The sequence below is a fragment of the Solirubrobacter ginsenosidimutans genome (genome assembly GCF_027587205.1).
On the sequence record NZ_JAPDOD010000002.1, the window covers coordinates 57,672 to 171,437 of the forward strand.

The 113,766-nt window shown below is 71.4% G+C and carries 105 protein-coding genes (2 of these 105 running past the window's edge); 49 read left to right on the plus strand and 56 right to left on the minus strand.

What is annotated here, in order from left to right:
* From OM076_RS02725 to OM076_RS02735, 3 genes are all read right to left on the minus strand, one after another.
* Positions 1-1,078, minus strand: the 5' portion of a protein-coding gene (locus OM076_RS02725) for a peptidoglycan-binding protein (protein WP_270037842.1). The gene continues 323 nt to the left of window position 1, outside the view; 1,078 of the gene's 1,401 nt are visible here — the first part of the coding sequence; the start codon lies at positions 1,076-1,078; its stop codon lies off the left edge, out of view.
* A gap of 78 nt (positions 1,079-1,156) precedes the next feature.
* A complete protein-coding gene (locus OM076_RS02730) occupies positions 1,157-2,701 on the minus strand; it encodes a hypothetical protein (RefSeq protein ID WP_270037843.1) in 1,545 nt (514 codons plus the stop codon).
* 167 nt (positions 2,702-2,868) lie between these two features.
* On the minus strand, positions 2,869-3,132 hold the full coding sequence (locus tag OM076_RS02735) for a hypothetical protein (RefSeq protein WP_270037844.1): 264 nt from the start codon (positions 3,130-3,132) through the stop codon (positions 2,869-2,871).
* Positions 3,133-3,226: 94 nt separating this feature from the next.
* On the opposite strand from OM076_RS02735, the gene OM076_RS02740 reads away from it, so the two are divergent.
* Positions 3,227-3,634 (plus strand): FKBP-type peptidyl-prolyl cis-trans isomerase, encoded by a 408-nt coding sequence (locus OM076_RS02740; RefSeq protein ID WP_270037845.1) that lies wholly within the window; start codon positions 3,227-3,229, stop codon positions 3,632-3,634.
* A 156-nt stretch (positions 3,635-3,790) separates the two neighbouring features.
* A complete protein-coding gene (nucS, locus tag OM076_RS02745; RefSeq protein ID WP_270037846.1) occupies positions 3,791-4,459 on the plus strand; it encodes an endonuclease NucS in 669 nt (222 codons plus the stop codon).
* On the opposite strand, the gene OM076_RS02750 is transcribed toward nucS, so the two are convergent.
* Complete coding sequence (locus OM076_RS02750) at positions 4,460-4,879, minus strand: secondary thiamine-phosphate synthase enzyme YjbQ (protein WP_270037847.1); 420 nt, start codon at positions 4,877-4,879, stop codon at positions 4,460-4,462.
* A 6-nt stretch (positions 4,880-4,885) separates the two neighbouring features.
* On the minus strand, positions 4,886-5,131 hold the full coding sequence (locus OM076_RS02755) for an MGMT family protein (RefSeq protein WP_270037848.1): 246 nt from the start codon (positions 5,129-5,131) through the stop codon (positions 4,886-4,888).
* 27 nt (positions 5,132-5,158) lie between these two features.
* Here OM076_RS02755 and OM076_RS02760 point away from each other — a divergent pair, with 27 nt between their 5' ends.
* On the plus strand, positions 5,159-6,046 hold the full coding sequence (locus OM076_RS02760) for a DUF1028 domain-containing protein (RefSeq protein ID WP_270037849.1): 888 nt from the start codon (positions 5,159-5,161) through the stop codon (positions 6,044-6,046).
* Here the strand turns inward: OM076_RS02760 and OM076_RS02765 are convergent.
* Genes OM076_RS02765 through OM076_RS02780 form a run of 4 tightly spaced genes read right to left on the minus strand, consistent with a single transcriptional unit; the run spans position 6,043 to position 12,156 of the window.
* Complete coding sequence (locus tag OM076_RS02765; protein ID WP_270037850.1) at positions 6,043-6,804, minus strand: hypothetical protein; 762 nt, start codon at positions 6,802-6,804, stop codon at positions 6,043-6,045. The two genes, OM076_RS02760 and OM076_RS02765, sit on opposite strands and share 4 nt — an antisense overlap.
* A gap of 60 nt (positions 6,805-6,864) precedes the next feature.
* Positions 6,865-11,181 carry a multifunctional oxoglutarate decarboxylase/oxoglutarate dehydrogenase thiamine pyrophosphate-binding subunit/dihydrolipoyllysine-residue succinyltransferase subunit gene (locus tag OM076_RS02770; protein WP_270037851.1) on the minus strand — a complete coding sequence of 1,439 codons (4,317 nt, stop codon included), beginning with the start codon at positions 11,179-11,181 and terminating at the stop codon, positions 6,865-6,867.
* Between the two features lie 9 nt (positions 11,182-11,190).
* Positions 11,191-11,499 carry a hypothetical protein gene (locus tag OM076_RS02775; protein WP_270037852.1) on the minus strand — a complete coding sequence of 103 codons (309 nt, stop codon included), beginning with the start codon at positions 11,497-11,499 and terminating at the stop codon, positions 11,191-11,193.
* Between the two features lie 3 nt (positions 11,500-11,502).
* On the minus strand, positions 11,503-12,156 hold the full coding sequence (locus OM076_RS02780; RefSeq protein WP_270037854.1) for an NUDIX domain-containing protein: 654 nt from the start codon (positions 12,154-12,156) through the stop codon (positions 11,503-11,505).
* A gap of 39 nt (positions 12,157-12,195) precedes the next feature.
* On the opposite strand from OM076_RS02780, the gene OM076_RS02785 reads away from it, so the two are divergent.
* From OM076_RS02785 to OM076_RS02795, 3 genes are all read left to right on the plus strand, one after another.
* The gene (locus OM076_RS02785) at positions 12,196-12,537 is read left to right on the plus strand and encodes a hypothetical protein (protein ID WP_270037855.1); all 342 of its coding nucleotides are present in this window, start codon (positions 12,196-12,198) and stop codon (positions 12,535-12,537) included.
* Between the two features lie 104 nt (positions 12,538-12,641).
* Positions 12,642-14,177, plus strand: a complete 1,536-nt coding sequence (locus OM076_RS02790) for an APC family permease (protein ID WP_270037856.1) — start codon at positions 12,642-12,644, stop codon at positions 14,175-14,177.
* Positions 14,174-16,102 (plus strand): primary-amine oxidase, encoded by a 1,929-nt coding sequence (locus OM076_RS02795; protein ID WP_270037857.1) that lies wholly within the window; start codon positions 14,174-14,176, stop codon positions 16,100-16,102. Before OM076_RS02790 ends, OM076_RS02795 begins: the two co-directional genes overlap by 4 nt.
* On the opposite strand, the gene OM076_RS02800 is transcribed toward OM076_RS02795, so the two are convergent.
* From OM076_RS02800 to OM076_RS02810, 3 genes are read right to left on the minus strand one after another with little or no spacing between them, the layout of a single operon-like run.
* Positions 16,090-17,463, minus strand: coding sequence for an ABC1 kinase family protein (locus OM076_RS02800; RefSeq protein WP_270037858.1), 1,374 nt, complete (start codon positions 17,461-17,463; stop codon positions 16,090-16,092). The genes OM076_RS02795 and OM076_RS02800 overlap by 13 nt on opposite strands.
* A 5-nt stretch (positions 17,464-17,468) precedes the next feature.
* Positions 17,469-18,188, minus strand: a complete 720-nt coding sequence (locus OM076_RS02805; RefSeq protein ID WP_270037859.1) for a hypothetical protein — start codon at positions 18,186-18,188, stop codon at positions 17,469-17,471.
* A 10-nt stretch (positions 18,189-18,198) separates the two neighbouring features.
* Positions 18,199-18,930: an MBL fold metallo-hydrolase gene (locus OM076_RS02810; RefSeq protein ID WP_270037860.1), complete on the minus strand. Its 732-nt coding sequence runs from the start codon at positions 18,928-18,930 to the stop codon at positions 18,199-18,201.
* Between the two features lie 27 nt (positions 18,931-18,957).
* Here OM076_RS02810 and OM076_RS02815 point away from each other — a divergent pair, with 27 nt between their 5' ends.
* Complete coding sequence (locus OM076_RS02815) at positions 18,958-19,329, plus strand: VOC family protein (protein WP_270037861.1); 372 nt, start codon at positions 18,958-18,960, stop codon at positions 19,327-19,329.
* A gap of 4 nt (positions 19,330-19,333) precedes the next feature.
* Positions 19,334-20,836 (plus strand): Ppx/GppA phosphatase family protein, encoded by a 1,503-nt coding sequence (locus OM076_RS02820; protein WP_270037862.1) that lies wholly within the window; start codon positions 19,334-19,336, stop codon positions 20,834-20,836.
* Here OM076_RS02820 and OM076_RS02825 read toward each other — a convergent pair.
* From OM076_RS02825 to OM076_RS02840, 4 genes are read right to left on the minus strand one after another with little or no spacing between them, the layout of a single operon-like run.
* Positions 20,785-21,345 (minus strand): hypothetical protein, encoded by a 561-nt coding sequence (locus OM076_RS02825; RefSeq protein ID WP_270037863.1) that lies wholly within the window; start codon positions 21,343-21,345, stop codon positions 20,785-20,787. The genes OM076_RS02820 and OM076_RS02825 overlap by 52 nt on opposite strands.
* Positions 21,335-21,826 carry a DUF1349 domain-containing protein gene (locus OM076_RS02830; RefSeq protein ID WP_270037864.1) on the minus strand — a complete coding sequence of 164 codons (492 nt, stop codon included), beginning with the start codon at positions 21,824-21,826 and terminating at the stop codon, positions 21,335-21,337. Before OM076_RS02830 ends, OM076_RS02825 begins: the two co-directional genes overlap by 11 nt.
* Positions 21,827-23,239 carry a pyruvate kinase gene (gene pyk, locus OM076_RS02835; RefSeq protein ID WP_270037865.1) on the minus strand — a complete coding sequence of 471 codons (1,413 nt, stop codon included), beginning with the start codon at positions 23,237-23,239 and terminating at the stop codon, positions 21,827-21,829.
* Between the two features lie 22 nt (positions 23,240-23,261).
* A complete protein-coding gene (locus tag OM076_RS02840) occupies positions 23,262-24,494 on the minus strand; it encodes a hypothetical protein (protein ID WP_270037866.1) in 1,233 nt (410 codons plus the stop codon).
* A 243-nt stretch (positions 24,495-24,737) separates the two neighbouring features.
* Here OM076_RS02840 and OM076_RS02845 point away from each other — a divergent pair, with 243 nt between their 5' ends.
* A complete protein-coding gene (locus OM076_RS02845; protein WP_270037867.1) occupies positions 24,738-25,712 on the plus strand; it encodes a YihY/virulence factor BrkB family protein in 975 nt (324 codons plus the stop codon).
* Positions 25,713-25,715: 3 nt separating this feature from the next.
* Here the strand turns inward: OM076_RS02845 and OM076_RS02850 are convergent, their stop codons facing one another.
* Both OM076_RS02850 and OM076_RS02855 read right to left on the minus strand, forming a co-directional pair.
* Positions 25,716-25,862 (minus strand): hypothetical protein, encoded by a 147-nt coding sequence (locus OM076_RS02850; protein WP_270037868.1) that lies wholly within the window; start codon positions 25,860-25,862, stop codon positions 25,716-25,718.
* Entirely contained in the window at positions 25,840-27,249 is a 1,410-nt protein-coding gene (locus OM076_RS02855) for a calcium-binding protein (protein WP_270037869.1), read from the minus strand. The genes OM076_RS02850 and OM076_RS02855 overlap by 23 nt, the downstream gene beginning before the upstream one ends.
* An 85-nt stretch (positions 27,250-27,334) precedes the next feature.
* Between OM076_RS02855 and OM076_RS02860 the strand changes: the two genes are divergently transcribed.
* From OM076_RS02860 to OM076_RS02870, 3 genes are read left to right on the plus strand one after another with little or no spacing between them, the layout of a single operon-like run.
* A complete protein-coding gene (locus OM076_RS02860) occupies positions 27,335-30,430 on the plus strand; it encodes an ATP-binding protein (RefSeq protein WP_270037870.1) in 3,096 nt (1,031 codons plus the stop codon).
* A 22-nt stretch (positions 30,431-30,452) separates the two neighbouring features.
* The gene (locus tag OM076_RS02865; RefSeq protein ID WP_270037871.1) at positions 30,453-31,001 is read left to right on the plus strand and encodes an RNA polymerase sigma factor; all 549 of its coding nucleotides are present in this window, start codon (positions 30,453-30,455) and stop codon (positions 30,999-31,001) included.
* Entirely contained in the window at positions 30,998-31,906 is a 909-nt protein-coding gene (locus OM076_RS02870; protein ID WP_270037872.1) for a hypothetical protein, read from the plus strand. Before OM076_RS02865 ends, OM076_RS02870 begins: the two co-directional genes overlap by 4 nt.
* A gap of 372 nt (positions 31,907-32,278) precedes the next feature.
* On the opposite strand, the gene OM076_RS02875 is transcribed toward OM076_RS02870, so the two are convergent.
* Together OM076_RS02875 and OM076_RS02880 are read right to left on the minus strand one after the other, a co-directional pair.
* Positions 32,279-33,355, minus strand: a complete 1,077-nt coding sequence (locus OM076_RS02875) for an aminopeptidase (RefSeq protein WP_270037873.1) — start codon at positions 33,353-33,355, stop codon at positions 32,279-32,281.
* Positions 33,355-33,708, minus strand: coding sequence for a hypothetical protein (locus tag OM076_RS02880; protein ID WP_270037874.1), 354 nt, complete (start codon positions 33,706-33,708; stop codon positions 33,355-33,357). The genes OM076_RS02875 and OM076_RS02880 overlap by 1 nt, the downstream gene beginning before the upstream one ends.
* Positions 33,709-33,734: 26 nt before the next feature.
* Here OM076_RS02880 and OM076_RS02885 point away from each other — a divergent pair, with 26 nt between their 5' ends.
* Together OM076_RS02885 and metF are read left to right on the plus strand one after the other, a co-directional pair.
* The gene (locus tag OM076_RS02885; RefSeq protein WP_270037875.1) at positions 33,735-34,739 is read left to right on the plus strand and encodes an MBL fold metallo-hydrolase; all 1,005 of its coding nucleotides are present in this window, start codon (positions 33,735-33,737) and stop codon (positions 34,737-34,739) included.
* Positions 34,740-34,748: 9 nt separating this feature from the next.
* On the plus strand, positions 34,749-35,657 hold the full coding sequence (gene metF, locus OM076_RS02890) for a methylenetetrahydrofolate reductase [NAD(P)H] (RefSeq protein ID WP_270037876.1): 909 nt from the start codon (positions 34,749-34,751) through the stop codon (positions 35,655-35,657).
* Here metF and OM076_RS02895 read toward each other — a convergent pair.
* The 3 genes from OM076_RS02895 to OM076_RS02905 all read right to left on the minus strand — a co-directional run bounded on the left by OM076_RS02895 (position 35,647) and on the right by OM076_RS02905 (position 38,361).
* Positions 35,647-36,615 (minus strand): hypothetical protein, encoded by a 969-nt coding sequence (locus OM076_RS02895; protein WP_270037877.1) that lies wholly within the window; start codon positions 36,613-36,615, stop codon positions 35,647-35,649. The genes metF and OM076_RS02895 overlap by 11 nt on opposite strands.
* An 84-nt stretch (positions 36,616-36,699) precedes the next feature.
* Positions 36,700-38,019, minus strand: a complete 1,320-nt coding sequence (locus OM076_RS02900; RefSeq protein ID WP_270037878.1) for a sensor domain-containing diguanylate cyclase — start codon at positions 38,017-38,019, stop codon at positions 36,700-36,702.
* Between the two features lie 45 nt (positions 38,020-38,064).
* Positions 38,065-38,361 (minus strand): hypothetical protein, encoded by a 297-nt coding sequence (locus OM076_RS02905; RefSeq protein ID WP_270037879.1) that lies wholly within the window; start codon positions 38,359-38,361, stop codon positions 38,065-38,067.
* 56 nt (positions 38,362-38,417) lie between these two features.
* On the opposite strand from OM076_RS02905, the gene OM076_RS02910 reads away from it, so the two are divergent.
* Entirely contained in the window at positions 38,418-39,062 is a 645-nt protein-coding gene (locus tag OM076_RS02910; protein WP_270038346.1) for a M48 family metallopeptidase, read from the plus strand.
* Here OM076_RS02910 and OM076_RS02915 read toward each other — a convergent pair.
* From OM076_RS02915 to OM076_RS02955, 9 genes are all read right to left on the minus strand, one after another.
* A complete protein-coding gene (locus tag OM076_RS02915; RefSeq protein WP_270037880.1) occupies positions 39,052-39,375 on the minus strand; it encodes a hypothetical protein in 324 nt (107 codons plus the stop codon). The genes OM076_RS02910 and OM076_RS02915 overlap by 11 nt on opposite strands.
* Complete coding sequence (locus OM076_RS02920) at positions 39,372-39,773, minus strand: hypothetical protein (RefSeq protein ID WP_270037881.1); 402 nt, start codon at positions 39,771-39,773, stop codon at positions 39,372-39,374. Before OM076_RS02920 ends, OM076_RS02915 begins: the two co-directional genes overlap by 4 nt.
* A 103-nt stretch (positions 39,774-39,876) precedes the next feature.
* On the minus strand, positions 39,877-41,082 hold the full coding sequence (locus OM076_RS02925) for a GAF domain-containing protein (RefSeq protein WP_270037882.1): 1,206 nt from the start codon (positions 41,080-41,082) through the stop codon (positions 39,877-39,879).
* Between the two features lie 90 nt (positions 41,083-41,172).
* Positions 41,173-41,664: a GNAT family N-acetyltransferase gene (locus OM076_RS02930; RefSeq protein WP_270037883.1), complete on the minus strand. Its 492-nt coding sequence runs from the start codon at positions 41,662-41,664 to the stop codon at positions 41,173-41,175.
* A 59-nt stretch (positions 41,665-41,723) separates the two neighbouring features.
* On the minus strand, positions 41,724-43,052 hold the full coding sequence (locus OM076_RS02935; RefSeq protein ID WP_270037884.1) for a citrate synthase: 1,329 nt from the start codon (positions 43,050-43,052) through the stop codon (positions 41,724-41,726).
* 70 nt (positions 43,053-43,122) lie between these two features.
* A complete protein-coding gene (locus OM076_RS02940; protein WP_270037885.1) occupies positions 43,123-43,344 on the minus strand; it encodes a hypothetical protein in 222 nt (73 codons plus the stop codon).
* 13 nt (positions 43,345-43,357) lie between these two features.
* Positions 43,358-43,924 (minus strand): dCTP deaminase, encoded by a 567-nt coding sequence (gene dcd / locus OM076_RS02945; RefSeq protein ID WP_270037886.1) that lies wholly within the window; start codon positions 43,922-43,924, stop codon positions 43,358-43,360.
* A 13-nt stretch (positions 43,925-43,937) separates the two neighbouring features.
* Positions 43,938-44,210 (minus strand): hypothetical protein, encoded by a 273-nt coding sequence (locus OM076_RS02950; RefSeq protein ID WP_270037887.1) that lies wholly within the window; start codon positions 44,208-44,210, stop codon positions 43,938-43,940.
* A 53-nt stretch (positions 44,211-44,263) separates the two neighbouring features.
* Entirely contained in the window at positions 44,264-45,199 is a 936-nt protein-coding gene (locus OM076_RS02955) for a PfkB family carbohydrate kinase (RefSeq protein ID WP_270037888.1), read from the minus strand.
* Between the two features lie 98 nt (positions 45,200-45,297).
* Between OM076_RS02955 and OM076_RS02960 the strand changes: the two genes are divergently transcribed.
* The 3 genes from OM076_RS02960 to OM076_RS02970 are packed head-to-tail and all read left to right on the plus strand — an operon-like array spanning position 45,298 to position 48,126.
* Complete coding sequence (locus OM076_RS02960; RefSeq protein ID WP_270037889.1) at positions 45,298-46,167, plus strand: FG-GAP repeat domain-containing protein; 870 nt, start codon at positions 45,298-45,300, stop codon at positions 46,165-46,167.
* A gap of 28 nt (positions 46,168-46,195) precedes the next feature.
* Entirely contained in the window at positions 46,196-47,617 is a 1,422-nt protein-coding gene (locus OM076_RS02965; RefSeq protein ID WP_270037890.1) for a DEAD/DEAH box helicase, read from the plus strand.
* Between the two features lie 53 nt (positions 47,618-47,670).
* Positions 47,671-48,126 (plus strand): peptidylprolyl isomerase, encoded by a 456-nt coding sequence (locus OM076_RS02970; RefSeq protein WP_270037891.1) that lies wholly within the window; start codon positions 47,671-47,673, stop codon positions 48,124-48,126.
* Here the strand turns inward: OM076_RS02970 and OM076_RS02975 are convergent.
* Both OM076_RS02975 and OM076_RS02980 read right to left on the minus strand, forming a co-directional pair.
* Entirely contained in the window at positions 48,119-49,015 is an 897-nt protein-coding gene (locus tag OM076_RS02975; RefSeq protein WP_270037892.1) for a hypothetical protein, read from the minus strand. The two genes, OM076_RS02970 and OM076_RS02975, sit on opposite strands and share 8 nt — an antisense overlap.
* A gap of 41 nt (positions 49,016-49,056) precedes the next feature.
* Complete coding sequence (locus OM076_RS02980) at positions 49,057-50,223, minus strand: MFS transporter (protein ID WP_270037893.1); 1,167 nt, start codon at positions 50,221-50,223, stop codon at positions 49,057-49,059.
* Between the two features lie 23 nt (positions 50,224-50,246).
* On the opposite strand from OM076_RS02980, the gene OM076_RS02985 reads away from it, so the two are divergent.
* Positions 50,247-51,737 (plus strand): aldehyde dehydrogenase family protein, encoded by a 1,491-nt coding sequence (locus tag OM076_RS02985; protein ID WP_270037894.1) that lies wholly within the window; start codon positions 50,247-50,249, stop codon positions 51,735-51,737.
* On the opposite strand, the gene OM076_RS02990 is transcribed toward OM076_RS02985, so the two are convergent.
* A complete protein-coding gene (locus OM076_RS02990; protein ID WP_270037895.1) occupies positions 51,734-52,276 on the minus strand; it encodes an RNA polymerase sigma factor in 543 nt (180 codons plus the stop codon). The two genes, OM076_RS02985 and OM076_RS02990, sit on opposite strands and share 4 nt — an antisense overlap.
* A 227-nt stretch (positions 52,277-52,503) precedes the next feature.
* Positions 52,504-53,550, minus strand: a complete 1,047-nt coding sequence (locus OM076_RS02995; RefSeq protein WP_270037896.1) for a phosphotransferase family protein — start codon at positions 53,548-53,550, stop codon at positions 52,504-52,506.
* Positions 53,551-53,656: 106 nt separating this feature from the next.
* On the opposite strand from OM076_RS02995, the gene OM076_RS03000 reads away from it, so the two are divergent.
* The 4 genes from OM076_RS03000 (at position 53,657) to OM076_RS03015 (ending at position 57,225) form a co-directional block, all read left to right on the plus strand.
* A complete protein-coding gene (locus OM076_RS03000; RefSeq protein WP_270037898.1) occupies positions 53,657-55,036 on the plus strand; it encodes a cellulase family glycosylhydrolase in 1,380 nt (459 codons plus the stop codon).
* Between the two features lie 68 nt (positions 55,037-55,104).
* Positions 55,105-56,301: a glycoside hydrolase family 3 N-terminal domain-containing protein gene (locus OM076_RS03005; protein WP_270037899.1), complete on the plus strand. Its 1,197-nt coding sequence runs from the start codon at positions 55,105-55,107 to the stop codon at positions 56,299-56,301.
* 80 nt (positions 56,302-56,381) lie between these two features.
* Positions 56,382-56,717 (plus strand): PRC-barrel domain-containing protein, encoded by a 336-nt coding sequence (locus OM076_RS03010; RefSeq protein WP_270037900.1) that lies wholly within the window; start codon positions 56,382-56,384, stop codon positions 56,715-56,717.
* Positions 56,718-56,751: 34 nt separating this feature from the next.
* Positions 56,752-57,225, plus strand: coding sequence for a SixA phosphatase family protein (locus OM076_RS03015; protein WP_270037901.1), 474 nt, complete (start codon positions 56,752-56,754; stop codon positions 57,223-57,225).
* Here the strand turns inward: OM076_RS03015 and OM076_RS03020 are convergent.
* Complete coding sequence (locus OM076_RS03020) at positions 57,211-58,341, minus strand: M20/M25/M40 family metallo-hydrolase (protein ID WP_270037903.1); 1,131 nt, start codon at positions 58,339-58,341, stop codon at positions 57,211-57,213. The genes OM076_RS03015 and OM076_RS03020 overlap by 15 nt on opposite strands.
* A gap of 25 nt (positions 58,342-58,366) precedes the next feature.
* Between OM076_RS03020 and OM076_RS03025 the strand changes: the two genes are divergently transcribed.
* The gene (locus OM076_RS03025) at positions 58,367-59,227 is read left to right on the plus strand and encodes a DNA-formamidopyrimidine glycosylase family protein (protein WP_270037904.1); all 861 of its coding nucleotides are present in this window, start codon (positions 58,367-58,369) and stop codon (positions 59,225-59,227) included.
* On the opposite strand, the gene OM076_RS03030 is transcribed toward OM076_RS03025, so the two are convergent.
* Positions 59,220-59,498: a putative quinol monooxygenase gene (locus tag OM076_RS03030; protein ID WP_270037905.1), complete on the minus strand. Its 279-nt coding sequence runs from the start codon at positions 59,496-59,498 to the stop codon at positions 59,220-59,222. The two genes, OM076_RS03025 and OM076_RS03030, sit on opposite strands and share 8 nt — an antisense overlap.
* A gap of 23 nt (positions 59,499-59,521) precedes the next feature.
* Between OM076_RS03030 and OM076_RS03035 the strand changes: the two genes are divergently transcribed.
* On the plus strand, positions 59,522-60,481 hold the full coding sequence (locus OM076_RS03035) for an amidohydrolase family protein (protein ID WP_270037906.1): 960 nt from the start codon (positions 59,522-59,524) through the stop codon (positions 60,479-60,481).
* Here OM076_RS03035 and OM076_RS03040 read toward each other — a convergent pair.
* Positions 60,471-61,865, minus strand: coding sequence for an MmgE/PrpD family protein (locus OM076_RS03040; protein WP_270037908.1), 1,395 nt, complete (start codon positions 61,863-61,865; stop codon positions 60,471-60,473). The genes OM076_RS03035 and OM076_RS03040 overlap by 11 nt on opposite strands.
* Positions 61,866-61,936: 71 nt before the next feature.
* Here OM076_RS03040 and OM076_RS03045 point away from each other — a divergent pair, with 71 nt between their 5' ends.
* Genes OM076_RS03045 through OM076_RS03065 form a run of 5 tightly spaced genes read left to right on the plus strand, consistent with a single transcriptional unit; the run spans position 61,937 to position 67,115 of the window.
* Entirely contained in the window at positions 61,937-62,992 is a 1,056-nt protein-coding gene (locus OM076_RS03045; protein WP_270037910.1) for an ABC transporter substrate-binding protein, read from the plus strand.
* Positions 62,989-63,876 carry an HpcH/HpaI aldolase/citrate lyase family protein gene (locus OM076_RS03050; protein ID WP_270037911.1) on the plus strand — a complete coding sequence of 296 codons (888 nt, stop codon included), beginning with the start codon at positions 62,989-62,991 and terminating at the stop codon, positions 63,874-63,876. Before OM076_RS03045 ends, OM076_RS03050 begins: the two co-directional genes overlap by 4 nt.
* Positions 63,873-64,757 (plus strand): amidohydrolase family protein, encoded by an 885-nt coding sequence (locus tag OM076_RS03055; protein WP_270037912.1) that lies wholly within the window; start codon positions 63,873-63,875, stop codon positions 64,755-64,757. Before OM076_RS03050 ends, OM076_RS03055 begins: the two co-directional genes overlap by 4 nt.
* A 1-nt stretch (position 64,758) precedes the next feature.
* Positions 64,759-65,943, plus strand: a complete 1,185-nt coding sequence (locus OM076_RS03060; protein ID WP_270037913.1) for a CaiB/BaiF CoA transferase family protein — start codon at positions 64,759-64,761, stop codon at positions 65,941-65,943.
* Complete coding sequence (locus OM076_RS03065) at positions 65,943-67,115, plus strand: CaiB/BaiF CoA transferase family protein (RefSeq protein ID WP_270037914.1); 1,173 nt, start codon at positions 65,943-65,945, stop codon at positions 67,113-67,115. The genes OM076_RS03060 and OM076_RS03065 overlap by 1 nt, the downstream gene beginning before the upstream one ends.
* Here the strand turns inward: OM076_RS03065 and OM076_RS03070 are convergent.
* Positions 67,105-68,019: a zinc-binding dehydrogenase gene (locus tag OM076_RS03070; protein WP_270037915.1), complete on the minus strand. Its 915-nt coding sequence runs from the start codon at positions 68,017-68,019 to the stop codon at positions 67,105-67,107. The genes OM076_RS03065 and OM076_RS03070 overlap by 11 nt on opposite strands.
* 92 nt (positions 68,020-68,111) lie before the next feature.
* On the opposite strand from OM076_RS03070, the gene OM076_RS03075 reads away from it, so the two are divergent.
* From OM076_RS03075 to OM076_RS03110, 8 genes are all read left to right on the plus strand, one after another.
* Positions 68,112-68,945 carry an ABC transporter permease gene (locus OM076_RS03075; protein ID WP_270037916.1) on the plus strand — a complete coding sequence of 278 codons (834 nt, stop codon included), beginning with the start codon at positions 68,112-68,114 and terminating at the stop codon, positions 68,943-68,945.
* Complete coding sequence (locus OM076_RS03080; RefSeq protein ID WP_270037917.1) at positions 68,945-69,805, plus strand: ABC transporter ATP-binding protein; 861 nt, start codon at positions 68,945-68,947, stop codon at positions 69,803-69,805. Before OM076_RS03075 ends, OM076_RS03080 begins: the two co-directional genes overlap by 1 nt.
* A gap of 85 nt (positions 69,806-69,890) precedes the next feature.
* Positions 69,891-70,565: a GntR family transcriptional regulator gene (locus OM076_RS03085; protein ID WP_270037918.1), complete on the plus strand. Its 675-nt coding sequence runs from the start codon at positions 69,891-69,893 to the stop codon at positions 70,563-70,565.
* An 88-nt stretch (positions 70,566-70,653) separates the two neighbouring features.
* Complete coding sequence (locus tag OM076_RS03090; protein ID WP_270037919.1) at positions 70,654-71,898, plus strand: M24 family metallopeptidase; 1,245 nt, start codon at positions 70,654-70,656, stop codon at positions 71,896-71,898.
* Between the two features lie 26 nt (positions 71,899-71,924).
* On the plus strand, positions 71,925-72,602 hold the full coding sequence (locus OM076_RS03095; RefSeq protein WP_270038347.1) for an SDR family NAD(P)-dependent oxidoreductase: 678 nt from the start codon (positions 71,925-71,927) through the stop codon (positions 72,600-72,602).
* Positions 72,599-73,549, plus strand: coding sequence for a C-terminal binding protein (locus OM076_RS03100; protein ID WP_270037920.1), 951 nt, complete (start codon positions 72,599-72,601; stop codon positions 73,547-73,549). Before OM076_RS03095 ends, OM076_RS03100 begins: the two co-directional genes overlap by 4 nt.
* Positions 73,549-73,836, plus strand: a complete 288-nt coding sequence (locus tag OM076_RS03105; protein WP_270037921.1) for a putative quinol monooxygenase — start codon at positions 73,549-73,551, stop codon at positions 73,834-73,836. Before OM076_RS03100 ends, OM076_RS03105 begins: the two co-directional genes overlap by 1 nt.
* Positions 73,833-74,555 carry an amidohydrolase family protein gene (locus OM076_RS03110; protein ID WP_270037922.1) on the plus strand — a complete coding sequence of 241 codons (723 nt, stop codon included), beginning with the start codon at positions 73,833-73,835 and terminating at the stop codon, positions 74,553-74,555. Before OM076_RS03105 ends, OM076_RS03110 begins: the two co-directional genes overlap by 4 nt.
* On the opposite strand, the gene OM076_RS03115 is transcribed toward OM076_RS03110, so the two are convergent.
* From OM076_RS03115 to OM076_RS03130, 4 genes are read right to left on the minus strand one after another with little or no spacing between them, the layout of a single operon-like run.
* Positions 74,543-75,403 carry an HpcH/HpaI aldolase/citrate lyase family protein gene (locus OM076_RS03115; RefSeq protein ID WP_270037923.1) on the minus strand — a complete coding sequence of 287 codons (861 nt, stop codon included), beginning with the start codon at positions 75,401-75,403 and terminating at the stop codon, positions 74,543-74,545. The two genes, OM076_RS03110 and OM076_RS03115, sit on opposite strands and share 13 nt — an antisense overlap.
* Positions 75,400-76,434: an ABC transporter substrate-binding protein gene (locus tag OM076_RS03120; protein WP_270037924.1), complete on the minus strand. Its 1,035-nt coding sequence runs from the start codon at positions 76,432-76,434 to the stop codon at positions 75,400-75,402. The genes OM076_RS03115 and OM076_RS03120 overlap by 4 nt, the downstream gene beginning before the upstream one ends.
* A 9-nt stretch (positions 76,435-76,443) precedes the next feature.
* Positions 76,444-77,565 (minus strand): mandelate racemase/muconate lactonizing enzyme family protein, encoded by a 1,122-nt coding sequence (locus OM076_RS03125; RefSeq protein ID WP_270037925.1) that lies wholly within the window; start codon positions 77,563-77,565, stop codon positions 76,444-76,446.
* Positions 77,562-78,713 carry a CaiB/BaiF CoA transferase family protein gene (locus OM076_RS03130; protein WP_270037926.1) on the minus strand — a complete coding sequence of 384 codons (1,152 nt, stop codon included), beginning with the start codon at positions 78,711-78,713 and terminating at the stop codon, positions 77,562-77,564. Before OM076_RS03130 ends, OM076_RS03125 begins: the two co-directional genes overlap by 4 nt.
* 82 nt (positions 78,714-78,795) lie before the next feature.
* On the opposite strand from OM076_RS03130, the gene OM076_RS03135 reads away from it, so the two are divergent.
* Positions 78,796-79,605 (plus strand): fumarylacetoacetate hydrolase family protein, encoded by an 810-nt coding sequence (locus OM076_RS03135; protein WP_270037927.1) that lies wholly within the window; start codon positions 78,796-78,798, stop codon positions 79,603-79,605.
* A 48-nt stretch (positions 79,606-79,653) separates the two neighbouring features.
* Here the strand turns inward: OM076_RS03135 and OM076_RS03140 are convergent, their stop codons facing one another.
* From OM076_RS03140 to OM076_RS03150, 3 genes are all read right to left on the minus strand, one after another.
* Positions 79,654-82,236, minus strand: a complete 2,583-nt coding sequence (locus OM076_RS03140; protein WP_270037928.1) for a M1 family aminopeptidase — start codon at positions 82,234-82,236, stop codon at positions 79,654-79,656.
* 153 nt (positions 82,237-82,389) lie between these two features.
* On the minus strand, positions 82,390-83,004 hold the full coding sequence (locus tag OM076_RS03145; protein WP_270037929.1) for an Hcp family type VI secretion system effector: 615 nt from the start codon (positions 83,002-83,004) through the stop codon (positions 82,390-82,392).
* Positions 83,005-83,096: 92 nt separating this feature from the next.
* Positions 83,097-86,006: an AfsR/SARP family transcriptional regulator gene (locus OM076_RS03150; RefSeq protein WP_270037930.1), complete on the minus strand. Its 2,910-nt coding sequence runs from the start codon at positions 86,004-86,006 to the stop codon at positions 83,097-83,099.
* A 111-nt stretch (positions 86,007-86,117) separates the two neighbouring features.
* Here OM076_RS03150 and OM076_RS03155 point away from each other — a divergent pair, with 111 nt between their 5' ends.
* The 6 genes from OM076_RS03155 (at position 86,118) to OM076_RS03180 (ending at position 95,997) form a co-directional block, all read left to right on the plus strand.
* Positions 86,118-86,537 (plus strand): Fur family transcriptional regulator, encoded by a 420-nt coding sequence (locus OM076_RS03155; RefSeq protein ID WP_270037931.1) that lies wholly within the window; start codon positions 86,118-86,120, stop codon positions 86,535-86,537.
* Between the two features lie 62 nt (positions 86,538-86,599).
* Positions 86,600-88,774, plus strand: coding sequence for a catalase/peroxidase HPI (gene katG / locus OM076_RS03160; RefSeq protein ID WP_270037932.1), 2,175 nt, complete (start codon positions 86,600-86,602; stop codon positions 88,772-88,774).
* Positions 88,775-89,000: 226 nt separating this feature from the next.
* Positions 89,001-91,037 (plus strand): endo-1,4-beta-xylanase, encoded by a 2,037-nt coding sequence (locus OM076_RS03165; RefSeq protein WP_270037933.1) that lies wholly within the window; start codon positions 89,001-89,003, stop codon positions 91,035-91,037.
* An 82-nt stretch (positions 91,038-91,119) separates the two neighbouring features.
* Positions 91,120-92,175: a hypothetical protein gene (locus tag OM076_RS03170; RefSeq protein ID WP_270037934.1), complete on the plus strand. Its 1,056-nt coding sequence runs from the start codon at positions 91,120-91,122 to the stop codon at positions 92,173-92,175.
* A gap of 106 nt (positions 92,176-92,281) precedes the next feature.
* On the plus strand, positions 92,282-92,818 hold the full coding sequence (locus tag OM076_RS03175; protein ID WP_270037935.1) for an RNA polymerase sigma factor: 537 nt from the start codon (positions 92,282-92,284) through the stop codon (positions 92,816-92,818).
* The gene (locus OM076_RS03180) at positions 92,815-95,997 is read left to right on the plus strand and encodes a WD40/YVTN/BNR-like repeat-containing protein (protein ID WP_270037936.1); all 3,183 of its coding nucleotides are present in this window, start codon (positions 92,815-92,817) and stop codon (positions 95,995-95,997) included. Before OM076_RS03175 ends, OM076_RS03180 begins: the two co-directional genes overlap by 4 nt.
* 111 nt (positions 95,998-96,108) lie before the next feature.
* Here OM076_RS03180 and OM076_RS03185 read toward each other — a convergent pair whose 3' ends face one another.
* Both OM076_RS03185 and OM076_RS03190 read right to left on the minus strand, forming a co-directional pair.
* On the minus strand, positions 96,109-97,185 hold the full coding sequence (locus OM076_RS03185) for a macro domain-containing protein (protein WP_270037937.1): 1,077 nt from the start codon (positions 97,183-97,185) through the stop codon (positions 96,109-96,111).
* A complete protein-coding gene (locus OM076_RS03190; RefSeq protein WP_270037938.1) occupies positions 97,175-97,867 on the minus strand; it encodes a toll/interleukin-1 receptor domain-containing protein in 693 nt (230 codons plus the stop codon). The genes OM076_RS03185 and OM076_RS03190 overlap by 11 nt, the downstream gene beginning before the upstream one ends.
* Positions 97,868-98,014: 147 nt before the next feature.
* Between OM076_RS03190 and OM076_RS03195 the strand changes: the two genes are divergently transcribed.
* Positions 98,015-98,293: a hypothetical protein gene (locus tag OM076_RS03195; protein WP_270037939.1), complete on the plus strand. Its 279-nt coding sequence runs from the start codon at positions 98,015-98,017 to the stop codon at positions 98,291-98,293.
* Between the two features lie 85 nt (positions 98,294-98,378).
* Positions 98,379-99,062: a response regulator gene (locus OM076_RS03200; RefSeq protein WP_270037940.1), complete on the plus strand. Its 684-nt coding sequence runs from the start codon at positions 98,379-98,381 to the stop codon at positions 99,060-99,062.
* Here OM076_RS03200 and OM076_RS03205 read toward each other — a convergent pair.
* The 3 genes from OM076_RS03205 to OM076_RS03215 form a co-directional block, all read right to left on the minus strand.
* Complete coding sequence (locus OM076_RS03205; protein ID WP_270037941.1) at positions 99,040-100,986, minus strand: CHASE3 domain-containing protein; 1,947 nt, start codon at positions 100,984-100,986, stop codon at positions 99,040-99,042. The genes OM076_RS03200 and OM076_RS03205 overlap by 23 nt on opposite strands.
* 19 nt (positions 100,987-101,005) lie before the next feature.
* Positions 101,006-101,350 (minus strand): response regulator, encoded by a 345-nt coding sequence (locus OM076_RS03210; protein WP_270037942.1) that lies wholly within the window; start codon positions 101,348-101,350, stop codon positions 101,006-101,008.
* Between the two features lie 135 nt (positions 101,351-101,485).
* Positions 101,486-102,997 (minus strand): S8 family serine peptidase, encoded by a 1,512-nt coding sequence (locus tag OM076_RS03215; RefSeq protein WP_270037943.1) that lies wholly within the window; start codon positions 102,995-102,997, stop codon positions 101,486-101,488.
* 166 nt (positions 102,998-103,163) lie between these two features.
* On the opposite strand from OM076_RS03215, the gene OM076_RS03220 reads away from it, so the two are divergent.
* Positions 103,164-105,731: a putative bifunctional diguanylate cyclase/phosphodiesterase gene (locus tag OM076_RS03220; RefSeq protein ID WP_270037944.1), complete on the plus strand. Its 2,568-nt coding sequence runs from the start codon at positions 103,164-103,166 to the stop codon at positions 105,729-105,731.
* A 4-nt stretch (positions 105,732-105,735) separates the two neighbouring features.
* On the opposite strand, the gene OM076_RS03225 is transcribed toward OM076_RS03220, so the two are convergent.
* Positions 105,736-106,575 (minus strand): polysaccharide deacetylase family protein, encoded by an 840-nt coding sequence (locus tag OM076_RS03225; RefSeq protein WP_270037945.1) that lies wholly within the window; start codon positions 106,573-106,575, stop codon positions 105,736-105,738.
* 21 nt (positions 106,576-106,596) lie between these two features.
* Between OM076_RS03225 and OM076_RS03230 the strand changes: the two genes are divergently transcribed.
* Complete coding sequence (locus OM076_RS03230; RefSeq protein WP_270037946.1) at positions 106,597-110,013, plus strand: ATP-binding protein; 3,417 nt, start codon at positions 106,597-106,599, stop codon at positions 110,011-110,013.
* 18 nt (positions 110,014-110,031) lie between these two features.
* Here the strand turns inward: OM076_RS03230 and OM076_RS03235 are convergent, their stop codons facing one another.
* From OM076_RS03235 to OM076_RS03245, 3 genes are all read right to left on the minus strand, one after another.
* Positions 110,032-112,419, minus strand: a complete 2,388-nt coding sequence (locus OM076_RS03235) for an alpha/beta hydrolase-fold protein (protein ID WP_270037947.1) — start codon at positions 112,417-112,419, stop codon at positions 110,032-110,034.
* A 65-nt stretch (positions 112,420-112,484) separates the two neighbouring features.
* Positions 112,485-113,510 carry an isopenicillin N synthase family dioxygenase gene (locus OM076_RS03240; protein WP_270037948.1) on the minus strand — a complete coding sequence of 342 codons (1,026 nt, stop codon included), beginning with the start codon at positions 113,508-113,510 and terminating at the stop codon, positions 112,485-112,487.
* A gap of 74 nt (positions 113,511-113,584) precedes the next feature.
* On the minus strand, positions 113,585-113,766 hold the final stretch of the coding sequence (locus OM076_RS03245) for an RNA/DNA-binding domain-containing protein (protein WP_270037949.1). It continues 1,594 nt past the right edge of the window; the window shows 182 of its 1,776 coding nt (coding positions 1,595-1,776); the start codon falls outside the window, past its right edge — the gene reads right to left on this strand; the stop codon is at positions 113,585-113,587.

Here is a 113,766-nt window from a genome sequence, read left to right on the forward strand (position 1 = left end):
TGCGTTCCCAGCCGCCGATTTGTATGAGTGCGCCGGCGGCGAGTTCGCCGGCGGCCGTCGAGGTATCGAGATCGTAGTCGAGCGCGATCACGAACGCCTCGGCCTGGTTGAGCCATTGCAGGAGCTGCGCGAGTTCGGTGGCCGAGTGGGTGAGGTCGCCGAGGTGGGCGAGCACGAGGCCGGCGACGCGGCCGGCGGCGATCTGGTCGAGCGCGTAGGCGAGCCCGGGCCGGTCGGTGATGCGTCCGCTGGCCGGCTCGACGTCGTGCACGAGTCGGGTGAGCTGCCAGCCGCGGCGCTCGCACCAGGACCCGACGCTCTGCGCGCCGGTGTCGAGCTCGCGGTCGCGATCCTTGCCGCGCGCGACCGCGACGTAGCCGACGACGTCGACGGGCGCATGCGCCGGGGGCGGCGTGACCGCCGTCAGCTGCGCGCGGGGCTCGCCGTCGCGGACGTGGGCGGGCCGCACTGGGCGTGCGCGCAGCTCCGCTCGCACCCAACGGAGGATCGCGGCGAGGCCGAGCATGAGCATCACCGCCAGCAGCACGAGCCACGTCCGGTCGGCTCGCTCGAGCGGCGCCGACGGCGAGGTTCGGGCGAACGCTCTCGCCTCCTCGGCGGCGCTTGGCGGGCTCGGTGCCGCCCCGGTCGCGGGCGCGCGGCCCGCCGCGGGGGTCTGGCGCAGGGTCGCGACGCCGCGGGCGTCGACGCGCCCCGTGCGCGACAGGCCGTGTTTGGTCTGAAACCAGATCACGGCCGCGCGGGTGCGCGCACCGAAGCGGCCGTCGACCGGGCCGGGTCGGTAGCCGCGGCGCAGCAACCGTCGCTGCACCTCGCGCACGCGCCGCGAGCCGTTCGAACTGGCGTAGCCGCTACCAAGGGCGACGCCGCCCGCCGACCAGCCGCGCGGGAACCGCGCGACGGCATCACTGACGCGCTTGGGCAACGGATCGCGGATCTCGCGTCCGTGCCATCCCGCCGCCGCGGGCGGGTCACTGCCGGCGCCGCCGAATGCGGGGGGCGCCGCTATGAGGGCGAGCGCCGCGGCGAGCACTGCCAGGGGCCATCTCCGATACATCCTTCATCTCCCAAAAGAGTCGAGCGTGTGCCGACCGGCGCAGACGCCGGTCGAGGGGCCTGAGAACCGCGACGCGGTTCAGCCCGGGCGCTCGAGCAGGGAGATAAACGGCACCGGCCGTGGCATGACCGGTAGCGAGATCAAACGACAGAAGAAGACGGCGATCGACGCCAGCGCCGCGAGTGACAGCCACAACCCGAGACCGGAGGCAGCCGCGCCCGCGGCCGCGGCGGCCACGCCGCCGGTACCCACCGAGCCCGCCGGCACCGGCACCGGGGCCGCCGCGGCGACCGCGGGACCCGATGCCGGGCGCTGTCGGCTGGCGTCGTGAGCGCGACGCACGACCGGCGACGCAGCGACGTCGACCCGAGGCCCAGCCAGCGCGGCCACCTGCTCGCTCACGGGCGCCGCGAACGCGTCCTCGGCGCTCAGGTTGCGGTCCACCCGCAGCGAGGGCGGCCCGAGAGCGACAGGCGCCGCAACGACGGCGGGCGCGGACGCGACACTCATCGGCACGGCGGCTGCGACCTCCGGCGACGACGCGCCACCGGCGACGGACGCAAACGGCGAACTCGCCGGCACGCCCCGACCCTGATCGGGCGCGTCGACGACCGGCCGGCTCGCCGTCACCGGCTCAGTCGCGACCGACGCGCCTCGCTCCGCAGCGACCGGCTGAGCTCCGCCCGCCTCGGTGTTCGCGACCGGCCGGTCGACTCCAACGACGGTGTTCGAGGCAGGCATGACCGGCGTAATGGCCTCGGCGACGGCCGTCGTGACCGGCTTGGTTGCGTCCGCCAGGACGGTCGTGACCGGCTTCGTCGTCTCGGCCAGGACCGTGGTCACCGGCTTGGTGGTCTCGGCCAGGACCGTGGTCACGGGCTTGGTGGTCTCGGCGAGCGTGGCCGTGACCGGCTTGGTCGTCTCGGCCAGGACCGTGGTCACGGGCTTGGTGGTCTCGGCGAGCGTGGCCGTGACCGGCTTGGTCGTCTCGGCGACCGGTTTGGTGGCCTCGGTGACGACCGTCGTGACCGGTTTGGTGGCTTCAGCGACAGTTGTCGCTACGGGCTCGGTGGCCTTAGCGACGGCGGTTGTGACCGACTTGGTCGTCTCGGCGACCGGCTTGGCCGCCTCGATGATCGGCCTGGCGGCCTCCGCAGCCGGCTTCGCCGCCTGCGTCACTGGTTTGGCGGCCTCGGCGACCGGCTTGGTGACCTGGGCGGCGGGTTTGACCGTCTCGGTGACGGGCTTGGTGGCTTCGGCGGCGGACTGGGGCGCCTGCGTCACCGGCTTCACGGCCTCGGCGGCGGGCTGGGCCGCCTGCGTCACCGGCTCCGCGGCCTCGGCGGCGGGTTTGACCGTCTCGGTGACGGGCTTGGTGGCCTCGGCGGAGGGCTGGGCCGCGTGCGTCACCGGCTCCGCGGACTCGGCGGCGGGTTTCACCGCCTCGGTGACGGGCTTGGTGGCCTCGGCGACCGGCTTGACCGCCTCGGCGACCGGAGCCGGCGGCGGGGGGAGTTGGGCTGTGGCGAGGGGCGGGAACCAGGCCGTCAGCGCGATCGTCGTCGCTGCCGCCAGGAGGGTCCGGCGGCCGAGCCTGCGGATCGTTTCACGCTGTGCTGGCACCCACGTAGGGACTGCATTGGGCAGGAACGCCTGTACAGCAGGTTCCCGGTGTGCTGATGCGCTCACGTCCGGTCGGACGATGGCGTCAGGACACTGACCTTCTGCGCGCCGAGTGGCAGGCTCGCCCGCGAGGGTCAAGCCGGTTGCGGCCGCCGCTCCCGAGTGCATCAGGGAAATCGGATCCCGGCACGGCCCGCGAGCGCCCGCTCGTGCGTTCGATGATGGTCGACTGTTCGCGCGTCGTCGCTCATCCTGAGCACAACGTCGAAGGCGACGCTCCCGAGCGATCCGCCCGCTTCGCGGGCCGTGAACCCAACGTTGAAGCTGCGGCGGCCGCGTGGCGTGGTGTGGGCCCGCGCGGTGGTCAGCGTCGCCGGCAAGCGTGTCCGGACGGTCGGGCCTGTTGGCGCGCGCCGCTCGATCAAGCTCACGGGCCTTCCGTCCGGGGCGTTCGTCCTCGCCGTCACAGCGACTGCACGGGGCGGACGTGTCGCGAAGACGACGCGGACCTACCGCGCGTGCGTAGTGACAGCGGAACCGGTGCCGACCCCGGCTCCCGTCGCCACGCCTGCACCCACGCCGACGCCGCAACCCCAGCCGTCCGGTCCTATCCGGCCGACGGTCACGGTCCCGCCGGGCGATCGACCGACGACGCTCGTCACCCAGGACATCACGGTGGGCACCGGCGCCGAGGCGGTCGCGGGCAAGGTCGCGACCGTGCAGTACGTCGGCGTCGCGTGGTCGACCGGCGCGACGTTCGACGCGACCTGGGACCGCAACATGCCGTGCCTTTGGTTGCTCGGCAACGGCACCGTCATCACCGGGTTTGAGCAGGGTGTGACCGGGATGCGCGTCGGCGGTCGCCGCGAGCTCATCATCCCCGCCCGATCTCGCGTACGGGCACAACTCGTACCAGCTCATCGGCCCGGATGAGACGCTCGTCTACGTCGTCGACCTGATCGACGTCCAAGACCCGAGCGGCGCGGGCGTCGTCGCGGACACGAGACGCAGCCGTCGCGCGATTCGTTCGTCCGACTGAGCGGGTTCCGCGCTTCCCGTGTCCGGGGGATCTCGTAGGCTCGGAGGGGTATGCGTTTGATCGTCGCCCGCTGTTCCGTCGCCTACACCGGCCGCCTCACCGCCCACCTGCCGGAGGCGCTGCGGCTGATCATGCTCAAGGCCGACGGGTCGGTGCTCGTGCACGCCGACGCGGGTGGGTACAAGCCGCTGAACTGGATGACGCCGCCCACCGCGGTGATCGAGGAGGGCGACACGATCACGGTGCGCAAGATCAAGGGCGAGGACGCGCTGGAGATCACGCTGCACGAGGTCGTCTCCGACGTCACCCACGTCATGGACTTCGACGCCGACCGGCTGAGCAAGGACGGCGTGGAGGCCGACCTGCAGGTCGCGTTAGCCGAGGCGCCGCACTTCTGCGGCGAGGGGTTCAGGCTGGTCCGGCGCGAGTGGCCGACCGACATCGGGCCCGTGGACCTGATGTGCCGGGACGCCGAGGACGGGTGGGTCGCGGTCGAGATCAAGCGCATCGGCACGATCGATGCCGTCGAGCAGCTCTCCCGCTACCTGGAGCGCATCCGTCAGGACCCGGCGAAGTCGAGCTGCAAGGGCGTGCTCGCGGCGCAATCCGTGAAGCCGCAGGCCCGCGTGTTGGCCGAGTCCCGCGGGCTGGCATGGGTCGAGGTCGACCTTGCCGTGCTCCGCGGCGAGCGCGAACCGGCGCTCACGCTGTTTATCTGACTACTCGCCGTTCAGCGTCACGACGAGCGAGCGCGGACCGCCGCGTTCGCGGTGCTCGCAGAGGTAGATCCCCTGCCAGGTGCCGATGGCGAGGCCGCCGCCGCTCACCGGGAGCGTCAGCGACGGGCCGAGCAGCGACGCCTTGATGTGGGCGGGCATGTCGTCCGGCCCTTCGATGGTGTGGGTCCAGTACGGCGCGTCCTCGGGGACGGCGACGTCGAACCAGCTCTCGAAGTCATCGCGCACGTCCGGCGACGCGTTCTCGTTCAACGTCAGCGAGGCGGACGTGTGGCGGATGAAGACGTGCAGCAGCCCGACGCGCAGCGAGCGCAGCTCCGGCACCGCCTCGACCACATCCCGCGTGATGAGGTGAAAGCCGCGCGGCACCGGCCGCAGGGTGATCTCGCGCTGGACCCACATGCCGCCCTACGGTATCCGGGCCGCCCGCATGTCCACCCGCTCGCCGCGGAACGGCACGCCCTCGGCCTCCAATAGCGCCCGCTGACGAGCGCCCTTCGCCAGCGACCCGTCGGCCCGCACGATCCGCCACCAGGGCAGAGCAGGATCGGTGTCGCCGTGCAGCACCGTGCCGGCGAAGCGCGGCGCGCCGGGGGAGACGTCACCGTAGGAGCGCACGAACCCCTCGGGCACCGACCGGACCCGCTCCAGCACCGCATCTCGCCGCCTATTGTCTGAGCGATGCGCCATGGGACGTATTCAATCGTGGCCCTCGATCCGGCGACCGGTGAGCTCGGTGTGGCGGTGCAGTCGCACTGGTTCAGCGTCGGTCCGCTGTGCGCGTGGGCGCGGGCGGGGATCGGGGCCGTGGCGACGCAGTCCGTGGTCGAGCCCGCCTACGGGCCGAATGCGCTCGACCGGCTCGCCGACGGCGTCAACGCGAAGCAGGCGCTCGGGGAGTTGCTCGCCGCCGACTCGCTGCAGAGCGTCCGCCAGGTCGCGGTGATCGGTGTCGACGGCATGGTCTCGACCCACACGGGCAAGGACTGCATCGACCACGCCGGGCACGTGTCCGGCGACCACCACAGCTGCCAGGCCAACATGATGGCCCGCGACACGGTCCCGCAGGCGATGTCGGATGCGTTCGTCAGCTCGACCGGCGCGCTGCAGGACCGGCTCCTCGAAGCCCTCGAAGCGGCCGAAGGCCAAGGCGGGGACGTGCGCGGCCGCCAGTCGGCGGCGATGGTCGTCGTGCCCGCGGAGGGCGAGCCGTGGCGGCGGACGGTCGACCTGCGGGTGGAGGACCACGACGCGCCACTGCAAGAGCTGCGGCGCCTGATCACGCTCCAGCGCGCGTACGACCTGGCCGGAGCGGGCGACGAGTTGCTCGCCGCGGGGCGGACCGACGAGGCCGGGGAGCTGTACACCCGGGCCGCGCAGCTCGCGCCGAACTCCGACGAGCTGCTGTTCTGGTCAGGGCTGGCCCGCGCGCAGGCGGGCGATCTGCAGGCCGGCGTCGAAGCGGTTCGGCGGGCGGCCGAGGAGAACCCGAACTGGCTGGTTCTCCTCGACCGGCTCTCACCGGAATTCGCTCCGGCGGGTGAGGCGGTGCGCCAGGCGCTCCGCTAGCAGATGACCTGCAGGTGGAACGAGGTCGGCGTCGTGGCGTTCACGGTCACCTGGCTGGTGTTGGACCCGGTGCCGGGCGTGACGGCGAGCGCCTGCGGCGTCGGGCCGACGGGCGTGGCCGTGAAGGAGCACTTGCTGACGTCCTTGCCGAACGTGACCGTGTAGTCGTTGCCGGCCTGCGTCACGTTGTTGCCGGTGCCGACGCCGCGGCCCGTGGCGACGGCGTTGCCGTTGGTGACGACGGCGAACAGCAGATCGCCGGCGGCGGCGAAGTCGGTCGCCTTCTTGCCCGTGAGCGTCTCGGCGTCGTCGAGATCAGCCGCGTCCTTGCCGTCGACCTTGTCGGCGTTGAGGCCCGTGGCGACGCCCGTGGCGTTGGTCGTGAACGGCGCGCCGGTCGGGTTGCCGGTCTCGATGCGGCCGGCCTCGAGGCCGACGGTGTTGAACTCGAACGCGTGCCCGCCCTTGAGGTTGACGGCCTTCACGCAGGGCTCGTTGCCGAGCGAGGAGCGGCAGCCGTAGATGGCGCCACCGCCGTCGCCGTCCTTCTTGTTGGACTGGCGGGTGCCGTACGTCGAGTTGTTGGCGATGATCTCGGTCTCGGTGCTGAGAGCGAGCGCGGGGTTGCTCGACGGATTGCGCTTGCCGAGCAACATGTTGCGGCCTTCGCCGAAGCCCATCGCGACCGAGGGGACGCCGATCGCGAGGATAAGAGAGCAGACGATCGCTGCGCGACCGGAGAAACGGAGCTTCTTCATGCACCTTGCGACACCAGCCCCGCAACAGAGTTGCGGGGCTGCAAGGCGTCTGTCAGAGAGCTAGCGCTCCCCCGGCATCTTCTTCGGATTCACCGAAACCGGCACGCTGAGGTCGAGAGCGGTCCGGATGATCCGGGTCTGCTCGACGGTGTGGGCGGCCGGGTAACCCTCGCCCGGTGAGGCACGCTCCGGCCGGCCGACGTACCCGAACTCGATGTCGGTCGGGAGGATCTGCAGCAGGCGCGGCGACATGTGGGCGCGGGCGCCCATGTTGCGCGGCTCCTCCTGCGCCCACACGACCTCGCGCAGGTTCGGGTAGCGCTTGACCTCTTCGAGGATCTGCGCCTGCGGGAACGGATACAGGAGCTCGACGCGGGTGATCGCGACGCCCTCGTTGTTCTCGCGGGTCGCGTGGCCCTTGAGGTCGTAGAACAGCTTGCCGGTGCAGAGCACCAGCCGCGTGACCTTGTCCACGTCCACCCGCGGCTCGGCGAGCACGGGGAAGAAGCGCGAGTCCGCCAGGTGCTCGATCCGCGACGTCGCCTGCGGCAGGCGCAGGAGCGACTTCGGGGTCATGATCACCAGCGGGCGCTGCTTGGCCACGCGCGCCTGGCGGCGCAACAGGTGGAAGTACTGCGCGGGCGTCGTCAGGTTCGCGACGCGGATGTTGCCCTCGGCGGCCAGCGTCAGGAAGCGCTCCATCCGACCCGACGAGTGTTCCGGACCGGAGCCCTCGTAGCCGTGCGGCAGCAGCAGCGTCAGACGGGTCGTCTGGCCCCACTTCGACAGCGCGGACACGATGAACTGGTCGACGATCACCTGGGCCGAGTTGACGAAGTCGCCGAACTGGGCCTCCCACAGCACGAGCGCTTCGGGCGCCTCCATCGAGTAGCCGTACTCGAAGCCGAGGCAGGCGATCTCGCTCAACGGCGAGTTGTGCAGCTCCATCGGCGCCAGCGCGCCCGGGAGGGACTGGATCGGTGAGATCCGCTGCCCCGTCTTCGGGTCGTGCAGCACCAGGTGGCGCTGGGAGAACGTGCCGCGCTCGGCGTCCTGGCCGGTCAACCGCACCGGCGTGCCCTCGGTGAGCAGCGACGCGTACGCCAGCGACTCCGCCTGCGCCCAGTCGATGCCGCCGTCAGGGCCGATGGCCTGACGCCGGCGCTCGAGCTGCTTGACCAGCTTCGGGTGCACGGTGAAGCCCTCGGGAACCCGCAGCAGCTCCTCGTTGAGGGACTGCAGGCGCTCGGTCGAGACCGCGGTCTTGACCTCCGGCGACGCCGAGCGATCGAGCTCGTAGCCGCCCGTGGGCTGCTCGTCGCCCGCGCTCTGCAGCTGCTCCTTGAGCTCGCGATGGCGCTTGGAGAGGTCCTCCCAGATCTCGGCGGAGATCGCTTCGGACTCTTCCTCGGTGACGGTGCCGTTACCCACCAGCGAGGCCGCGTAGAGCTCGCGCACCGGCTTCTTGGCCTTGATCTTGGCCGTCATCTCCGGCTGCGTGTACGCCGGCTCGTCGGCCTCATTGTGGCCGTAGCGGCGGTAGCCGATCAGGTCGATCAGGACGTCGTGGCCGAACTCCTGGCGGAACGCGAACGCGAGCCGGACCGCGGAGATGCAGGCGGCGACGTCGTCGGCGTTGACGTGGAAGATCGGGACGTCGAAGCCCTTGGCGAGGTCCGAGGCCCAGCGGGTGGAGCGCGAATCGTCCGGGTCGGTGGTGAAGCCGACCTGGTTGTTGGTGATCAGGTGCAGCGTGCCGCCGACGGTGTAGCCGTCGAGCGCCTGCAGGTTCAGCGTCTCCGCCACCACGCCCTGGCCGGGGAAGGCCGCGTCGCCGTGGAGGATGATCGGCATCGCGGCGTTGGTGTCCAGCGTCGCGTGGGTGCCCTGACGTGAGGTCTGCACCGCGCGGGTGGCGCCTTCGACGACCGGCCCGACGTACTCGAGGTGGGAGGGGTTGGACTCCAGCCGGACCAGGACGCTCTCCTGGTCGCCGCACTGGTAGGTGCCCTGGGCGCCGTGGTGGTACTTGACGTCGCCCGTGCCGCCCTGCGGGATCGTGGTCACGGCCTCGATCGAGGACGCGCCTTCGAACTCGCGGAAGATCGTCTCGTACGCGCGACCCAGGTTGTGCGCGAGCACGTTCAGCCGGCCGCGGTGGGCCATGCCGATCACGACTTCGCGCGCGCCCTCGGCGGCGGCGAGCTGGATCATCTCGTCGAGCATCGGGACGGTCATGTCCAGACCCTCGATCGAGAACTGCTTCTGGCCCAGGTAGGCCTTGTGCATGAAGCGCTCGAACGAGTCCACCTGCGTCAGGCGACGCAGCAGCGCGACGTTCTCCTCCGGGCCGAGCGGCTTGCGGAACGCGCCGGTCTCGATCTTCTCGCGCAGCCAGACGCGCTGGCGGTGCGAGGCGATGTGCTCGATCTCGTAGGCGATCGTGCCGCAGTAGGTCTCCCGCAGGTGCGGGATGACGTCCGCCAGCGTCTCGCCAGGCACGCCCACGCGCAGGATCGAGGCCGGGATCTTGGCCATGATCTCGGGCGTCAGCTTCAGCGGCTCGGGGTCCAGCGCGGGGTCGCCCTCAGGCTCGGAGCCGAGCGGGTCCAGCCGCGCGGCCAGGTGGCCGTGCGTGCGGTGCGCCTTGATCAGCGACATCGCGGCCTGGACGGCCTGCAGCAGCTCGAGGTTCGGCTCCGCCGCGACGACGGGAGCGGCCTCGGTCTCGGTCGGCGGCAGCGGCGCCGAGACGATCGTCGGCGTCGGCGCCGTGGGCGCCGCGCCGATCTCCACGCCCAGGTCGGAGAAGACCTGCTCGTAGAAGCCGTGCTCGCCCTGCAGATACGCCTCGACGACCTGCAGGAACTGGCCGGACTCGGCGCCCTGGATGATGCGATGGTCGTACGTCGACGTCATCGTCATCACCTTCTCGGCGCCGATCGTGGCGCCGATCCCGGACAGGCCGGGCGGGTAGCCGATCGAGCCGGTGGCGACGATCGTGCCCTGCCCGTTCATCAGGCGGGGAACCGAGGCGATGGTGCCGATGCCGCCCGGGTTGGTGAGCGAGACGTTCGCGCCCTGGAGGTCGTCGGCGGTGAGCTTGTTCTCGCGCGCCTTGCCGATCAGGACGTTGAAGGCGTCCAGGAACTGCGGGAACGTGAGGCGGCCCGCGTCCTTGATCACGGGCACCATCAGCGTGCGCCCGCCGCCCTTCTTCTCGACGTCGACCGCGATGCCGAGGTTGACGCCGCCGTCGTCGAAGACGTGCGGCTTGCCGTCGAGCTCGGCGAAGTGGTACGCCATCACCGGCATCTGCTCGGTCGCGGCGCGTGCGATCGCGTACGCGATCAGGTGCGTGAAGGAGACCTTCTGACCGGCGCCCTTGAGCTGCTTGCGGCGGACGTCCAGGTTGGTGACCGTGAAGGTGCGGAACGAGGTCGCGGTCGGGATCTTGCGCGACTCGTCCATGTAGCGCGCGAGCACGGCACTGGCGCCCTTCAGGAGCGTCTGCTTGCCGTCGGTCGGCGCCGGGGCGGCAGCCGCCTTCGCCGGCGCCGCGTGGCCGTTCTCCTGGAAGGCGAGCACGTCGGCCTTGCCGATGCGCCCATCCGGGCCGGTCCCGGTGACCTTGCCCAGGTCGACGCCGTGTGCCGCCGCGACGCGGGCCGCGACCGGCGTGACTTTCAGGCCGTCGGGCGTGTGGATCGTCTCGACGTCACCCGCGGGAGACGCTTCCGTCGGGACAGGAGCGTTAAGGTCGGATGATCGGGGTGGGGCGGAGGGGATGTCCTGCCTTTTCGTCTCCGCGGCGCCGTTGCCGGAGGTCATGCGGGCGATGACCTGGCCGACCGTGACCGTGTCGCCGGCGTCGGCGAGCACCTCGGTCAGCGTGCCGGAAGTCGGCGCGGGGACCTCCGCGTCCACTTTGTCGGTCGAGATCTCGACGATCGTCTCGTCTTCGGCGACCGAATCTCCGGGCTGCTTGGCCCATTCGAGGATCGTGCCCTCGGAGACGGACTCGCCCATGGCGGGCATCTCGATCTCGATGACCGTGGCCTCCGCCGAAGGCGGTGCTTCCGCCGCCTCCTCAGGCGCATCCGCGGTGATCGCAGGACCCGACCCGTTGGTCGGCGCGATCTCGGCCAGCACGCTGCCGACCCCGACGGTGTCGCCCTCGGCGGCGTGGATCTTGACCACGGTGCCGCTCACGGGGGCGGGGACCTCCGCATCGACCTTGTCGGTCGAGATTTCGACGAGTGTCTCGTCCTCCGAGATCTCGTCGCCTTCCTGTTTGTGCCACTCCAGGATGGAGCCCTCGGAGACCGAGTCGCCCATCGGGGGCATGACCACTTCAACCGTGGTGTTCACTGCCATATCAGGGTCCTAGACCATATCGCGTTGTGGGAGTCCTGCAGGGGAAACTGCACGCCGTTCCGCATACAAAAAACCGATGGTGCCCGCAAAGGGTCCCACGCCACCGACGACCGCGACCATGACCCCGAGCCAGAGGGGGATCACGCGGCGCCGGACGGCATCGACGCAGAGCAGCGACATGACGATCCAGCCGATGCCGTGAGCCCATCCGAGCACGTACTTCGCCTCGTCGTGACCACCTGCGATCGCGACGACCAGCAGGGCGGTGTAGATCGCCGAGTGCGTGAAGGAGAGGTACTTGAGCGCGCGGAAGCTCACGGGCTAGCCACTAGCTAACAACGTTGCCATCCGCCGAAGTTGCGGATGTGATTCTTCTGGCCAATCGTTGGGGTCCGGAGGCCACCAGGCGTGGGCGTCGTGCTCGTGATCGCGGGTGACCTCGGTGCCGGGGGACAGCCATGCCTGACCGATCAACATCGCCATGTCACCTGGGGTGGAGATGAGCGCTTCGACGGCGATCCGCTCGGGTTGCACGGACCACTCTTCGGCAAGTTCGCGCCCGAGCGCGAGTGCCGGATCCTCGCCTGCATCAACGGCTCCGCCCGCTCCGAGCGCCCAGACCCCCGCCCAGGTGGCGACCCACTCCGCGCGCCGGCCGGCGAGCCAGCGGCCCTCGGAATCGCGCACGACGCAGAGCACGGAGAGCGCGCCGGAGGCGTCCTCGCGCAGCAGTCGCAGCGCCCAGCGCATCTCCTGGAGCTCCAGTTGGAGCTGCCCATTAACAACGGTGAAGCTCTGCAAGCGTCCTGCCAGACCGTCGTGCGACGGCGAGGAACGGGCCTTCAATTCCGCGATCGCGGAGTCCGCGGCGGCGACCTTGTCAGGCGTCGGTTCGTAGGGCGTGGTGCTCCAGCGCGACGTGACCCGGTCGAGCGGCCAGGGACCGCGAGCGAGGATGCCGGGCGGGTAAGGCAAGACGTGATCCAGCCTACCCCGAGCGGTACCCTGCGATCTATGTCGCTCGAAGCCTCCGGCAAGAACATGGAAGCCGTTTGCAAGGCCAAGGAGGCGCACAACAACACGTGCCCCTGGGGCGGCAACGCGACCGAGGTCCACCTGACCTTCTTCGACATCGATCGCCTCGGCTGGGAAGAGGGAGACACGATCTGCGGCCTCACCGTCGTCGGCGATGAGAAGGTCGCCACCGGGATGATGCGCGTCACCTGCGACGCCGAGCCCGACGGTGACAAGGACGAGTCCGAAGAGGTCGAAGAGGTCGTCGACGCCGTGTCCGAGCGCGAACTCGTGCCTGTCGGCCCGAGCACCGTGCCGGAGCACACCCCCTCCTGGAATTAGCAATTAGTACCGGCGGTCCAGCGAGTCTGGACCGCCAAACCCTCCCCGCAGGGCTGCTGACGCGGTCTCCTGCCTGACGATCCGCTTCGTCAGCTGGAGGTCGCATGTCCCAGGTCGTCGCCGAACCCATCGCAGCCGCACCCGCGCCGCGGGCGCACGGCGCCCTCGCGAAGGATGCCCTCGGGCTCCCAGCGGTGCTCTTCTGCATCGTCACGGGCGCCGCGCCGCTCGCGGCGATGATGTTCAACGTACCCGTGGCGGTATCCGGCGGCGGCTACGCCGTACCGGCCGCGTTCCTCGTCGCCACGATCGCGCTGACGATCTTCTCGACCGGCTACATCGAGATGTCGCGCCGCGTGACCTCCACCGGTGGCTTCTATACGTTCATCTCGCGCGGGCTGGGCAACGTGCTGGGGCTCGGCTCGGGCGTGCTGATCGCGCTCTGTTACGTGATCTTCGCCGCGGCGGTCACCGGCGTGCTCGGCTACTTCGCCTCGACCACGATCGACGACTGGTTCGGCATCTCGCTGCCGGCCTACGTCTACATGTTCGGCGCGCTCGCGCTGATGACCGGGTTCGCGTGGTTCCACATCGAGCTCACCGCGAAGATCCTCGGCGTCGCGCTCGTCGCCGAGGTGCTCGCGCTGCTGGCGATGTGCATCGGCATCATCGTCAACGGCGGCGGCCCCGACGGCTACAGCGCCGCGCCGCTGAACCCGGCCAACATCTTCGACAACGAGGCGGCGCTGAAGGTCTTCGGCGCGGCCGCGGCCGGCGTGGCGATCTTCGGCGCGTTCTGGTCCTGGGTCGGCTTCGAGATGGCGCCCAACTACGCCGAGGAGTCGCGCGAGCCGCGGAAGATCGCCAAGGCGGCGACCTACGGCTCGGTCGTCGGTCTCGGGATCTTCTACATCTTCGTCTCGTACATGTTCGTGACCGGGTACGGCCTCAACGGCTCGGCCCAGGCGGTCGCCGACCAGTTCGCGGGCAAGACGGCGTCGGCGTTCTACCCGCTGACCGACCAGTACGTGGGCTCCGGCCTCACCACGATCCTGCAGCTGCTGATCGTGACCAGCTCCTTCGCGTGCGCGATGGCCTTCTACAACACCGGCGCGCGCTACCTGTTCGCGCTCGCCCGCGAGGGCGTGCTGCCCAGCGCGCTCGGCAAGACGCACGCCAAGCGCCACGGGCCGGTGGTCGCGGCGATGGTCGTGAGCGTCATCGTCGGCCTGTACATGCTCGGCTTCACGATCATGGACTCGAGCACCGAGGCCGCGCTGCTGAAGCTGGGCACGTGGACGCCGCTGCTCGGCGTGCTCGGCATCCTCGCCGTCCAGGGCCTGTGCTCGGTGGCGATCATCCGGTTCTTCCTGACCGAGGCGCGCGACGGCTTCCACTGGTTCAAGACACTCGTCGCGCCGATCATCGGCACGCTGGCGATGGCCGGCGCCTGTTACCTGCTGATCGCCAACCGCGGCGTGCTCTCGGGCGCGGGCGACGCGCTGTTCATCAAGGCCGTACCGTGGGTGGTGCTCGTCGTCTTCGCGGCCGGCATGGTGCTCGGCTTCATCCTGCGCAGCCGCTCCCGCGAGACGTACGCCAAGATCGGCCGCTTCAGCCGCGAGGAGATCCCCGCATGAGCACCCTCGACGCCCCACCCGTCCTCCACCCCCTGGAGCCGCTGAGCGCCGAAGAGGTCTCCGCCGCCGCGACGATCCTGAAGGCCGAGAAGGGCCTCGAAAGCAGCGCGCGCTTCGTGTTCATCTCCCTGCACGAGCCGCCCAAGGCCGCCGTGCAGGCGGGTGAGGCGGTCCCTCGCGAGGCGTTCGTCGTGCTCTACGAGAAAGCCGAGCGCAAGACCTACGAGGCGGTGGTCTCGCTCACCGAGGGGTCCGTCGTCGCCTTCACCCACATCGAGGGCGTCCAGCCGCCGGTGACGTTCGAGGAGTTCATGGCCTGCGAGGCGGTCGTGCAGGCCGACCCGGACTGGCAGGCGGCGATGCGCCTGCGCGGAGTCGAGGACTTCACGCTGACGATGGTCGACCCGTGGGCGGCCGGCTACATGGGGCCGGAGGACGATCCGGGCGCTCGGCGGATCGTGCGCCCGCTGACGTGGCTGCGCGCCGCGCCCGGCGAGCACGGCTACGCGCGGCCGATCGAGGGCCTGGTGGTGATCGTCGACCTCGACGCGATGAAGGTCGTCGAGGTCGCCGACCACGGCGTCGTCGCGCTCCCGCCCAAGGCGGGCAACTACGACCCGGAGCGGATGGCCGATCCGGACAACGTGCCGTACTTCGAGGCGCCGCGCGCGGACCTCAAGCCGATCGAGATCACCCAGCCGGAAGGCGCGTCGTTCACGGTGTCCGGCCACGGCGTCGCGTGGCAGAAGTGGCACGTGCGGGTGGGGTTCACGCCCCGCGAGGGCCTCGTCCTGCACGAGCTCTCCTACGCCGGGCGGCCGATCATCTACCGCGCCTCGCTGGCCGAGATGTACGTCCCGTACGGCGACCCGGCGCCCACGCACCGCTTCAAGAACGTCTTCGACCAGGGCGAGTACGGCGTCGGCTGGCTGGCGAACCCCCTGACGCTCGGCTGCGACTGCGTCGGCGAGATCCAGTACTTCGACGGCGTGGTCAACGACCAGGACGGCGAGCCGATGGTGATCCCCAACGCCGTCTGCATGCACGAGGAGGACTACGGGATCGGCTGGAAGCACACCGACTTCCGGACCGAGGAGGTCGAGGTCCGGCGGTTGCGGCGCCTCGTCATCTCGAGCATCGCGACCGTGGGCAACTACGAGTACGGGTACTTCTGGTACCTCTACACCGACGGCACGATCGAGTACGAGGTCAAGCTCACGGGCGTGATCTCGACCGGCGCGCTGGCGCCCGGCGAGCGACCGAAGCACGGGACGATGGTGGCGCCCGGCCTCTACGGCCCGCACCACCAGCACTTCTTCTGCGTGCGGCTGGACATGGCCGTCGACGGCAACGCCAACAGCGTCGTGCAGGTCGACTCCGAGCCGCTGCCCTGGGGGCCGGACAACCCGACCGGGACGGCGTGGGTGACCAAGCGCACGGTCCTGTCCAGCGAGGGCATGGCGAAGGGCAAGATCGACCCGCTGAAGGGCCGTTTCTGGCGGATCGAGAACCCCGAGAAGGTCTCCGCGCTCGGCGATCCCGTCGCCTACAAGCTCGTCCCGGGCGAGAACGTCGCGCCGATGTACGCGCCGGACTCGCGCTTCGCCGCGCGGGCGGGCTTCACCCAGGAGCACGTGTGGGTGACGGCGTACGACCCGGCCGAGCGCTTCGCGGCCGGCGACTACCCCAACCAGCACCCGGGCGGCGACGGCCTGCCGCGCTACACGGAGGCCGACCGGCCGACCGAAGGCACGGACGTCGTGCTCTGGTACACGTTCGGCGCCCACCACGTGGTCCGGCCGGAGGACTGGCCGGTGATGCCCGTCACCCACGTCGGCTTCAAGCTCAAGCCCGCCGGCTTCTTCGCCGGCAACCCGGCGCTGGACATGCCGCGCTCAGCGCCCAAACACTGTCACTGCGAGTAGAAGGCCGCCTCTTCCTCCCCCAACGCGGTCACCGGGTCGTCCCCGTACATCCATTCGCGGGCGATCCGGTGCCAGTTGTTGGTGGCGCGCAACTGGCCGAGCACGGCGAGCGTGAGCAGCTCCACGCGGCGGCCGAAGATGTGGTCGGCCGGCAGCGTCTCGTGGCGCATCTGGCCGAAGTGCTCTGAGCGCGGGTCCGACATGTCGATCATCACCTGCGTGGCGATATCCGGCTCGAGCTCGAGCGTCTCGTCGGTGAGGTACCACCAGGTCGCGTCCAGGAACTGCGAGAGCAGCTTGTCGGGCCGGAACTTGTCCGGCTCCTTGAGCAGGCCGCCCTCGGCCCAGATCTCCCACAGGCGCTGCGCGTCGCCCTCGTGGCCGGCCCGCTGGGTCTCGAGCTCGAGCTCGATCAGGTTGCGCGGCATGACCTTGAAGAGCCCGAAGTCCAGGAACGCCACGCGCCCATCCGGCATCAGCAGGAAGTTGCCGGGATGCGGGTCGCCGCTGAACTGCCGGTGGCGGTACATGCAGCCGAAGTAGAAGCGGAAGACGATCTCGCCGACGCGGTCGCGCGTGGCCTGGTCGCCCTCCTTGACGCTGTCGAAGCCCGCGCCGGAGACGAACTCGCTGACCATCACCTTCTCGCGCGAGAGGCTCGTGACCACGTCCGGGACGACGATGAACGGGTGATTCTTGAAGATGCGGCTGAGGGCGCGCTGGTTCTGCGCCTCCAGCTCGTAGTCGAGCTCGTCGTAGATGCGCGAGCGGATCTCGTCGGCCGTGTTCTTGACGTCCAGGCCGGGCGCGATCCGCTTCATCAGGCGCAGGATCATCCCCAGGTTCTGCATGTCGGCCCGCACCGCCGCGGCCACGCCGGGGTATTGGACCTTGACCGCGACGATGCGATCGTCGGGAAGCCGCGCGCGGTAGACCTGGCCGATCGAAGCCGCCGCGATCGGCTCCTCGTCGAACTCCTTGAAGACCTCGCCCAGCGGCGCCTCGAGCTCGGACTCGATCACCTTGCGCATGTCGGTGAACCGGACCTTGGGCGCGGCGTCGCGCAGCGCGCCGAGCTTCTTCTGGAACTCCTCGCGGTGCTCCTCGGGCACGAGCCCGACGTCGAGGAAGCTCATGACCTGGCCGAGCTTCATCGCCGCGCCCTTCATCGTCCCCAGCGCGGCCACGATCTGCTCCGCGGCCTCCAGGTGACGGCGCTCGAGCGCGGCGCTGCGGCCCTCCTCGGAGCGGGCGAGGTTGGTCGCGTGGGTGCGCAGCTGGCGCGCGGCCTGGCCCGCGGCGAGGCTCGAGACCTTCGCGGTGCGGGAGATCCGCGAAGTGGGGATGCGATCTTTGGCCAAGTCGCTTACGGAGTCGCCGTCGGGACCGGTGTGGCGTCGGTCGGGGGTGGCGTCGCCGAGGGTGCCGCCTGGAGCGGCGTGACGGCGGGCGTCGGTGAGGCCGTGACGCTCGGCGTCGGGGTCTCGGTCACGCTCGGGGTGGGCGTCTCGGTCGCCTCCGGGGTCTCCGTCGCGGTCGGCGTGGCCGTCTCGGTCGCGGTGGGCGTCGGCGTGGCCGTGCTGCTGGAGCTCTTGCCGCCGAGCAGGCCCGTGGAGCGCTGGTCGTTGCCGATCTGGTGGCCGAAGACGGCCAGCTCTGACGCGGTGACGACGCCGGCGCCGATGACCGCCGCGAGCAGGCCGGTGATGACGGCCAGCCGCAGCGGGAAGCGGCGCGGCGGGCGCTCCTCCTCGTAGAGGCCGAACGGGTCCTCACGGCGTGGCGGCAGCTGCTCCGGGCCCGCCCCGCGAGCGCCCACGCCGGTGGGCTGCTCGCTGCGCATGGCGGCGCCCGTGGCCGAGCGGCGCGTCACCTTCGGGACCGACGAGGTGATGACCTTCGCGGGGCGGTTCAGGAGCTCCGAGGTGATCGCGACGATGATCGGGGTGATGGCGGTGGCGATCAGCGAGCCTCGCTCCCAGAACATGGGCACCACGATGGCGGCGGCCACGGCGGCGAGGCTCGAGATCACCAGGGTCTGCAGCGAAAGGGTGCTCCCGCCTTTGTCTTGCTTCTCCGGGCTCACCCCACCGACGTTAGCGCTCGACCTTCGAGCCCGGGACGATGTCGTCGCGGCCATCGGGCCAGCGCACCCACGCCTTGTGCCCGCCGTCGTAGTCGGGGCCCCAAAGGACCAGCGTCGCGGGCTCGCCGAGCGCCGTGCACGACTCGCTGCCCTCCGGGTCCAGGCCGCGCCAGATGCGCACGAACGGGTTGTGCTCGAGCTCGTCGGCGACGGTGCTCGGGTCCGTGTGGCCGGGGCGCAGGACGGTCTCTGAGGGGAGCGTGAGGATCACGTTCATGATCGAGTCCTTGATGTCCTCGAAGCTGGTCGAACCGGGCGCGCGGACGCCGCCCACCGAGCGCTTGAACAGCGTGTCGCCGGTGAACAACTGACCGTCGACCAGAAGGTTGAGCATCCCGGAGGTGTGGCCGGGCGTGTGCAGCGCCTTGACCGTCAGGCCGCCGATCTCGACCTCGTCGCCCGGGTTCAGGTCGCCCGTCGTGCCGGGAACGCGCTCCTCGGGGTGGGCGAGGACGGTCGCGTCCGGCCAGCGCTCGAGCGCCTGGCCGAGGTCGACGATGTGGTCGCCGTGGTGGTGGGTGAGGAGGATGTGGGTGACGTTGAGCCCGTGCTCGTCGGCCTTCGCGAACAGCGGCTCCATCGGGCCGCCCGCGTCGACGAGGAAGGCGTCGGTATTCGGCCCGGCCGCCACGAGGTACGTGTTGGTCAGCCAGCCATCGCTCATGGAACGCTCGACGATCATGGCCATGACGGTACTCTCGGCCACGTTATGGAGCTCATCCACACGTGCTACCGGATCGGTGAAATCGACCGCTCCGTCGCCTTCTATGAGGCGCTCGGCTTCGAAGAGCGCCGGCGGATGCCGATCCGCGAAGAGGCGATCAACGTCTTCATGGGCCTGCCCGGCGACGGCGACCGGCTCGAGCTGACGTACAACCACGGCGTCGACTCCTACGAGCTCGGCACCGGCTACAACCACGTCGCGCTCACCGTGGACGACATCACCGCGACGCTCCAGCGGCTCGGCGAGCAGGGCATCGAGCCCGAGAAGCCGCCGTATCGGGTGCGCGAGGGCGGGTCGCTGATCGCGTTCGTCCGCGATCCGGATGGTTACCGGATCGAATTGATCGAGAAGAACTAGCCGCATGCCTGAGTCTCGACTCGCCGTCATCGACTGCGGGTCGAACTCGTTCCGGTTGGTCGTCTTCAACTACACCGATTCCTGGTGGAAGCGCACGGACGAGATCCACGAAGCCGTGCGCGTCGGTGAAGGCCTGGACGCGACCGGCAAGTTGCAGGCGGACCCGATGGAGCGCGCGCTGGAGACGCTCGAGCTCTACGCGCACTTCTGCAACGCCATCGGGATCGACGCGATTCGCGCCGTCGCCACCTCCGCGATCCGCGACGCGTCCAACCAGGCCGCGTTCCTGAAGGCCGCGCGCAAGCGCTCGGGCCTGCTGATCGAGGTCCTCTCGGGGGAGGAGGAAGCCCGCTACGGCTACTTGGCGGCGGTCAACTCGACGACCCTCTCCCAGGGCGTCGTGCTCGACCTCGGCGGCGGCTCGATGCAGCTGACCCGTGTCGACGGCCGCGAGGAGACCGAGGGTCGCTCATGGCCGCTGGGCGCCGTGCGCATGACGGAGCGCTTCCTGCCCGAGGGCGACAAGCCCAGGCGCAAGCAGATCAAGGCGCTGCGCGATCACGTGGCGTCCGAGGTCGAGCGGGCAGGGTGGCTCGACGAGGGCGGCCGGCTGACCGGTGTCGGTGGCACGGTCCGCAACCTCGCCGCCGCGGCGCAGCTCGCCGCCGGCCTGCCGTCCTACGGCATCCAGGGCTTCCGGATCACCCGCGACGCCCTGAGGGACCTGATCGAGACGTTCTCGGCGATGACCGCCTCCGAGCGCGCGTCGGTGCCCGGGATCAAGTTCGCCCGCGGCGACCTGATCCTCGCGGGTGCGGTCGTGATCGACACGGTGATGGAGGTGGGCGGCTTCGGGATGATCGAGGCCACGGCCGCCGGCCTGCGCGAGGGGGTCTTCTTCGAGTCGCTGCTCGGCGACCCGCCGCTGTTCGACGACGTCCGCGAGGTCACGGTGCGCAACCTCGCGGCCCAGTACGAGGCCGACTTCGCCCACACCGAGCACGTCGCCCAGCTCTCGCTGGAGCTGTGGGACGGCCTGGCCGCGGCGGGCGTGCATCGCGGCGACCCGAAGGAGCGCGAGCTGCTGTGGGCGACGGCGATGCTGCACGACATCGGCACCGCGATCGACTACGACGACCACCACAAGCACTCCCGCTACCTGATCCTCTCGGCGGGCATGCCGGGCTACAGCCCGCGCGAGGTGGCCCTGATCGGCCAGGCCGCCCGCTATCACCGCAAGGGCAACCCGGGCCTGGGGGAGTTCACGGCGCTGGCGCGGCCGGGTGACGAGGAGCTGCTGAACCGGATCGCGGCCGCGGTCCGGATCGCCGAGCAGCTCGAGCGCTCCCGCGACCAGGCCGTGCACGCCTGCGACATCGTGGTCGAGGACTCAAGCGTGTCCTTGCGCCTAAGGGCCGAGGTCGACGTCACGATCGCCCGCTGGGCGACCGAGCGTCAGGGCGACGTGTTCCGCAAGGCGTTCGGGCGCGAGCTCAGCGTCAGCTGACCGCGCGGGGAGAGCTCGTAGCCGATCTTGAGGCTGATCGTCAGCCCGAGCTCCTTCAACTTGCGCACGTCGCGCTTGAACGGCAACGTCTCGCGGCCGAAGGACTGCGCGAGGTCGGGCGCGCGGAGTCCGGGGTGGTCGGCGATCGCCTGGAGATACTCATACGTCCACTCGCCCATCCGCTCGAGCTTGGCGAACACCGCCTCGTCGGGCGGCAGCTCGCGCAGCGCGAGTCGCGGGTCGGGGCCCGCGACGTGCAGGGCGATCCGATAGAAGTCGCCGGTGCGCCTCGGGAACGCGTCGAGCACCGCCTGGCCGCTCGCGTAGCCGGCGGCCCGCGCGTCCTTGTTCGTCGGCCGCTTGACCTTGTCGACCGCGGTCACCTCGAGCACGCCGATCGGCGTCCGCAGCTTCGAGCCCACCTTCACCCGCGGCGTCTCCCAGCGCCGGAACGCGAGCGTGATGGTGCCCGCCTGGAGGCCCTCGAGGTCCGCCGGCCTAAAGAGCACGGAACCGCGCGGTGAAGCCCGGGCCCTTCGGTGCCGCGCACATCGGGCCGGATTGCATGACGCCTTCCGGGAACGGGGCGAGCCGCACGGGCTGCTCGCCGCAGGAGATCTGGACGCTGTCGCGGTCGCGCACGGCGCGGATCTCGTACCACCCGTCGGCGTCCGGCTCCGGCGCCGGCTGCTGCGACCAGTCGCTGACACCGTTGGTGACGACGACGCTGAGCCACAGCCGGCCGTCGAGCTCCAGCCCGCACTTGATCCAGTGCTCCTCGTCGAGGCGGAGCATCAGCCCCGCCTGGTCGTACTGCGCGGCGAACTCGCCGCGGAAGCGCACGCCCATTTGACCCGTGTCCGCGAAGTGCCCGTTGTCGCGGATGAAGCCGTAGTGGGTCGTGCGCCAGAAGTCGGTCTCCGGCTCAACGGCCACGGTGAGATCGGACGCGTCGCCCGACCACACCGCCGGCTCGTTGAGCCACTTCACCTAGACCTCTTGGATCTGCAGCAGCGACGTCGTGCCCGGCTTGCCCGAGGGCAGGCCGGCGGTGATCCCGACGCGCTCGCCCGGCTTCACCCACCCGAGCTCGACGACCCGCGCCGCGGCGGCCGCGATCAGCTCCTCGGTGACCTCGTAGCGGCGCATCGACGCCGCCTGCACGCCCCACATCAGCCCGCAGCGGCGCACGGTCTCGCGCCCGGGGGAGAGCGCGATGATCGGCACCGTCGGCCGGTGGGCGGAGATCAGCCGCGCGGAGCGGCCGCTGAGGGTGGGGCAGACCAGCGCGGCGAGGTCGAGCTCGTGCGCCGCCCGCGTCGCCGTGTAGGCCAGCGTGTACGCCGGGTCGCGCCGGTCGCGCCGCACCCGCCGCTCGTTCCACTCGCGGTAGGGCGCGGTCTGCTCGGTGCGCTTGGCGATCGTCGCCAGCATCGCCACCGACTCCACCGGCCACGCGCCCACGGCGCTCTCCTGCGAGAGCATCACCGCGTCGGTGCCGTCGAGGATCGCGTTGGCGACGTCGGTCACCTCGGCGCGCGTCGGGCGCGAGGAGGCGACCATCGAGTCGAGCATCTGCGTCGCGGTGATCACCGGGCGGGCGAGGGCGCCCGAGAGGCTGATGATCTGCTTCTGCACGATCGGGACTTCCTCGATCGGCATCTCGATGCCGAGGTCGCCGCGGGCGACCATCACGCAGTCGGCCGCGCGGACGATCTCCTCCGCACGCGTGACCGCCTGCGGCTTCTCGATCTTCGCCACCAGCGGCAGCCGCGTGTGCTTGCGCAACTCGACGATCTCCTCCGCGCGACGCACGAACGAGAGCGCGATGATGTCGACGCCGATCCGCTCGCCGGTGCGCACGTGCTCGAGGTCCTCCTCGGGGACCGCGGGCAGGGCCGCGGTCTCGCCGGGGATGTTCAGGCCCTGGCGCGAGGCGACCGCGCCGCCGATCTCGACGACGGCGTCGATCTCGCCGTCGTCGGGCCGCACCGCGCTGACGCGCAGGCGGACGGAGCCGTCGGCGAGGTAGATGATCTCGCCCTCGTCGACCGTCGAGGCGAGGCCGGCGTAGGTGATGAACAGCCGCGAGGCGTCGCCCTCACCGCCGTTGGGCCCGCAGACGAACGTGGTGGCGTCGCCCGGCTTGAACTCCACCACCCCGTCGCGAAGCTTGCCGATCCGGAGCTTTGGCCCCGGGAGGTCCTGCAGGATCGCGACCTGGCGGCCGGCGCGACCGGCGGCCTCGCGGACGCGGCGCGCGGTTTCCGCGTGCTCGTCGGCGCTGCCGTGTGAGAAGTTCAGGCGGGCGACGTCCATCCCGGCCTCGACCATGCGGACGAGAACCTCAGGATCACGGGACGCGGGCCCGATGGTTGCGACAATCTTCGTGCGGCGCTGCATCAGCGCCGCACGATATAGAGCGTCAGGTGCCGACCACGTATTGCGGAAGCGTGAACGTCTGGTAGAGCGTCGGGTAGGAGGTGCTGAAGCGGACCCGGCTGCGGAAGCGGAACGTGTAGACGCGGTCGGCTCGCGGCGCGTTGAGCGTGGCCTTGAAGCGCCCGTCACCGGCCGGCTTGAAGCGGGCGACGACCGACTCCTTCCCGCAGGAGACCTGGCGGGTGACGGTGACCGTCTGGACCGGGGTCGCCAGCGGGCGTGAGATGCGGCCGCTGAGCGTCACCTTGCGTGTCCCGGCCTTGCGCGTGCCGGTCACGATCATCCGGCGCTCGAGCTTGAGCGCCAGCGACTTCTCGGTGCCGATGGAGGCGCGGTAGCGGGCGGCGTTGGTATGCCGGAGCGAGACGGGCGGGAGCTTTGCGTCGGTCATGAACAGGCCGCTCTTCGGGACTTTCAGGGTCGCGACCGTCCGCCGGTTCCAGAGCGAGCGGATGCGCACCGTCTTGTCCGCGAAGCGTCGCGGGTCGGCGGCGCCCTGCAGGAAGACGCGTCCGCCCTTCTGGACGACGTCGATCAGCGTCAGGCGCCGGGTCGTGCAGCCGGACTTGGTCGAGCCCAGCCCGAGGGCGGCGGCGGCGATCGAGCCGCAGCCGACGCCGGTGGCATCGACCGTCGCCTCGCCCACGACGGCGTCCAACAGCGGCGTGCCGGCCAGCTCGACCCTGACGTGGAGCGCGCGGCGGGTGAGCTTGTCGCCGGAGACGAGTTGCTCGCCGGGGGTCGTGCGCACCCGCAGCGCGGTCGCCGGGACCGCGAGATCCGGCAGCGTGTCGAGGACCGGCTGGAGCGCGTTCTGCAGCATGACCAGGTCCACCCCCGCGGGGGCGAGCACCTTCGTGACGTCGAGCTTCGATGGATCGAGCGTCTGCGAATCGAGCGTCAGGTTGCGGTCGACGGCGTCGGTCGTGCTGAGCGTGGTGCCGAGCGCGGACAGCGCACCGATGCGCGACGTCCCGCTCAGCGCCGGCGTCCCGGCCTGACCGGTCGCGCCCGCGTCGGCCGTCAGGTCCTTGACGGACAGCAGCGGCCCGGCGGCGCCGACCAGCGCGGCGAGCGCGGGGCCGAGGTCGACGGCCCCGATCCCGGGCACGCCGATCACGTTCCCGCCGGGAAGCTGCGGCACCGGCAGGGCGGGCAGCGGGAGCGCGACGTTGAGCTCGCCGATCCCGGCCGACGCCGGCGGCCTGGGGAGCACACGCCGCGGCGCCGCGGTTGGCGGTGATGGGCTCTTGCGCGGGGGCGGTGGCGACGGTGAGGCGGAGCGCGCCGGCGTCGCATTGGAAGGAGGCGGCGCTCGCGGGGGCCGGGGCGAGCGCGGCGAGGACGGACGTGCCGAGGACGAGGGGCAGGAACCGGTGCATGGCGGCTACAACGTCGAGCGGTCAGGGAACTGGCGGGCAAGGACGCTGTACCGCGCACATCTGGGTAGCGCAGTGTCATGGCCCATGCCACATCCAGCACCGAGCGTTCGACGAACGGGAAGAACGACGTCCCGGAACAACCGACCGACCTGCCCAAGGAGGCCTTCCCCGCGATCCTCAAGCGGACCTTCAAGCAGTTCGGGGAGGACCAGCTGACCACCTGGGCCGCGGCGCTGACCTACTTCGGCGTGCTGTCGCTGTTCCCGATGCTGCTCGCGCTCGTCTCCGTGCTCGGCGTGATCGGCCCCTCGGCGACCCAGCCGCTGCTCGACAACCTGAGCAGCGTGGCTCCAGGCCCCGCCAAGGACATCCTCACGAACGTGTTGACGAGCCTGGAGTCCAACCAAGGCGGCTCGACGGTCGCGCTGATCATCGGCCTCGCGGCGGCGATCTGGGCCGCCTCGGGCTACATCGGCGCGTTCATGGACGCGTCCAACAATGTCTGGGACGTGCCCGAGGGCCGGCCGATCTGGAAGAAGATCCCGGTCCGGCTCGGCGTCACCGTCGCGCTGCTGGTCCTGCTCACCGTCACGGCGCTGGCCGTCGTCTTCACGGGCCCGGTCGCGCAGAAGGCGGGCGACGTCATCGGTCTCGGCGGCACCTTCGTCGACGTCTGGAGCATCGCCAAGTGGCCGATCCTGCTGCTGATCGTGTCCTTCATGATCTCGCTGCTGTATTGGGCGTGCCCGAACGTCAAGCAGCCGGGCTTCCCGTGGGTCACGCCGGGCGGGCTGTTCGCGGTCGTGCTGTGGCTGCTCGCCTCGCTGCTGTTCGCGTTCTACGTCTCGAAGTTCTCCTCCTACAACAAGACCTACGGCAGCCTCGGCGGCGTGATCGTGTTCCTGACCTGGCTCTGGATCACGAACATCATCGTGCTGCTCGGCGCCGAGCTGAACTCCGAGATGGAGCGCAGCCGGGCGATCCGCGGCGGCCACCCGCCTGAGCAGGAGCCCTACCTGCCGCTGCGCGACGAGCCGAAAACGGACGGCTAGGAGTCACGGCTCGCGGATGACGCCCGGGCTCGGTGCCCGGGCGCCGTCGGCCACGAAGTCCCACTCGCGGGCCGTCCAGCGGACGCGCGGGTCGAGCACCGCGGCGACCGGCGGCGCCGCGCTCGTGTCACCGTCGCCGGAGCGTGACATGGAGCACCTGTTCGCTTGAGCCGAACGCGACGCGCACCGTGACCTTCAGCCGGTGGCGCTTCGCGAGCGCGCGGCGCGCGGCTCGCGAGGGTTTGAGCACGACCTGCGTCTCGCCGGCGGCGGCGACCTTGCGCGAGGCGCCGGCCACGCGGAGCCGGCCGGACGTGGCGCGGACCTTCACGACCCCGGCGCCCGGCGCCGCGACGCGCACGACGATCCGGCGCCGCGAGTCCACCCGCGCCGCCAGCGCCTTGAAGGCGGGCGGGGCGACGGGTGCGGCGGCCGCGGCCCAGTCGGTGCCCTCGCACTGGTCGGAGAGGTAGATCGAGTCGTCGAAGACGTCGATCGGGTCGGCCACGACCGCATCGGTGCCCGGCCCGCAGCTGATCTGCTCGCGGGCGCCGTCGCGGGCGTCGATCCGGTCCTGTCCGCTCGCGCAGGCGGCGGCGATGCAGGCGCCGACGTCGTCGCCCCAGAACCGGTCCACGCCTTCACCGCCCACGAGGACGTCGTCGCCGTCGTCGCCGCCCAGCACGTCCTGCCCATCGTCCCCGGTCAGGCGGTCGGCGCCCGGCCCGCCCACGAGTTGGTCGTCGCTGCCGCCGCCCGCCAGCACGTCGTCGCCCTCGCCGCCGGAGAAGGCGTTGCGCCCCGCGTTCCCGGTCAGCACGTCGGACCCGTGGCCGCCGATGACCGTCCCGATGTCGGGCGCGATGTTGTCGCCCTCGCCCGCCGCACCGTCGTTGGCGACGCCGTCGGGGCTGAGCGCGAGGTTCTCGCTCCGCCCTTCGTAGGTGACGCTGTCGCTCCCGCCGCCGCCCACGTAGGTGTCGGCGCCGTGGGTGAGGCTCTCGTCCTCGCACGCGCACGGCACGCCCTCGAGATAGTCGTCGCCGGGGCCGCCGTCGAGGAGGTCGTCGCCGTCCTGGCCGAGCAGCGTGTCGGTGCCGACGCCGCCGCGCAGCACGTCGTTTCCTCCCTGCCCGAAGATCGGGGTGTCGTTGCCGTTTCCGGCATCGACCGTGCTCGGGCCGTCCCAGTCCCAGTAGGAGTCGTCGCGGTCGCCGAGGTTGGCGACGAAGCCGGCCGGGAGTGGGCAACGCGCGGTGTCGCCGGCGATCGGGTCGCTGCCGGCGACGACGCACCCGCCGGTGGCGGCGGTCACGCGCGCGCCGCTGTCCCAGACCTGCAGACAGGGGGCGCCGAGGCCGGTGCACATGGAGTCATAGGGAACGACGGAGACGGCGACGCGGTTGGACTCGCCCGGCGCCGCCGTGTACGTGACGGTGGAGCCGGTGCCGGCGATCTCGCTCGCGGCGGCGGGGGAAGCGGTGGCGAGCGCCGTGACGGCCAACAGGAGGCCGATCCGGGGGGAGGCTGCGCGCATGGCGTCCTTTCGGATGTGGGGAGGCTGCGCACCCTCCGTCAAGGACCTCAACGAAACCTGAACGGGGCGGTATGGTCGCGCCGTGGTGGGTCCGGACGTCGACCTCCAGCTGTGCGGCGAGCTGCGCGTGGAAGTCGACGGCCGCCGCCGCGAGCGCGAGCTTCCCGGTCGCCTCGGCCGCCTGCTGCTCGCCTACCTGGTGCTGAACCGGCACCGCGCCGTCACGCGCGACGAGCTGATCGACGCGCTGTGGGCGCAGGGCGCGCCGGACGATCCCGGCGCGACGCTCAGCACCCTGCTCTCCGCGCTGCGGCGAACGCTTGGCCCGGAGCTCGTCGTGGGGCGAAGCGAGCTGCGGCTCGTCCTGCCCGCGAACGCGCGGCTCGACGTCGAGCAGGCGGCGCGGGACGTCGAGGGAGGCGAGCCGGAACGGGCGCTCGCGGTCCTGGAGCAGGTGCTGCTGCCCGAGCTCGACGCGCCGTGGCTGGACGAACGCCGGCGCGAGCTCGAGGAACAGCGGCTGCGCGCGTTCGAGCTCGCCGCGCGCGCCGCGCTCGCCCGCGGCGACGCGCGGGCCGCGGAGGTGGCGAGCGGGCGGCTCGTGGCCCTCGCTCCGTACCGGGAGGCGGGCTACGCACTCCTGATGGAGGCGCAGGAGGCGCAGGGGAACGTCGCCGAGGCGCTGCGGACGTTCGAGCGCCTCCGGGCGCTGGTCCGCGACGAGTTGGGCGCCGTGCCGTCGCCGGAGCTGCGCGCCGCTCACGCCCGGTTGCTCGAGCCGCCGCCCGCCCTCCCGCTCCCACCGGCGCTGTCCCGGCTCGCCGACCGCCGCTTCGTCGGCCGCGCGGGCGTCCTCGCCCTCCTGCGCGATCGTCTGGCGCGCGGTGGCCGGCAGTTCGTCTTCCTGACCGGCGAACCGGGCATCGGCAAGACGAGTGTGGTCGCGGCGTTCGCTCGCGAGGCGCATGAGCGCGGCGACGCCGTCGTCCTCTACGGCCGCTCCGACGAGGACGCGCTCACGCCGTACGGTCCGTTCCCCGAGATCCTCTCGCAGTGTCTCGCGCGTGAGGTGCTGACCGATCAACGGGAGCGCGGTCTCGAGCGCTACTGGCTGTTCGAGGCCGTCACCGCCGCGCTGGCGGAGTTGGGCCCGCTCGTGCTCGTCTGCGACGACCTGCACTGGGCCGATCGCCCGACGCTGCAGCTCGTGCGCCATCTCGCTCGCGCGTCGCGGCCGCACACGCTGCTGTTCGTGGGGACCTACCGGGAGGCGGAGGCACCGCTGCGCGAGCTGATCGCCGACCTGCGCCGCGAGCAGGTCTTCGAGGGCGTCTCGCTGGCCGGGCTCGACGACGCCGAGGCCGGCAAGCTGCTGGCCGGGCTCAGCGAGTCGATGGTCGCGAGGCTGGTCGAGCTGGCGGGTGGGAATCCACTCTTCCTCGACGAGCTGCGCCGTTCCGTCACCGCGGCGCAGGACCCGGCGCACATCGCGATTCCGGAGGGCATCAAGGACGTGGTGCTCGGCCGCGTCGCCCGCCTGGGTGAGCGCGCCCACGACGCCTTGACGCTGGCCGCCGTCGCCGGTGAGACCTTCAGCCCCGCGATCCTCGGGTCCTCCGACGCGGTGCTCGACGTGCTCGACGAGGCGCTCAACGCCGGGCTGCTCACCCCGACCGACGAGCCGTTCCGGCTCGCGTTCGCGCATGCGTTGATCCGCCAGACGCTCTACGAGAGCATCAGCGAGACCCGGCGGATCCACCTGCACCATCGCGTCGCCGAGCGCCTGGAAGCCTCCGGCCGCCGCGATCCCGCCGAGCTGGCGCACCACTTCTTCCGCGCGCGGCACGTCGCCGGCCCGGAGCCGGCGATCCGCTACGCCCGCCAGGCCGCCGCGCGGGCCGCGGCGTCGCTGGCGTGGGAGGACGAGGCGCTGCAGCTCGAGCGGGCGCTGGAGGCCGACCCGCCGGACCCGGGCGAGCGCGTTGAGCTGCTGCTGGCACTGGGGGAGGCGCGCATGCGCGGCGGGCTGGCGGCGGGGCGGACCGCGTTCGCCGAGGCCGCGCGGCTCGCCCGCGGGAGGTCGGCGGAGCAGCTCGCCCGCGCCGCGATCGGCTACGGCGGGCGCTACTACGAGGCCGGGGTCGTCGACGACGAGCTGATCGCCCTGCTGCGTGAGGCGCTGGCCGAGCTGCCCGAAGGCGCGCTGCGCTGCCGGGTGCTGGCGCGGCTGGCTGAGATCCTGCACTTCGCGGGCGAGCTCGACACCTCGCGGCGGCTGTCGGAGGAGGCCGTGGCGATCGCCCGTGGCCTCGGCGACGGCGACCTGCTCGCCGCGGCGCTGACCGGGCGCCACGTCGCGCTGCTGCATGTCGCCCACGTCGATGAGCGAATCGCGATCGGCCGTGAGGTCCTCGCGCTGGCTGACCGTGCCCGCAACCCCCGGCTCGAGCTGCAGGCGCTGCACGCGCGGATCTTCGATCGGCTGACGCTCGGGGATCTCCTCGGCGCCCGGCAAGACCTCGAGCGCCTCGACGCGCTCGCTCAGGCGCTGCGTGAGCCGTTGTTCGCGCATTTCGTCGTCGGCTGGTCGTGCGTGTTCGCGCAGTTCGACGGCCGCCTCGACGAGGCCGAGCGGCTCGCGCTGGAGTCGTTCGAGCTGCGCCGCGAACTCGAGACCCGCGACGCGGGGAGCGTGCTCGCGGCCCAGCTGTTCATGATCCGGCGCGCTCAGGGCCGGGTCGGCGAGCTGCTGCCCGCCGTGCTGGAGGCGGTGCAGCAGTCTCCGGCGCTGGCCGCGTGGCGGGCCGCGCTGCCGCTGGTCCACCTCGCCGCGGGCGAGGAGGAGCGGGCGCGCGAGGCGCTCGCACGGGTGGACCCCGCCGCGATCCCGCGCGACTTCTTCTGGCTCACGGCGCTGACGTTGTTGAGTGAGGCGGCCGCGGCGCTGCGGGCGCCGACGTCGGAGCTCTACCGGCTACTGGAGCCGTTCGCGGGGCGCTTCGTGCAGATCGGCTACGCCGCGGGCGACGGGCCGGTCGCACGCTCGCTCGGCCTGCTCGCCGCGGCGTCCGGCGACGCGCCACGCGCCGCCGCGCACCTCGAGCACGCCCTCGCGCTCTGCTCGGGCGCGCCGGCGCTCGAGCTGCGGGCCCGTGCAGATCTCGCTGTCACAGCGTCGTGAGCCCGCGCAACGATCTGGGTGCATGGCGCGTGACGACCACAAGCTGCTGCGGCGGATCGCCGCGGGTGACGACCGTGCGTTCTCCGCCTTCTACCGGGCGCACCTGAACGCGGTCGTCGCCTTCTTCCGCCGCCGGGTGCCGGACGCCGAATTGGCCTTCGACCTGGCGGCGGAGACCTTCGCGGTCGTCGCCGCGCGGGCCGACACCTTCGACGGCAGTGGTCCGCCGGCGGCGTGGCTGTTCGGGATCGCCCGCAACAAGCTGCGCGAGAGCCTGCGGCGGGGGCGGGTCGAGGACGAGGCTCGCCGCGCGCTCGGGCTCGCGCCCGTGGCACTGGACGACGAGGACCTCGAGCGGGTCGAGGAGCGGGCGGCCGGGGGCGGTCCGGCGTTGGAACGCGCCTTGGCCGCTTTGCCCGAGCCGATCCGGGCGGCGCTGCTCGCGCGGGTCGTCGACGAGCGCGAGTACGACGAGATCGCCGCGGAGCTCGAGTGCTCCGAGCAACTGGTGCGCCAGCGGGTACATCGCGGCCTGGCCCGGCTGCGCGCCGGGTTGGAGGAGACACGATGAAGGACGCCTTCGACGACCTCGAGCGCGAGTTGCGCTCGGCTGTCCGGGCCCGGCGCAGGCCGCGGCTGCTGCGGACCCCGCTCCTCGCGCTCGCCGCCGCGCTGGTGCTCGGCGGCGGCGGCGCGGTGGCCGCGACGCAGATCAAGAGCAGCCCGGACGAGCGACGCGAGGGCATCGCGCTCGCCGAGCAGGCGATCAACGACACGCACGACGTCGGCGGGTGCAGCCACGAGGGCAAGCCGCGGCAGACGGTCGTGACCGACATCCCGGTGCTCCCCGCGATCGCTCGCGCACTGCCGGCGTTGACGAAGCCGGACCCCCGCGGCGTCGTGCCGGTCAAGAGTCCCGTGACGGGGCGGGTGCTGCGCGACACGGCGCGGATGATTCCGATGGGGGGAGGCCTGCGCCTGCGCGTCTACGTGCTCGACGGCCCCGACCTGACCGCCAAGACCGACCCGCGGGCCTGCATCGCGACCCGCCGCGCTCGCGTCGCCGAGCTCGCCGCGGGCCGCTCGCGGGCCGTCCGCGCGGCTGCCGATCGCAGGCTCACGCAGACGCGCGACACCGCGCCCGGGCTGCAGACGCTGTGGGTCATGGCCTTGCACGGAACGCACGAGGGCGGGTTCGGGACGGGGCTCCGCCTGCGGCCCGACGACCAGCTCGAGCCGGGCATCATCGCCAGCGGCAGCACCGGGCGCTTCGTGGACAGCGGTCGGCGTTACGTCGGCATCGCGGACCCGCGGACGGCGCGGGTGCTCGTCGATCCGGCCCATGGGCGGTCGAAGCGGGTGCGGGTGCGCGAGGGCTTCTACTCGTTCGCGCTGCCTCGTGGGGCGGGGCATGTCGAGTTGCGCGAGGTCGATGGTTCGGGCGCGACGGTGCGCTCGTTCCCGCTCAGAGGTTGAACGTCAACTGCGCCGGGTGGGGAGGGGGGAGTGGCGCACCCTCCGGGTCTGCCTGCCGTGAGTCCGCCGCTCGGCGCGGCTCTGTTGGCTCGAATTGCCGTGTTGGGATACCGACAGTTACGGGCGTGGTGCTGACACCCCCGTCCGCGCCGGGCCTTGCGGTGATCGGTTTCGGCGAGCAACGAAGTCATGCGCGAGGGGGGTGACGAACAAATGCGTCCTGTGAGGACGCAAATGTTCCTCACCCCCACCAGCGCGCCAACTCGACCAGTGCGAACCTGATCGAAACGCGCGATCTGTCGCTCAAACGCGCACGGTCCACCACGGCGACCGGCGCGCCACTCCCCCACCCGGCGCAGTTGAAGTTCGTCCCTAGACCTGAAAGCGACCGTCAACGAGCAGCGGCTCACCGTCCACGGAGAGCGTCCCACCCGCCCGCAGATCGCAGATCATGTCCCAGTGCACCACGGAGTCGTTGGTGCCGCCGGTCTCCGGATACGAGCGCCCCACGGCCAGGTGCACGGTGCCCCCGATCTTCTCGTCGAAGAGGATCGCGCCGATCGGGCGGTCGATGCCGAAGTTCGTGCCGATCCCGAGCTCGCCCAGGAAGCGGGCGCCCTCGTCGGTGTCGAGCGTCGCCTGCAGGTAGGCGTCACCGCGCTCGGCCTTCGCGCTCACCACCCGCCCCGCCCGGAACTCGAGCGTGACGTCCTCGACGACCACGCCGCGAGGTGCCGTGGGAATGGTGAACCGGATGACGCCCTCGGCGGACGTCTCGTGCGGGCCGGTGAAGACCTCGCCGGACGGCATGTTGCGCTTGCCGTCGGAGTTCACCCACGTCCGGCCCTCGACGTTGAGCGTCAGGTCGGTGCCTTCGGCCTGAATCCGGATCTCTCGCGCCGGCGCGAGCCTTTCGATCAGCCCCGCCTGGAACGCGCGCAGCTCACCCCACGCGGCGACCGGGTCGTCACGATCGAGGAACAGCGCCCGCTCGACGAACGCCTCCAGCTCACGCGTCCCCATTCCCGCCTGCTGCGCGGCCGCCGGCGTCGGCCACAGCGTGATCGACCAGCGCTTGGCCACCCGCGCCTCGCGCAGCGGTGCCTGGGCCCGCGCCGCGCGCGCCATCCGCGCCGGGTCGACGGACGCCAGCGCGTTGGCGTTGTCGGTGGCCTGGATGCGCAGCGACGCGTCCAGCGCCTGCGCCGCCGCCAGCTCGGCCGAGGGGAACGAGTCCAGCGCCGCGTCGGTCACCGCGGCCCAGTAGCCCTCGGACTGCCCGGGCAGTGAGACGTCCAGCAGCGGCCAGGCGCCCCGTTCGAGGATCTCCCGCTGCAGCGCCAGCAGCAGCGGCGCGGCGAGCGTCGTGGAGGACACCTGGATCTGCTGTCCCGGCTGGACCTCGAGGCAGTAGTCGGTCAGCAACCGCGCGAAGCCGTCGACGTTCATCACGGAGCCTCCATGTCGGGGAAGTGTTCGGCGAGGTGGGCGCGCAGCGTCTCGCGGATCCAGCGCCGCTCGTCCACGGAGGCGAAGCGGAACCGCGCGAGCAGCTCCTTCTGGCGCGTGATCGGCTCGACGCCGCCGATCGCCCAGCTGACCGCCAGCCGCTCGAAGAGGAACTCGACCGATCGCTGCCAGGCGTCCTCCTGGGAGAGGATGTTGCCCTTGGCGACCTCCGCGTATTGCGCGCGGGTCGCCGGCGTCAGCGCGCCGCGCAGCACGAGCACCGAATCGTGCTCGTCGCGGTAAGCGCTGTTGGGCGCCCGCGGGCGCTCGTTGCGTCGGCCCTTCTTCGCCATCGCTCGGACGGTAGCGTCCCGGTCCGATGCGGGACCGCAAGCCCACCAGGACACGCGATCACGGCCGTGGCGAGCGGGTGCTGCCGGGCGTCTGGCGCCTGCGGCTGCCGCTCGGTCTGCCCAACGTCCCGCACTGCAACGCATGGGCGCTGAAGGCAGGGAACGGGATCGTCCTCGTCGACACGGGGATGCACGATCGCGACTCGATGGGCAACCTCGAGCGGGCGCTCGAGGAGGCCGGCTTCAAGATCCGCGACGTCAAGCTGATCGTGATCACCCACGCCCACATCGACCATTGCGGGCAGGCGCCGCCGATCGCCACGCGCTCCGGAGCCGAGATCTGGATGCATCCCGCCTGGAAGCTGCACGCCGCGCACCCGCCCGATCTCGACGAGACGATCGAGGTCGCGCTGCAGAGCGGCGTGCCCGAGGAGCCGTTGCGCCGCTGGGCGGAGCGGCGTCGCGGCCACGGGACCGGCCAGGCGGGCGTGCTCTACGCCGACAAGGACCTCCTTCCCGGCGTGACGATCGAGACTGACGCCGGGACGTGGCAGGTGGTCGAGACGCCCGGCCACGCGCCGTCGCACGTCTGCCTGCACCAGCCCGAGCAGCGGCTGCTGATCTCCGGCGACCACCTGCTCGGGCGCGTCTCGCAGTTCTTCGACGTCGGCTATACGCCCGATCCGGTAGGGGAGTTCCTGCACTCGCTGGACGTCACCGACGCGCTCGACACGCGCCTCGCATTCGCCGGCCACGCTCGCCCGTTCACTGACGTCGCCGGCCACATCCAGGCCAACCGGGACCTCGTCGCCCGCAACCTCGACGCCGTCCGAGCCGCGCTGCGCAGCGGCGACAAGACCGCTTACGAGACCGCCCGCACCGTCTACGGCAGGCACTTCACCGTCGAACTGGCGAGCTGGCAGATGACGATGACGACCGCCTGGCTCACCCACCTCGAGGTGCTCGGCGAGGTCACCAGGACCCCCTCGGAGGGCGAGGATCCCGCCGAGCGCTGGACGGTCGCTCCCTAAACTGCCCCGATGCGCATCGACGAGCGGATCGCGAGCGGAGCCGAGCCGGCCTTCTCGTTCGAGTTCTACCCGCCCAAGACCGACGACGGCGAGGCGAACCTGGCCACAGCCCTCACCGAGTTGGCACGGCTGGAGCCGACGTTCGTCTCGGTGACCTACGGCGCCGGCGGCACACCCGCCGAGCGGGGCAAGACGATCGACATCGTCAGCCGGATCAAGGCCGACCACGGCCTCGAGGCGATGGCGCACTTCACGTGCGTGGGCGCGACGGTCGACGAGCTGCGCACGGTGCTGGACCGGATGCGCGACGCCGGCATCGAGAACGTGCTCGCCCTGCGCGGCGACCCGCCCGCGGGCGTGGACGCGAGCGAGTGGGTTGCGGCCGACGGCGGGCTGCGTTACTCCCGCGAGCTGATCGAGCTGATCCGCGCCGACTACGACTTCGCGGTCGGCGCCGCGTGCTTCCCGGAGGTCCACCTGGCCGCCGAGTCCGCGGAGTCAGACCTCAAGTACACCCGCGAGAAGGTCGACGCGGGCGCGAAGTTCCTGATCTCCCAGCTCTTCTTCGACAACCAGGTCTACTACGACTTCGTGGCCCGGGCGCGCGACGCCGGCATCGACGTCCCGATCATCCCGGGCATCATGCCGATCACCAACGCGGCCCAGATCAAGCGCTTCACGCAGATGTGCGGCGCGTCGATCCCGCCCGGCCTGCTGCGCGAGCTCGAGCTGCGGATCGACCAGCCCGAGGCCGTCGCCGACTTCGGCGTCGCCTACGCGACGATGCAGTGCGCCGACCTCCTCGCCAACGGCGCCCCCGGCATCCACTTCTACACGCTCAACCGCTCGCCCTCGACGCGCGCGATCCTCAGCGCCCTGCGCTGCCTGGCGCCCTGGCGCCGCGCCGTCACCGCGTAGTCACGTACAGCGCGCCCTTGCGGGCCTGGATGAAGTTCACGCGGCCGGGCTTGCTCGTCCACACCGGCACCCGGGAGACCGACGCGAAGCGCGGCTTCCCGAAGCTGCCGTCGGTGCCGCGGACGGCCGTGTAGGACTGGTCGAAGTTGCGCCGGAAGACGAGCACCTGGCGTCCGCCGGGCCACGTGAACAGCTGTGGATCCCGGCAGCCCTGCTTCGCCGCCTGGCAGAGCGCCAGGACGTCGTCGGCGGGGTGCACCGCACGCGATCCCTCGACGACCCACACGCTCGGGTCCTCGTGCGCGGCGGGCGGATCGATCGCGGCGAACGCGCCGCGCTGCTGGCGCATGGCGGCCCCGGTGGCATCACCGGGGGCGACGTCCTGGTAGGGCGCCTGGTCGCGCCACGTCACGACCATGGTGCCGTCGGTGGCGATCGCCGTGATCGAGATGGCGGGTTGCAGATCGCCGCTGGCGCGCAGGTCCTGCGCGGCTGCGAAATCTTCGCCCGGTTCGCGGACCGTGACCCGTACGCCGCCCTGGAGCGTCGGGGCGGCGATCGCGACCGTGCCCGACCGATTGCTGGCCAGGTCCCACCCAGGGTGCTGCGTGTCGCCTTCCCACACCGTATTGACGCCCGTCAGCACCGTACGCTGCGGCCCGAGCTTTCCGGTGCGGTCCCAGGTGCGGACGCGGACCGCGTCGCCGGCGTCCCACGCGACCAGGCCGGCGCCGCCTTCGAGCCGCGCGAACCGGACCGCGTGTGGGCGCCTGGTCGCGAGCGTCACCTGCCGCCAGCGGTCGTGTGCGCCGAATACGGCGAGCTTGGTCGTGGTCCGGCGGCTCACGACGACGGCGAGGCGCTGACCTTGACCCGACGAGGCGGTCAGGCTGTGCCCGTCAGAGCCGATCGCGAGCGGGATCCGCTGGGCGGCGTGCGCCGTCGCGGTGAAGGCCACCAGACCGATCAGGCCGGTTGCGAGTGCTGGTAGTCCTTTGCGCATATGCCCGTCCGGAACGCGTTGCGGCCGGACAGGTTGCGCCTATGAGGTCGTGCGGCGCTCCCGAGGGAGGTCGCGGTCGGCGGCCTCCAGCAGCTCCATGACGTCGGCGCCCTCGGTGGTCACCGCGGCGCCGACGGACAGGCCGACGGGCGGGTCGGCGGTGACGAGCTCGACCGGCAATGAGCCCTCGACCTCGTCGACCAGTGCGCTGATCGTCGCGCGGCCGATCTCCTGGCTGCCGCGCACCCACACCCCGAACTCGTCGCCGCCGAGCCGCCCCGCGACGCCGTGGCGGGCGAGCACCCGCGCGACCTCGGTCAGGACCAGATCGCCGGAGCGGTGGCCGTGGGTGTCGTTGATGCTCTTGAAGGCATCGACGTCGCAGACCAGCAGGGTGCCGTCGGAGCCCGCGGCGAGCTCGCGCTGGACGGCGTCGATCCAGCTGCGGCGGTTGTGCAGGCCGGTCAGGTCGTCGGTGTGGGCGATGGCTTCCAGGCGCCCGACGGCCTCGGAGAGATCGCCGGTGGCGCCCGCCGGGGCGACGCCCGCGCGCTCGGCGACCTCGTCCAGCAGTTCAGTGCTCGCGTCGAGCTTCTCGAGCGCGATGCCGAGCAGCGTGCGGTCGATCTCGTTGCCCGCCAGCAGGTGGGCGATCGAGTCGGCGATCTGGACGCAGGCGGCCTCGCGGGTGGGGGAGGCGAGACCGGTCGGGCCGCCGTGGTGGTAGGCGATGGCTTTCGTGACCGCGTCGTCGGGCTCGCTCAGGCCGACCAGCAGCGCGCCTGCGGCGGCGTGGTCGAGGCCGAGGCGCTTGCGCTCTAGCGCCGCGCGCGGGGCGCCGACGGGCTCCTCGGCGGCGATCTCCTCCAGCGCGACGACCCCGAACGCCGCGGGCATCAGCAGCTTGCCGACGTCGTGCAGCAGGCCGGCGAGGTGGGCGGTGTCGGTGTGGGCACCGCGCAGCTCGGCGGTCGTGTAGGAGTAGGCGGCGACGGTCACGGCGTGAACGTGCAGCTGGCCGCGGCTGAGGTGCGCACCGCCCGGGAAGCGCTCCAGGAAGCGGTAGGTGGCGGCCTCGAGCGCCACCCGGACGACAGCGCGACGGCCGAGCAGGGTGACCGCTTGGCGGATCGTGCGCGCGCGGATCGGTCGCGCGTTGGCGGCCGAGTTGGCGTAGCGCAGGAGGTTGGCCGCGAACGCCTCGTCGGACTCGATCACCGCGACGAGGTCGCTGGTGGAGCCGTTGGGGTCGTCGGCGAGTGTGCGGATGCGGGCGACCGTCCCGCCGAGCACGGGCAGGGGTCCGATACGCCGGAGGGCGTCGTGCACGCGCGTGTCGGGCTTGGAGAATCGGGGCATCCGCAAGTCTCATCGGCCACCCTGAGGACCTGCATGAGCGTCCGTCTAGGGGCGGGTTTTCGGTGTGCTGGGCTCGATGTCGAGAGCGTGGGCCACCTGGGGATGGCCGTCCTGCTCCCAGGCGATATCGATCTGGTCGTTGCGCCTGTAGGTCCCGATACCCCATGCGCCCCAGAACCATCGCCAGAAGCCGAGTTTTCCTTCCTTGATCAGTTCTCGCGAGAACACGAGCGCGCCGTCGGCGACGCGATAATCGCGCCCGAACTCCTGCTTGACGCCGTTCACGTAGACCGTGAACGGCTCGCGCACACCCGGCGGTAGGGGGACCCGTGTCTCGTCCATGTCGGGCCGGATGATCGCATCCGGAGGGCGCTCTACCCTCGTGGACCGCCGTGTCCATGCCGTATCGCATCCGCCGCTCCGATCGCGCTCGCCGCATCCGGGTCAGCGTGGACAACGATGGACAGGTCGAGGTCGTGCTCCCGCGGCGCTCTCCCGAGCGGCACGCCGAGGAGGCCGTCCGGCAGCTGGGTCCGTGGATCGAGCGGCGCAAGCGCGCGGTCGCGCGGGCGGTCTCGGAGATGGAGCGCGAGGCGGGCACCGTGCCCTACCTGGGCGAGACATTGCGGCTCGTGCCCGAGGCGGGGCGGGAGCGGGTCCACCGGCGCGGTGACGAGCTGCTGGTGCCCGCGGGTGACCCGCGCGAGGCGCTGGAGCGGTGGTACCGGCGTCAGGCGCGGCTGGAGATCGCTCCCCGCCTGGACGCGGCGACCGCCCGCGCCGGCACGAGCTACAGCGGGCTGACGATCCGGGGTCAGCGCACCCGCTGGGCGTCGCGCTCCTCGTCGGGCGGGATGTCCTTCAACTGGCGGCTGCTGCTCGCGCCGCCCGAGATCCTCGACTACGTCGTCGAGCACGAGGTCGCCCACATCGAGGTGATGGACCACTCGCCGCGCTTCTGGCGGCTGCTCGCGTCGCGCTCCCCGCGCTGGCGGGAGCATTCCGCCTGGTTGAAGCGCTACGGGTCGACGCTCACGCTGTGAGCGTGCGGCGCAGCGCGGCGAGCGGGCTCTCGCCGTGTTCGGGCTCGATGATCGTGCGGCCGATCCGGCCGGTCCAGGCGACCGCGGAGCCGTCGCCGTGGATGTCGAGCCCGGCGCGCACGCCGTCGCCCTTGAGCTCGATCCGCAATGCCACCAGATCGCCGGGCTCGTAGCGGCGGCTGACGAAGTCCACCGCCTCGCGCCGGGTCGCGGTCTCCGCGTACGCCTCGAGCAGATCGATCGCCTCGCCCAGCGTCTCCCGCTTGTCCTTCTCGATCGCCGGCCCGCGCCGGACCGTCAACCGGTAGCTCAAGGCACCTCGTCCAGCAACGCCTTCACACCGTCCCAGCGCGCGATCTCGCAGCCGTCGGTGCGCGTGAAGGTCGCGTCCACCGCATCGCCGCGGATCGTGCCCTTGATCGTCGCCTGCTCGGGTCCGCCGAAGATCTGCGTGCAAGCCACGTCGCCGCCGGTCTTCTGCAGGTCCGCGGCCGAGATGCCCGCCGCGGCCCCACACGCCTGGCTGTCCGTCGGCTTGGCACAGTCGAGCTTGAGCTCGCGAGGCTGGCCCGAGCCCTTCGCGCCGTCGTCATCGACGGTCACCACCAAGCTCGCGAGCTGTCCCGTCGGCCCACCCGCCTGCGTGGCCTCGTCCGACCCACATCCCGCCAACACGGCGGCGACCAGCAGTCCCAGCCCAAGGCGGCGCATTCCCACCAGAGTAGTGAGAAACCTAAAGGGACTGTCCCTTTACCTTCGCCTCCGGCCAGAGCCGCCAGGCGGTCGGCCGCAGAAACCTAAAGGGACTGTCCCTTTAGGTTGGTTCGCCCCAGCCGAGGGCGCCTAGGCCGTTGCCGTGGGGGTCGCGGGAGGGGGACCAGCGCCAGGTGATGCCGGGGGTGTCGGGGAGGGTGGTGGCGGTGCCGTCTAGGAGGGAGGCGTAGGCGGCGCGGGCGGCGGGGCGGTCGGGTTCGGGGACGGCGACGGCGAACCAGTCGCGGCCGACGAGGTCGTCCTCCTCGAAGCCGAAGGCGGCGGAGGCGGTGCCGTTGGCGATCTCGACGCGGCCGTCGGCGTCGAGGGCGACGATGAGGGCAGCGGCGCCGTCGAAGCTGCGGCGGGCGCGGGCGCGGACGCGGCGGCGGGCGAAGTAGGCGGCGAGCTGCCCGCCCACGGTCGCGAACAGCGCGGAGACCTCGGCGTTGGGCTCGCGGGCGTCGGGCGCGTAGAGCTCGATCACGCCGACGCACTCGTCGCCGAGGGCGATCGGGAACGCGACGGCGGTGACGAGGCCGGCGCGGACCGCCTCGCCCGGGAGATCGGCGACCCAGACGGGACGGCGGAACGCCCACACGCGCCCGGCGAGTCCCTGGCCGGCGGCGTAGGTCTGCTCGTGGGTGGCGGACGCGAGCTCGGCGACGGGCGTGCGGGCGCCCGGTGCCGAGAACACGGACGTGCAGCGCAGGATCGAGCCGTCCGGCCGCCAGACCGCGCCGAACGTCCACCCGAGCGCCGAGCAGAGCGTCGCGAGCACCCGATCGCACAGCACGCTCGGCTCCAGCCCCGCCGCGAGGTGATCCGCGATCGCCTGCTGCGCGCCGAGGAGCTTGTGCGCCCCACCCACCCGCCGCCGCATCCGCGCCTGCTCGAGCTCGCGCGTCAGCACCGCCGGCAGCTGCGCCATGTCCGGGACGGTCGGCACGCCGGTCGGCAGGCCGCGCAGGATCGCCGCCAGCTCGCCCGGCCGCATGCGCGGCGAGACGGCGAGGAACGGCAGGTGCGGATCGGCGAGCCGGACCATCTCAAGCGCCTTGCGCGACGGCACCGCCAACGGTCCGTCGCCGCCGTAGAGCACCGCGTCCCACCCGCGCCGCTGCAAGGCGGCGGAGAGCGCCTCGGCGCCCTGCACGGGCACCGCTCGAGCCGTCCAGCCCGCGTCGTCGAGCACGCGCGACAACTGCGCCGCGTGTCCGGCGGGCACGTCGACGAGCAGCGCGCTGATCCTGCGATGGCGGCTCACTGCCCATCAATCGGCCCCCGCTTAACGCTGCTTGAGGAACGGTCCTCGCAAATGAGACATCCGTGGAAGACCTGATTTGTCGCGAGCGGGTCAGGCGGCGAGGCGGGTGACGATCTCGCGCACGCCATGCGAGAGGTCGTCGTACACGATGTCCGAGCTCACCTGCTTCATCACCCGCAACGCCGGCCGGTTGTCGGCCAGCATCGTGCCCGCGATCCGGGTCACGCCTTCGATCGCCGCGTGCGCGGCCAGGAGCCGGGCCAGCCAGCTTCCGAGCCCGTGGCCCTGCCACGCGTCGCCGACCACGATCGCCAGATCGGCGGTGTCCGGCGCGGTCTTGACCACGCGCCCGACCGCCACGAGCTGCTCGTCGATCACCGCGACGTACGCGATGTGGTCGTGGCCGTCGACCTCGGTCAGGTACGCCAGTTCCGCGTCGCTGAACCGGACCTTCGGGCTCAGGAACCGCTTGTACGCGGTCTCCGGCGTGAGCCGGCGCAGGCCCTCTGCGAGCAGCCCCTTGTCTCCAGGCTCGATCGGCCGGATCGTGACCAGCGTGCCGTCGAGCAGGTAGTGGAGCATGCGTTGCATGATGCAACGCATGCCCCACTCACCACAAGTAGGGCTAGCTCTACAAAGCCCTAACGCTTGTCGAGCGGCACGTATTCCCGCTCGCGCTCACCCGTGTAGATCTGACGCGGGCGGGCGATCTTCTGCTCCTTGTCGTCGATCATCTCGAGCCACTGGGAGATCCAGCCGCTCGTGCGGGGGATCGCGAAGAGCACCGTGAACATGCCGACCGGCATGTGCAGCGCCTCGTAGATCAGGCCCGAGTAGAAGTCGACGTTGGGGTAGAGCTTGCGCTTGACGAAGTACTCGTCCTCGAGTGCGATCTTCTCGAGCTCGAGCGCGATCTCCAGGAGCGGGTTGACGCCGGTGACCTCGAAGACGTCGTCGCACGCCTTCTTGATGATCTTCGCGCGCGGGTCGTAGTTCTTGTAGACCCGGTGCCCGAAGCCCATCAGGCGCTCCTTGCCGTCCTTCACGCCCTGCATGAAGTCCGGGATGTTCTCCTTGGTGCCGATCCGGCGCAGCATGCGCAGGACCTGCTCGTTGGCGCCGCCGTGCAGCGGGCCGTAGAGCGCGGCGATGCCCGCGGCGACCGCGGAGTACGGGTCCACCTGCGACGAGCCGACGGCGCGCACGGCGCTGGTCGAGCAATTCTGCTCGTGGTCGGCGTGCAGGATGAACAGGACGTCCAGCGCCCGCTCGAGGCGAGGATCGGGCTCGTACTTGAGCTCGGTCATCTTGAACAGCATCGAGAGGAAGTTGCCGGGGTAGCGCAGGTCGTTGTCCGGATAGACGTACGGCTGCCCCATGTTGTGGCGGTACGCGAACGCCGCCAGCGTCGGCATCTTCGCGATCAGGCGGATGATCTGGAGGTAGCGGGTCTCCGGATCGTGGATCTTGTTCGCGTCCGGGTAGAACGTCGACAGCGCGCCCACCGACGCCAGCAGCATCCCCATCGGGTGCGCGTCGTAGCGGAAGCCCTGCATGAAGCTGCGGACGTTCTCGTGCACGAACGTGTGGATCGTGATCTCGTGCGTCCACTCGTCGAGCTGCTTCTGATTGGGCAGCTCGCCGTGGACCAACAGATAAGCGACTTCGAGGTACGTCGAGTGCTCGGCGAGCTGCTCGATCGGATACCCGCGGTACTCCAGGACGCCGGCCTCGCCGTCCAGGTACGTGATCGCCGAGCGACACGACGCGGTGTTCATGAAGGCGGGGTCATAGGTCATGACCCCGAAGTCGCTCTCGTTGACCTTGATGTTCCGCAGCGCGGTCGCGCGTACGGTCCCGTCCTCGATCGGCACTTCGTAGGACTTGCCGGTTCGATTGTCGGTGATCGTCAGTGAATCGGAGGCGGTGGCCACGCCGCCGCCGTTCTCGCTCTGCTCCTCGGTACCCATTTCGCTCCTCTGGAGGGGGAGGTCCAAATCTCGTACCCCCCATTGTGGCGGGGCGGCGTCGAGACTCGCGTTACGCCGTGATGACCGCGCAGAACATCGTTCCCGCGACGAGCAACACGCCAACCCCGATGATGGCGCGCTGGGCGCTCCGGGTCGGCGGGAACGTCTCATGGCGCGCGGTTCCGATGGCCGCCAGGATCAGCGCGAACGCGACCAGGCAGCTGGCGAGGATGTAGAACGGCGTCTTGGAGGGCTCAGAGGCCTCTTCGGCGGCTTGCAGAAGCAGCAACATGACGCGCGGGAAGCTACCGCATGTAGCGGCTCTCGGTGGCCGCCACCTGCCCCTGGTAATGCGAGCCGAGTTCGGCGGACCCGTACGGCCGCTCCGCCGGCTGGTCCAGGGTCATGAACGAGAGCTGCGCGATCAGCAGGTGCGGATAGAGCCGGATCGGCACCCGCGTGAGGTTGTTGAGCTCCAGCGTGAGCGTGCCCTTCCAGCCCGGGTCGATGAACCCGGCGGTGGCATGCACGATCAGCCCGAGGCGGCCGAGCGACGACTTGCCCTCGATCCGGGCCACGATGTCGTCGGGCAGCTCGACCCATTCCTCGGTCCGCCCGAGGCAGAACTCGCCGGGGTGGATGACGAAGCCCTCCTCCGGCGTGGCGACCACCTCCTCGGTCAGACCGGGCGGTGGGCCGTCGCGGAGGTCGATCGCGGGGACCTTGTGGTTGCTGAAGACCCGGAACGTGTTCCCGAGGCGCAGGTCGATGGACGCCGGCTGCACGAGCGACGGGTCCCACGGCTTGATGACGATCCGGCCGTCTTCGACGAGTCGGCGGATCGTGCCGTCCGAGAGCACGGAGGCGGTCACGAGGCGCGTAAGGCTACTGATGCAGCTCGCGGGCGCGCCCGGCCGCCGTCACGGAGCGGATCCGCGGCGGGGGAGTGGCGACGCGCGCACCGCACACCGGGCCGCCTCTGCGGGGCGGGCGCGGGCGGCGCGGACGGGGGTGCGGGCGCCGCGGGCGCGGGGACCCGCCGTCCGCGGGCACGTCGTCGGTGTCGGTGCTCTGGTGCACCGCCCACCAGATGATCCAGCAGGCCGCCACGATCGGCAGCTTCAGGAACACGAACAGGTACAGCATCGTCCAGCCCACGGGTAATGCGGATGGTACGCCGCTTCACCCCGCCTGTGCGCCAACGCTGCGCGTCAGGCGCGCAGCGGCACCGGAGACGCGTCGAACACCGTCACCCGCGCGAGCTCCTGCACCCGCTCGTTGACCTCGTCCGGCGTCAGGGTCTGCATCCGCTCGGTGCCGAACGCCTCGACATTGAAGGACGCCAGCGCCGTGCCGTAGGCCATCGCGCGGCGCAGCAGGCCGTCGCTGATCTCCTCGTCGGCGTGCGCGGCGACGTAGCCCATGAAGCCGCCGGCGAAGGTGTCGCCGGCGCCGGTGGGATCGACGACGTCGGCCGTCGGGTAGGCCGGCAGGCCGAAGACGCCCTCGGGCGTGTACATCGCGGAGCCGTACTCGCCCTGCTTGACGACCACGACCTTCGGGCCCAGCTCCATCACGGCGCGAGCGGCGCGCACGAGGTTCGGCTCGTCGGTGAGCTGCTTGACCTCGCCGTCATTGACGATCAGGCAGTCGACCGTCTTGATCGTCTTCACGAGCGACTCGTGCGCGATGTCGATCCAGAGGTTCATCGTGTCCAGCGCGCTGAAACGCGCGCCCGCGCACTGCTCGCGCACCGCGCGCTGCAGGTCGGGCTGGATGTTCGCGAGGAACAGCACGTCGGCGTCGCGCGACGCCTGCGAGAGCTTCGGCTCGAACGTCTCGAAGACGTTGAGGTCCGTCTGCAGCGTGTGGCGGATGTTGACGTCGCGCTCGTAGCGCCCCGCCCAGAAGAACGTCTTCCCGCCCGGCACGTGCTCGACGTCGTCGGTGATCACGCCGCGGTCGTGCAGGACGGCGTACTCGGCTGCACCGAAGTCGTCGCCGACCGGGCCGACGATGCGGGTCTCGGCGAGGAACGAGGAGGCGAGCGAGAAGTGCACGGCGGCGCCGCCCAGCAGGCGGTCGCGCTTGCCGCCCTCGGTCTCGACGGCGTCAAAAGCGATGGATCCGACCACGGTGAGCGACATAGGGCGCAGCAGCCTAGCGGCGTTACGGCGGACAACCGACCAAACGGGTGTGGCGGCCACCAAGGTCGTGCGGCGCGGCAAACGAGAGGGTGGGCGCCATGAAACTCGCTCTCCCCGCCGTACTGATCGCCGCGCTCCTCGTTCCCGCCTCCTCGGCTTCCGCCGCGATCCTGGCCGGCCGGACCGGCACCCCGATCGCCTCGCAGTTCAGTCTGACGGGCGTCAAGCTCGCCGCGTTCAGCGTCTCCTCGCCGATCGTCGACGTCGCGACCGGCGACGTCAACGGAGACGGCGTCGACGACCTCGTGTTCGAGGGCGCCCAGCAGGTCGTCGTCCGCGACGGCAAGACGAACGCCACGCTTCGGACCATCCAGCTCGGCCGCGGCTTCGGCGCCGGCGGCATCGACGTGGGCGACATCACCGGGGACGGTCGCGGCGACATCGTCCTCGCGGACGGATCCGTGCGCGTCTATGACGGGCGCAATGGCGCGCTGGTGCGGACCTTCGCTCCGTACGGCGCCGACTACGCCGGCACCGTCGCCGTCGCGGTGGGCGATCTCGAGGGCGACGCGCGCGCGGAGATCGCCACCGCCGCGGGCACCCACGTGAAGGTCTTCTCGGCCACCGGCACCACGCTGCGCTCGTTCTTCGCCTACGGACCGTCGCCGGCCGGCGGCGTCGACGTCGCCGCCGGCGACGCGACCGGCGACGGCCATGCGGACCTCGTCACCGTCCCCCGTGCGGGCGCGCCCGCATACGTGAGGGTCTTCTCCGGCTCGACGCTCGTCCGGTCGTTCCTCGCCGGTGACGCGGGCTCGCTCGGCGGCGCCACGGTGGCTTCCGGCGACGGCAGCGTCACGGTCGCCTCCGGCTCCACGATCCGCGTCGTGGACGGCGCGACGCTCACGACCAAGGCCTTCTTCATGCCGTTCGGCCCGTCCGCGGCGCACATCGCCATCGCGACTTGACGCCACACCGCTAGCCTGCTTGGTCGGAATGACGACTTTTGCCGATCTCGGACTGTCCGAGAAGCTCCTGCAGGCCCTCAACGACGTCGGCTATCAATCGCCGAGCCCGATCCAGGAGCAGGCCATCCCGCCGCTCCTGGAAGGCCGGGACGTGATCGGCCAGGCCCAGACCGGCACCGGCAAGACCGCCGCCTTCGGCCTTCCGCTCCTGGAGTCCGTGGATCCGACCGAGGACGACGTCCAAGCGCTCGTGCTGACCCCGACGCGCGAGCTGTGCATCCAGGTCACGCAGGCGCTGCGCGCGTACGGCGCGCCGAAGGGGATCGACCCCGTGGCCGTGTTCGGCGGCGCGCCGATCCGCACGCAGCAGGCGCAACTGCGCCAGGGCGGCCAGGTCGTCGTGGGCACCGTCGGCCGCGTGCTGGACCTGATCAGCCGCCACTCCCTGGTGCTGCACTCCTGCCGCTTCATCGTGCTCGACGAGGCCGACGAGATGCTGGACCTCGGCTTCCTCGAGGACGTCGAGAAGATCCTCAGCCTCGCTCCCGGCAGCCGCCAGACCGCGCTCTTCAGCGCGACGATGCCGAACGAGATCAAGCGCCTCGCCGAGCGCCACCTGTATGACCCGGTGATGGTCACGGTCAAGGCGGCGACGCTCACGATCGACACGGTCGAGCAGTTCTACGTCGAGACCAAGGCGCAGGACAAGGTCGAGACGCTCGCGCGGGTGCTCGCGTCCGAGCGTCCTGACCAGGCGATCGTCTTCGCCCGCACCAAGATCCGCACCGAGCAGCTCTACCGGACGCTGCGCGACAAGGGCATGAACGTCAAGGCGTTGCACGGCGACATGAGCCAGGGCGCGCGCGACGGCGTGATGATCGGCTTCAAGGGCGGCCGCACGACGATCCTCGTCGCCACCGACGTCGCCGCCCGCGGGCTGGACATCTCGACGGTCACGCACATCGTCAACTTCGACGTGCCGACCTCGCCTGACGTGTACGTGCACCGCATCGGCCGCACGGGCCGCGTCGGCCGCTCCGGCCGCGCGATCACGTTCGTCGAGCCACGTCAGCGGCGCGACCTCGAGGCGATCGAGCGCCATGCGTCCACGACCATCGCGCCGTGGACCGAGGGCGCCCGCGTCGCCCCGACGACGCCGTCCGAGCCGCGCCCGCGCCGCCACCACGTCAAGCCGCACGACGCGATCGTGACCAACGGCGGCGGGTACACGAAGCTGATCGCCACCGCCGGCCGCCACGAGGGTGTGGAGGCCGCCGACCTGATCGCCGCGATGACGGCGGGCGGGCTGGACGGCGAAGCGATCCGCAACGTCCGCGTGCTCGAGCGCTTCGCGCTGTTGGAGATCCCGGAAGACGCCGTCTCCGCCATCATCGAGCGCGTGACCGAGGTGCAGGGGAAGCCCCTGGCCTTTGAGCCCATCCGACCGTAACGTCGTCCGAAGTCCGAGCTTGCGAGGACGGAGGCCGAAATGGAGGTATTGACATGTCCGTCGCCACGATGAGCACCAATCACGGTGACATCACGATCGAGCTGTTCGACGAGGACGCTCCGAAGACCGTCGAGAACTTCAAGAAGCTGGCTGCTGACGGCTTCTACGACGGCCTGATCTTCCACCGGATCATCAAGGACTTCATGATCCAGGGCGGCTGCCCGCAGGGCACCGGCACCGGCGGACCGGGCTACACGTTCGAGGACGAGATCAACGACCACAAGGCCGTTCGCGGCTCGCTGGCGATGGCCAACGCCGGCCCGAACACCAACGGCTCGCAGTTCTTCATCGTCACGCTCGAGGCCACGCCGTGGCTCGACGGCAAGCACACCGTCTTCGGGCAGGTCACGGACGGCATGGACGTCGTCGACACGCTCGAAGGGCTCCCCACCGACGGCCGTGACAAGCCGCGTGAGGACGCCAAGATCGACAAGCTGACGATCACCTGAACCGCAGCCGCGTGCGCTCGACCGAGCAGGGCGCATCCTCGCCCTGCTCGTCGAGACAGGCGCCGTAGTTCTGCGTGACCCAGTAGCTCGCACCGTTCGCTTGAGCGAACCCGCCGAGGTCGAGCGGGACCGACGCGGTGCTCACGCGCCCGGACCGGTAGCGATAGGCGATGCCGTGGCCGGGACAGCCCGACGGGTCGCCGGAGCAGACCTGCGCGAAGTACAGCGCGCCGCCGTCGAAGGAGAGGCCGACGTAGGACCGGTCGCCCTCGCCGCTTGAGACCTTGCGGACGAGGTGGCGCCGGGAGCCGTCGAGCTCCTGCAGCCAGACCTGGGCATCGCCCTCGGTCCCGCCGTCGTTGAGCGAGATCGCGAGCTGGTTGCCGAGCAGGCCGAGCTCGTAGAGCAGCGCGCCGCCGCCACCGGGCGCGGCGACCTTGCGCACGCCCTTGTTCCCGATCGTCGCTGTGTAGATGCGGTCACGGCCCTCGATCCACGCGAGCCGGTCGCCCCACAGCACGGGCGAGCGCGCCGCGACGTGGCCGGTGGCCACCAGCGTGCGCGCGCCGGTCGCCGGGTCGAGCAGGAACAGCTCACGGCCTCCGACGGCCACGATCGCGGGCTTGCCGGACGGCCCTCGCGACACCGTGGCCTGCACCGGCGCGCGGTGGCGGTGGATGTCGAGCGCGGTCACGCCGCCGGGCTGGGAGAGCATCAGCGTGGAGGTCGTCGATCCCGCCGGAGCGGCGCTCCAGACCGCTTGGTCGCGGTAGGCCCGGATCGGCGAAGGGAGGGACGATTGGCCCAGGGTCGCGGCAGCGGCGGAGGCGGCGGGGGTGAGGAGCAGCACAGCGGTCAGCGCAGCCGCCCATGGGAGTTTGGTTGGCATGCCACGGAGGCTCCCGCGGCGGTCGCCGCCGGGCGATCCACCTAGGTCGAGGCCGACCTCACCCTCACGCGCACCGCCGTGGCGAGGAGCCCGAGCGTGGCGCCGATCGCGCCCGCCGCGCTCACGGCCGCCCAGCCGCCGTGCTCCCACGCGAACGACGCACCCGCCGACCCGCTGACCGCACCGGCGAAATAGCAGGTCATGTAGGCGGTGTTCAGCCGCGAGCGCGCCTCCGGGCGCAGCCGGAAGATCACGCTCTGGTTGAGGATCTGCGTCGCCTGGACGCCGAGGTCCAGGATCACGATCCCGATGAGCAACGCCGCCAGCGAGTGCGCGGCGAGCGCGAGCAGCCCCCAGCCGGCAAGCGTGGCCGCGGCGGCGAAGCGCGTCCCGGCGAGCTGATGCCCGGCGTCGGCGACCCGTCCCGCGACCGCCGCCATCGCCACCCCGGCCAACCCCGCGAGCGAGAACAGCCCGATCACCGCTTCGCTGTAGCCGTAGTCGGGGCCGGACAGCAGGAACGCGATCGACGTCCAGAACCCGCTGAACGTCAACATCGAGAGGAAGCCGAACACCATCCGCAGCCGGAGCACCGGCTCCTCGCGGATCAGCGCGCCCACCGAGCGCAGCAGGCCGCCGTAGCCGAGCCGGCCTTCCGGTGGCTTGACGACCGGCAGCGTGCGGCGCAGGACGACGGCCAGGACCAGCATCGCGCCCGCCGCCAGGCCGTAGATCGCCCGCCAGCCGCCGAGCTCGGCCACGAAGCCGGAGACCGTCCGGGCCAGCAGGATGCCGAGGATCAGCCCGCTCATGACCTGGCCGACGACGCGCCCGCGCTCGTCCTCGGCCGCCAGCGAGGACGCGAAGGGCACCAGCACCTGCGCCGCGACGCTCGACACCCCGACGACGGCCAGGGCGGCCGCGAGCACGCCGAAGGAGGGCGACACGGCCGCCACGGCGAGTGCGAGCGCGTCGAGCACGAGCAGCCGCGAGACGAGCTTGCGCCGCTGCAGCAGGTCTCCCAGCGGGACGATCAGGACCAGCCCGGTCACGTAGCCGGCCTGGGTCGCGGTGACCAGCAGACCCGCCGTGCCGGAGGAGACGTTCAGTGCGCCGGCGATCGTGTCCAGCAGCGGTTGGGCGTAGTACAGGTTCGCCACGGTCGCTCCGCAGGCGACCGCCAGCAGGAGCACCAGGCGAGAAGACACGCCCACCAGGCTAGGCTCCGCATATGGCCACGATCTCCGTCGAGAACCCGGCGACCGGCGCGCACGTCCGCGACGTGGAGGTCACGCCTCCCGACGCCGTCGCCGCGCTCGTGGCGCGCGCCCGCTCAGCCCAGCCGGGCTGGGAGGCGCTCGGCTATGAAGGCCGTGGACGGATCCTCAAACGCGCACAGAAGTGGCTGATCGAGCACGCGGATGAGGTCGCCGACACGATCTCGAGCGAAACGGGCAAGACGCGCGAGGACGCCATGCTGGTGGAGGTCGCCTACGGCGCGAACGCGCTTGGCTTTTGGCCGAAAAAGGCGCCCAAATGGCTTGCGGACGAGAAGGTCCACACCTTCAACCCCTTCGTCCTCGGGCGCAGGATGGTCGTCCGCTACCGCCCGCTCGGCGTCGTCGGCGTGATCGGTCCCTGGAACTACCCGCTCGTCAACTCCGTAGGGGACGCCATCCCAGCGCTCGCCGCGGGGAATGCCGTCATCGTCAAGCCATCCGAGGTTACGCCGCTCACCTCGCTGCTGTTCGAGCGCGGGCTGCATGAATCAGGCCTTCCTGACGGGGTCTTCCAGGTCGCCGTGGGCACCGGCGAGACCGGTGCCGCGCTGATCGACGAAGTGGACATGGTCATGTTCACCGGCTCCACGCGTACGGGCCGGAAGGTGATGGAGCGGGCCGCGCAGACGCTGACCCCGGTGTCGCTGGAGCTCGGGGGCAAGGACCCGATGATCGTGCTGGCCGACGCGGACCTCGAGCGCGCGGCCAACGCCGCCGTCTACTACTCGATGCAGAACGGCGGCCAGACCTGCATCTCGATCGAGCGCGTGTACGTCGAGGCGCCGGTCTATGACGAGTTCGTCGCGAAGGTGACGGAGAAGACGAAGGCGCTGCGCCAGGGCCCGCCCGGCGCCGCGGGGACCGTCGACGTGGGCGCGATGACCTTCCCGCCGCAGGTCGAGATCGTGGAGCGCCACGTGCAGCAGGCGCGCGACGCGGGGGCGCGGGTCACGACCGGCGGGCACGTCCGCGCCGGCACGGGCCGCTTCTACGAGCCGACCGTGATCGCCGACGTCGACCACTCGATGACGGCGATGACCGAGGAGACGTTCGGGCCGACGCTTCCGGTGATGAAGGTCGCCGACGCCGAGGAGGCGATCCGCCAGGCCAACGACTCGCCCTACGGACTCGGCGCCGCCGTCTTCACCAAGGATCTGGCCAAGGGCGAGCGCGTCGCGCGCCGGATCGACGCCGGCGCGGTCTGCGTCAACGACGCGGCGTTGAACTACCTGGCGCTCGAGCTGCCGATGGGCGGCTGGAAGGACTCCGGCATGGGCGTTCGCCACGGCCCGGCCGGGTTGCGCAAGTACACCCACCAGCAGGCGCTGATGGTCACGCGCTTCGCGCCGAAGCGGGAGATCCATTACTTCCCGTACAACGCGAAGATCACGGGGGCGATCACGCGCGGCATTGAGCTCTTCTATGGCCGGGGTCACCGCTAAGCAGCATTCGCCGTGGGTGCCCAGCCGGCCTGCGTCAATTCCTCGCGCAGCCTGCGCCGGGCGCGGTGTTGCAGGGCGTGGACGGCATCGACCGAGCGGCCGAGGCGCTCGGCGACCTCACCCGGCGTGAGCCCCGCGATCAGTCGCAGGACCATCACCTGGCGCTGATCGGCCGGCAGCGCCTCCAGGGCGGCGCGCAGGTCGTCGAGGCGCTCGTGGGCGTGCCACTCGGTCTCCGACGCGGTCGCCGGGACTTCGGCCAACGGCACCGAACGCTGCGCCCGCAGGTGATCGAGCGCGGCGTTGCGGGCGACGCGCAGCAGCCAGGCCACGAAGGGGGTGGCGCTCGTCCGGTAATGGGAGAGCGCCCGTGGCAGGCGTGCGAACACCTCGCTGGTCAGGTCCTCGGCGTCGTGCTCGTCGTGGACGATCGCCAGCACGAAGCCGAAGACGTTGTCGGCGTAGAGCAGGTACAGCAGCCGGAGGGCATCCTCGTCGCCGTCGCGGGCGCGTTCGGTGGCGGCGGCGACCAGCGCCACCGCGTCCGGCGGATGAACGAGTTGACGGCGGCGACGGTACCCAGACCGTGCCGCCGTCGCCTCGAGACGATCCGCCGCCCGGCGAACCGCCACCTGTCCCATTCCTTGAGAGATGAGCAACCTTGCCCTTGTCCGAAGTGCTCCGACGATCCATGCCGGAGTGGGCTCAAGACTCCCACTGTCAGTGCACAAACTGAAGTCAGACATGCGTCCAGTGGACGTGTGTCCTATTCAGCGCGGGCGGCAGTGCGCCGAGCGCGCTCGGCGATCTCGGGGACGCCGTCCTTGAGGCGGTCGAAGAACGGATCCTCGGTGGTACCGGCCAGCCGGCGCTTGTATGAGCCCTCGAGGAAGATCGCGGACTTCCACAGGGCGAGCGTCGTATACCACGGCACGTTGGACATCGATCGTCCCGAGCGCTGCTCGTAGCGGGCGACGAGCTCGTCGCGGGTCGGGAAGCCCGGCGTGCGGGTGACCGTGGTCAGCGATGCGACGGTGCTGTCGCCGTCGCCCGGCTGCGCGTAGGTGGCGAGCAGGTAGCCGATGTCGGCCAGCGGGTCGCCGATCGTCGCGAGCTCCCAGTCGAAGATCGCGCTCAGGCGCTCGCCGGTGAACATCACGTTCCCGAGCCGGTAGTCGCCGTGGACGATCGTGGCCGGGCCGGACTCGGGGATGTGCGCGCCGAGCCACCGCGTCACCTCGTCCAGCGCGCCGATCTCACGCGTCTTGTTGTGCTCCCAGAGGCCGCCGAAGCGGCGCAGCTGGCGTTCCAGGTAGCCCGAGGGCTTGCCGAAGCCTTCCAGGCCGGCGGCGCGCCAATCGGCGTCATGGACCTCGACCAGCGCGTCGACGAGCTCTTCGCCGATGCGCCGCGGCTCCATCCCATCGGGCAGCTCGGCGTTGAGGACGACGCCGTCGATGCGCTCCATCACGTAGAAGGGGACGCCGAGCAGGGCGTCGTCGTCGCAGGTGGCGAGGACCTTCGGGAGGCGCACGGCGGTCGGCTCGAGCGCCTTCAGCAGGAACGCCTCGCGCAGCACGTCATGGGCGCTGGGGGGCAGCGGCGGGCGCGGCGGGCGGCGCAGCACCCACTCGCCGCCATCGCGCCGGATAACGTAGGTGACGTTGGAGTGCCCGTCGCCGACCGGTTCGGCGTCGAGCGGGCCGCTCCCGAGCCCGTGGGCGTCGAGGAAGGCCTCGAGCGGGCGGCGGATCAGCAGCGGCGCAAGCTCGAGCGCTGCCGCCTCCTCCGGAGTGTCGACGATCGTGGTCAAGCGCGTCCGATCGTAAACTGTCAATAAGCAGCGCGACCTCTGGGTATGCGGTGCGTTGGGAGTAATGAGCCGGCACTCCCCCTTACGGCTGGCCTTCCCCCCTTTTATGCGACGACTTTTCCCGATCTTTCTCCTTGCCGCCCTGTGCTGGCCCGCCGCCGCGTCCGCTTCGCCGCGGCAGATCGTGACCTTCGAAGCGCCCCGCGAGCTGCTCTCGGCGTCGTCGCGTGAGGCGACGCTCGACCAGATCACGGGCTTCGGCGTCACCCACGTGCGTCAGCTCGTCTACTGGCGCGACTTCGCCCCGGACCCGGACTCCAAGACCAAGCCGAACTTCGACGCGTCGGACCCGAACGCGTATCCCGCGGACAAGTGGGACGCCCTCGACGGGCTGATCGCCGCCGCCAAGGCGCACAACGTCCAGGTCACGCTGACGCTCACCGGGCCGGTGCCGAAGTGGGCGACCAAGGCCAAGAAGGACGACCTCACGGACCCGGACCCGAAGGAGTTCGGCGCCTTCGCCACCGCGATCGGCCGGCGCTACGGCACCTCCGTGAGCACGTGGTCGATCTGGAACGAGCCCAACCAGCCGCAGTTCCTCAAGCCGCAGTACAGCGGTGGCAAGCCGGCGTCGCCGAAGCTCTATCGCAAGCTCTACCAGGCGGCCTACGCCGGTCTGCGCTCGACGCCCGCCAACGCCAACGACACGATCCTGATCGGCGAGACGTCGCCGCGCGGCAACTCGAACGTGGTCCATCCGCTGGCGTTCCTGCGCGGGATGCTGTGCCTGGACTCCAAGTACCGCAAGTCGAAGTCCTGCGGCGAGCTCGACGCCGACGGCTACGCCCACCACGCCTACACGACGAGCGCCGGGCCGCGCTTCAAGCCGGCCAACCAGGATGACGTGACGATCGGCGTGCTGCCGCGGCTCACGACCGCCCTCGACAAGGCCGCCGACGCGGGCGCGTTGCCGGCGCACCTGCCGGTCTTCCTGACCGAGTTCGGCATCCAGTCCACGCCGGACAAGATCTCCGGCGTCTCGCTCGCCAAGCAGGCCGCGTATCTGGCGATCTCCGAGCACATGGCGTACGTGAACCCGCGCGTCGCGGCGTTCTCGCAGTACCTGCTCAGCGACGACCCGCCGCGCTCGGCCGGCTACCGCTACGGCGGCTTCGAGAGCGGCCTGCGCAGCTCCGACGGCAAGGCCAAGCCGGCCTACGAGGGCTTCCGCCTGCCGCTCGCGGTCGAGGTCTACGGCGCCAGCGACGTGCTCTGGGGCCTCGTACGCCCACAGCGTGCGGTTTCCTCGGTGACCGTCGAGCGCAAGCCCAAGGGTGGGTCGTGGCAGAAGCTCAAGACGCTGAACACGACCAGCACGGGCGTCTACAGCCTCAAGACCACCCACCGGTCCGGCCAGACCTACCGCGTCAAGTGGACAGCACCGGACGGCAAGACCTACACGGGTCCGGCCGTCCAGGGATACTGACCCGCGTCCTGCCCGCGAACCGCCTCCCGCGCCGCTCACGGCGACTGCTGACCGCCGCGCTGCCGCTGGTGTTCCTCGCCGGTTGCGCGGGCGAGGAGGCGCGGCTCGAGCCGCGCCCGAAGCTCGTCGACGCGACCGTGACCGCCGCGGCCGCGGCCGCGCTGCCGGGCGACGGCGCGGCCGCCGCGCAGCCGCCCGCCTCCTCGCCCACGCCCGTCGCGACGCCGGTTCCCACCGCGACACCCACCCCGACCGCGACCCCGACCCCGCGGGTGCCGCTGCGCGAGCTCGCCGGCCAGCTCGTCGTCACCGCGGTCCGGCGGGGCACCAATCCCAGCGCCGCGCTCCTGCGCGACGTGCGGCTCGGGCGTGTGAGCGGTGTGATCGTCGCCGACACGAGCGCCCGCGATGCCCGCCCGCTGACCCGCGCATTGCAGGCCGCGGCGACCGCCGGGAAGCGCCCGCCCGCGCTCGTCGCGATCGATCAGGAAGGTGGCGCGGTCCGGCGTGTCACGAACGCCGAGCCCGTCCGCTCCGCACGCTCGCTCGGCCGCGGCCACGCGACCACCACGGAGGCGGTCGCCCACTCGGCCGGCTGTGACCTGCGTCGCGGGGGGATCACGCTCGATCTCGCCCCGGTGGCGGACGCCGCCAGCGCGCCCAGCGGGTTCATCGCCCACTACGACCGTGCCTTCGCGACCTCCTCCGACGCCGCCGCCCCGCATGTCGCGGCGTTCGTGCGCGGCCTTCACGAAGGCGGCGTCGGGGCGACGCTCAAGCACTTCCCCGGCCTCGGCTCGGCGACCGTCAACACGGACCTCAACACGCGTGCGACCACGGCCGACCCCGGCTCGACCGCGGCGTTCGCGGCCGGCATCCAAGCTGGGGCCGACTCGGTGATGGTCTCGAGCGCGACCTACGCGTCGGGAGCGTTCGCCACCGGCCTGCCCGCCGTGCTCTCCGCGGACGTGATCGGGCGCCTGCGCGGCCTCGGCTTCAACGGTGTCGTCGTCACCGACGATCTCGACGCGCCCGGCCCGAGCGTGGACCCGCGGTTCGCGAATGCCGCCGTCCGGGCGGTCGCCGCGGGCGTCGACCTGCTGCTGTTCGTCGACACCACCGGCCGCGCCGCCGCGAAGGCTCGCGAGGCGCTGGTCGACGGCGTGCAACGCGGCGTGCTCTCGCGCGACCGCCTGGTGGACGCCTATCGGCGCGTGACGGCGCTCAAGAGCGCACAGGCGAGCCTCCCGGCGCGCTGCGGTTAGGGTCTCGACCCTACGCCGTTTCCGGTCTCTAGGGTCTCGACCCGGTGCGCCGGAGCCCGCGCCGTTCCGATGTTTTGAGCATGCGGAAGCGATGGACACGATGGAGTGTGCTGGGTCACGAGGTCATCGACGGGAGCGGCGTCAGCGTCGGCAAGATCGTCGACACATGGCCGTTTGACGGTGGCGAGGTGGAGCTCGTCGTCGTGCGCCTGGAGGGCGCGTTCGGCGGCAAGCGAATGCTCGCGGTCGAGGACCTGTGGTCCGACGGCTTCTTCATCCGCACGCCCTTCGCCGCGTGGCAGGTCGAGGACGCGCCCCAGCTCAGCGACAACCGCCACGCGGCCGAGGATCCCTACCGCGCCCGCAGCTACTGGCGCTTCGCCGAGCCGGAGAGCTTTTACGCCCTCGCGGCGTAGCCTCTGCGCACAGAGCGCGTAAGCTGAGCGCCGTATGGCGCCTCAACTCTGGTTGCTGCGGCATGGAGAGGCTGTGCCGCATGATGCAAAACCCGACGCGGAACGCGAGCTGACCCCCCGGGGTCGCCGGCAAGCGGACGCCGCCGGTGCTGCGCTCGCCGCGCTCGCCGAGCGGTTCGCCGCGTGTTACACGAGCCCGAAGGTCCGGGCCCGCGAGACGGCCGAGCTCGCCTGCGCCCATCTGAACATCGAGCCGATCCACGAGGACTCCCTCGCGAACGGCTTCAGCCGCGTCGACGCGTTGACGCTGCTCGACGCCCACGCCGACGACGCGCACGTGCTCGTGGTCGGCCACGAGCCGTCGTTCTCGCAGGTCGTCTACGACTTCACGGGCGCGCGGGTGGACTTCAAGAAGGGCGGCGTCGCCGCGCTGCGCGCCTCGCGCGCCGCGGGCGAGCTGATCGTGCTCACCCGCCCCAAGGAACTCGAAGCCCTAAGCCGCAGCTAGCGCGGCGACGATCACGGCCAGCGCGACCTCCGCGCGCGGCTGCAGCGACGCCTCGAGGACGAACTCCTCCGGGTTGTGCGCCTTCCCGCCGCGCGGGCCGAGCCCGTCGATCGTGATCGGGATCGTGGCCGCGAAGTGGCTCGCGTCGCTCGCCCCGCCGCGCGCCGCCGGCGCCACGCGGCGTCCGAGCGCCGAGCTCGCGGCGTCCAGCACCGGCGCGACGGCCGCTTCGGAGTGCATCCCCGGCCAGCGCCGGATCAGCTCCGCCTCGATCCGGACCTGGTCGATCTCGGCCGGCAGCTTCTCGAGCACGCGCTCGATGGCGCCGAGGTCGTCGGCGCGGACGTCGCAGTAGAGCTCGCCGGTCCCGGGGACGACGTTGAACGCGTCACCGGAGCGCATCACCGTGGGGACCGCGGTGAGGTGGGCAACGCCCTGCGGGTCATGCTCGAGCGCCACGATCTGCGCCGCCTTGGCCAGGGCGAGCAGCGCGTTGCGCCCGCGGTCCGGCGCCGAGCCGCTGTGCGCGCTGCGGCCGTGGGCGGTGATGTGGATCGTGCCGGCCGCCTTGCGCTTGACGACGACGCCCTCGTCGGCGCCCTTCAGCTCCCCCGCCTCGAAGCACAGGCAGGCGTCGAAGCCCGTGAAGCGCGCGACGTGCCCGAAGTCGGCGGTCCGCCATTCCTCGTCGCAGACGAGCAGGAGCGCGAGCTGCTCGTAGAGCTCGGGACGCTTCGCGAACGCGCGCAGCGCGCCGATCGCGAGGACGTCGCCGCCCTTCATGTCGACGCTGCCGCTGCCGAGCAGCTGCTCGCCGACGCGCTCGAGCGGCCTGTGCTCCTCGTGCGCGACGACCGTGTCGACGTGGCCGACCAGCAGCGCCTTGCCCGTGCCCGTGCCGTGCAGGCGGGCGACGAGATCCTGGGCGTGGCCAGGGGAGGAGCACGGGACGCGCTCGATCGTCGCCTCGCCGGGAAGCAGCGCGGTGCACACGGACGCGCACTCGTTCGCGCCGTGGACGTCACCGCTGGGTGAGGAGACCGCCACCAGGGCCTCGAGTTCGCGTGCCGCACGCGCGGCGATCTCCGCCGCCGCCTCCCTGATCCACGGGTCCATCGCGAGCAGGCTAACGTGCTCGTTTGTGCCCGAGCTGCCTGAGATGGAGATCACCGCCCGTCGCTTGGCCGCGGAGCTGCCGGGGCAGACGATCGAGTCGGTCCTGACGCCCGGCATCAACGCGCTCAAGACGTTCGACCCGCCGCTGAGCGCGCTCGACGGCGCGGCGTTCACGGACGTCCGCCGGCGCGGAAAGCTCCTCCTGCTGGAAGCGGACACGGCCTCGCACGGACCGTTGACGCTGCTCGTGCACCTGATGAGCGCCGGCCGCCTGATGCTCTACGACAAGCGCGGCTCGCTGCGCGACAAGACCTCGCGGGTGCTGATCCGCCTGCCCGAAGACCGCGAGTTGCGGCTGCGCGAGTTCGGCACCAAGCAGGCGGCGTGGGTGAAGGTGCTGACGCTCGACGGGCTCGAGGAGGAGCCGTCGCTGAAGACGCTGGGCCCCGATGCGTGGCCCGATCCGCCCGCCGACCTGCGCGAGACGCTGGGGTCGGCCCGCCCGCTGCACTCGCTCCTGCGCGACCAGCAGGTCATCGCCGGCATCGGCCGCACCTGGGTCGACGAGATCCTGCACGCGGCGAAGCTCTCTCCCTTCAAGCGCGGCGACGATTTGTCCGAGCGGGAAGCCAAGGCGCTGCGCAAGGCGATGGTCGGCGAGCTGCAGCGCGTGCTCGACGTCTACGAGCAGAAGGTCCAGCTCCCGCTGCCGGAGAAGTTCCCCAAGCCCACGCGCGTGCACGCTCACCAGGGCGAGCCGTGCCCGCGCTGCGAGACCGTCCTCGAGGCCGTGTTCTACGAGGACTACGTCATGAGCTACTGCCCGCATTGCCAGACCGAAGGCCGGATCCTCAAGGACCGCCGCCTTTCGCGGCTCCTCAAATAGTCTCGGCGCGCACGACCTCCCGGCGCTCGACGAGCGCCGGACCGCGGCCCGCCACCAGCTCGCGGTAGTACGAGGTCGCATGGTGGGCCTCGATCGCCGCCAGATCGACGTACTGCTCGTAGAGCAGGAAACCGGTCGGTAGGCGGTGCAACTCATACGCCACGCACCCTGGTTCGGTCATGGTGTAGGTGCGCATCGTTCGCAGCAGCGCCTCCACCTCGGCCTCGCGGCCGGGGAGCGGGAACCATGTCGCGAACACGCCAACAGGCATAAAATATATGATATAGCTTTGGCATGAAGATCGACGCCCACAACCATGCGCTGCCCGATCCCGTCATCGAACTCCTGCAGGCCGAGAGCGCGTACGGGGTGACCGTGAAGGACGGCGTCGTGTCCAGCGGCGCGCTGTCGGACCACGAGCTGTTCCGGTCCCAGCACGACCCGGCGGCCAAGCTCGCGGAGCTGGAGAGCCGCGGGCTGGAGGGCGCGATCATGTCGCTGGAGCCGCGCATGCTGGCCTACAACCTCGAGCTCGCTCATGGCGAGGCGATGGCCGAGGCGTGCAACCGCGGCCTGAGGGAGATGGCGGCGCACGACCCGCAGCGGCTGTACTGGCTCGCGCAGGTCCCGCTGCAGGATCCGGCGCGGGCGGGCGAGGTGCTCAAGGCGGCGGTCGCCGACGGGGCGGTCGGCGCCGCGATCGGCTCCTGGACCGGCACCCACCGGCTCGACGAGGACGCCTACGGCGTCTGGTGGCAGGCGGTCGAGGACGCCGGCGTCCCGGTGTTCATCCACAACGCCTACAACACCCCGATCTCGGGCCTGAAGGCGTTCTATCTCGGCAACGTCATCGGCAACCTGCTCGAGACGACGATCTGCGCCGAGCGCCTCGTCGCCTCCGGGATGCTCGAGCGCCACCCGGGCGTGCGCATCGTCCTCGCCCACGCGGGCGGCTACTTCCCGTTCCAGGCCGGGCGCCTGCGCCACGCCAAGACCGTTCGCCAGGAGCTCGCCGACGCCCCCGCCGACCCGTGGAGCTTCGCCGGCCAGCTGATCTTCGACACGATCACCCACGACGTCCAGGCGCTCACCTACCTCGTGAGCCGCGTGGGCGTCGAGAACGTCGTCATGGGCACCGATCTGCCCTACGACATGTCGACCCCCGCGCCGTGGGACTCGCTGGTCGAGGCCGTGGGTGAGGCGACCGCGACGCAGATCGCGGAGGACAACGTCGCACGGCTGTTCAACCTGTAGGCCGCAACAGCGCCGCTGCGCCGCGCACGTCCGGTGCGTCGCGCAGCGTGCCGGCGAGCGCGAGCAGCGCCGCGTCGCGGCCGGCCCACGCGGGGCCGAGCGGCTCGACCATGGCGGCGAGCTTGCTCGCGAGGTCGGCCGGCGGCGGCGCATCCGCGCTCGCCTCGAAGCGTTCGCCGCGCGCCCACACGACCGCGCTGCCGGCCAGCGCGACGAGCATGCCGTCCTCGATCACGGCCTGGGCGGTGGTCGTCTCCACCTCGACGCGCTCGCGCACCGCGCTCGCACGCGGATCGGCCAGCGCGTCCTCGCCGGCCCAGCGCGGCCCGGCCGGCACGCCGAGCGCGAGCATCGCGGCCGCGTGCGGGAAGTTGAAGCTCGCCGTGACGAAGCCCTCGGGGTGCTGGTCGCGAAAGCGCGGCGCCCCGCTGCGGGAACTCGTGCGCAGCAGGACCCGCTCGAGCTCCTCGGCCGCGAGGCCGTGCTCGATCAAGATCTCCGCGAACGCGAGCAGCGACGGCTGCATCCAGTACTGGCACGGCCAGGCCTTGATCTTCGCGCCCAAGGTCCACCAGCGCTCGCCGAGGCCGGCGACCGCCACGTCGCCGTCGAAGTGGTCATGCCCGAGCGCGCGCCAGAGGCCGTGGGGGCCGTCCAGGATGTCGCCGTGGCCGGTCATCCCGAGCCCCGCCAGCTGCGCGGCGTTCAGCCCCGAGGCCGCGTTCCAGCCGCAGTCCATCGACTTGACCATCGGCGCGACGCGGCCCTCGAACCACTTCAGCGGCGGGAGCTCCACGTGCGCGCCCGCGATCCCGAAGGCGTGCGCGGTCGATCCCGCGTCGAGTCCGAGCGCTCGCGCGGAGGCGAGCGCGGGCGCGAGCACGCCGGCGGGGCCGCCGCCCACCTTCCAGCCGCCGTTCGCGGACGGCGTCGTCGCGTGGGCGGGGATGGCCGCGCCGATGCGCGCGCCGATCTCATACCCCGCGGCCACGGCGGTGAGCAGCTCGGCTCCCGACAGGCCGTCGCGTTCGGCCAGGGCGAGCGCCGCGGCGACGGTCGGCGCGCCGTGATGCGAGGTCTGCCCGGCGGCGGTGAAGGTGTCGTCGGCGTCCAGCGCGCCCGCCATGCGCCCGTTCGCCGCGGCCGCCTGGGAGGCGCCCGTCCGCGCCGCGCTGCCGGCGACGCTGGCCTGCGGCGCTTCACCCGACAGTGCCGCGAACCGCTGGGAGAGCGCGCCGAGCGGCGTGGTCGTGCCGCCGAGCGCGCAGCCGAGCGTGTCCAGCACCAGCCGTTCGACGTGGTCCACGACCGCCCCCGGGAGGTCTTCGAAGCGCAGCTCGGCCGCGAAGGTGGACAACGTGGCCGTGATCGAGTTGCTCTCCATGCCTATATAATATATTATCTGAGGCGACCGATCATCACCTGTGGAGTCAGGTGAGGGGAGAGAAAGTGGCCATGTTCGGTATCAAGCGTTTCGCCGTCCCTGTCGCTACGTGCGTCGCGCTCGGCGCAGTAGTCATCGCCGGCTGCGGGTCCAACGACGACTCGGGCGGGGGTGGCAGCGGCACAGCCAAGCCCGCGGCGACGTCGAGTGCGCCGGTCAAGCTGAAGTTCGGATTGACGAGCGTGAACATGCTCTACGCGCCGTACGTCGTCGGCCAGGCCGAGGGCATCTTCAAGAAGAACGGACTGGATCTGAGCATCGTCCTGACCAAGGATGCCGCGACGGCCGAGACCGCGGTCGCGAGCAAGTCGACGCCGATTGGAGCAATCACCACCGACGCCATTGCGATCGCCCACCAGGCCCAGCCCGACGTGGCGATCATGCTGCCGGTGGTCAACGGCACGCCGTACAGCCTGGTGACGAACTCCAAGATCGCGGCCCCCAAGGACCTGCACGGCAAGGCGCTCGCCGCGTCCGGTCTGAAGACCGCCGACGGCGGCATCATCGTCTCGATGCTCGACCACTACGGGCTGAAGGTCTCCAAGGACTACTCGCTGTTGATCGCCGGCGACCCGGCAGCGCGCACGCAGTCGCTGCTCAACGGCAAGAGCATGGGGCTGGCGACGCCGGAGCCGCAGCTGAGCCTTCTGCGCGCCAAGGGCTTCAAGGAGCTGATCCGCGCCGCCGACGTCCCCGGCCTCGCGAACCGCCCGTTCAACATGATCGCGACCACCAAGTCGTGGGCGCAGGAGAACCCGCAGGCGGTCGTCAACTTCGAGAAGGCCTGGCTGCAGTCGGTGCAGTTCATGTACGACCCGGCCAACAAGGACGCGGTCATCGCCGCGCTCGCGAAGGAGCTGCAGACCGACCCGAAGGTGATGACGCAGGCCTACCAGGACTGGATGGTCGACCAGAAGGTCTACAGCACCAGCTGCGACGTTCCCGCCCCCAGCCTGCAGGCCGTCATCGCCGCCAATCAGGCGAGCGGCAACCTCTCCGGCACCCCGCCGACCCCGGAGAGCCTGACGCTGGGAGGCGACTACTGCTCCAAGGCCTCGGCCGGATGACCGCACCGCGCCTGCTGCGCAGCGTCCTCTACACGCCCGGCCACCGCGGCGACCTGATCGCCAAGGCGCCGCGCTACGGAGCCGACGCGCTCTGCCTCGTGCTCGAGGACAGCGTCCCGGACGAGCTGAAGCCGCAGGCGCGGGAGACCGTCGCCGCCAGTTTGACCGTGCCCGGGGCGGTGGTGTTCGTCAAGGTCAATCCTCCGGGCCCAGGCGGCCTGGAGGATGACCTGGCGAGCATCGTCCGGCCGGGCCTCGCCGGGATCATCCTGCCGAAGGTCCTGGCGCCCGCCGACGTGCACCACGCCGACGCCCTGCTTTCGGCCGCCGAGGCCGAGCACGGCGTCGAGCCGGGCTCGGTCGCGATCCTGGTGCTGATCGAGACGCCGCTGGCCGGCGTGCGGGCGTTCGAGATCGCCTCCGCCTCGCCGCGGATCGTCTCGCTCATCCCGGGCGCGGCCGCCAACGGCGACATGGCGCGCGAGCTCGGATTCCAGTGGACGCCGGAGGGCATCGAGCGGCTCTTCCTGCGCTCGAAGGTGCTGATGGACCAGCGCGCGGCCGAGGTCCCGAACCCGCTCGACGGCATCTACGGCGAGGTCGCGGACCTCGAAGGGCTGGAGGTCGAGGCGCGCCACGCGCGCCAGCTCGGCTACCGCGGCAAGCTCGTCGTCCACCCGTCGCACGTCGCGATCGTCAACCGCGTCTTCACGCCCTCCGAGGCCGAGGTGCGCGAGCACCGGCGGGTGCTCGAGGCGTTCGACGCGGCGCTGGCCGAAGGGTCGGCGGCGGCGGTGGTCGACGGGCGCTTCATCGACTACGCGATGGCCGCGACGGCCCGCCAGGTGCTCGAGCTGGCGGAGCGGGCGGGCGTCGGGGCGTGATCGTCGACGCCCACGCCCACGCGTTCCCGACCGAGGCGTCGGGGCATGAGTGGCAGCGGCTGCTGGGCGTGGACGAGCCGCGCCGGACGGGCGAGATCGGCGAGCTGGCCGAGATCGTCACCGAGGCGGGAATCGACCGCACCGTCGTCCTGCTCAACGTCCGCGCGGGCGAGCGCTTCGCCGAGCTGCAGGCGGCGGGCGCCCCCGATGCGCGCGAGCAGGTGCGCGAACAGCTCTTCGCCCTCAATCGCTGGGGGTGCCGGCTGGGGCGCGAGGACGCCCGCTTCCTGCCGTTCATCGGCGTCAACGTGCGCTTCCTGTCTCCGGCGGAGCTGGTGGAGGAGATCGACCGCGGTGTGGCGGAAGGCGCGCGCGGGGTGAAGATCATCCCGCCGTCGATGCGGGTCTACGCCGACGACCCGCTCCTGCGGCCGGTGGTGCAGCGCTGCTGCGAGCTCGGCCTGCCGCTGCTCTCGCAGTCCGGGTCGGGCGGCGGCGACCCGCCGGCGCCCGGCGCCGACCACTACGGACGACCCGGCCGCTGGGACGCGGTGCTGCGCGAGTTCGCCGACCTGAAGCTGATCCTCGCCCACCTGGGGCACGGCTATGAGGAGGACATCGTGCGCCTGTGCGCGAGCCATGAACACGTCTACACGGACACGTCGATGCGGTTGAGCCGGCTCGGGCAGCCGGGGCAGCCGACGGAAGCGGAGCTCGTCGCGCTGATCCGGCGGATCGGGGCCGAGCGCGTCCTGCTGGGCACGAACTACCCGTTCGTCTCCCCGGCCGCGTACGTGGCGCGGCTGGGCGAGCTGCCGTTCACCGACGCGGAGCGCGCGCTCGTCGGCGGGGAGAACTTCGTGCGTGCCGTGGGGGTCTGAGATGCGCGTGCTGGACGGCATCCGGATCGTCGACTTCACGCGCCACATGGCCGGCCCGTTCGCGACCCTCGTGCTCGCCGACCACGGCGCCGACGTGATCAAGGTCGAATCGCTGGAGGGCGATTCCTCCCGCACCGGCGGGGCCGACAAGCTCGGCGACCAGAGCGCGCTGTTCCTGCTCTGGAACCGCGGCAAGCGGAGCCTGTCCATCGACATGCGCACCGCCGAGGGCAAGGCGCTCGTGCTCGACCTCATCCGCGAGGCCGACGTGCTGGTCGAGAACTATCGCCCCGGCGTCGCCGACCGCATCGGCATCGGCTACGCCGCGATGGCGGAGCTCAACCCGCGGCTCGTCTACTGCTCGGTCTCCGCCTTCGGGCCGCAGGCCGCGCTGCGCGACGCGCCCGGCACCGACCCGGTCGTCCAGGCGACGTCCGGCATCGTCTCGCTCACCGGAGAACGCGGGCGCGACGGCGTGCTGGTCGGCGCGCCGATCGCCGACTTCACCGGCGCGATGTACGCCGTCCAGGCCATCCTGCTGGCGCTGCTCGCCCGCGAGCGCACGGGCCGCGGCCAGCACGTCGAGGTGCCGATGCTCTTCGGCGTGCTGAGCATGCTCACCACCCGCCTCGGCACCTACTGGGCCTCGGGCGAGGACCCCGAGCGGTTCGGGAGCGCGCACGCCGTCCACGTCCCCTACGGCGCCTATCGCACCGCCGACGGGCAGGCGATGGCCGGCACCTACGGCGGCGAGAGCTGGCCGAAGTTCGCCCGCGCGATCGGCCTGCCGGAGCTGCTCGAGGACCCGCGCTTCGCCACCGGCGCGCTGCGGCGCGAGCACCGCGACGCGCTCGCCGCGATCATCGAACCCGTCTTCGCCCAGCGCACGACCGAGGACTGGCGCGCGCGCTTCGCCGCCGAGGGCGCGCTGTTCGCGCCGGTGCTGACGCTGTCGGAGATCCTCTCGCACCCGCAGGTCGAGGAGGCCGGGCTCGTGCAGACCCTGCAGCACCCGACCGCGGGCGCGATCCCGCAGATCGGCCCGCCGATCAGCATGTCCGAGACGCCGCCGGCGATCGACCGCCACCCGCCGCTGCTGGGCGAGCACACCGACGAGGTGCTGCGCGAGGCGGGCTGCGACGACGCGACGATCGCCCGCTTGCGCGCCGCGGGCGTCGTGCGCTGATGCGGCCGCTGGAAGGCATCCGCGTCCTCGACCTCACCCGCGTGCTCGCGGGGCCGTACGCCACGATGGCGCTGGCCGAGCTCGGCGCCGAGGTGATCAAGGTCGAGGACCCGGGCGCGCCCGACTACACGCGGTCGATCCCGCCGTTCGCCGGCGAGATCAGCCACTACTTCCTCGCGGTCAACCGCGGCAAGCGCAGTGTCGTGCTCGACCTCAAGGACCCGGCCGGCCGCCGCGCCGGCCAGGCGCTGGCGGCGACCTGCGACATCGTGGTCGAGAACTTCCGCCCCGGCGTGCTCGCGCGGCTCGGCCTCGGCTACGAGACCCTGCGCGAGCGCCACCCGGGGATCATCGTCTGCTCGCTCAGCGGCTTCGGCCAGGACGGGCCGTTCGCGGGCGAGCCGGCGATGGACGTGATTGTGCAGGCGATCACCGGCGCGATGGCGCTCAACGGCGACCCGGACGGGCCGCCGACCAAGCTCAGCCTGCCGATGGGCGACGTCGCCGGGTCGCTGTGGGCGACGATCGGCATCCTCGCCGCGCTGCACCATCGCGACGCGACGGGGGAGGGCGCGCACGTCGACGTGCCGCTCTTCGACAGCCTCGTCAACCTCAGCTCCTACCTCGCGCAGATGTACCTCGTGACCGGAGAGGAGCCGCCGCGCTCAGGCAATCGCCATCACACGGTGCCAGGGTTCGGCCGGTACGCCACGCGCACCGGTGACCTTGCCCTGTCCGTCCAGATGGATCCCCTCTGGCGGCGCTTCTGCGCCGCGGCCCGCCGGCCCGATCTCGCCACCGATCCGCGCTACGCGACCGTGCCCGAGCGCCAGAAGCGCTTCGCGGAGGTCGAGGCGATCGTCGCCGGTGCGCTCGCCGCGGGCGACCTCGACGACTGGCTGCGGCGGCTGCGCGAGGCGGGTGTGCCGGCGGGGCCGGTGACGAGCCTCTCGGGCGCGCTGGAAGGGGACTACGCGCGCTCGCGCGGGCTCGTGCAGGAGCTCGAGCAGCCGGGCGCGGGCCCCGTGCGCGTGCTCGCCCCCGTGGTGCGCTTCGGCGGCGAACCGGCAGCACCGCCCGAGCCCGCCCCCGCGCTCGGCGCCGACACACGGAAGCAGCTGGCGCTCGCCGGCCTCGCCGAGGAGGACATCGACGCGCTTGTCAGGGCCTGAGCACGAGCTTGCCGACGCTGGCCCGGCCGCCGAGCCGGCGCAGCGCCTCGCCCGCCGCCTCGAGCGGCTCGGTCGCGGCGACCAGCGGCCGCACCTCGCCGCGGCGGACGAGGTCCAGCCCGCGCGGCGCCTCGCGGGCGACGAACTCCGGGCTGCGCTCGCGGAGCGCCTTGAAACTGAACGGAACGAGCGCGACGGCGCGCTCGCGCAGCTCCTGGAAGCCGGGGAACGCGGGCGGCGTGCCGGAGCTGGCGCCGACGAGCAGCACCCGGCCCAGGGGCCGGGTGGCGCGGTAGGCGTTCAGGAACGCGTCGCCGCCGACGCCGTCGACGACGACGTCGGCCGCGGGCAGCGGCTCGTCGTAGGCGTAGGCCGCGTCCGCGCCGTGGGTGAGCGCGAGCGCGCGCTTCTCCTCGGTGGAGGCGACGGCGAGCACGCGTCCGGCGCCCAGCGCGCGGGCGACCTGCAGGGCTGCCGAGCCGAGGCCGCCGGCGGCGGCGAGCACCAGCACCGTCTCCCCGCGCGCGAGCCGCGCGGCGTGCACGAGCCCGAAGTACGCCGCGAGCGTGACCAGCGGGTAGCCGCCGGCCTGCGCGAGGTCCATGCCCTCGGCGTCGAAGAGCAGCCGCCGGTCCGCGCGCACGATCTCGGCGTAGCCGGCGGACGGCACGAGCGCCAGCACCGGGCGGCCGCTCTCGGACTCATGGCCGGCCACCTCGATGCCGGGAACGAACGGCGGCGTGGGGCCGGGGTAGCGGCCCGAGATCGCCAGCAGGTCGGAGAAGTTGACGCCCGCGGAGGCCACGCGTACCGTCGCCATGCGGTCGTCCGGACGCGGTTCGGGCTCGTCGCGGACCTCGAGGACCTCGGGTCCGCCATGCGCAGTGGCGACGACGGCTCGCACGCTCTGGCTCCTCCCTGGAGGCGCTTTCAGCCCCCGTTGACGACGTCATATATATCATATATGCTTGTGCGCAGAACGAGGAGATGAGCGAGATGTCGTCTGCAACTGCCGACGCGACGGGCATCCGGTCGCGTCCCACTCCTGCCCGCGGGTTCAAGCGGTTCCACCACGATCACGTGACCGCGATCCGCGGCGTGACCACGATCGTCGTGCTGCTGCTCGCCTGGGAATTCGTGGCCAGGGTCTTCATGAAGGGGTCGATCGCCGTCGCCGCGCCGACGGAGATCATCTCCGAGTACGGCAAGCTCGCCCGCAGCGGCGACCTCTGGCGCGACATCTCGGCCAGCGGCCAGGAGTTCATCTACGGCTTCCTCGCCGCGGTGGTCGTCGGCATCGCGATCGGGCTCGCGATGGGTTCGAGCAAGGTCGTGCGCGACTACCTGGACCCGGTGATCAACGCGTTCTACGCGACGCCGGTGATCGCGCTCGGGCCGCTCTTCATCCTCTGGCTCGGCATCGGGCTGTCCTCGAAGGTCGCGGTCGTCTTCATCCTCGCCGTGCTGCCGATCATCATCAACACCGACACCGGCATCCGCAACGTCGACCCGCACATCCTCGAGACGGCGAACGCCTTCTCGGCGACGCGGCGGCAGATCTTCCTCAAGGTCATGTTGCCCGCGGCACTGCCCTTCGTGATCAGCGGCATCCGGCTCGGCGTCGGCCGCGGGCTGATCGGCGTCGTGGCCGGCGAGCTGTTCGCCTCCCAGGCGGGCATGGGCTACCTCGTCCTGTCCTCCTCGCAGGTGTTCAACCCCGCCGGCGTGTTCGTCGGGATCACCGCGCTGGCGATCACCGGCATCGTCTCGATGATCCTGCTCAAACGGCTCGAGCGAAAGCTTGCCCCCTGGCGGACGGGAGACGCGTGATGAGCACCTCGATCGATACCGGCGCGGACCCGACGACCCTCGGCCTCGAGGTCCAGGGCGTCACCCACGAGTTCACCCGCCACGGGAACACGATGACCGTGTGCGAGAACATCGAGTTCGACGTGCGCCCGGGCGAGTTCCTCTCGATCGTCGGCCCCAGCGGCTGCGGCAAGACCACGCTGCTGCGGATCGTCGGCGGCCTGATCAAGGCCACCTCGGGCACGGTCATGATCGGCGACGAGCCGGTCACCGGCCCCGGCCCGGACCGCGGCTTCGTCTTCCAGCAGGATTCGCTCTTTCCGTGGCGCACGCTCACCGCGAACGTCCGCTTCGGCCTGGAGGCGCAGGGCGCCCGCGGCATGCGTGGCGACCTCAGCCGCGGCGAATGGCGCAAGGAGTCCGAGGCGCGGGCGCAGGCGGCGATCGAGCTCGTCGGCCTGAAGGACTTCGCGAACCACTACCCGCACGAGCTCTCGGGCGGCATGCGCCAGCGCGCCAACCTCGCCCGCGCGCTCGCGATCGGCCCGCGGGTCCTGCTGATGGACGAGCCGTTCTCGGCGCTCGATGCGCAGACGCGCGAGATCATGCAGTCCGAGCTCCTGCGCATCTGGCGCCAGAACGCGACGACCGTGCTGTTCATCACCCATCAGATCGACGAGGCCGTGTACCTGTCCGACCGGGTCGTTGTAATGAGCGCGCGGCCCGGCCGCGTGCGCGACGTCGTCGACGTCGACCTGCCCCGCCCGCGCGACCTCCACGTCAAGCGCACTCCGGAATTCGTGACCTACACTGACCGTATCTGGCGCCAGATCGAGCAAGAGGCCCGGCAGGCGGCAATGACCTCGACGAGCGGTGGGTGATCCGATGGCTGCGCGGAGAGGGAGGCGGACCGCCGGAGAGCCCGGCCGGGCCCGTGTCGTAGCGAAGGCGCCCGGCGTCTCGCTGGTGGAGTTCGCGGCCGACAGCGTGCGCCGCAGCATCCTGGTGGGCGACCTGCCGGCCGGCGAGCGGATCCTGCTCGACGACCTCGCCGAGGATCTCGGCATCAGCCCGATCCCGGTCCGCGAGGCGCTCCGGGTCGTCGCGACCGAGGGTCTCGTGGTGCCGGTCGCACGCCGTGGCTACACCGTCGCGCCGCTGCGGGTCGAGGACCTGGAGGAGACCTACCGGCTGCGCCTGCTGCTGGAGCCGCTGGCGGTCCAGCTCGCGGTGCCGCAGCTCACGCCCGCCGAGGTCGACGGCCTGGCGGAGGAGCTCGACCTGCTGGCCGAGGCCTTCAGCGCCGGCGACTGGCCCAACCACCGGCTGCACCACCGCAACTTCCATTTCGGCATCTACGACAAGTGCAACTCGCCGTGGCTGCTGCGGTTCACCGAGATGCTGTGGGCCAACAGCGAGCGCTACCAATACGTCACGACCCGCATCAAGGGCGAGTTGCGCCAGCGGGCGACGGAGCACAAGCGCATCCTGAAGGCCGTGCGCGCGGGTGACGGTGACGGGGCGGCGACGCTCATGCACGATCACCTGACGCAGGCCGAGAAGCCGCTTCACGCCTACCTCGCCGCGCGCGAGGCGCAGCAGGCGGACGAAGAGCGCGAATCCGCCACGGCGTCGAGCTGAGCGCCTAGGCCGTGCGGCTGAAGCGACGGGTGGTCGACGTCGTTTCGCGAACATATATTATATTTTTGAAGCGAGAGGAGTGGAGCGTATGGCGATCGAAGAGCGGGTGGCAGCCTCGCTGGGCACGCGGGTGGATGTCGGCACCATGGGCGTCGACTGGGAGGAGCGGATCGACTTCGGCCGCTTGCGTCGCGAGCGACTGGAGAAGGCCCAGGTCGCGCTGCGCGAGTCCGCGGCGGACTTCCTCTTCGTGTTCCGCACCGAGGACGCCCGCTACCTGACCGGCTACCGCCATCACCTCGGGCCGACGCCGCTGCTGGGCAACGCCACCGTCGTGCTGCGACCCGACGACGACCCGATCCTCTACACGATGGACTACGAGCACTGCCGCCTGCGCATGCCGTGGCTCAGCGACGAGTGCCTGCGCCCGCGCGCGAACTTCCGCGAGGACGTCGGCATCCGCAAGTGGGCCGACAGCGTCGAGGAGGTCACGGGCAGCCTCGCCGGCAAGACCGTCGGCATCGACCTCTGGAGCGTCACGCTCGAGGAGGGCCTGCGCCAGGCGTTCCCGGACACCGAGTTCGTCGACGGCTACAAGGTCCTGATGGAGGCCAAGATCATCAAGACCGACGACGAGGTCATGTGCCTGAAGGTCGCCAACGCGATCACCGAGGCGGGCATGGACGCGGCGCGCAAGGCGCTCAAGCCCGGCGTGCGCGAGTGCGAGGTGCTGGCCGCGGCGTGGTACACGATGACCGCGATGGGCAGCGAGTGGACCCAGTGCTCGAACATCGTCGCCTCCGGCCCATACACGGCGCCCTACCGGCGCTTCACCTCCGATCGCGTGATCCGCATGGGCGACCCGGTGATCATCGACATCGGCGGCTGCTTCAACGGCTACTGGGGCGACCTCACGCGGACCTGGATCTGCGGCGACATCAAGCCGACGCAGGCGCAGAAGGAGCTGCACCAGAAGTGCTACGACGCCGTCTGGAACGCGTGCGCGGCGAGCATCGCGGGCAACACCACGGCCGACGTCTTCGCCGCCGCCGATCCGTACGTGCTGGACTCGCTCGGCCACGGCTCCGGCATGGCGCCGTGGGAGCCGCCGTACTTCTCCCCGCACACGCGCGACGACCCGCAGGAGCTGCGGCCCGGGATGCAGTTCAATCTCGAGCCGTATGCCGGCGAGCCGGGCATCGGGGGCTTCCGCCTGGAGAACAACCTCGTGGTCACCGAGGGGGCGCCTGATGTGTACACGACGTACCCGTTCGAGGAGCGCTTCGTGATCGACGTCCATCCCTTCGATTCCTCCACGGGGCGCACGCGCTGAGCGAGTACCTCGGTGCGCTGTTCGGGCTGGCCGGCCGTGTCGCCCTCGTCACCGGCGCCCGCCAGGGCGTCGGGCGGTCGATCGCGACCGCGCTGGCCGAGGCGGGCGCCGAGGTCATCGGGACCAGCCGCGAGGCGGGGGACGGGTTGCGCGCGCTCGATGTCGCCGATCCTCAGCAGATCGACGCGCTCATGGCCGAGATCGGCCGGCTCGACATCCTGGTCAACAACGCCGGGCTGTCGATCCGCCGGCCGGCGGGCGAGTACGCCGTCGACGAGTGGGACGCGGTGCTCGACGTCAACCTGCGCGGGCCGTTCCTGATGGCCCGGGCGGCGGCCGCGCGGATGCCCGGCGGCGGGCGGATCATCAACCTGTCCTCGACCTACGCCCGCGCGACCGTGACCGAGCGCGCGCCCTACGCGGCGAGCAAGGCGGGGCTCGAGCACCTCACCCGCGTGCTCGCCTTGGAGTGGGCGCCGCGCGGGATCCTCGTCAATGCGGTCGCCCCCGGGCTGACCGACACCGAGACGCGGGCGGCGGTGCTCGCCGACCCCGAGCAGGCGGCGCGGCGCGCCGCGGAGATCCCGCTGGGGCGGATCGGCGAGGCGGACGACGTCGCCGGCGCCGTGCTCCTGCTGGCGAGCGAGGCGGGGCGCTTCATCACCGGCCAGACGATCGTCGTCGACGGGGGGTACACGCTGTGACCGTGGTCTGCGCGATCGACCATCGCTTCGAGGACCTGACCCTGGAGCGCGGGACGCTCGGCGCCGGCGTCGAGGTGCGCGACGCGCGCGGTCTGGGACTGGACGCGTGCGCGGACGCCGACGGGATCCTCGTGGGCGCGCGGCTGCGGCTCGACGCGGCTGCGCTCGCCGCGTTGCCGCGCTGCCGCGCGATCGTGCGCTACGGCGTCGGGGTCGACAACGTCGACGTCGAGGCCGCCGCCGCGGCCGGCATCTGGGTCGCGTTCGTCCCCGATTACTGCATCGAGGAGGTCGCCGACCACGCGCTCGCGATGCTGCTGGCGCTCAATCGGCGGCTCGTGGCGCTGGACGCGACGGTGCGCGAAGGATCATGGGGCGTGCCCGCCGGGCTCCCGGTGCATCGGCTCTCGGAGTGCACCCTCGGCGTCGTCGGCTTCGGCCGGATCGGCGAGGCGCTCGGCCGCCGCGGCGCGGCGCTGGGCATGACCGTGCTCGCCGCCGACCCCGTCCGCCCGGCCGCGGAGATCGTGGCCGCGGGAGCCGAGCCGGTCGCCCTGGACGAGCTCGTCGCCCGCGCTGACTACGTCTCGCTGCACGCGCCGCCCGCGCGCGACGGCGGCGCCGTCTTGAGCGCCGAGCGGATCGCGACGATGAAGCCCGGCGCCTGCGTCGTCAACGTCGCCCGCGGCGGGCTGGTGGACGAGCCGGCGCTGATCGCGGCGCTCGCGTCGGGCGCGCTCGGCGGCGCGGCCCTGGACGTCGCCGCGGCCGAGCCGCTGACGCCGCCGAACCCGCTGCTCGAGGCGCCGAACGTGCTCGTCTCGCCACACGCGGCGTGGTACTCGATCGAGGCGGTTCGCGAGCTGCGGACCAAGGCTGCGGCCGAGGTGGGGCGGGTGCTGGCGGGTGGCGAGCCGCGGTTCGCCGCCAACCGCCCGGTGGCCTGATGGCGTTCGCGCTGATGGTGCGCTGGGAGGTCCGCCCCGGCGACGCGGCCGAGCTCGAGGCGATCTTCCGCGAGCACCAGGAGCACTCGCGCGCGGAGCCGGGCTGCCTGGCCTGGATCGCGCATCGCGGTGAGACGCTCGGGAGCTTCCTGCTCTACGAGCAGTTCATCGACCGCGCGGCGTTCGACGCGCACCGCGCGACCCCGCACTTTCAGCGGCTCATCGTCGACTGCGGCCTGCCGCTGCTCATCCGCGAGCGCGAGATCACGTTCGCCGAGACGCTGTGATCTTCGACGCGCACTTCCACGTCATCGACCGCCGTTTCCCGATCACGGCCGGACCGGAGTTCGAGCCGCACTCGTTCACGGTCGAGGACTACCGCGCGCGGATCGACGCCGCCGGCGGCGTCGTCGTGACGGGAGCGTTCCAGGGCTTCGATCGCAGCTACCTGCCGGATGCGCTCGAGCGGCTCGGCCCCGGATTCCTCGCCGTAGTCCAGCTCGAGACGAGCGTCAGCGACGCCGAGTTGCGCGAGCTCAGCGCGCTCGGCGTCCGCGGGCTGCGCTTCAACGTGCGCCGCGGCACGCAGTCGCTCGACGAGCTGGTGGCGCTCGGCCAGCGGGTGGCGGCGCTGGTGGACTGGCACGTCGAGCTGCACGTCGACGCGGCGGCTGGACTCCCGGTCGCGCAGCTCGAGGGCCTGCGCGTCTCGGTCGACCATCTCGGGATCTCCGCCGCCGGGTTGCCGGCGCTGCTGCGCGCCGTCGACCAGGGTTGGAAGGTCAAGGCCAGCGGATTCGGGCGGACCGACCACGACGTGCCGGCGGCGCTGCGGGCGATCGACGCCGTCGATCCCACCGCGCTGCTGTTCGGTTCCGATCTCCCCTCGACACGCAACCCGCCGCGCGGCCCGTTCACGGACGCCGACGTGCAGTTGATCCGCCACACGCTGCCGGGCGCGGAGCGCGTCCTGCACGCCAACGCCCGCGCGTTCTACCGCGCCTGAGCGAGCACGCGCCGGGCCATCTCGCCCATCGCGATGTCCACCATCAACCCGTCGACCGTGGTCGCGCCGAGCCCCTGCGCCTCGGCCTCTTCGAGCGCCCGCAGGACGCGCCGGTGGAAGTCCAGCTCGTCGTCGGTGGGCGCGAAGATCTCGTTCGTCGGCCCGATCTGGCTCGGGTGGCTGAGCTTCTTGCCGCGGTAGCCGAGCGTGCGGGCGAGCTTCGCCGAGGCGATGAACCCGTCGAGGTCGCGCACGCCGCTGTAGATCCCGTCGATCGGGTTCGGCAGCTTCGCCGCGCGCGCCGCGAGCAGGACGTGCGAGCGGACGTGCAGTGTCGCGATCTCGTCGCGCGTATGGACGTAGCCGAGGTCGGCGTGCAGATCCCCGTTCTCCGCCACCGCCGGCATCACGGACACGACACGGGGGGACGCGCTGAGCAGCTCGAACGCCCGCAGGACCGCGAGCGCGGACTCGATCGAGACGATGATCTCGACCGTTCCCGGCGCGACGCCGGCCGCCGCTTCGGCGTCGCCGAGCAGTTCGTCGAGGCGCTGCACGGCCTCGGGCGATTCCGCCTTCGGGAGCTGCACGCCGGCGAGCCGCGGCGCCACGATCGCCTGCACGTCGGTGGCGACGGCGTCGTGGTTGACCCGCGCGTAGAGCAGCGGCGCGTCCTCGGGCGCATCCTCCAGCAGCGCCCGCATCGCCCGCCGTGCCGCCGGCTTGAACTCCGGCGGCACGGAGTCCTCGAGGTCGACGACGATCGCGTCGGCCTCGGAGGACAGGGCGCTCTCGAGCATCCGGGGCCGGTGCCCCGGCGTGCTCAAGAGACTGCGGACGTTTCTCATGCACCCGCCTGCTGCAGGTACGAGAGCGTCGCGTACTTCGACGGGTCGTCCGTCGCCGTCGGCGCGACCGACTTCTTGGCGAGCCCGATGCCCGTGGTCAGGTCGGTGTCCGTGAGGTCGGCCGACAGCACCTGGTTGGAACCGAGGAAGCTGTCGTAGGTCGCCTGCGCGGCGTCGGGCTTCAGCCCCACGGGCTTGTCGGTGAGCAGCTTGAGCGCCGCCGCCTTGTTCGCCGGGTCATACAGCCACGCGACCGCCTGCTTGTAGGCCTTCAGGAACCGCACCACGACGTCCTGATGCGAGGAGGCCCAATCGGCGCGCGCTCCGGCATTGAGGAAGTTGAAGTTCGCGCCCGCGGCCTTGTCGGCGCCGCCGAGGACCACGAAGCCCTGGTTCTTGAGGTCCGTCGTCCAGGGCTCGGTCATCATCGCGCCCTTGATCTGCTTGGCCTGCAGCGCCGCCTCGCGCTGCGGGAACGTGCCGACCGAGACCATCTTGAAGTCGCGCGCGCCGAGGCCGTTCTGCTCCAGGAAGAGCTTCGCGTAGAGCGCGTCGGACGAGGTGAGGTTGGTCGCCCCGATCGTCGCGTCCTTGAGCTGCGAGCCCGACGACGTGCCCTTGGGTGCCACGAACTGCAGCGCCGACACCCGCTGGATGCCGCCCACGAGCGTGATGTTCGCGCCCTTGGAGATCGCCGCGACCGCCGAGTCCGTCGCCACCGCGAACATGTCCAGGGACCCGCCCTCGGCCGCCGAGACGATGTTCGGCGAGCTCGGGATGATCTGGATCTTCAGGTCGATGTCGGCCTTGTCGAAGAACCCTTCCTTCTGGCCGGCGTACAGGCCCCAGTACGCGCCCGAGTACACCGCCTGGCCCCAGCGGATCACGTCCTTCTTGGCCGCCGGCGTGCTCGCCGTGCTCGCGCTGCCGTTGCTCGAGGTGCTGTTGTCGTCGCCTCCGCAGGCCGTCAGCAGCATGCTCGCGACGATGACGGGCGCGGCGACCGCTCCCAGCCTCCAGTTGTGCCTCATCCGCTCCTCCTAGGAGATCGTCAACACGTCCCCGACGCGGTGCTTGTCCACCCGTCCGGGATCGAGATCCACGCCGAGGCCGGGGCCGGCGGGGAGCGTCAGACGCCCTCCGGCGATCTCGAGCGGTTCGGCGAGCAGGCCGTCGGTGAGCAGGGTGTGCACCCCGAGCTCCGACGGGTACGTCATCGCCGCGAACGCCGCGGCGAGGTGCGCGCTGGCCGCCGTGGCGACGCCCAGCTCGCGGTGGCTCCCGACCAGGCACGGGACCTCGGCCGCATCGGCCAGCCCGACCAGCTTCTTGCTCAGCGTGATGCCGGTGCGCGGGCTGCGGACGCTGAACGCGCCCGCGGTGCCGAGGCCGATCTCGCGCACGGCGTCGGGCAGGCCCTGGATGCTCTCGTCCAGCAGCAGCGGGACCTGCCCGGTCTGCGCGATCCGTGCGCGACCCAACGTGTTGGCGCCCGAGACCGGTTCCTCGAGCAGGTCGACGCCGATCCGCGCGAACGCGGCCGCCGCCTTGAGGGCGTCGCTCGTTCCGTAGCCCTGGTTGGCGTCGACGTAGAGCAGGAGCTCGTCGCCGATCGCCTCGCGGACGCGCTCGACCGCACGGACGTCGCGCCGCAGTCCCTTGCCGACCTTCAGCTTCACGCCCGCGTAGCCGGTGTCGACGGCGCGGCGCGCCTGGTCGAGCACCTCCTCGTCGGAGGCGATCGCGATCGGCATGGTCAGCGGCAGCGGCTCGTTCGCGTAGCCGCCGAGGAGCTTGTAGAGCGGGAGGTTCGCCGCGCGCCCCTGCAGGTCGTGGCAGGCCATGTCGAGCGCGGCCTTCGCGGTCGTGTTGCCGATCACGCGCACCCACCGCTCCCACATCCGCTCGACGTCGAGCGCCTCGGCGCCGAGGATCGGCGGGACGAGCAAGTCGCGCAGCGCCGCTCGGATCGAGTCGACCGTCTCGCCGTAGACCGACGGGCGCGGGACGGCTTCGCCGATGCCGGTCAAGCCCTCGTCGGTGTGCAGTGCGACGAGGACGTGGCGCGCTTCGGTGAGCACGAGGCCCGCGGTCACGATCGCCCCGACCTCGGGCTTGTAGGGGACCGCGACGACCGTCACGTCGACCGAGGTGATCTTCACGAGACCTCGATCCCCAGCCAGCTCAGGACCGCCTCGTCGTGCTCGCCGAGCTCCGGCCCGGCGTGGCGGATCGCCCCGGGCGTGAGCGAGAACTTCGGGATCACGCCCGGCATCAGCACGCCGCCGAGCTCGAGCAGGCTCTCGCGCTCGCGCAGGTGCTCGTCCGCGGCGACCTCCTTCATGGTGTTCACCGGGCCGATCGGGACGTCGTTGGCGGCCATGATCGAGACGACGTCGTCGAAGTCGTGGCGGTCGAACCAGGCCTGCACGATGTCGTTGACCTCATCGACGCGCTGCGTGCGCGCGGCGTTGGTGGCGAACCGCGGATCGTCGAGCAGGTCCTCGCGGCCGATCGCCTTCGCGAGCCGGACGAAGACCGTCTGCGTCGCGGAGCTGTGGAAGACGTAGCGGTCGTCGCGGGTCCGGTAGACGTCGGACGGCGCGACGTTGACGTAGCGGTTCCCCGCCCGTGTCGGGACGTCGCCGGTCGCGCCGTAGCGCGTGATCAGCGCGTCCAGCAGCCGGATCATCGTCTCGTAGAGGGAGACGTCGATCTGCTGGCCGTCGCCGGACTTGTCGCGGTGCACGAGCGCCATCGACGTCGCCATCGCGGCGTTCATGCCGGCGATGTAGTCGACGAGCGGGACGCCGATCTGGGTGGGCGGGCCGTTCGGGTCGCCGGTGCTGTTCATCAGACCGCTGACCGCCTCCAGCACCCGCCCGAACCCGGGCATGTGGCGCTTAGGCCCGGTCTGGCCGTAGCCCGTGATGCTGACCATGATCAGCCCGGGGTTGGCCTCGCTCAGGCGCTCGTAGTCCAAGCCCCAACGACTGACCGTGCCCGGGCGGAAGTTCTCCACCACGACGTCCGCGGTGCTCGCCAACTCCCGGATCCGCTGCTGGTCGCGCTCGTCGTGCAGGTCGGCGGTGATCGAGCGCTTCCCGCGCCCCACCACCGCCCAGCGCAGCGACCGTCCGTCCTTGAACGGACCCATCTGCCGCAGGCTGTCGCCGCGGCCCGGCAGCTCGACGTGGATGACGTCCGCGCCGAAGTCGGCCATCAGCGACGTCATGTGCCCCGCGGCGAGCATCGTCGCGATGTCGAGCACGCGGACGCCGGTGAGCGGTCCGCGTGGTTGCTCGGCCATTCAGCTCCTCCTCCGTCGGCCTGGTTCGGAGATAACATATATTATATAGCTCGAGACGGCAAGTCGGAGGAGGATTCAGACGATGCGACTGGCGTCGTGCGTGCAGGCGGGTGCGGCGTTCGCGGCCGTGATCGAGGGCGAGCGCGCGGTCGCGCTGGCGGGTGTGGACGAGCTCGGGCCGGCGACGCTGCCGGCGGCGGGCGGGAGCGTTCGCGGCGAGGCGTTCGCGCTCGGCGACGTGCAGCTGCGGCCGGTGATCCCGTCGCCGCGGAAGGTCATCTGCGTCGGGCTCAACTTCCGCCCGCACGTCTCCGAGACGGCGCGCGAGCTGCCGTCCTATCCGGTGCTCTTCACGAAGTTCGCCCTGAGCCTGTGCGGGCCGTACGCGGCGATCGCGCTGCCGCGCGAGTCATCCCAGGTCGACTGGGAGGGCGAGGTCGCGGTGGTGATCGGCAAGCCGGGCCGGCGCATCCCGCGCGCGGACGCGCTCGAGCACGTCGCGGGCTACACGCTCGCCAACGACGTGTCGATGCGCGACTACCAGCGCAAGTCGCCGCAGTGGCTGCAGGGCAAGTGCTGGGAGGCGACGACGCCGCTCGGCCCGTGGCTGGTCACCGCGGACGAGGTGCCCGATCCGAGCGCGCTGGTGCTCCGGACGACGCTCAACGGGGAGACGGTCCAGGAGGCGTCGCTGTCGACCCTGATCTTCGACATCCCGACGCTGATCAGCACGATCTCCGAGGCGGTGACGCTCGAGCCGGGCGACGTGATCCTCACCGGGACGCCGGGAGGCGTGGGCATGGCCCGCACGCCGCCGCGGTACCTGGCGCCGGGTGACGTCGTCGGCGTCGAGGCCGAGGGCCTGGGACGGCTCGAGAACGTCTTCGTGTGAACCCGATCCCGGGGCCCGCCACTGGCGCGGCAGGCCCCGGGGAAGCGGTTACGGCGTCGTCGTCGACAGCGTGAACGTCAGCGTCTTGCTGTACGTCCCGGTGCGCAGCGCGTCGGTCGCACCGATGTGCTGCTTGAAGCCGATCGTGACGGCTTCATTGGCGGTCGGACCCGTCCACGTGGACTTCGAGAACGAGACCTCCAGCGCGGACGGCAGCGAGAACGTGCCGTTGGTCAGGTGACCGGGGTCCGAGACGCTGAGCGCCGCGTCGCCGGCCGAGGAGATGACGTTGGCGGTCGTGGAGGCGGTGTAGTCCTTCGCCACGCCCGGCGTGAACGCCTCGAACGTCGCCGGGCCGCCGACCGTCAGCGACAGCGTCGCGGGGACGGTGCCGCCGGCCGGAGCCGTGACGTCGGTGCCGTAGTCCGAGCAGCCGCCGTTGGCGTCATAGAACCCGCCGCCGGCCAGGCCCGGGCCCGTGATCGACGGCTTGTTGCCGGCCGCCGGGGAGCCCGTGTACGGGGTGTCGAACCACTGCTTGAAGAACGCGTCGAGCTTGTTCGAGCAGCCGATCGACTGGTTGGGCATGTACTTGTGGAACTCCTTCTCGAGGTTCTCCTCGGTCATCGAGCCACCGCGGTACGCCGTCTGGATGTAGTGCAGGACCGCGTTGTAGTTGTCCTTGCCGAGGATCGCGCGCAGGGCGAGGTACGCGGTGCCCGGGCGCACGTAGGCGTTGGAGTTGCCGTTCATCGTCACCGACGTCGACTTCGACGGCGCGACGTTCCAGAACGACGTCGACGTCGAGTTGTAGTTGGTCGCAAAGCGGGCGACGAGGCTCGCCTCGAACGCGGCGTCACCGGCCGCGGTGCCCTGGCCGCCGGCGGCGTTGGCGGCGATCAGCGCGGTGTTGAAGTACTGCGCGGTCGTCGCCTGGCCCTCCTTGTACCACATCAACTCGGGCGCGCCTTCGGCGACGTTGTCGCCCCACCACTGGTGGTAGTTCTCGTGCGCGAACGTGCCGACGTCCGGGGTGGTCCCGTTGCCGCCGATCGTGCCGCCGACGAAGACGATCTTCGTCTGCATCTCCTCCTCGAAGCTGGCGCGCGGGAGGGCGACGACGATGCCGTTGGAGTTGAACGGGAACGGTCCGCTGAACTGCTCCTGGAAGTGCGTGATGGCTTCCTGCTGGTCCATCGCGTTCTTGTTGAGGACCTTGCGGGCCGCGGCGATGGCCGAATCCTGCGCCTCGAAGTACACGACGTCATTGGCGCCGGTGCGGAACGAGTAGTCGAAGTTGCCGACGCTGTTCTCGACCAGGTAGTTCGCGATCGGCTCGGAGGACTTCCAGTGGTAGCTGCTCGAGCCGGCCGGGAAGTTCGCGTCCGGCGCGTTGTCGCCGGAGGTGACGAGGCGGCCGGGGCCGATCGCCAGCTTGCCCTTGGTGACCGTGTCGTAGATGTCGTAGGTCGGCTTGACCGACGGGTGGTTGTTGAGCGGCATCCAGGCCTCGGTGCCGGTGGGCTCGGACGTGACCATCGCGCCCTCGCCGCCGACCGTGGCGTTGCGGAACCAGCCCTCGGTCCCGGTCGGCGACGGGCGGACGCCCGGGCGGCCGGTGTAGTTGACCGTGACGCTGAAGTCGGTGCCGCTGGGGATCGGCGCCGACGGCGTGATCACGAGCTTGGTGGCGCCGCAGGGGATGTTCTGCGCCGCGGCCGCCGAGGACGTCGGCGCGCAGGCCGGCGGGTTCGGGTTGTCGGCGTTGATCGGCTGGACGAGGCCGGTGCGGTGCGCCAGCGGGTCGGGATCGTCCTGGCCGTTGGGATCGCCCGGGTAGGTCGGCTGCACGAACTTGAACGTGGCCGGCTGGCCGTTGACCGTGATCGACCCCACCGTCATCTCCGGGCCAGAAGTGCTGGTGCCGTCAGAGAGCGAGTTGTGGCGATCGAAGTCGAGGCTGAAGGTGCTCAGGCACTGCGTCGAGCGCTGCTGCAGGTCGACGTGCGTGCCCGGCAGGAACAGGTTCGTCATCGCGTCGTAGTTGATGAAGACGTCGCTGTGAAGGCTGGCGTAGCCGGTGTTGCCGATCTCGGGGTACACGCGCTCGCCGGGCTTGGCGAGGGTGTAGCCACCCGGGGTGCAGGTCTCGGCCTGGGCGGCCTTGGCGCCCGTGGACCGCTCCGGCAGCCGCACGGCCGAGCCGCGGACCGGCGTGCCGCCGTCGATGCGGACGTCCTTCTCGGAGCTGGCGCAGCCGAGGTCACCGGCGCCGGTGCCGGACGGCGTGCACGCGGCGAGGTAGTAGTTGCCGCGGCTCAGGCCACCCGGGACCTTGACCGCCACCGAGTAGTCCGCCGTGGCGTTGGCGGGCACCGCGACCGCGGTGTGACCCACGAACTTGGCGGGGGCGCCCGTGCGCTGGATGCGCACCGTGACCTTCGCGTTGACCGCGTGGGCGCTGCGGTTGACGACTTGACCGTGCAGCGTCCCGGCCTTCGCGCCGGACTTCAGCGAGCTGAGCGACCCGACGGTCACTCCAGGCGAGGCCAGCGCTGGACTTGCGGCCAGCCCCGCCAGTGCTACCGAAACGAGTGCGACGCCTCCGGCGCGCACCTTCGAATGCTTCATAGACCCCTCCGTAGACCCGTCGCGGGCATGGCGCCCTTGACCACAAACGGGCGCCAGCCTCGCAGAATGGGGCGGAGAGTCAATGAGATTGGGCGAGGAGACTCATAAACACCGATCGCTATTGGGGTGTATGGGTGTCTCGCCCGGTGCGGGCTAGTTGATGCGCGGCGCGCCGGACGTGTCCGTCATGCCCGGGATCAGCATCGAGGCCGAGTTGGTCACCTGGTTCCAGGCGCCGAACACCGTCGCGCCCGGAGCGCCCGTGGTGGTCTGCTTGACGAACGTCTGCTTGACCGCGCCGTAGGTGAACACGAGCTTCTCGGTCAGGCCGTCGTCGCCGGCGCCGGTCTGCGTCTGCGAGGTCACGAAGACGGGCTGGAAGCTGTAGCGCATGTAGATCTGCGAGCCCGTGGGGCCGGCCTTGCGGGCCACCAGCTCCATGCCACCGAGCGACGCGCCCTGGCCGAGCTTCTGGAAGAGCACGGGGCTCGTCGAGTCGACGGGCTTCTCGATGGTGAGCTCGTTCAGCGACGCCTTGCCCACACCCGCCCCGCCGCTCGTCGAACCGATCGTCACCTTGTTCTCGGCGCCCCACTCGAACGCGTTCACCTTGATCACGCCCTGAGTCGCGCCGGTCGTCGCCTCGCCCGTGATGCCGTCGATCTTGAGGAAGTAGTCGTCCGCGGCGCTGGCCATCGGAGCGACCACGAGCGTGGCGGCGATGGAAGCGGCGGTGGCGGCGAAGGTGATCAGACGTGACTTGCGCATTTGGATTCCTCGTTCCTCGGGTGTCGCACTTGACGAGGCGCAGCTCATCAAAGGCCGCTGACCATCTGCGGACGGATCGCTGACGGGGTTCGTCAGCGAGCGAGCTGGGCGGCCGCGGAGGTCCGCGCGGAGCCGCTGGAACGGGCGATCGCCTGGTCCGGGGAGAGCCGCCGGCCCTCGCCGTAGTAGGCCGCGAACGCGTCGGCGCCGAGTGCGCCCTGTGTCGCCGCCAGCGCGCGATCCTGGATCGCTGAGACGGACTCCCACGGGGGCGCGCCGATGCGCTCGTGCAGTGCCGCCGACGCGCCCGCCAGGCGGGCGGCGTCGACGTGCCGTCCGTCGAGCGCGGCCTGCGCCGAGAGGCCGGCGAGCGCCTCGGCGACGTTGAACTGGTCGCCGACGTGCCCGGCCAGCGAGAGGCAGTCGAGGAACCCGTGCCGCGCCGGCTCGCCGCTGCCGCGCGCCAGGTCCAGCCACGCGTTGTCGATCATCGGCTCGACCAGCTGACGGTCGTCGCCGAGGCGGCGGCGCAGCGCGACCGCCTCGCCGAGGCGCAGCTCCGAGCGCTCCAGGCGTCCGTGGACCATGTCGTAGAACCCCTGCTCGGCGAGCGCGGCGGCGACGCCGTACGGGTCGTCGGCCTCGCGATAGAGCGCGAGCGCCTCGTCGGCGAGCTCGCCGGCCCGCTGCCAGTCGTGCGAGCGCTCGCAGGCGCCCGCCGCGGCCAGCAACGCGTCGGCGAGGAGCCCGGGCGTGCCGATGCGCCTGGCGATCGCGACCGCGCCTTCGCAGCGCTCGGTCGCGGAAGCGGCGGCGGTCAGGACCGCACAGCGCCCCAGCGCGGTCAGCACGGCGGCCTCGAGCCGCTCGTCGGCCAGCTCGCGAGCCGCGGCGAGCGCCGCTGCGAGCGCGGTCTCCGCCGCCGTGAAGCGCGCCTGCGAGAGCGCCAGCTCCCCGTCGAAGTAGAGCGCGGTGGTGCGCAGGGCGCTGGGCTCCGGGCCGACCGCCGCGAGCGCGCGCTCGAGCCAGCCGCGCACCTCGTGGGCGTGCGCGTCCCAGGGCAGCGCGCGGGCGAAGGCGGTCGCGATCCGCAGCGCGTCCTCCGCCGCGCCGGCTCCCAGCAGGCGCTCGAACGCCACGCGCAGGTTTCCGCGCTCCGCCGCCAGCCGGCTCAGCCACACCCGGCGGTCCGCGAGCGTCGCCCGCTCCGCCGCGCGTTCGGCGTACTCGAGGAAGTAGGCCGCATGCCGCTGCCGGAGACCCTCGTCGGGCCCGAGCTGCTCGGCGGCGAATTCGCGCACCGTGTCGAGCATCGAGAGGCGCGGCTGCCCGTCCGCGCTCGCATCCAGGACCATCAGCGAGCTCCTGGCCATGATCCCGGCCAGCAGCAGCTCGGCGGGCGGCTCGTCCGGCTCGGTGCAGATCGCGTGGAAGGCCTCGAGCGAGGCCCCACCCTCGAACACGCCCAGGCGCCCGAGCAGCCGGCGCTGGGGCGGCGTGAGCGCTTCCCAGGACCACTCCAGCGTCACCCGCAGCGACTGCTGGCGGGCGGGCAGGTCGCGCGGCCCGGAGCTCAGGAACTCCAGGCGCCGGTCGAGTCGCTGCAGCAGCGCCTGGAGCGGGAGCAGCCGGGCCCGGTCGGCGGCGAGCTCGATCGCCAGCGGCAGCCCGTCCAGGCGCGCGCAGATCTCCGGCACCACGTCGCCGTCCTCGCCGATCGGCGCCCACTCCGGCCGCAGCGCGCGCACCCGCGCGTTGAACAGCGCCGCCGCGTTGGAGGCCGCGAGCGGCTGCACGCGGTAGGCGTGCTCGGCGGTCAGGCGCAGCGGGGCGCGGCTGGTGGCGAGCACCGTCAGGTTCGGGGCGGCGGCGAGCACCTGCGCGACCTCGGCGGCGTCGGCGAGGAAGCGCTCGAAGCCGTCGAGCACGAGCAGGGCGCCGGCGCTGCGCGTCACGCGCGCCAGCCGCTCGCCGAGCTCCGCCGGCGTCTCGGCCACGACGCCGAGCGCCGCCGCGGCGGCGGGCGCGAGCGCGCCGGCCTCTTCCAGGTCGACGTAGGCGACGCCGCCCGGGAACCGGCCGGCGACGGCTCGCCCGGCCTCCAGCGCGAGCCGCGTCTTGCCCACGCCGCCGGTGCCGACCAGCGTCAGCAGCCGCACGTCGGCGCGCAGGAGCAGCGCGCCGATCTCCGCCAGCTCCCCCTCGCGGCCGATCGTGGCGTTCGCGGGAACGGGCAATGGAGCGTCGAGCACGTCCGCCTTCACGTCCGCGTCGAGTGCCGGATCCTGCGCGAGGATCATCGTCTCGAGCCGGCGCAGCTCCGGCCCCGGCTCGAGGCCGAGCTCCTCGACCAGCAGCCGGCGGCCGTCGCGCATGACCTCCAGCGCGTCCGCCTGGCGGCCCGCGCGGTAGAGCGCGAGCATCAGCGAGCCGCGCAGGCGTTCGCGCAGCGGGTGCTCGGCGACGAGCGAGCGCAGCTCGCCGACCAGATCGGCCGCCTGGCCGCGCGCCAGTTCGATCGTGAGCCGTTCCTCGATCGCTTCCAGGCGCAGCTCCTCGAGGCGCGCGATCTCGCCCTGGGCGAACTCGTCGAAGCGGTGATCGGCCAGCGCCGGGCCTCGCCACAGCGCGAGCGCGGCGGCGAGCTCATCGGCCGACTGCTCGGCCCGCGCGCGGTCGAGCAGCCGCTCGAAGCGGCGGCTGTCGATCGCCTCGCGCTCGATCTCCAGCGCGTAGCCGGCCGCGCGCCGGCGCACGGGGAGCTGGTCGCCGAGCCGCGCTCGCAGACGTGAGACCTGCTTCTGCAGCGCCTGATCGCGGCCGTCGGGCACCGCGTCGGCCCAGACGGCCTCCACGAGCGCGTCGACCGAGACGATCTCCGGCGCCCGCAGCGCGAGCGCGGCAAAGAGCCGGCGCTGCTTGACGCCCTCGAACTCCACGCGACCGGCTGGGACCACGACCTCCAGCGGGCCCAGCAGCCTGACCTCGATTCCCGGTGTCATTTCCCTCTCTTGCGCACCGTATCCGGGACGCAGAGGCGGCGCGAAATGACGGGATTCCAGCAATATGGGCCAATCTGGATCGTTTCCAGATTCTGTGGCACACTCCCGGCCGTGCCGGCGATCTCGGAACTCGAACGTCTGCTGCGCGGGGCCTCCCTGCGCATCACGCGCCCTCGGGTGGCCGTGCTCGCCGCGGTCTACGAGCATCCCCACGCCGATACGCACTCGATCATCGGCCTCGTGCGCGGGGAACTCGGCGAGGTGTCCCAGCAGGCCGTCTACGACGTGCTGCGCGCCCTCACCGACGCCGGTCTCGTGCGGCGCATCCACCCACCGGGCTCGGTGGCGCGGTATGAGTCGCGGGTCGGCGACAACCATCACCACGTCGTCTGCCGGTCCTGCGGGGTGATCGCCGACGTCGATTGCGCCGTCGGCCCCGCGCCCTGCTTGACCCCTTCTGATGACCACGGGTTCGTCATCGACGAGGCCGAGGTCGTCTACTCGGGCCTGTGTCCCACCTGCAGTCCCTAACTCCGTCACCTGATCCGGAAAGGTCTCCTGTGTCCGAAAGACCAAACGCCGTCGTCGGCGAGATGAATGAAGAGCATGAAGGCGGCTGCCCGGTCGACCACGGGCGCGCCCCGCACCCGACCCAGGGCGGCGGCAACCGCGGCTGGTGGCCGGATCGCCTGAACCTCAGGATCCTGGCCAAGAACCCGGCCGTCGCCAACCCGCTGGGCGAGGAGTTCGACTACGCCGCGGCGTTCAAGTCGCTCGATCTCGCCGCGGTCAAGCAGGACATCGCCGACGTCCTGACGACCTCGCAGGACTGGTGGCCGGCCGACTTCGGCCACTACGGCCCGTTCATGATCCGGATGGCCTGGCACAGCGCCGGCACCTACCGGATCAGCGACGGCCGCGGCGGCGCCGGCGGCGGCCAGCAGCGCTTCGCGCCGCTCAACAGCTGGCCGGACAACGGCAACCTGGACAAGGCGCGCCGGCTGCTGTGGCCGGTCAAGCAGAAGTACGGCCAGAGCCTCTCCTGGGCGGACCTGATGGTGCTCACCGGCAACGTCGCGCTGGAGACGATGGGCTTTGCGACCTTCGGCTTCGCCGGCGGGCGCGAGGACGTCTGGGAGCCCGACGAGGACGTCTACTGGGGTCCTGAGGACACCTGGCTGGGCGACGAGCGCTACACCGGCCAGCGCCAGCTCGAAGAGCCCCTGGGCGCGGTCCAGATGGGCCTGATCTACGTCAACCCGGAAGGGCCCAACGGCGAACCGGATCCGCTCGGCGCGGCCGTCGACATCCGCGAGACCTTCCGCCGTATGGCGATGAACGACGAGGAGACCGTGGCGCTGATCGCCGGCGGGCACTCGTTCGGCAAGACCCACGGCGCCGCCGACCCCGAGCTGTACGTCGGCCCCGAGCCCGAGGGCGCCGCGCTCGAGGCGCAGGGCCTGGGCTGGCTCAGCACGTACGCCACCGGCAAGGGCGCGGACGCGATCACCAGCGGCATCGAGGTGACGTGGACCACGACGCCGACGTCGTGGAGCAACAACTTCTTCGAGAACCTGTTCGGCTACGAGTGGGAGCTGACCAAGAGCCCCGCCGGCGCGCATCAGTGGCAGCCGAAGGACGGTGCCGGGGCGGGCGCGGTGCCCGGGCCCGTCGAGGGGTCCGAGCGGCGTCCCCCGACGATGCTCACGACCGACCTCGCGCTCCGGTTCGACCCGATCTACGAGAAGATCTCGCGGCGCTTCCTGGAGCACCCGGACGAGCTCGCGGACGCGTTCGCCCGCGCGTGGTTCAAGCTGACCCACCGCGACATGGGGCCGCTCCCGCGCTACCTCGGCCCGGAGGTCCCCGCGGAGGTCCAGCTGTGGCAGGACCCCGTTCCCGAGGTCACGCACGAGCTCATCGGCGCCGAGGACATCGCGGCGCTGAAGGCGCAGATCCTCGCGTCGGGCCTGCCGGTCTCGGACCTGGTCTCGGTCGCGTGGGCGTCCGCGTCCACGTTCCGCGGCAGCGACAAGCGCGGCGGCGCCAACGGCGCGCGCATCCGCCTGGAGCCGCAACGCTGGTGGGAGGCCAACGATCCGCAGACGCTGGCCAAGGTGCTGGAGACCCTGGAGGGGATCCAGGCCGGCTACGCCAAGCCGGTCTCCATCGCCGACCTGATCGTGCTCGCCGGCTCCGCCGCCGTCGAGAAGGCGGCCAAGGACGGCGGCGTCGACATCGACGTGCCCTTCGCCCCGGGTCGCACGGACGCGTCGCAGGAGCAGACCGACGTCGAGTCCTTCGGGGCGCTGGAGCCGACCGCGGACGGGTTCCGCAACTACCTGCGCCAGGGACACCGGCTTCCCGCCGAGTACCTCCTGGTCGACCGCGCGAACCTGCTGACGCTCAGCGCACCGGAGATGACCGTCCTCGTCGGCGGCCTGCGCGTGCTCGGCGCCAACCACCAGAACTCCTCGCTCGGCGTCCTCACCACCAAGCCCGGGACGCTCACGAACGACTTCTTCGTGAACCTGCTCGACCTGGGCACGACGTGGTCGGCGTCCGGGGACGAGTACGAGGGCCGCGACGCCGGCACCGACGCGCTGCGCTGGACCGGTAGCCGCGTCGACCTCGTCTTCGGCTCCAACTCCGAGTTGCGCGCGCTCGCCGAGGTCTACGCGAGCGCTGACGCGGGCGAGAAGTTCGTGCGCGACTTCGTCGCCGCGTGGGTGAAGGTCATGAACCTGGACCGGTTCGACCTCGCCTGACCCGGCGTTTCGCAGAAAGTGACGTGAATCGGGCGCACCAGCACCGGCTGGTGCGCTTGATTCATCGTTAATTCACCGATACGTGCGACAAATCCGCTGGTTCAGGCGTCAATTTTATGAACGCCTGACGTTTGTCCACTTGCTCGACCCTATGCCGCAGGATGCGGCGTGCGGGGTCGAGATCGGAGATGTCTTGCGCTTCAGAACCGTTTCTCGGGTCGCCGGTGTGGCGACCGCGCTGGCGCTCGGGCTGACGTCGGTCGCCCACGTCGGCACCGCCTCGGCGGTCGACTTGTCGCTGCCGTCGCTCTGGCAGGCCTACCAGAACGACTTCACGATCGGCACGTTCGGCAACTGGAACAGCGCGCAGGCGCTGTACCACTTCCGCTCCAACGCGATCCCGAACAACCTCAAGCTCGACAGCCAGATCGGCACGAGCGCCACCAACAGCCTGTCGCGCCAGCAGTACGTGGCCAAGGTCGCCCAGATCAACGCCGACACGACGCTGAGCGACCAGCAGAAGGCGGACGCGATCGAGACCGCCAACGAGCAGATCGTCCTGCAGCCGACGACGGGCAATGGCCAGGCCGAGCAGGTCCTGCAGTCGATCGAGGCCTACAACACGGCCAACAACCTGAGCGGCGCCAACAAGAAGGTCGTGCGCGCGCACACGCTCGCGTGGCACGGCGGCCAGCAGCCCAACTGGTTCTTCTGCAACGGCTTCACCTATGACGCCGCCAACCCCGACTGGGCCAGTCCCGCGACGATGCTCAAGCGGCTCGACAACTACATCCACGAGATGATGGACAAGTACTCCAAGTACTCCGACATCATCGTGTCCTGGGACGTCGTCAACGAGGCGATCGACGACTACAGCGGCCAGATCCGCAACGCGCAGGACCCGCAGGTCGGCCAGTGGGGACGCATCTTCCGTCGCCCGGACCTGGACGGCAACCCCGACGCGCGCCTGGCGGCGGAGTCCGCGTGGGTGCGCCAGGCGTTCGAGTCGGCTCGCAAGTGGTCAAACGCCGACGGCGTCCACTGGAAGCTCTACTACAACGACTACCAGGACTCCGACAAGACGTACGAGCCGAAGCTGAGCCAGACGATCAAGATGCTCAAGCCGATCCATGACGCCGGCAACATCGACGGCTACGGCATGCAGGGCCGGCTCTCGGACGCGGCTCCTTCGATCGCGCAGTTGAAGGCGCAGATCCAGGCGGGCCTCACGGTCGCCGACGAGATCTCCGTCTCCGAGGCCGACACCCGCTCGGACTTCGAGGCCAACCCGGACTACGACCCGACGCAGCCCTCGCGCCCGGTCACCGCGGCCGACGCCAACGACCCGGCGCATCAGTGGCCGACCTTCGGCTCGTGCTCGTGGACCAACCGCGCGGCGTCCAACGGCAACACGTTCGACGTCTGCAACTCGCCGGTCCGCCGGATCCCGGCGTGGGGCACCGGCGCCAACAACGCGCTGGCCAACAGCCCGGACATCATGAAGAAGCAGGCGGACTTCGAGGCCGACTGGATGGACCTCTTGATCTCCTACAAGGACAAGGTCAAGTACTTCGACATGGACGGCACGTCGGACTCGAGCACGTTCAACAGCGCCGACGGCGCCCACCTCTGGTCGGGCCTGGCGGGCAACCCGGAGAAGTACTCCTTCTTCGCGTTCCTCGGCGCCCCGGCCCGTGAGTCGATGCGCAACGAGATCGCGCGCGTCGACACGCTCGTCCCGGCCACGTACGCGAGCGACGCCTGGCAGAAGGTGCTCGCCGCCCGCGACGCCGCGCAGGCGCTCGTCAACGTGCGCATCTACTCGATCGGCGACGTCAACAACGTCAAGAACGCGACCGCCGCCCTCACGAGCGCGATCGGGGACTACCAGGCGGTGACCGGTTCCGGCGATGTCGGCGGCTCGGTGCCGGCGACGCTCGCGCTCACCCTCGGCGCGCCGGCGAGCTTCGGGGCGTTCACGCCCGGCGTCGACCACGACTACACGGCGTCCACGACCGCGAACGTGATCTCGTCGGCCGGCGACGCCGCGCTGACCGTCAGCGACCCCGGCCATCTCACCAACGGCGCGTTCTCGCTGGCCGATCCGCTGGGGGTGGCGCTCTCCAAGACCGCGTGGAGCGCGCCGGTCTCCAACGACCCGGTGGGGATCACGTTCCAGCAGCACATCGCCGCGACGCAACCGCTGCGCACCGGCACGTACTCGCAGACGCTGACCTTCACCCTGTCCACCACGACGCCCTAGGGCGGGCCGTCCGGCGCGGCGGCTCCGGCCGCCGCGCCGCCAACCGGCCAACCTTCTCGCGCCCGAGCGGGTCGTTCCTTGCGTGTACACGAGCAAGGAAACCGAGACCGCCGCTCGCCGCGAGGAACGTCCTCGCCCGCCGCAGGCCGCGCCGGTGCCGTCCGTCGCCGCGCTGCTCGCGCTGCAGCGGACCGCCGGCAACGCGTCGGTGGCGCGCTGGCTCCTGCAGCGCCAAGCCCCGGAGGCCGCGACGGAGGCCCCCCACTACTCGCTCTCGATCCACGGCGTCGAGCATCCGGACCTGAGCGCCGAGGCGGCGGCGGGCCTGCTCGACTCGCACGCCGGGCACGTGGCGGAGCAGATCTCCGCGGGCGCCGATCTGCACGCCGAGCTCCAGCGCGTGCGCGAGGAGCATCCGATCGCCGGGTGGATCGTCGACGCGATCACCGGCGCCGAGATCCCCGCGCAGGACATCTGGGATGTCCCGCGCGCGCTGCTCGCCGGGGCGCGGGGCGCGATCGCCGACGGCCGCATCGAGGACGCCGGCAAGGCACTCGACCGCGCGGATCTCGAGGCCCAGCGCTGCGAGCAGCTCGTCGCCGACTGGCGCTCGGGCGCCATCTCGGGAGCCGAGACCGGCAAGAACATCGCGCTCGGGACCGCCGTCGTCTGCGTGGTCGCGATGGCCGCCGCCGGGGGAGCGGCGCTCGGCGTCGGGGCGGCGGGGGCAGGAGCCGGCGGCGCGACGACCGGTGCGGTGACGACCGGCGGCGGCGCCACGACCGGCGTCGTCGCGGCGGAGGCGGCCGAGGTCGCGATCGCCGCCGGCGGACCAACGGTCACGGTCGCCGAGTCCGTCGCGGGTGGCGCCGTGCGCACCGGAGGCGTGTTGTTCCGGATCCTGAGCGGCATCGAAGAAGGGTTCGCGGCGTCGCGGCCGGCCGGTCTCTCACCGGCGCTCGGCCTCATCAACCGCGCGGTCCAGGCGCTGGGCTACGAGGCCGGCGTGATCGTCGGCCAGAGCGCCGAGGTCGTAATCCTCGAGAACGCCGGCGGCGTCACGACCTATGTCTTCGCCACGGGGCAGATCACGGTCATGAGCAGCACCGGCGCCGTCATCCTCAACCTCGTTCCGTGACGTCAGTTATGGGAAGCGCTCATCTCCAGCCGTACTGTGGAGGGTTCTCCACGCCCGATCCGCGGGGCCGATGTAATCGGCCTGGCGGTGTCGGACACTTCTGGTAGTGGGAGCCGAACTGGACTTCGAGCAGCTCTACGCGGTTCATGCAGGGGCGGTGCGTGGCTACGCGATGCGCCGGTGTGATGCCGAGACGGCGGATGACGTCGTCGCCGACGTATTCCTCGTCGCCTGGCGACGCCGAGCGGAGCTGCCGGAGGAGCCGCTGCCGTGGCTCTTGGGCATCGCCCGGCGCGTGCTGGCCAATCACGCCCGCGGGCAGAGTCGCCGCGTGCGTCTGCACGACCGGCTCGCGGCCCAGCCGGCCGCGGTGGCCGCGCCCGCGCATGCGGAAGACAAGGCGTCCGCGCGGTTGAACGCCGCGCTTGCCCGCCTGAGCGAGCGAGACCGCGAGCTGCTGCTGCTGATGGCCTGGGAAGGCCTCGAGCTGCAGCAGGCCGCAGAGGTCCTCGGCGTTCGTCCCAACACCTTGGCGGTGCGGTTTCACCGCGCCCGCCGTCGCCTGTCCGCCGCACTCGAAGCCGTTGAAGCCGATGACGGCTCCGAGCGCGCACCCATCGTTCACGTGGAGGTCCCTCGATGACGCAGGACGCCTTTGAGCTGCTGCAAGCAGCGAACCCGTTGCCGGAGGATCCGCCGCCGCTGCCGATCGCGCCGCTGATGGAACGCGTCGACCAGCTGCCGGAGCAGGCGCCGACTCAGCGCCACTGGCCGTTCGCTGCACGCCGCGTGAGGACTCGCGGCCACGGGCCCGGGGGTCCCGGCCGGAGGCCCAAAAGGAGGTCCCGGGTACGGGTCGCGGCGTTCGCGCTGAGCACGTTCGCGCTGCTCACCGCGGTCGCGACGGTCGCGCTCACGCGCTCGGCGACGGTCGTGCCGAAGACCGATCTCGGCCAGACGATCGTTCCGCCGGAGCACGAGACCGCCCTGGGCGCCACGCCGGACGAGCTGATGGACCTCAAGGAGGCCGGCGGCGGAGCCGTCACCACGGCGATGGTCCGGCGCCAGCAGGCGCAGGCTGCCGACGTGCCGGCTGCCGCGGGCGGGATCGCCTGGCAGCAGATGGGCCCGTACAACGTCGGCGGGCGCGTGACCGACGTCGTCGCGGATCGCAACACGCCCAACGCCGCCTTCGCGGCGGTCTCGGGCGGCGGCATCTGGAAGACGACCGACGGCGGCGCGAACTGGACCAATCTGTGGCCCGACTCCAACACGCAGACGATGGGCGCCTTCGCCCAGGCGCCCAACGGCGACCTGTGGGCCGGCACCGGTGAGGCCAACCCGCCCGGCGGCGGCCTGACCTACTTCGGCGACGGCATCTACAAGTCCAGCGACAACGGCGCCCATTGGACCAACATGGGGCTGACCGACAGCGCGGCGATCGGGCGCATCGCGGTCGATCCGAAGAACTCGCAGCGGGTGTTCGTCGCGGCTTCCGGGCACATCGCCCGCACGGTCAAGGACCGCGGCCTGTACCGCACGCTCGACGGCGGCAAGACCTGGCAGCAGGTGCTCGCCCCGCCGAACGCGACCACGGGCGCGATCGACGTCGCGATCAACCCGCAGAACCCGCAGATCGTCTACGCGTCGCTGTGGGATCACACCCGCAACAACGGCCGGCGCTTCTACGGCGGCGTCGGCTCCGGCCTGTTCCGCTCCAAGGACGGCGGCGACACGTGGGAGCGGCTGGAGAACATCACCGGCCCGCTGGCGGCGTACGACACGCCGCAGACCGGCCTGAAGTCGGCGCCGACCCTCGGCCGGATCGGCTTCGCGCTCGCACCGTCGAACCCGAACCGGATGTACGTCGTCTTCGGTGACAACACCGGGCCGGACAAGGGCTCCTACCGCTCCGACGACGGCGGCGACTCCTTCCAGCTGATGGGCCGCGCCTACGCGGCGTCCGGCGGCTACCAGTGGTGGTTCGGGCGCATCTGGGTCGACCCGGACAATCAGGACCACCTCTTCAACGCCGACGTGAGCCTGCGCACGTCGACCGACGGCGGCACGACCTGGACCGCGATCAGCGCGCCGCACTCCGACCAGCACGGCATGGACTGGGATCCGTCGACGCTCGACGGCAACCCGGCCACGCCGGACCGCGTCTTCCTCGGCAACGACGGCGGCATGTACCGCTCCGACAACGGCGGTGTCAACGGCTCGTGGGTGAAGGCCACCAACCAGCCGTGGAACCAGAGCTACCACCTGGCGATCTCGATGCAGGACCCGCTGCGCCAGACCACCGGCCTGCAGGACAACGGCTCGGTCAAGTCGTGGGCGCCGACGCCGACCTGCGCGACGGGGTCGACGACGCTCTGCACGCAGCCGCACCCGACCGACAATAACCTCGGTCCGAACAACTACTGGAACTCCTCGGGCGGCGGCGACGGTCACTGGAACGTCGTCGATCCCACCGACGACACCTACTACTACACGTGCTCGCAGGCCTCCGGCGGCGGCACCCACAGCTGCTCCGGGCGCCATGACACGGCGACCGCGACGCAGAACATCACGGTGGCGCAGGTCGGTGCGAACGGCACCAACCGGTACACGACCGACGCCCCGATCGTCATCGACCCGAACGTCCCGCCGAAGGCCGCCGACGGCACGCAGCCGCCGAACGCGCTCTACATGGGCGGCGCGATCATCGGCCGCTCGCTCAACCGCGGGCCGACGATGACGCCGATCTCGCCGACGCCGCTGCCGCAGTCCAACTACACCGACCCGGACCCGTCGCTGCCCGGTCATGTGCCGGCCAGCGAGGTCGACACCGGGCTCTACGGGAACCTCTACGGCGCCACCACCGCGGTCGCGCCCGCCAAGTCGGCGACGCCGGTCCCCTACGCGCAGGTGATCTACGCGGGCACGGACACCGGCAAGGTGTGGAAGACCAGCGACGCCGGCGCGCACTGGACGCAGATGCAGGGCCTGCCGACGCGCTGGGTCAACGCGATCATCGCCGACCCGGACAACGCCGATCACGCGTACGTCGCGTTCTCGGGCTACCGCGAGGGCGACGAGGCCGCGAACGTCTGGGAGACGCTCGACGGCGGCGCGACCTGGAGCAACTCCTCGCTGAACCTGCCCAACGGGCCGGTCGAGATGCTTGAGTACAACGCGAAGGCCAACGTGCTCTTCGCGGCCACGGACGTCGGCGTGTTCGACCACAAGGACGGCGACAGCGCCTGGTACAAGGTCAGCGTCGGCCTGCCGCAGGTCCCGGTGCTCGACGTCAAGCTCTCGGCCGACGGCAAGTACCTCTTCGCGGCGACCTTCGGGCGCTCGATCTGGAAGCTCAACCTGTCCACCGACGCGGTCAACGGCGGCGGCGCGGGCGGCGTGGGGGCTTCGGTGCCCGCCACGCTCGGGCTCACGCTCGGTACGCCCGGCGCGTTCGGCGCGTTCACGCCCGGCGTCGACAAGGACTACACGGCGGCCACCACCGCCAACGTGGTCAGCACGGCCGGCGACGCGACGCTCAGCGTCAGCGACCCGTCGACGAACGTCCCCGGTCACCTCGTCAACGGCACGTTCTCGCTGCCGTCCGCGGTGCAGGCCAAGGCGGCGAGCCCGGCCGGAACCGGTTCCACGGCGTTCAGCCCGGTGAGCGCGACGCCGCTCACGCTGCTGACGTACGCCGCCCCGGTCAGCAACGACCCGGTGACGGTGACGTTCAACCAGCACATCGGTCAGAGCGATGCGCTGCGCACCGGCAGCTACAGCAAGACCCTGACGTTCACGCTGTCGACCACGACCCCATGAGCCGGCCCGCCCACGGATGCGGGCGGTCTTCCCCCCGGCACTAGACCCGCCGAGTGGGAACGGATGGAGCTCCGGTACGCCGGAGCTCCATCCGCTGGAGCACCGTCTGCGTCATCGACCGTGGTCGTCAGGCGACGGATCCAGGACCGCGAGCTGCTCGCGGAGCCCTTCCATCGTCTGCCGGACACGGTCGATCTCGACCCCGATCTCGTCGATCTGGTGCTCGAGGATGAGGGGCGTGCCCACGCCGCCGTACTTGGCCTTTTGGATCTCGAGCTTGTTCAGAGAAGCCATGTGCACGTTGAGCTGCGTGCCGAGGCCTTCCAGACGGGTCTGCAGCGCCTGTGCCTCGACGCGCCGGTCGTCGTAGCGACGGCCGCCCGCGGCGTGCGTGATCTCGATCGTGCGATCGGCGATCTCGGCGAGACCGCTCGTACGCTCGAGGGTGTCGATGTCCTGGCGCGACCGGGGCCGGGTGGCGAACCGGCTCCGCTCATCGGAGAGCGCGCGTTCGAGCTCGTCCAACTGCTCTTCCAGCAAGGGAAGCCCCGCAGCCCGCCCGACCTGTCGCAACCGTTGCATCGCACCGGCCAGACGCTCGCTCTGGCTGTTCAGCGCGGCGAAGCCCACCACCCGCTCGTAGAAGAGCTCGATGTCACTCTCGGAGACGCCGCCGCGCGCTCGCAGGACGAGCGACACCTCCTCGACGGTCGTGTCTCCCGCGAGGTGCTCGGCCAGCGCACGCGTCATCACGTCGGCGGCCTCCTCGAACGGGAACCCACCGGCGCCGGTTCCGAGAGCGGGATACGCGATCGTGCGCACGCCCAAGGCGTCAGCGAGCTCGAGCGACCGGCGGACGAGGGTGTCGATGCACCGGGCGTCGGGGTAGATCCGCTTGTCCAGGTCGATCGTGACCGCGTGGAAGAGGTACTTCGCCTTCACCCGCCCGGCGGTGGTGACGGCGACGTCACCCGCTGCGACCGGGATCAGTTTGCGCGCGTGGGCCACCATGTCCGCCCCCGCGGCCCTGGCCAGCGCCATCGAGATCCCGCCGCCCATCGAGAGGTAGTTGTCGTCTGAGCTGACGAGGACGTCGGCCGTCACGAGCGTGAGGTCGCCGTAGCCGACCCGGAAGCGCGCACGCCCGATCTCGTAGACCGTCTCGCGCTGCAAGCCCTCAGCGGCCACCGTGCAACTCACCGATCTCGAGTCGTCGTCGCAGCTCGGCGGCGGCGTGGCGTTCGTCTTCCAACTGCCCGAGGAGATGCACCGGCGCGGCGCCGGCGAAACGGGCTTCCTGCTCCTCGAGGATCCGGACGTTGCGCTCGTGCACGCCCAGGAGCTTGCGCAGGTGGGCGGTCGCGGCGTCCACCTCCGCCGGCTTGAGCGTGCTGTGCGTGGCGCTCGCGGGGGCCGGCGGGAACGCCGGGCTCGCCCGGCCCGGGAACGCCGGTTCCAGCGTGGGCTTGGCGCGACGTTCTGCCAGCCCCGCCGCAAGGGCGGCCCGCGCCGCGTCCTCGTCGAGGCCTACGAGGTCGACGAAGATCCGCGTCTTGAGCAAGCCGGGAGGGTCGCAGGGAGCGACTCGCACCGGCACGAGGATTCCCTGTTCGCCCGTCGGGTCGCTCGCGTACGCGGCACGCCATTCCGCCTCTCCGTGCACGGAGCGGAAGTAGTCCTCGGACAGCACGGCGATCGTCCGTCGAGCGGACGCGACGGCGGTCTGCATCTCGTGCACCCAGTCCCGTCCAGGCGTGAAGTCCCAGGCTTGCAGCACCACGGTGTAGCCCGACCCTTCCAGTTGCCACGCGATCCACTCGGCCCAGGACTTGTCGGCACCGGTGTAGCTGATGAAGAAGTCGGGCTCCATGCGCTCGCTCAGGGGTGCCTCAGCGGCGACTGTACACGCCTGCGCGATTCCTGGTAGCGGGAAGAGCGAGATGTCCGGTGGCCGGGGGTGGAGATGGGCGTCTCCCGCAATGACAGGGCACGCCTGGCGCGGGAAGGTGTCGGGACGATGTCCGACTACGACGTGTTCGCCCCGACCACGGTGCTGAGCCAAGACGTCCCCGCTTGGCTCATGCGCGAGTACCTCGACAGCTACTCCGCGTGGCGGGACGAGTCCGCGGACGTCCAGGGCGCGTATGAGCGATGGGCCGCGTCGCAGGACGCGGACGCGGCTACTGCCTTCGTGGCGTACCGCGCGGCGCTGGACCGAGAGGAACGGGCCGCCATCGAGCTCTGCGGATGGGCCGAGCGGATCTCCGGTCGCAAAGATCCGCACGCCGCCATGTGAGGGGCCGCAGCGGGTGGTGCCGGCCGCTGGTCATGGCCGGCACCACCATCCATCCGCCTCGCGGCGTTGATGGATAATCCCGGTGATGGCACCCGGGCCTGTCCAGTCGAGCCGCGCGCAAGGGACGCGTGTGGTCCTGGCAGACGACGAGGTGCTCTTCCGCGAAGGTCTGGCCAGCCTGCTCGAGCGGTTCGGCTTCCTCGTCGTGGGTCAGGCCGAGAGCGCGGCGGAGCTGATGGAGCTCGTCCGGACCGAGCGGCCCGATCTGGCGATCGTCGACATCCGGATGCCGCCGAAGCACTCGATCGAAGGCCTCGAGGCGGCGCGCTCCATCCGCACCGAGGTCCCCGAGACTGCGATCCTCGTGCTCTCGGCGCACATCGAGGTCGAGCATGCGATGGACCTGCTCGCCAGCGGGCAGCGCACCGGCTACCTGCTCAAGAGCCGCGTCACCGACGTCGACGAGTTCGTGGACACGCTCGACCGGATCTGCCGCGGCGGGTCCGCCGTCGACCCGGCGCTCGTGCAGGAGCTCGTCGCGGCGCGACGCGCCGGGGACCCGCTCGACGCGCTCAGCCCGCGCGAGCGTGAAGTGCTCGCGCTGATGGCGGAGGGACGCTCGAACTCGGGGATCGCCCAGCGACTGTGGGTGACGGAGGGCACGGTCGAGAAGCACGTCCGCAGCATCCTTTCCAAGCTGCGGTTGCCCGAGAGCGACGAGGACCATCGCCGCGTGCTGGCGGTGGTCACGTTCCTGGAGGCGCACTGACGTCGTCGCCCAGCGGCAGCTTGACGTTCACCGCCGTGCCCGCGCGCGGCGGGCTCGTGACGGAGATGCTGCCTCCGAGGGCCTCGACGCGATCCTTGAGGCCGACCAGTCCCGATCCGCCCCCGAACTCCGCGCCCCCGACCCCGTCGTCTGCGACGGAGATGCGCAGGACGCCTTCGACCGCATCGATGCGCACGTCGACGGCCGATGCCTCCGCGTGCTTGGCAGCGTTCGTGAGCGCCTCCGAGACCACGTAGTACGCGCCCACCTCGATCGGCTCGGGCAGCCGGCGCTCGACGCGAAGGTCGAGCCGCACGAGGACGGCGGAGCGGCGTGCCAGCGTTCGCAACGCCGGACCGAGGCCGCCCTCGGACAGGATGGCGGGGTGGATGCCGCGCGCGGTCTCGCGCAACTCCTCGAGCACGCCCGCGAGCCCGGTGGCGACGCCGTCCAGCTCGGCGTCGAGGTCGCGCAGCTCGGGCGGCACGGTCGTCTGCGCCGCGCGCAGCTGGAGGGCGAGCGAAACGAGGCGCTGCTGAGCGCCGTCGTGAAGGTCGCGCTCGATGCGCCGCCGCGTCTCGTCGGCGGTGGCGACGATGCGCACGCGAGACGCCATCAGCTCCGAGCGGCTCTCGGCGTTGGCGACGGCGGTGGCCACGAGATCGGTGAACGCGGCGAGGCGGTCCTCCGTGCCCGCCGGCAACGGCTCCTCGCGCTCGCAGGCGACCGTCATGGCACCCCAGAGCCGGCCCTCGACGTTGATGGGCGCCCCCACCCCCGACCGCAGGCCCCGCCACGCGTGCGGGACCGAGTCGTCGTCCGGGTCATAGCGGTCGATCCTCACCGTCCGCCCGGTCTCGAGCACGAGCGTGCGCGTCTCGTGACCGCCGAGCGCGGATCGGCTGCCGATCGGAAGCCGCCGGCCGGTCCTGCTCCAGCCGGCGATGCTCGTCGACTCGGCGGCCGACTCGTAGCGGCTGAGGACCGTGAGGTCTGCTCCCGTGAGCCGTCCGGCCTCCTCCGCCACGGCGGCGAACACCTCGTCGGGCGGCGCGCCGCGCGCCACCAGCGTGGCGACGCGCCGCAGCGCGGCCTGCTCCTCGGCGAGGGCCGCGAGCTCGTCGCGATTGCGCTCCAGCGAGTCGCCCATGACATTGAACGCAAGCTCCAGCGCGCCGATCTCGCCGGCCTCCCGTTCCGGCAGTCGTGCGCCGAGATCCCCGGCCGCGACCCGGCCGGCCATCGTCGCCGCGCGGCGGACGGGGAGCACGATCGCGCGCCGCAGGTACGCCACGTAGAGCACGATCAGCACGAGCGAGCCGCTCAGGCCGACGATCGCCCCGGCCGCCGCGCGGCGCGAGGCGGCCTCGGAGCTCGCGGCCGCCGCCGCCGACCGCCGCTGCTCCGGACCGAGCAACTGGTCGAACTGCGCTCGCAAGGCGTCCACGCGGCGTTTGCCGTCGGTGGCGCGCGCGCCGGTGCCGGCCGACGGATCGCCTCGTCGCGCCGCCTCCACCGTCGGCACGGAGTATTGATCGATGTACGCCCGCTGGGCGTCGACGATGCTGCGCGCCCGCTGCGTCGTCTCGGCGTCGCCCGCCGTGAGCGCGAGCAGATCGCGCGCCCGCCGCGCGAACCCGGCGCGAGCGGCCGCCCACGGTTCCAAGAACTGCGCCTGCCGCGTGAGGATGAACCCTCGCTCGCCGGTCTCGAGGTCGAGGAGCAGCCGCTGCAGCTGGGTGGCCGCGACGGTCACGCGTTGTGCTCGCCGCGTTCGCCGGTCGTCCGCGCGCAGCTCGTCGATGGCGAGCAGCATCACCGCGAATCCACCGCCCACGACCAGCGCGAGCAGAATGCTCGCGGCGACGAGCCGCTGTGTCAGCCCGCTGAACGGGCCCGCGCTCGCTCCCCTCGGGGAGAACATGCAGCCAATGATCCTCCCCCTACGGCGTGAGGCGCCGGATCGCCTCGGCCGACAGCTCGGACTTCGACACGAAGCCGGCCGCGGGCGTCCGCTCGATCAGATCGGCGAAGTCGGCCTCGGCATGGGTCGAGATGAGGATGACGGCCGCGCCGCCCGTCAGGTCGCGGGCGACGTCGAAGCCGCTCTCGGCACCGAGGACGATGTCGACGAGCACGACATCGGGCTGCAGCTCAATGTTGCGCCGCAGCGCTTCCGCGGCGGTCGACGCCACGCCCACCACGGTCACGCCTTGGCGCTCCAGCAGCGTCGCGGCCGCGTGGAGAAAGGCGGCGTTGTCGTCGACGATCAAGCAGCGGAGCGGCACGGCATCCAGCGTCGCACCAACAACCCCTCACCGCATTGAAGCTAGCCGCCAACTACGCTCATCTGGCTGTCATGGTCGCTCTCTGAAGCGCGGCGGCGGGACCTTGACGGCGCCCGCCGCCCCAGGACACGCGCGTCAGCTGTTCCACTTCACGAGCCACGTCGCGCTGCCCCAGCTCGAGCGGGTGTCGTCGTCGTCGGGATCGTTCCAGCCGGGGCAGACGCAGCCCCAGTTCGAGCTCGCCCAGCCGGCCTGGAGCGGCGTGGACGGGGTCCCCCAGCTGGAGCGGCCCCAGCTCGAGCGGGTCTCGTCGATGTTGCCGGTAGCGGGGTCGATGAGCTGGTTCGGGACGAGTCCGGCGTTCGCGCCGGACGCGGGTTCCGCGACCGAGATCGCCGCCGAGGCGTTGACCTCGTCGATCGCACCCGGGACGTCGCGGGCGGTGGCCATCAGAGTGGACTTGACCTGGTCCGGCGTCCAGTCGGGATGGGCCTGGGCGATCAGCGCCGCGACGCCGGCGACGACGGGCGCGGCCATCGAGGTTCCGCCGACCTGCAGGTAGCTGCCGTCGACGATGCACTGCGGGCAGAGCTGGCCGAACGCGCTGCCGGGCGCGAGGGTCGAGACGATGTGCGCGCCCGGAGCCGCGAGGTCCGGCTTCGCGAACCCGTCCTGGGTCGTGCCGACGCTCGACCACGCCGCGTAGGCGTCGTCGCCGCGTGCCGTCGTCCCCTGGTCGTCGACCGCGCCCACCGAGATCACGTACGGGTCATTGCCCGGCGAGTGGCTCACCGAGCCGGCGGCCGTGCCGAGGTTGCCGGCGGCGGCGACGACGACGATGCCATGGAAGTACGCGGCCTCGGCCGCGGCGTCCAGCGGGTCGGTCAGGTAGGACTCGGCCACCGTCGACGACACCGACAGGTTGACGACGCGGATGTTGTAGTCCGCCTTGTGATCGACGGCGAACTGGAGACCGTAGATCGCGTCGAGGATCGTGCCGTCGCCGTTGTCGTCGGATGCCTTGATCGCGATCAGGTTCGCGTCCGGGGCGATGCCGACGTAGCGGCCCGCGAGCGGATCGCCGGCGGGGCGCCGGGTGCTGTCGCCGGCGATGATGCCCGCGACGTGCGTGCCGTGGCCGAAGTTGTCATTGGGCGTCGTCGCGTTCGGGTCGGTGACCACCGAGGCGACCACTCGCGAGGCGCCCTGCGCATCGTTGAAGTCGACCAGGCCGCCGTCGACGCCGGTGTCGATGACCGCGACGCCGACACCCGCGCCGGTCGCGCCGGTCGGGCTGTTCCAGACGGGCGGGGCCAGCACCGACGCCGGGTAGGCCGTCGCGAGCTGGGTGGGGTCGAAGCGGTCGGTCTGCGACTTGATCGACGCGTTGGCGCTGATCGACGCGATCCGCGTGTCGTGCGCGAGGCGCGCGCGGGCATCCGAGGGCAGGCGGACGGCGAGGCCGTTGATGATCGGCAGCGTGTCCGCGACGTCGCCGTGGGCCGCGAGGACAGCGGCCCGGCCTTCAGCGAGCGAGACCCCGCTCCGCAGCTGGACGATATGGGTGGCGGCTTGCTGTGCGGCTTGCGCGGGGCCGGCGAGCACGCCGAACAGCGCGATCACGGCGACGATGAGAGTCCTCTGCATTATGCGCGCCCCATCGGCCGCGTCCGGCGGGCACTTGAGCCCGATTTTCGGCCGGGTTTGCGTGCTGACCAACTGCGGTTACTGGCTTGAGAACTGCGCCCGTTTCTGGCCGAATGGTCGAGGATGGCGTGAACACTGATGTTCGCGCTGTGAAAACCAGGACCCGATGAGCTCCTCATCTGACGACGCCCGCGTGCCGCGGCTCCCCCCGATGGGGGGGATCGTGCTCTACAGCGCGGCGCTCGCGTCGATCGCTATCGCGCTGTTCTTCGTCTCCCTGCACGGCGCCGAGCCGCTCACGGACCCGCATCTGCCGTGGTGGGCGATCGCGGTCGGCTGGGCGCTCGCCGAGACGTGCGTGGTGCATCTGCACTTCCGCCGCAGCGCGCACTCGTTCTCGCTGGCGGACTTCCCGTTCGTCTTCGGGCTGGCGTTCGCGAGCGGCGACGGATTCATGGCCGGCGCGCTGCTCGGCGCAGGGGCCGCGTACGCGTTCCGCAGGCTGCCGCCGATCAAGCTGGCGTTCAACCTCGCGCAGCTCGCGCTGGCCGTGTGCGTGGCGTTCGTGATCGTCCGCGCGATCGCCGAACCCGCCGACACGCTCGAGCCGAGCACGTGGCTCGCGCTGTATGTGGCCACCCTGGTGACAGGCGCGCTGTCGATCGCCTGCATCGCCGGTGCGATCGCGATCGCCGAAGGGGACATGACCTTCGCCACGCTGCGGCAGATGTTCGCGATGGACCTCGTGCTCACGGCCGCCAACTCGAGCATCGCGATCTCGGCTGCGGTCCTCATCTCCACCGACGCGCGCGCCGCGGTCCTGCTGCTCGTCCCGGCGGCCGTGGTGTTCGGCCTCTACCGCGCCTACGTCTCAGAGCGCCAGCAGCACGAGAAGCTCGAGTTCCTCTACGAGTCCAACCGGGCCCTCACGCGCTCACCCGAGGTCGCCGAGGCGATCGAGGGGGTGCTCGCGCGCTCGCTCGAGGCGTTCCGCTCGGAGATCGCGGAGGTCGTCCTCTTCAGTGCCGACGGCACGCCCCTGCGGAGCACCTACGGTCCCGGAGTGGAGCGGGTGACGATGGTCGAGGCCGACCGCGGCGCGGCCGAGGCGCTCGCGGCGGTGATCGACGCCGAGAACCCGGTGGTCTCGCTCACGCCGCCCTACGAGCCCGCCGCGCTGCGGGAACACCTCCAGCAACGCGGGATCCGGAACGCGATGGTCGCGATGCTGCCCGGCGAGAGCCGGCTGATCGGCGTCATCATGCTCGCGAACCGCTTCGGCCTCGAGCGCGGATACGGCGGCGAGGACCGGCGCCTGCTCGAGGTGCTCGCCAATAACGCCAGCGTGGCGCTGCAGTACGACCGGCTGGAGCAGGCCGTGAACAAGTTGCGCACGCTCCAGGAAGAGCTCCACCATCAGGCCTATCACGACCCGCTCACCGGGTTGCCGAACCGGCTGATGTTCATGGAGCGACTGCGCGGCGAGCTCGCGGACGGAACCGCCACGCTCGGCGTGCTGTTCATCGACGTGGACGACTTCAAGATCGTCAACGACACGCTCGGCCACGCCGTCGGCGACGCACTGCTCGTCTCCGTCGCAGGCCGGCTGCGGCATTCCGTGCGCCCTCAGGACATCGTCGCCCGGCTGGGCGGCGACGAGTTCGCGGTCATGCTGCCGGGCGTCGACGATCCGATCGCGGAGCTCGGCGCCGTGGCCACGCGCGTGCTGCGCGGGTTCGAGACGCCGGTGCACGCCGCCGACGAGCTGGTGCCCGTCCACCTCAGCGTCGGCATCGCCGACAGCGGCCGCACGCGCGACCCCGACGAGCTGATCCGCGAGGCCGACCTGGCCATGTACCAGGCGAAGACGTCGGGCAAGGGCCGCTTCGCGTTCTTCGACCCGCCGATGGCGGCCGCGATGCTGCGCCGGCACGATCTCAAGACGGAGCTGGCCGGCGCCATCGAGCGCCGGGAGATCATGGTCGAGTACCAGCCGATCGTGGACCTCGAGACGGGGCGCATCAGCGCCGGCGAGGCGCTCGTGCGCTGGGAGCACCCCGTGCGCGGCCGGATCGGTCCCGCGGAGTTCATCCCGCTGGCGGAGGAGTCCGGCCTGATCCGGGTGATCGGCCGGCACGTCCTGGAGCAGACGTGCCGCCAGGCACGGCTCTGGGAAGCCGCCGCGCCGGACGATCCGCCGCTGCGCCTGCACGTCAATCTCTCCGCCGCCGAGCTGCGCGATCCGGATCTGACCGCCGGCGTGCAAGCCATGCTCGAGGAGTTCGGCCTGCCGCCGGAGCGCCTCGCGCTGGAGATCACCGAGACCGAGCTGCTCGACGACGCCGTCACGAGCGCCGCCCGCTTCGGCGAGCTGCGCGCGCTCGGCATCCGTATCGCGCTCGACGACTTCGGCACGGGCTACTCCTCGCTCAGCTACCTCCACTCGCTGCCGCTCGACACCCTCAAGATCGCGAAGCCGTTCGTCGACGGGCTCGTGGGAGAGGGCCGCGACGCGAGCTTCATCGGCGTGATCGTGGAGCTCGCGCGCAAGCTCGGGCTCGACGTCATCGCCGAGGGCATCGAGACGCCCGCGCAACTCGACGCATTGCGCGACCTGGGGGTCGAGTTCGGCCAGGGGTTCCTCATCGGCCGCCCCGCCGCCGCCGGGACCGGACGCTTCCGCCGGCAGATGCCCGCCGAGTTCAGCGTCCGTCAGGACGCGCGGCGCGCCTAGCCCTTCACGGGGTCCCTTTGGAGAGCAGGGCTTGCAGGTCGCGGTCGCCGTGCGCGGGGGTGAGCTCGAGCCGGCCGATCCGCTCGGCGGTGCCGGCGCCGCGGGCGGTGAGCGGGGGTCGGTCCTGCGTGAAGACCAGTGGGAAGCTGAGCTGCAGGCGGGCGAGCAGCAGGCGGGGGATCTCGGGGTCGTTGGTCCCGGCCTGTCCGTAGTTGCCGTAGGGCGGCGCGACGGCGAGCGGGCGGTAGCCGTGGATGAAGTGGGTGAGTTGGCGCTCGGCGACCGAGAGGTCGCCGAAGACGCGCTCGCGCCACCCGCCGAGGACCTCGTCGGTGCCGCGGTAGGCGTAGAAGGGCCCGACGTCGCCGGGGGCCGGGCCGTAGCGCATCAGGAAGTTGCCGGTGCCGGACTCGAGCTGGATCTCCCAGCGGCGGTCGCGCTGGAGCCCGTCCAGCTCACCCCAGCTGAGGTACGCGGGATCGGCGTCGGTGACGCGCCCGACGTCGATGAAGCCGACCGCGTTGAACCCGTGGTCGCGCAGGACCTCGTCGGCGGCCTTGAACGCGGCGCGGCGACCGTGGTCGAAGGTGAGCAGGAACGGGCGCGGCGGCAGCTTCACCGGCTGACCGCGGAGGAAGCGGGTGAATGTGGCGAGCGTGATCGTGTCGTAGCCCGCGCCGTGCAGCTGATCCAACTGGTGCGCGAGCTGCTTCGGCTGCACGTCGCGGTAGACGAGCACGGGAATCGCCGACTGGCGTGGCGACACCGGTGCGCCGCCACCGCAGCCCACCAGCGCGGCCGCACACATGCCGATCGCGGCCACGGTTGCCATCTGGAGTCGCATGACCGAAGATCGTCGAGCCGCGTGGTTGCAGCGAGATTTCATCCAGCTAACACCGCCGCGATCGCGTTCGAGATCCTTGGGCCGCTGACGGTCCGCTCCGGCGCCTCGGTCCTCGAGCTGGGCGGCCCGCGTCCACGGGCGGTGCTCGCGATGCTGCTGCTGCACCCGAACACGCCGGTCAGTGCGGAGCGACTCGCGGTCGAGCTGCTGGGCGGCGATTCGCCGGGACAGGCCGTCAGGACGATTCGCGTCCACGTCTCACGCGTGCGCAAGGCGCTCGGCGATCCGACCGCGCTGACGACCACGCCGGCGGGCTACCAGCTACGGGTGCGCCCGGGCGAGTTGGATGCCGACCGCTTCGAGCAGCTCGTCGCCGAGGCGCGCGCGGCACGGCCGCGACGCGCGGCGGAGCTCCTGCGCGAGGCGCTCGCGTTGTGGCGCGGTCCGGCGCTCGCGGGGCTCGACCATCTGCCGTTCGCGGCGTTGGAGGTCGCGCGCCTGCATGAAGCGCGGCTCGCGGCGCTGGAAGCGCGGCTGCAAGCGGACCTGGCGCTGGGCGCGCACGCCGATCTCGTCGGCGAGCTGCTGCAGCTGACCCGGACGCACGTGCAGCGCGAGCGGCTGCACGAGCTGCTGATGCTCGCGCTGTACCGGAGCGGGCGTCAAGCGGAGGCACTCGAGGCCTACCGGACGGCGCGGTCGGCGTTCGTGGCCGAGCTCGGCCTGGAACCCGGCCCGCGGCTGCGCGAGCTCGAGCGCGCGATCCTCCAGCAGGATCCGCGGCTCGAGCTCATGCCGGAGCTACCCGTGGGCGCTCCGGAGCGTCCCTTCGTCGGCCGCACCGCGGAGCTGGCCGTCCTCCTCGCGGCGCTCGACGGCGCGGTCGCCGGTCGTGGGCGGGTCTGTCTCGTCGCCGGCGAGCCGGGCATCGGCAAGAGCCGGCTCACGGAGGAGCTGAGCGGGCATGCCGCCGCGCGGGGTATCTCCGTCCTCGTCGGGCGTTGCTGGGAAGCCGGTGGCGCGCCCGCCTTCTGGCCGTGGGTGCAGGCACTGCGCGCCTACGTCGCCGGGGCGGATACGGACACGCTGCGCGCGCAGCTCGGCGCGGCCGCGCCTGACCTCGCGCAGCTCCTCCCCGAACTGCGACAGCGCTTCCCCGGGATGCCGGAGCCGAACGGCCTCGGCTCGGATGGCGCCCGGTTCCGGCTCTTCGAGGCGGTTTCCGAGTTGCTTCGCAGCGTCTCGGTCGAGCAGCCGCTCGTGCTCGTGATCGATGATCTCCATGCCGCCGACTCGGCGTCACTGCTGTTGCTGCGCTTCCTCGCACGCTCGCTCGGTACCAGCCGCGTGCTGATCGTGTGCGCATATCGCGACGTGGATCCGGTTCCCGGCTCGAGCCTGGTCGAGACGCTGGCCGACGTCTCGCGCGAGCCGTTGACCGTACGGATGGCGCTGGGCCCGCTGAGCGAGGCCGACGTGGCCGAGTACGTCACGCTCACTGCCGCTGCGTTCTCCGGTCTCGCCGCCGACCTGCACGCGGAGACCGACGGCAACCCGCTCTTTCTCGGCGAGACGGTCCGGCTGCTGGCCGCCGAGGGCGCGCCGATCGCCGTCCCACAGACGGTTCGGGACGTCGTTCAGCGGCGCATCGCCCACCTCTCGCCCGCATGCGGAGCGATCCTCGCGCACGCCTCGGTGCTCGGCCGCGAGTTTGCCGTCGCGCCGCTCGTGCAGCTGTCCGAGCTGCCCGAGGACGCGGTGCTCGATGCACTCGACGAGGCGATGGCGGCACGCGTGATCGGCGAGGTACCCGACGGCGACGGGCGGCTGCGGTTCTCGCACATGGTGATCCGCGACACGCTCTACGGCGAGCTCACCGGTCCGCGGCGCACCCGGTTGCACCGGCAGGCGCTCGGTGCCCTCGAGGCCGACGGCGACCTCTCCGAGCTCGCCCATCACGCCGCGGCCGCGCACGACCGGGCGCGCACGCTGGACTACGCCCACCGCGCCGGGGATCGCGCGCTCACGCTGCACGCTTACGAGGAGGCCGGCCGCCTGTACCGGACGGCGCTGGCTGCGGCGGGCGCCGCGGAGGAGCAGCGCTGCGAGTTGCTGCTCGCGATCGGCCGGAGTGAGATCCGGGCGGGAGACCTGCAGGCCGGCAAGCGTGCGTTTCTCGCCGCCGCGGAGATCGCGCGGCGGCTCGGGCTCGCACGAGCGCTGGCGGAGGCGGCGCACGGCTACGGGGGCCGCAACGTGTTTGCCCGGGCGGGCGAGGACCGGCGCATCCTGACGCTTCTCGAGGAAGGGCTCGAGGCGCTCGGGAACGCGGATCCGGAGCTGCGAATCCTGCTGCTCGCTCGCCTCGCCGGTGCGCTCCGCGACGAACACTCGAGCGAGCGTCGCGAGCGGTTGAGCCGCGAGGCGGTCGCGCTCGCGCGGCAAGCCGGCAGCCCCGAGGCACTGGCGTATGCGCTGACGGCCCGCACCGCGGCGACCCACGGACCAGACACTGTCGAAGCGTGCATCGCGAGCGGGCGCGAGATGGAGCGGATCGCGACCAGCACCGGAGATCTCGAACAGATCGCCGCGGCCTACACGCACCAGGTGTGGGGCCAGATCGTCACGGGGCAGATCGAGAACGCCGAGCGTCTGATCATCGATGCGCAGCGCGCCGCCGCGAAGCTCCGCCAGCCCGCGCGAACCTGGATCGCGAGCAGCCAGCGTGACGGGCTCGAACTCCTCCGCGGCCGGCTCGACGGCTTCGAGTCGGCACTCGAAGCCACGCGTTCGCTTGGCGAGCGGGCGACGCCGGAGATGGCCATCCCGGCCTACCACATTCAGCGCCACGCGCTGTGCGAGCTGCGCGGCACGCTCGCCGACGCGGAGCCGGGCATCGCCGGCCTCGCCGCCAAGATGCCGTGGCGGCCCAGCTTCCGCTGCGTGCTGGCGCAGATCCATGTCCGTACCGGCCGCCCCGCGGAGGCGCAGCGCGCGCTGACGCAGCTCCTGCGCGACGATTGCACCGCGCTGCCCCTCGACGAGGCGTGGCTGTACGCGATGAGCCTGCTCGCCGAGGTGAGCGCACGGCTGGGGGACGCGCCTGCCGCGGCCGTCCTCTACCGGCGGCTGCTGCCGTACGCCCACCTCCAGGCCACCGACTTCTTCGACGGCTTCCGCGGCGCGATGCCCCGCTACCTCGCGCTCCTTGCGACGACGTTGGGCCGTCTCGACGACGCCGACGCCCACTTCCAAGCCGCGATCGCGATCAACGAGCGCACCGGCGCCCGCCCCTGGCTCGCGTTCGCGCAACACGACTACGCGCGCCTGCTCGAGACTCAGGCCGAGCCGGCACGCGCACGCCACTGGCTCGACGCGGCGCTCTCTGCCTATCGCGAGCTCGGGATGGCGAGCCCGTGGCCGCCGCGGCTCGTGTGAGCCGCGGCGGCGGTGGCCTCACGGCGTGGTGGTGGCCAGCGTGAAGGTCAGCGTCTTGGAGTACGCGCCGGTGCGGAGCGCGTCACCCGCGTCGATGTGCTGATTGAATGTGATCGTCACGTTGTCGTTGGACACCGGCGCGGCCCAGGCCGATTTCGAGAACGCGACCTGAAGCGCTGACGGCAGCGAGAATGTGCCGTTCGTCAGGTGGCCGGGATCGGAGACGGTCAGCGAGGCGTCGCCCGCGGTCGAGACCACGGTGGCCGATGTCGTCGCCGTGTAGTCCTTCATCAGGCCAGGCGTGAACGCGCCGAACGACGCCGGAGCGCCGAGCGTGAGCGACAGCGTGGCGGGCACGCTCCCGCCGACCGACCCGCTGACGCTGCTCGTCTTCGGGGTGACCGTGAGCGGGTCGCTGGTCTGCGTGGTCGTGTCGTAGCCGAGCTTGGCGCCCGTGACCGCGACCGTGATCGCGTGGGTCACGTCCGCGGTGACCGTCGTGTAGGTCGACCCGGTGGCGCCGTCGATCGCGGCGCCGTCACGCTTCCACTGGTAGCTGAACGCCATGCCGGAGTCCCAGTCGCCGGGGTTGGCGGTGAGCGTGGAGCCGACGGCCGCGGCGCCGGTGATCGCCGGGTGCGCCGGCGTCCGCGTGGCGCAACTGTGTCCTGAGACGTCCGCCCAGCGGTTGCCGCGGGCGGCCGAGAGGTCGGGATCGGGCTGCCCCGCGGGTGGGGTGTGCGCCGTGATGTAGTTGGCGATGTCGGTCAGCATCGCCTGCGTCGACGCGTACGGCGTGTAGCCGTGCGGCTGCCCGGGGCCGTAGGTGAACGTGGCGTAGTTCGTGCTCCCGCTGAGGCGCTCCACGGTGTCCTGGAACGCCTTCACGCCCTCGTTGAGGTAGTACGTGTCCTGGGTGCCCACCCAGATGTGCAGCTTGTCGCGCAGGACCGGGCCGAGCGTCGCCCAGTGGTCCGTCAGGACCTCGCTCATGTCCATCGCCTTCCACTTGTCGACCGCGCCGTGATCGATCGCGCCCGTGACCTTGTTCCACGGCTCGAGCGGGTAGCAGTTGGCCCCCTGGGCGCCGAACGCGGCGTTCCAGATGTCCCACTGGCCGACCTGGGAGCGCGACCGGTTGCCGACCGCCAGCTCGAAGTGGTTCTCCGCGGGCATCGTCAACGTGACGGTGTCGACTCCCGTGGTGGTGTTGTACGAGTGCGAGGACGGGATGACGTCCCCGTTGTCCTCGACGTAGGCGCTGCCGGCGTTGTAGAGGTCGACGGTCTGGTGCGCATTGAAGTCGAGCGAGTCCGGATAGCCCGACCAGGCGGAGCCGAACAGGTCCGGCCGGAAGATCTGATTGGCGACGGTGATCCACCCGCCGGTCGAGCCGCCGGTGAGAGCGCGCGCGTAGGGCCGCGCGATCGTCCGGAACATCGCGTCGAGCTTCGGGATCAGCTCGTCGTTGATCGCGTCGGCGTACGGCCCGAGGTTGGGCGAGTTGACGACGTAGGAGTCGTCGTAGAACGGGTTCTCGGTGCGGAACGAGACGCCGATCAGCTTCGGATTCGCGGGGTCGCGCCACCAGCCCGACAGGCCGGTGGTCGCGGTCTCGCTGAAGCCGAACGGGACGCCTGTCGAGTAGTGGCCCTGCGAGTAGACGACCGGGTACCGCTTGCCCGCGTTGGCCGGGTCGTCGTAGTCCCACGGCAACAGGACCGTGGCGGCGACGTACATGTCCCGGCCCCAGAACTTGCTGAGCACCTCGCTCTTGATCTTGACCTGCTTGACGTGCGCCGACTCGGCCGGGTTGCCCTGCTGGCACGTCCCGCCCGCCGGCACGGCCTGCGCGGGCGTGAGCTTCTCGGCGAGCGTGAGCGCGAGGCTGGTGTCCTGGTTGCGGTCGATCGTGACCGTCTGCATCGCGCTGCGCAGATTGCCGGGCGACGAGAACGGCCGTCCGCCGTCACCGCACGGGAAGTGCATGTCGACGGTCGACCCGTCGGACCGGTGCGCGGTCTCGTACACGTTGAAGAACGCGCGGACCGTGTAGGTCCCCGACGGCAGATCGTCGAGCGACGCCTTCGGGAACCCGTAGACGCCCTCGAACCCGTCCCCACCACCGGAGACCGAGACCGACTGCCCGGGGGCGACGTCGGAGATGTCCTTGCCGTAGACCAGCGTGGACCCGGTGGCGCTGACGGAGCTGAGCGGGTCCTGGTTGGTTCCGGGGCGGAGCAGCAGGTAGACGCGGCCGTGAAGGTGCGAATCCACCACGGAGTTGCCGAACGTGATGTCGGCTTTCAACGGCGCGGCGGCGTGCGCCGGCCCGGGCACGGCGAGCATCGCCGCTACGGCGAACATCCCCGCGCACACGCGGCGCGCGGGACTAAATGACAGCATTGAGCAGACCCTCCTTCTGCTACGGAACTACGCGACTGAGACGAGGGCCGTACTCAATCACGGGCTCAGTCGGTGCGCGCCAAAAGGTCGGCGTGGTGACGCTCGGCGACGTCGGGGTGGGCGCGCAGCCGGACCTTCAACGTGTTGAACCCGTAGTAGGAGAGGATCGGGTTGTCAGGGTCGGCGCTCTCGCCTCCCGGCGCCTCGGCGGCGAGTGCGGGCGGGAGCGTGACCGGCTCGATCCTGGCCTCGAAGGACGGATTGAAGAAGTACGCGATCGAGATGCGCTGGACGCCCTTGGGCGGGCTGACCACACGGTGCAACGTGGCCCGGAAGTAGCCGTTGCTGACCAGTTGCAGCAGCTCGCCGATGTTGACCACGAACGCGCCGGGCAGTGCGGGGATCCCGACCCACTCGCCGTAGACCTCGGCCTCGAGGCCGCCGACGGCGTCCTGGTGCAGGAGGGTGAGGAAGCCGGCGTCGGTGTGGTGACCGACGCCCTGGTCGGTGGGGAAGTCCTCGCTCGGCGCCGGGTAGCGGATGATCTTGGTCAGGACCTCGGGCGGCGTGACGATCGCGTCGAAGTGGTCGGCCGGCTGGCCGAGCGCGAGCGATACCGCGCGCATCAGCACATGTCCGGCCTGCTCGAGCGCCGCGTTGTAGTCGCTGACGGCCGTGCGGAACGCCGGCAGCCCTTCCGGCCACAGGTTCGGTCCACGCAGGCGCAGCCACGCCGGATCGTCGGGCCCGATCTCGGGCGCGGGCTGCTCGCGGCCGACGTCGACCTGATCGCGGAGGTCGCGCCGTCCGTTGGTGTGCTCGTTGCCCAGGCGCGTGTAGCCGCGGAACTGCGGCGAATGGACGTTCTCGATCGCCAGCCGCTCAGGCTCGGGAAGGGCGAAGAACTCCTCGGCGACCTCTCGCACGCGGGCGATGAGGTCGTCCGGGACGCCGTGGCCGACGAGGTAGGCGGCGCCGATGCCGTGAAAGGCGTCGCGCAGTGCCTCGACGAAGGCCGCGCCGGCAGGGCCGTCCGGATCCGAACGGAAGCCGGAGATGTCGAGGACGGGGAGAGGTGACGGTGCGCTCACCCTCACCAGCTTATGGGGAGCGCCAGCCTGAAACGGCCTCGTGCAACCGACGTCCGTCAGTACATCGCGACGCCTTAGAACAGCGTGTCGTCGTCGTCTATTCCATCCGTTGCGGGTGAGCTTCCCGATCTCGAGCCTTGACGACCGCGTCCCGCCTTGGCTGGGAACTTCGGGCCGGGTCCATAGGTCACGCTCGGCCCGCGCGTGGCGTCGGAGGTCTTCACGAGGAGCTCGCGCTTGACTAGATCGCCAAGGA

Coding starts and splice junctions, on each gene's coding strand:
- nucS (WP_270037846.1), top strand. CDS start 3,791: ATGCGTTTGATCGTCGCCCGCTGTTCCGTCGCCTACACCGGCCGCCTC.
- OM076_RS02750 (WP_270037847.1), bottom strand. CDS start 4,879: ATGTGGGTCCAGCGCGAGATCACCCTGCGGCCGGTGCCGCGCGGCTTT.
- OM076_RS02760 (WP_270037849.1), top strand. CDS start 5,159: ATGCGCCATGGGACGTATTCAATCGTGGCCCTCGATCCGGCGACCGGT.
- OM076_RS02765 (WP_270037850.1), bottom strand. CDS start 6,804: ATGAAGAAGCTCCGTTTCTCCGGTCGCGCAGCGATCGTCTGCTCTCTT.
- OM076_RS02770 (WP_270037851.1), bottom strand. CDS start 11,181: ATGGCAGTGAACACCACGGTTGAAGTGGTCATGCCCCCGATGGGCGAC.
- OM076_RS02785 (WP_270037855.1), top strand. CDS start 12,196: ATGTCGCTCGAAGCCTCCGGCAAGAACATGGAAGCCGTTTGCAAGGCC.
- OM076_RS02790 (WP_270037856.1), top strand. CDS start 12,642: ATGTCCCAGGTCGTCGCCGAACCCATCGCAGCCGCACCCGCGCCGCGG.
- OM076_RS02795 (WP_270037857.1), top strand. CDS start 14,174: ATGAGCACCCTCGACGCCCCACCCGTCCTCCACCCCCTGGAGCCGCTG.
- OM076_RS02810 (WP_270037860.1), bottom strand. CDS start 18,930: ATGATCGTCGAGCGTTCCATGAGCGATGGCTGGCTGACCAACACGTAC.
- OM076_RS02815 (WP_270037861.1), top strand. CDS start 18,958: ATGGAGCTCATCCACACGTGCTACCGGATCGGTGAAATCGACCGCTCC.
- OM076_RS02820 (WP_270037862.1), top strand. CDS start 19,334: ATGCCTGAGTCTCGACTCGCCGTCATCGACTGCGGGTCGAACTCGTTC.
- pyk (WP_270037865.1), bottom strand. CDS start 23,239: ATGCAGCGCCGCACGAAGATTGTCGCAACCATCGGGCCCGCGTCCCGT.
- OM076_RS02845 (WP_270037867.1), top strand. CDS start 24,738: ATGGCCCATGCCACATCCAGCACCGAGCGTTCGACGAACGGGAAGAAC.
- OM076_RS02850 (WP_270037868.1), bottom strand. CDS start 25,862: ATGTCACGCTCCGGCGACGGTGACACGAGCGCGGCGCCGCCGGTCGCC.
- OM076_RS02855 (WP_270037869.1), bottom strand. CDS start 27,249: ATGCGCGCAGCCTCCCCCCGGATCGGCCTCCTGTTGGCCGTCACGGCG.
- OM076_RS02865 (WP_270037871.1), top strand. CDS start 30,453: ATGGCGCGTGACGACCACAAGCTGCTGCGGCGGATCGCCGCGGGTGAC.
- OM076_RS02870 (WP_270037872.1), top strand. CDS start 30,998: ATGAAGGACGCCTTCGACGACCTCGAGCGCGAGTTGCGCTCGGCTGTC.
- OM076_RS02875 (WP_270037873.1), bottom strand. CDS start 33,355: ATGAACGTCGACGGCTTCGCGCGGTTGCTGACCGACTACTGCCTCGAG.
- OM076_RS02880 (WP_270037874.1), bottom strand. CDS start 33,708: ATGGCGAAGAAGGGCCGACGCAACGAGCGCCCGCGGGCGCCCAACAGC.
- OM076_RS02885 (WP_270037875.1), top strand. CDS start 33,735: ATGCGGGACCGCAAGCCCACCAGGACACGCGATCACGGCCGTGGCGAG.
- metF (WP_270037876.1), top strand. CDS start 34,749: ATGCGCATCGACGAGCGGATCGCGAGCGGAGCCGAGCCGGCCTTCTCG.
- OM076_RS02900 (WP_270037878.1), bottom strand. CDS start 38,019: ATGCCCCGATTCTCCAAGCCCGACACGCGCGTGCACGACGCCCTCCGG.
- OM076_RS02905 (WP_270037879.1), bottom strand. CDS start 38,361: ATGGACGAGACACGGGTCCCCCTACCGCCGGGTGTGCGCGAGCCGTTC.
- OM076_RS02910 (WP_270038346.1), top strand. CDS start 38,418: ATGCCGTATCGCATCCGCCGCTCCGATCGCGCTCGCCGCATCCGGGTC.
- OM076_RS02920 (WP_270037881.1), bottom strand. CDS start 39,773: ATGCGCCGCCTTGGGCTGGGACTGCTGGTCGCCGCCGTGTTGGCGGGA.
- OM076_RS02930 (WP_270037883.1), bottom strand. CDS start 41,664: ATGCTCCACTACCTGCTCGACGGCACGCTGGTCACGATCCGGCCGATC.
- OM076_RS02935 (WP_270037884.1), bottom strand. CDS start 43,052: ATGGGTACCGAGGAGCAGAGCGAGAACGGCGGCGGCGTGGCCACCGCC.
- OM076_RS02940 (WP_270037885.1), bottom strand. CDS start 43,344: ATGTTGCTGCTTCTGCAAGCCGCCGAAGAGGCCTCTGAGCCCTCCAAG.
- OM076_RS02955 (WP_270037888.1), bottom strand. CDS start 45,199: ATGTCGCTCACCGTGGTCGGATCCATCGCTTTTGACGCCGTCGAGACC.
- OM076_RS02960 (WP_270037889.1), top strand. CDS start 45,298: ATGAAACTCGCTCTCCCCGCCGTACTGATCGCCGCGCTCCTCGTTCCC.
- OM076_RS02965 (WP_270037890.1), top strand. CDS start 46,196: ATGACGACTTTTGCCGATCTCGGACTGTCCGAGAAGCTCCTGCAGGCC.
- OM076_RS02970 (WP_270037891.1), top strand. CDS start 47,671: ATGTCCGTCGCCACGATGAGCACCAATCACGGTGACATCACGATCGAG.
- OM076_RS02975 (WP_270037892.1), bottom strand. CDS start 49,015: ATGCCAACCAAACTCCCATGGGCGGCTGCGCTGACCGCTGTGCTGCTC.
- OM076_RS02985 (WP_270037894.1), top strand. CDS start 50,247: ATGGCCACGATCTCCGTCGAGAACCCGGCGACCGGCGCGCACGTCCGC.
- OM076_RS03000 (WP_270037898.1), top strand. CDS start 53,657: ATGCGACGACTTTTCCCGATCTTTCTCCTTGCCGCCCTGTGCTGGCCC.
- OM076_RS03010 (WP_270037900.1), top strand. CDS start 56,382: ATGCGGAAGCGATGGACACGATGGAGTGTGCTGGGTCACGAGGTCATC.
- OM076_RS03015 (WP_270037901.1), top strand. CDS start 56,752: ATGGCGCCTCAACTCTGGTTGCTGCGGCATGGAGAGGCTGTGCCGCAT.
- OM076_RS03020 (WP_270037903.1), bottom strand. CDS start 58,341: ATGGACCCGTGGATCAGGGAGGCGGCGGCGGAGATCGCCGCGCGTGCG.
- OM076_RS03030 (WP_270037905.1), bottom strand. CDS start 59,498: ATGCCTGTTGGCGTGTTCGCGACATGGTTCCCGCTCCCCGGCCGCGAG.
- OM076_RS03035 (WP_270037906.1), top strand. CDS start 59,522: ATGAAGATCGACGCCCACAACCATGCGCTGCCCGATCCCGTCATCGAA.
- OM076_RS03040 (WP_270037908.1), bottom strand. CDS start 61,865: ATGGAGAGCAACTCGATCACGGCCACGTTGTCCACCTTCGCGGCCGAG.
- OM076_RS03045 (WP_270037910.1), top strand. CDS start 61,937: ATGTTCGGTATCAAGCGTTTCGCCGTCCCTGTCGCTACGTGCGTCGCG.
- OM076_RS03050 (WP_270037911.1), top strand. CDS start 62,989: ATGACCGCACCGCGCCTGCTGCGCAGCGTCCTCTACACGCCCGGCCAC.
- OM076_RS03060 (WP_270037913.1), top strand. CDS start 64,759: ATGCGCGTGCTGGACGGCATCCGGATCGTCGACTTCACGCGCCACATG.
- OM076_RS03065 (WP_270037914.1), top strand. CDS start 65,943: ATGCGGCCGCTGGAAGGCATCCGCGTCCTCGACCTCACCCGCGTGCTC.
- OM076_RS03075 (WP_270037916.1), top strand. CDS start 68,112: ATGTCGTCTGCAACTGCCGACGCGACGGGCATCCGGTCGCGTCCCACT.
- OM076_RS03080 (WP_270037917.1), top strand. CDS start 68,945: ATGAGCACCTCGATCGATACCGGCGCGGACCCGACGACCCTCGGCCTC.
- OM076_RS03090 (WP_270037919.1), top strand. CDS start 70,654: ATGGCGATCGAAGAGCGGGTGGCAGCCTCGCTGGGCACGCGGGTGGAT.
- OM076_RS03105 (WP_270037921.1), top strand. CDS start 73,549: ATGGCGTTCGCGCTGATGGTGCGCTGGGAGGTCCGCCCCGGCGACGCG.
- OM076_RS03115 (WP_270037923.1), bottom strand. CDS start 75,403: ATGAGAAACGTCCGCAGTCTCTTGAGCACGCCGGGGCACCGGCCCCGG.
- OM076_RS03120 (WP_270037924.1), bottom strand. CDS start 76,434: ATGAGGCACAACTGGAGGCTGGGAGCGGTCGCCGCGCCCGTCATCGTC.
- OM076_RS03130 (WP_270037926.1), bottom strand. CDS start 78,713: ATGGCCGAGCAACCACGCGGACCGCTCACCGGCGTCCGCGTGCTCGAC.
- OM076_RS03135 (WP_270037927.1), top strand. CDS start 78,796: ATGCGACTGGCGTCGTGCGTGCAGGCGGGTGCGGCGTTCGCGGCCGTG.
- OM076_RS03140 (WP_270037928.1), bottom strand. CDS start 82,236: ATGAAGCATTCGAAGGTGCGCGCCGGAGGCGTCGCACTCGTTTCGGTA.
- OM076_RS03145 (WP_270037929.1), bottom strand. CDS start 83,004: ATGCGCAAGTCACGTCTGATCACCTTCGCCGCCACCGCCGCTTCCATC.
- OM076_RS03150 (WP_270037930.1), bottom strand. CDS start 86,006: ATGACACCGGGAATCGAGGTCAGGCTGCTGGGCCCGCTGGAGGTCGTG.
- katG (WP_270037932.1), top strand. CDS start 86,600: ATGAATGAAGAGCATGAAGGCGGCTGCCCGGTCGACCACGGGCGCGCC.
- OM076_RS03180 (WP_270037936.1), top strand. CDS start 92,815: ATGACGCAGGACGCCTTTGAGCTGCTGCAAGCAGCGAACCCGTTGCCG.
- OM076_RS03190 (WP_270037938.1), bottom strand. CDS start 97,867: ATGGAGCCCGACTTCTTCATCAGCTACACCGGTGCCGACAAGTCCTGG.
- OM076_RS03195 (WP_270037939.1), top strand. CDS start 98,015: ATGTCCGACTACGACGTGTTCGCCCCGACCACGGTGCTGAGCCAAGAC.
- OM076_RS03200 (WP_270037940.1), top strand. CDS start 98,379: ATGGCACCCGGGCCTGTCCAGTCGAGCCGCGCGCAAGGGACGCGTGTG.
- OM076_RS03205 (WP_270037941.1), bottom strand. CDS start 100,986: ATGTTCTCCCCGAGGGGAGCGAGCGCGGGCCCGTTCAGCGGGCTGACA.
- OM076_RS03215 (WP_270037943.1), bottom strand. CDS start 102,997: ATGCAGAGGACTCTCATCGTCGCCGTGATCGCGCTGTTCGGCGTGCTC.
- OM076_RS03220 (WP_270037944.1), top strand. CDS start 103,164: ATGAGCTCCTCATCTGACGACGCCCGCGTGCCGCGGCTCCCCCCGATG.
- OM076_RS03225 (WP_270037945.1), bottom strand. CDS start 106,575: ATGCGACTCCAGATGGCAACCGTGGCCGCGATCGGCATGTGTGCGGCC.
- OM076_RS03235 (WP_270037947.1), bottom strand. CDS start 112,419: ATGCTGTCATTTAGTCCCGCGCGCCGCGTGTGCGCGGGGATGTTCGCC.